The sequence below is a fragment of the bacterium genome, from assembly GCA_036504735.1.
GTDB lineage: Bacteria > Electryoneota > RPQS01 > RPQS01 > RPQS01 > DASXUQ01.
Genome location: DASXUQ010000008.1, coordinates 115,344 through 230,686 on the forward strand (window position 1 = coordinate 115,344; position 115,343 = coordinate 230,686).

Sequence of the window (115,343 nt, forward strand, 5' to 3'; positions counted from 1 at the left end):
CCAAGAACTGGGTGGAAGCGCAGTTCAACCTCCTGATGCAGATCGTCGACAGCGTGCAGAACCTTGGAGCATCACTCGGCAACTGGCTGCGCAATTCGGAGCTGAAGATGAAAGGGATTCCGGTGAGATCGGAGCACGTCTTTGCGCCGAATCAGGATCCGTTCCTGCTCTCGCGGATGCAGGCGCACTCGGTGGAGTTCGACACGGTGGACAAGAAGGTCCGCGCGGGGTATATCTCCAAGGATGATGGTGCGCGAGAGTTGGGATACGCGGCGGCGTTTCGGAAGGAGATTGCAGAAGAGCCAAAAGATTAAGGAGCAATAAAGGGGCGCATAGATAGTATGCGCCCCTTGGAGAAGAGAAGATAGGTGCCACAGACGTCACCTTATCAGGAGTACTTTCGTCGTGGCATGGAAATAATCAGTCTCAAGTGCGCACACATAAATTCCACTTGGGAGGTTCTCGGCATGGAAAACGGCAGAGTGCTCTCCGGGTTGCTGAATTCCCTCCACCAGAGTCGCAATCCTCGTGCCCAGCAAATTGTAGATGGCGAGTCTGGCTGCGGCGCGAACCGGAACTTCAAAGCGAATGGTCGTCTCAGCGTTAAAAGGATTGGGAAATGCACTATGGAGTGCGTACGTCGAAATCGCCGTACCTGTGTCCCATCTCGGAGTGGCATCGGCGCGGGCCAATTCCTCCCGTTGTCCCGACACATCCACAGCCCAGAGAGTATAATGGTACGCTCGGCCATTGGTCAGATGCCTGTCTGTCCACCCATAGTTATGTCCAGTCGTGTTGTTGTGCTCACTCGGGACCAATCCCACGACCGCATCGTCCCTAGAGATTTCGAATCGCCTATTGTTTCGGTCGGATGCGGTTCGCCATGAAAGAGTAACCTCGGAGTTTCCAGGCACCGCAATAAAAGAGAGCAATTCAACGGGCAATGGTCCGTCTATGTCCTCGCAATACTCACCGACACAATACTGCACCAAGTCGCTGCACCACGGATGTGCGAGCCAGAATGTGCCAAGGGTGCCGCTTGCGAGCGGTTGGGTCGTGATGAAAATGATCGAATCACCGTCATTCCCGTCACCGTTATTCATTATTGACCAACTCGACGCCGCAGCACCGCTTACAGAGCCCACGGTTCCGGAGCAAAAATGCGTGAATATCAATCGGCTGATTGCTCCGGCCTCCCAGTCGAGTTGGTAGCCCCAATTCGGTGGCCCGGAGTGTGTCAACTCTACATATCCGCGGAATGATGGAGCGTTGCTGAGAGCGGCGGAACAATCGTAAGCGCGAAACCAGTCGTTGCCAACGGCGTAGACAGTGTTGCCGGAGACGGCCACTCCCCGTGCATCGTATGACATATTGTAGAATCCGACTTCCATTGGATGGGAGGGATCGGCCACATCTATGATCCGAAGTTCGCCGCGTGCATCAGCCGCGAAGACATAATGGCTCTGTATGACCAAATCCTCTAAAATGCTGGGGGTGTCGCAGTGACCAACTTCTCGCGGTGCAGCCGGATTGGACACGTCCACAATAGTCAGCCCGTAATCGCCAGCCCCAAGATAAGCGAGTGTTCCGACCACAGCGACACCTGCTACGGCGCCACGATCACCATAACGGCCTGTCTGTAGCGGAGCAGCCGGGTTAGTGGCATCAATGATGCGAAGGCCGATTTCAGGAAAATTATCGGCTGCATACACGATATTTCCCACAACAGCTATCCCAGTTACCTGTCCTGTAGGGCACGAGCCAACGAATGTGGGCGCGGCCAAATTCGAGATGTTGAGAATCTGCATGCTGTTGTAGTCGGCAACATAGACGCTGTTGCCGTAAACACAAACATTGTATGCGAAACCTGGAGTATCATACCTACCAAGTTGAACCGGGTACGCAGGATTGGCTATGCTGAGGATTCGCAATCCACCATACCCATCGGCCATGAACGCTACCGAGTCCCTGACTGCTATTCCCCATGTAAGGCCAGAGGTGTAATAGGCACCGACGAGCTGCGGGATCGACGGATTGCTAATATCAATAACTCGCAGACCTCCTGATAAGTAACTCTGAACAATATAGGCATAATGCCCGGCAACGGCCACATGTACGGCGTTACCCGTGAGCGCCAATTGCCCCAACAAACGCACATTCAGGCTATCTTGAGCCTGAACGGCGGAGCAGACAGTAAGCAACAATAACAATGCGGTTCTTCGGAAATACATGAAAGGACTCCCTGCGATTATAAAATTGCATCAATATACCACCAGATATTGGAATTGTCAAGACTTGTAATGGGTCAGGTTTATGTTACGTTTTTTTTTGCATAATCCGAATGGCAGGGATGTGGGATATTCGGAACTGTCCCAGAAGTAAATAGCAGCTAACTTGTTGGCAGGGAATGCCCACATTCAAGATCTTTGAATCGGGACTGTACGGAGCGCAGGCGGCAGGCCTATGAAGGCCTGCCGCCGGGAGATTGGTCGTGTATGGACTTCGTGGTTACTCTGCCGGTCCGCCGAGAATGTAGCACGAGAAGTGACTGGTGTAGACGATGAGGTAATCGTGACCGAGCCGTCCAGACGCCAAAACGCGGAAGACGGATTCACGGCGACGAGCAGATTTAGACGGCGGAGGAAGATCGCTCATAAGAAAGGGCGCACGGTGGTGCGCCCTGAAAAAAACGACCTGTGATTGGCGGCTTACTTCAGCAGCAGCATCGGTTGCTGCAAGGTGCGACCGGCATAGCGCAGCCTCGCCAGGTACGTTCCTGAGGCGCAGCCCGGGCAGGTCCATGATACCGAGTGGACACCGGGCTGCGCAATGCCGTCACGGAGTGTGGCAACCTTGCGGCCCAGCATATCGAACACCTCGAGGGAGACGTCGGCGGCCTGCGGCACGCCAAAACGCAGCGTGGTGCCGGGATTGAAGGGATTGGGGAAATTGGGTGCGAGGAAGAAATCGCCGGGAATGGCGGTTGCGCTCTTCACCTGATCGGGAGCCGGCGGAGTGTAGCGGAGAATTGTGCCGCTACTGCCGACGGCCCAGCCCATGCCGTTATTCAGGAAGGTGACATCGGAGAGAAAGGCCGTCGTTCCGCTGGGCTGATTCTCCCACGTGTCGCCGCCGTTTTCCGTGCGCAGAATGGTACCCCCATCGCCGACCACCCAGCCTGTAGTGTTGGCGGTGAAGGCGGCAGCGGACAGGTAAGCTGTCGAGCCGCTGGTCTGCTGAATCCACGTGTCGCCACCGTCTGTCGTGTGCAGGATGGCACCTTCATAACCCACAACCCAGCCGGTATTGGCGTTTGTGAACGCGCCATCGAAAAGATACCCCGTGTTGGCGCAGGGCTGTTGTTCCCAAGTGCTGCCGCCATCTGTCGTACGCATAATGGAACCGGAATATCCTACCATCCAGCCTGTGGTAGCATCAGCAAAGACAAACCCTTTTTGGTGGCTGACCTGTCCAACCGGTTGAGCGACCCATGTTGCACCTCTATCTGTGGTGCGCCGCACATCCCAACCGTTCTCCAAGGCTCCACCCATGATCCAGCCTGTGCTGTCGTTGGGAAAGGCTACATCCAAGCATCCGGCAGTTATGCCGAGATCCTGTTGTTCCCATGTATGTCCGTCGCTGGTATGAAGAATGGTTCCTTCCATACCAACGGCCCACCCGAATTGCGGGTTGGACATCGCGACCCGGTATAAGCCGAATTCCTGCTGGGGCAGCGGCTGCTGGTTCCACGTTGTACCGCCATCGGTGGTGCAGAAAATGCTGCCACCGTTGTTTCCGCCGCCGACGGCCCAGCCATGCAGGCTGTCGGTAAACGCGACACCTTTGAAGTCATCTGTTGTTCCGCTGTTCTGGATTTGACAGGTTTGTGCAATGGCTGGCACGCCTGCGCAAAAGACGATGAACAGCACGAGAAATAAGACTCGCTTGTCCATTGTTCCCTCCCTTTGCTGTTGCCGATCAGATAATCACGACTCTGTTCCAATATAAACATCGGCACATTGGAAAGCAAGATGAGTTCGCGTGCCCATGAGAAAGAGCGGCAGGCCTTCGTAGGCCCGCCGCTGGGGATTGATCATGCATGGACTCCGTGGTTACTCTGCCGGTCCGCCAAGGATGTAGCGCGAGAAGTGGTTGGTGTAGACGACCAGATAGTCGTGGTAGCCGATCCAGGTGTACTGCAGGGCGACATACTCGCCGGCTTCGGTTACATACCAGGGGACGATCCGCGAATAGTCATAGTCACGCGGCAGATTCAGCGAATGGATGTTCCAGGTAATTTCCACCGTGCCGTTGAAGTGATACGGGTGCGGGTAGAAATCCGCCGCCGCAACACATCCGCGCGGGGCGACGATTCTGATCGTGGTGTCGGAACTCAAGTCACCGCGCGAAACCCGGACGGAGACCAGAGTGCCGAGGGGCACAATCTGTGTCCAATCGTCACGGCAGAGGCGCGACGTAGAGATGGAGTCGCACCAGCCGTCCGTGGCGGTTTCCGTGGTGGACAGGACGCGGAAGCCTGCGGGAGCCTTGGAGAGCAACTCATCGGTCAGGGGCGGATACTGATAGGCCGGTGTCTGTGCAGCGATCTGATGTTCTGCCGGACTTGCCGCCGGACCAAGCGGGCTGTTTTCCGTCGAGCATCCGATGACGAGCAGCACGGTGGCCGCCATCAACAGCATCAGGATGCTTGCGTTCTTAGTGTTTCGGTCCATGACTGTCTCCTTACTGTATACTAATTGAGATTTGTTTCGCTTCATCGGCCCCACCATCAGTAGAGCAACGAGTATGCCGACTATAGTAAGGCTGGCAACAGGGTCTGCGATACTCGGGCAACATAGACGCCAACGGAAGTTAGCGAGACTGACCCTTTTGGGCAGCGGTTGACATCGGAAAACAGCGTGGGGGATATAGGCCACTTTCGCGAACAGGGTCTTCAAATCAACCAATCAAAGCCTTGGTCCACGGAGCGTATTTGAACCAGAGCGGATCTCGGGCGCATCGGCATCATAAAGAAAGGGCAGCCCTTGCGGGTGCCCTTTCGGAAGATTGTCGAAATGATGGAGTGAGAGGGTGGACAGGCAGGAGCCTGCCCGAGTTCCCTTCAGAATGCGTTACTTCATCAGCAACATTTTCTGCGAGGCGGTGTAGTTGCGTGCGTTCATGCGGCAGAGGTAGACGCCGGAAGGCAGCTTGGACGCATCAAACTGCACGGAATGGCTGCCACGCTCCATCTGGCCATTGACCAGCGAAGCGACCTGCTTGCCCATCAGGTCATAGACCTTCAGCGTGACGAAGCCGCTCTGCGCGACATCAAACGTAAGGTTGGTGATGGCGTTGAAGGGGTTCGGGAAGCTGGCATGCAGGGCCGACGACGTGACCAGGCCGGCGCTCTGCGGATGATCCACGCCTGCGGCGCACACGGGGACATCCACGCTGAAGTCGGCAGAGTTCTGGGCACAGTTTCCGGCGGTGACCTGCACAGTGAAGTTGACCGTACCGCCTTCGGGATTCGGAGTGCTGAGCTGAGCCGTGAAGCTGACGGCCGAGCTGTTTCCGGGCTGGATCGCCTCAATAGTCTGCGGATTGGTTCCGGTGATGGTTGCCGTACCGCCGATGCCGCTGCCATTGCTCATCAGGACGCTGATGGTGTTGCAGGCGATGCCGGCGCTGTCGGTGACATTGACCAGAATCTGGAAGGGATTGGGCAGGATCTCGCCTTCGATGCAGGCCAGCGACGGCTCGGAGACCGTGATATGGAGCGCACCCGCGGACGAGTTGATACCGCCGACACCGTAATAGGTCGCCACGTTGCGCGTCTGCCCCGAGGCGACCGGCATTTCATTCCAGCGATAGAGCACGGCGGAATCGCCGTAGTCCTGACCGTCACACGTGTCGTCCCAGCATGTCGAGTAGAAGTCACCCCAACCGCCGAAGGCGAGGGCATCCGGGGTCACCGCCTGGCCGCCCGTGATGGTGCCGCGGCCAACCAGCGAACCGGAATAGGGAATGGCATCCCAATAGGGATAGGGGAACGGCGCGGTGTAACAGGTGGCGACGGTGATGTGATTCGGGCCAAGGTAAAGCGTGGCGGCGTCGTCATCATCGACCATGGTGTCATATTCATAGAGCACGCCGATGTTGTGCGTGGCGCCGGAGTTGTTGGTTACTACGGTGCGCGTCAGCACGGCGGCGCTGGAATCGGAGAAGCTCACAACGGTATGGGTTACCGTCACGGCGATATTGCCCGGCAGCGTGTAGTTGTCCGCGATATGGATATTATCACTGACTTCGTTGACGAAGGTCGCTACACCTTGGCAACTGGCTCCGTCGGAGCCTTCCTGCGTCAGGTTATACACCTGGCCGTCCAAAGAGACGCGGACGCTGGTACTCCACGGATCATTGGGATAACCGTACAGCAATGTGCTGCCGCCGGCTGTGCCAATATTAAAATCGCCGTCTTCGTCGGTCTGCACGCAAACCAGACCGTTACAGAGGGTCGCATCAAGAGTGCTGTGAGCGGAACGAGCGTGGGTTAACTTGGGGCTCACTCCATGCTTGTGACCTGTCAGCGGGGCGGCAATGACGCCGATCGCGAGAACCAGAACGGCCAAAATACTGTAAACGATTTTGCACTGTTTCATTCGAACATTTCCTTTATGAGTTACGGATTGTGCAGGTCGGCTGCCAAGCGGTCGAAAGACGTCCTTCTCGCCGTGGCGGTGAAAGTGCATCCGAAGGCAAAGCTGCAAGCAGTGTGCCGAACCTGCGCCGATGTGATCTATAATATACTAAATCGTACAGACTTCTGCAATGGATATGGGAGTAAAGAAACGGGCAACCTCTATCGAGACTGCCCGTTGCGCATCGGCCAAGTACAGTAGATTTTATTTCATCAGAAGCATTTTCCGGACGGCGGTGTATTCGCCCGTATTCAGCCGGTAAAGGTAGACACCGGACGGCAGTTTTGACGCGTCGAACTGGACGACATGATGACCGCGCTGCACTGGCCCGCTGGCCAAGGTAACCACCTCTTCGCCGACGATATTGAAGACTTTCAGACTGACGGGGCCGTCCCGCACCAGATCGAAAGCAATGGTGGTTGTAGGGTTGAAGGGATTGGGGTAGTTCTGGTAGAGGGAATAGGCCGTGACCAGACCGCTGTTTGGCGGATCACCGGCGGCCAGTTCGCATTCCGGAACATCGACGCTGAAGTTCAGCGAGTTCTGCGCGCAGTTGCCGGCAGTGACGTTCACGGTGAAGTTCACCAATCCGCCGGCAGCGACGGGCGTCAATTGTGCGGTGAAGCTGACGGCCGCATTGTGTCCGGGCGTAATCGAATCGATGGTCTGCGGATTGGCTCCGGTAATCGTGGCTGTTCCGCCGGGTCCGCTGCCGCCGCTCATCTGTACGCTAATAGAGCGGCAGGCGATGGCCGCGCTATCGGTGACACTAACCAGAATCTGGAACGGATTGGGAGTGATCCGGTCATCGACACATTGCAGCGACGCCTGCGATACCGTAATTCGCAGCTCGCCCGCGGAGGTCTGGAAGCCGCCCACGCCATAGTAGGTGGCCACGTTGCGGGTCTGGCCTGCGGCGACCGGCATTTCATTCCAGCGATACAGCACGGCGGAATCGCCATAGGGGTCTCCGGTGCAGGAGTCCGCCCAGCATGTGGCATAGAAATCGGGCCATGCGCCGAAGGCGAGAGCATCGGGCGTGACGGCTTCGCCGCCGGTAAAGGTTCCGCGTCCTACGAGGGATCCGGAACTGGGAATGGCATCCCAATAGGGATACGAAAACGGCGCGGTGTAGCAGGTTTCCACGGCGATCCGGCTGGGACCGAGGAAAAGCTGTGCGGCATCATCGCCGTCGACGGTGGTGTCGTACTCGTAGAGCACACCGATGTTGTGCGACGTGCCCGAGGTGTTGGTGACCACCGTGCGCGTCAGCACGGCGCCGCTGGAATCGGAGAAGGTAACCGGTGTATGCGTGACGACGATGGTAAGACTTGGATTGGACATCGAGTACGTGTCCGTGATGTGTGTGGCGTCGTGGGTCTCGCTGACGAAGGTCACGACACCGGCGCAGTCGTTGCCGTTCTCACTGGTGAGGTTGTATTGCAGGCCGTCCACGGAGACGCGGATATCGGTGCTCCACGGGTCGTCGGGGTAGCCGTAGAGCAAGGTGCGCCCGTCCGGAGTGCCGATCGTGAAATCGCCGTCCTCATCGGTCGTGACGCAGACGTGGGCACTGCAGAGCGTATCGGTATCCAGAGTGTGGTGGCCGCCGCGCGCGGCTTTTTGCCGGGCATATTCCCGGCTGACCGTGTGGCTTGGGCTCACGGTCAGGCCGCCGGCAGCGTAGACCGCTGCGGCGGAGACGATAAGCAATGCCCAAACCCATGCGAATCTCTTCATGGTACTCATCCTCTTGCGCTTTGTTGTTCGGAGTATAGGTGACGGAATCCAAATCATGCTTTCTTGCAGATGCGCCGGAGTGTCACACCGGGCGCTCTTTGAGAACGCGGCAGGTGCCGGACAGGAACCGTTGCCTTGCTTGATCTCTACGGCACGGAGATGATCCGGCGGCGCGTGAACGGCGAGGACGAGGTTGGCTATAGTGCGTGCATCAAAAAAGGGCGGCCCGGAAATGAGCCGCCCTGAACAAAGATCGAACGGAAAAGAATGCTATCGGCTGCCGGTTTCGCTGCTGGCGGTCGTCTTTTTCGCCCAGTTGACGATTACCGGGAGCACTTGATCGCTGAAGGTCTTGAACGCGGGGCCGCTGTTCAGGCTGTCGAAGCTGGCCTGCTGCGAGGAGACCTTGTTGAAGAAGTGATCCATATCGGGCACCTCTACGAACTCGGCATGGCCGGGATGGTAATGATTGATCTCATCGGCGGTGTACCGGTGCTCGCGCGCGTCGGTGACGAAATCGGATTTGCCGTAGATCAGCAGGACGGGAGCGGTAACGGTCTTCCACTCGCGGGCAAGATTCAGACTGTCAAGTTGCTGCATGAAGCGGTAATCCACCGGATAGTCCACGTACTCTGCCAGCGTGGAGTCTTCGGCGATAATCTGCGCAGGGGATTTCTGCTCCACAAAGAGCTTGTGCGCGGCAAGTTCCTTTTTGTGGAAGGCGAGTTCGATGGAGTCGTAATCCATGTGGGAGAGCAGAAGCTGCCGCCGCTGATTGATAAGTTCATATTCGAACCAGGTGATCCCCGAGGTGGCAATCGCGATGATGCCTTTTACGGGCACGCGGTTGGCTACCACGGGAGCCTCGATGCCCCCCATGCTGTGGCCGAGCAGGATGACGCGGCTTGTGTCCATGTAGCTGAAGTTCGTGAGGGCGCGGATGGCGGTGACGAGACCGTTGACTTCATCATCAAAGCTCATCCGGGCGCAGGGCGGCCCTTCGCTGTCCCCCATGCCGGTCTTTTCAACGCGCACCGTGACGAATCCGTTGCGGGTGAGATCATAGAGAATGGTGCGGTAGGGCTGGGGCTGGTCGGCGGGAAGATCCAGCGAATAACAGCCGAGACCGCCGAGCATGACCACCACGGGGAGCTTGCCGGGAAGACGCGGTTTGGTGATGACAATCCGGCGCAGAGAGTCGCCGATGGAGACGGCTTCATAGAGCACATCAAAATCGGGCGGCGTCTCTTTAGGAAAAGGTTTCAGGGCGACAGCGCGGGTCATGCGCTTGCCGCCGCGCAGAACATCGAACGCAAGCTTATCGCCGACCTTGTGGTTCCTGAGTTCGGCGGCCACTGCGGGTGCATTGCCTGCGAGCTTGCCGTTAAGGCGCAGCAGAATATCGCCGGTTTGCAGTCCGGCAGCTTTGGCGCTGGCGTTGTCGTAGATTTTGCCCAGCAGCACGCCACCGCTGTCAGGGACGCCGCCTTTGCCGCGCAGACTATCGGGTACCGGTTGCATCTGCGCGCCGAAAAAGGCGCGGCGGGGAAGCTGACGCGGTTTGGCGGGTGCGGCCACGGCCGCAAGGGCCAGAGACAGCGCCAGCAGTCCAACAAACAAGGGTCTCATCTATCGTCATCCTTCAGGTGGGGGTGATGCCTTTCTGACGTTAGAGCCGGACAGGCAACAGAATGTTGCAGGGTGGCACCCGCTCGCGTCACCGTGCGGCTTGCGGCTTCTGCGCTGAGGGCGCATAATCATAAGGTATGAGCGGACGGAAGGTGACGGGTTGCGATGCTATGCGCGGGACCGGCAGTGCCTTGCCGGGCAAGGACATGGCCGGGGGCTGACCGGAATTGACGGCCGTTACTTCATACATCCGCACCGTCTCCGGGCCGCCAAGGCTGGCATCATCGGCAAAGGAGTTGCCCTGTGTAGTGCCGATCAGATGGCAGGGAACGCCGGGGCTGCAGTCGGCGCCGCCCGCGTAGACATTATAGGCTGACGCGCCGGGCACCGGGCTCCAATCGAGCTGGATGACGCCGATATCCGGCTGGGCGGAGATCACCAGATCGGCAACCGCAGGCGGCGGGCCGCAAGGCGCAGAACTGCAACTGAGCACATAGGGGCCTTCGCTGCCGCCATAGCCCTCGACGATGATGTAATAGATGCGGCCGGGGTCTGCCTGCCAGGTGACGGTGGGATTGAGGGTAGGCGAACCGTCACACAGGCCGTCATCGGCGCAGGCAATGAGGGAGTCTGGCGGGCAGGTGGGGCCGGTCCAGACTTCCATGACGGGGTCGAGATAAAAGTTGCCGGTTCCGCAGAGGCTGGCCGTGATCTGGGAGCACTGCTGTACATTAAAGAAGTACCAGTCTTCCTTGCTCTCTCCATAGTTGCATTGCACATGGTCATTGTTGCCGCAGCGCGTGTCACCCGTGATGGTGAGGGGGAACGCGAGCAGATAATCCCCGGCGCAGGAATCATGGCCGGTGGTGGCCGTGACATTCAGCACGTAGTAGCCGTTGCTGGTGTTCCAGCCGTCCACGATAATGTAATAGGCTTGATTGGCGTTGGCGCCGAAGGACACGGAACTCTGGTTGTTGGGACACGCGTCGTCGTTGCAGGCGACCGGAGTGGATCCGGCACAGCCGCCGCCGGTTCGCACAAAGAGCACGGCATCCATCAGCGGATGACCGCAGGTGGTGGCCGTGACCCAGGCGTCGCAGGGCAGTTGCAAGGTGTAGACCACATCCGGCGCATTGCTGAAAGCACAGGGTGGCGTGATGTCATTCAGCGCGCAGGCCGTGCTTCCGAAATCGGTGTAAGGGACATGGTCTATCAACCTGCTCCCGGAACAGTTGTCATTGGATGGCGGGAAGGATGTGCCGGTTACCACCAGCGAGTACGCGCCACGATCACCGTTATAACCGCTGATGATAATGAAGTAGTACTGGCCGACCTCGGCTGTGAACCCGACGGTGCTCTGGCGGCCGATGGGTCCACAGGCGTCATCGTTGCAGGTGATGACATAGGACCCGGGACAGTCGCCATAGTTCGTACCTCGCCGCACTTCCACCACGGTGTCATAAGACGATCCACAGAGTGCGACACTGACGCTGGTCAGGCAAGCAAGGGACAGCGCGTAGATGTCATCGGGCCCTGTCGCCGGGTTGAAATCGGGGCAGGCGAGCGTAAAGTTCGACGCGCTGGCAGTCGTGTTGCCATTGATCGTGATGGGCAAAGACACGATGGTGGACGGCGGGCAGGCGTCCTCATCAAGGGAATGGGACTCCCGCAACACAAGCGCGCTCGTCGGGTCGGCGGAAATCATTCGGGCATAGAGGGGAATGGTCAGAAGAAGCAGCGCGGCACAGAAGAAAGCCTTACGCATGGCAGGACCTCATATGTAAGCGGTTTTAGGGGATAGCCGGAAATAATCTCCATATAGGACTCATCGCGCGGTGTAATGACTCGCGGAGAGCAGAGGCTTTTGTTCCTTCGCGGCAGCAGATGGTAAGGTGTTCGCGCCGGCGCGGTGTGCAGCAAAAACCAACATCGGTCAGGCTTGTCATAGCACGAATCCTTTACCACAATCCCCACTGCGACTGACCGAGTGCCCCTGTGGAATATAGGCTGCGGGATGTCTGCGCGCAAGACGCAGTGGCTGTGAGCAAAAGATTTCGGATATTCAGGCGGTGAGCAAGATAGACCTCGAGAGCAAGACCCTACACAGTTCTAAATCATCTTTCCCCTAACTTCAAAAGGAGTCCAGCAATGCTTTTTCAACTTTTATCCGGACCGGTGGTGGCGATGAAGGAAGCCGCCGCGTCCACGGACATCGAGCAGATTAATGCGTTGCCCAACCCGCCGCTGTCGCCGTTGAATGCGGACGATTTGTACATCCGCCGCTGCCGGCTGGCGGGCGATGCGGTGGATTCGCAATGCGGCTGCTTCCGCACGCCGGACCTGCCGCGGCTGCTGGAACTGACGCACGGCGCACCGGCGCTGATCGGGCACAACCGGGAGAGCATTGCCGTGGCGCGGTTCTTCGGCGGTGCGGTCGATGAGCACGAAGGGCACCGCTACATTGTGCCCAAGTTCTATTGGCCGAAGGCGCACTCCGCAGCGGAGGATTTTCGCGTGCTGCTGGATTGCGGAATTATCAGCGAGGCCTCGATTGCCTTCACCTTCAGCAAGCCGAGCTGTTCGATCTGCGGCAAGGATATCCGCGAGTGCGAACATGAGCCGGGAACGATGTACGGCCTCAGGCTTTGCTACTATCACTATGACGGCATCGACCGCGTGCTGGAGGGGAGCTTTGTCTATCGCGGCGCGGAACCGGGTACGGGAATTCTGGCGGAGATCTCGGAGATGAAGCGCTCGCTGAAAGGCAAGAAGACGATGACGGTGCGGATCGGCGGGCGGTCCTATGAAGCCATGGCACCGTTGCAGCAAGGATGAAGGCGGAAGGATGAGGGATGAAGGCAAGAAGGAGGAGCAGATGAGAATGATCCGCAAGATCATCGTGCATGCATCGGGGAAGACGGGTGACGATGCGTCGCAGATTGACGTGCGGCACCGGAGACGGGGATTGCGGCGCATCGGGTTTCACTATGTGATTGGCGATGAAGGATCCCTCGCGCGTGGCAGAGGGCTCGATGAGGCGGGAGCGCATTGTCTCGGGTACAATGCCGATTCGGTGGGGGTGTGCCTGTGCGGAACGGGACTGCCGACCGTGGCGCAGATGCGGAAGCTGCACGGTCTCACCTGCCGCCTCCTGAAGAAGTTTCCCCGGGCGGATGTGGTGCGGGCGGGCGACCTCGATCCCTGGCTGCCGGATATTCTGAAACTGGATGTTTCCCTGCTGCGAAAGGAGCGGCCATCATGACCGATCATGAGACCTCGCTGGACCGGGGACTGGGCAGAGTGGAGGCGCGAGTGGCGGATCTGACGGATCAGATCAGCGGCCTGCGCAAAGAACTTTCTTCCGTGGTGAAGACGCTGGAATCGGCGATTGCCGGACACCGCGAACGGATCGCGGCCTTGGAGGCGTTCCGCCGCTGGATGATCGGTCTGATGACCGGACTGTTTCTGAGCAGTGTGGCGGCGGTGTTCGGGTATCTGCTCAAGTCGTGAAGGCAAAATAGGAAATGTGAAATAGGAAATAGGAGACAAGACCCTGTGCTTGAAAGGAGAGTCACATGTGGCAGTTCTGGAAGAGTAAGACGGTGTGGACGGCGCTGATTACGGGAATCGCCGGATTGGGGTTTTATTTCACCGGGGAGATGAATCTGGTGGACCTGGTGAAGATCGAGAGCCTGTGTGCGCTGATGGCTTTTTTACGGCACGGCGTGGCCAAGGCGGAGTTGTAAAACGCAAGGCGGGGCAGACTTGATGAGTCCGCCCTGCTGCTTTTCATCGTCGGATGGCTGACACACCGTTTCGCGATTCCGAGAGAAGAGGCGGGCCTTGCGGCCCGCCTCTGTTGCATACGGAAAGTCTGTCCAACGCAGACTATGGGGGTTATCTTACCGGATTGGGTGCCTGCTTGTTGGGATTGGGAACATAGACCGTATTGAGCCTGCTGTAGGCATTGATGAAGACCGGTTCCTGCCGCGCTGCATCGAGCTTGGGAGCATCCGGTGCGGACTCGGTGCCGGCGAACGGATCAGCGGCAAACCACGGCTCGGACGTCGGCGCGGCCGTGGCCTTGTCGACGACGGGACTGACGGAGCCGCTCTCGCCCTCCACAAGCGTCGGCAGTTGAGCGGCGGTCACGGCGTAATAGTAGCGGTCCGCAGCGGTGCTCAACACATTGACGTCATAGTAGCCGAGGGACAGGGTGGAGTCAATCTTGTGGACCGAACTGACCAGACCTGTCGGCGACGTCCAGCGGTAGATGTTGTAGTAGTAGGCTGGTCCCTGCGACGCCCACTGCAGATACATATGCGGGGCCATGGGCAGAATCACCAGCGAATCGACACTGGCAGGTGTGCTGCACGGCTGTCCGGTAACATTCAGCACATAGGGGCCGGCGTTCGAACTGTAGCCGTGTACAATCAGGTAGTAGGTGACATTTGCGCTGGCCTGGAAGTTTACCGTGCTTTGCAGGGTGCTGTTGCCGCCGCAGAGGTTGTCATCATTGCCGACCACCAGCGTGGTGCCGGGGCAGGCGCCGTTGCGGTAGACACTGATGCCGGTGTCATACCCGCTGCCGCAAAGGGAGACGGTTACGCTCTGACAGGTTGCCGAGTTCAGAGTATAGACGGCGTCGGGGCTGGTATTGCCCTGGAAATTCTGGTAGTTGTGGTTATCGCAGGCTGTGCTGCCAATGTCGGTGAAAGGCAGGCTGGCGATGGCCGTGCCGGGGCAGACGTCATTGGACGGAGTGAATGCTCCACCGGCGCTGGCGTTGAGCACAAAGGCTCCGGCTGCTCCATTGAAACCGCTGACGATGAAGTAGTAGGTTACGCCGGCATAGGCGCGGAAGGTAACCGTGCTTTGCAGGCCGAACGTCGCTCCGCAATAGTTGTCATCATTGCAGGCCACGGACACCTGACCGGGACAGGCTCCGCCGGCACGCACATCCAGCACGCAGTCATAGGTCGAACCGCAGAGCGATACGGTCAGAGATTCGCAGGAGGCGGGCGTGAAGTTGTAGACCACATCGGGTGAAGACGTCACGCGACAGGCTACAGCGTAATCATGAGTGCCGCAGGCCGTATTGCCGGCATCAGAATAGGGCAGGCTGGCAATCGTTGTTCCGGGGCAAACATCATTGGGCGGAGTGAAGGGCGTTCCGGTCACGTTGAGCGTATAGTTGCCGGTCAGGCCGAAATAGCCGCCGATCAACACATAATAGTTGGTGTTGCCCTGCGCGAGGAAACTCACCTGGCTTTGCAGACCGCAGTAATCATCATTGCAGGCCACCAGCGTGTTGCCGGGGCAGGAGCCGCCCGCATAGACGCTGATCTGCGTGTCGTAGTTGGAGCCGCACAGGGAGGCGGTGACCGTCTGGCACGACGGGACATTCACCGTGTAGACCACTTCGGGAGACGAGGTGGTCACGCAGTTGGAATAGTTGGCCGTCGCCGTGCAGGTGCTGCCGGTATTGCTGTAAGGCAGCGCGGAAATCAGCGTGCCGGGGCAAGCGTCATTAGCCGGCACAGGGTCACTCGGGGTGCCGGTGACACTCAGCGTGAAGGCGCCGGAGTTGGAGCCATAGCCGTATACCAGAATGAAATACTGCACGCCGGGCTGCGCGGTGAAAGTCGCCAGGCTGTTGTACGGATTGCCGTTGACATTGCCACAGTAGTCGTCGTTGGACGCCACCAGTGTGGTGCCGGGGCAGGCGTCGCCCGTGCGGATTTCAATACCGGTGTCGAACGCCGAGCCGCAGAGCGATGCGGTGACGGCGGTAGCGCAGGTCAATTGCAGGTTATAAACCACATCGGGTGAGGTGCCGAAGATCGCGTGAGTGTAATTATTCACTGCCAGATTGGTATTGCCGTTGTCGGTATAGGGCAGGCTGTAGATGCCGTAACCGGGGCAGGCATCATTGCCTGAGGCGGACGGATACGCGCCGTTAACCACACTGGGATTCGAACCCGACGGGTCGAGCCAGTTGCTGAGACGGGTGGAATTGCTGCCGTTGCCGGGCCAGGAGACGGAGAGCTTGCCATAGAGGGCGAGCGGGCCGTTGGGATTGCTGCAGCCCGGATAGCCGCCATGAAGCTGGCCAATCACGCGGCCATTCTGGTCGTAGCCGGGCGAGCCGGAGGAACCCGGTTCCATTGCGCCGCTGGTCCACCACATGCCCCAATGGGAATTGGGACCGACGCCGTTCCAGTCCGAACTGAACATGGCATTGGTCGTCCAATAGATCTTCTTGATGTCACCGCGAGGATGGGAGATGCCGGTGCAATTGGCCGGGGTGCCGCCGGAACGATCCCAACCGGCCCAATAGGGACTATAAGCCATGGGAACCGGCGTGGACAGGCGCAGCAGGGTGAAATCGGAAATGCTGTAGTTGGACACCAGCGTCGCGTTGGCGACGGTCTGATTGCCCGGCCCGTTGATGTTCGAACAGTTCGGGCTTTCGTAGTTGAAATAGAAAATGTACGTATCCGACGGGTTGCTGGTGCAGTGATTGGCCGTCAGGAAGTACGGCGTGTAATCCTGCGCGGTGTTGTTGACCAGAGTGCCCGAGCACTGGCCGGAGTTGTTGATGAAGTACATGGCCACGCCGTGCTTGTGAGCCTGCCAGCTCGCTCCGGCGGGGCAATTGATATTGATCTCGCAGGGTTCCGAATCGCCGAAACTGTCGGTTGCCCGGGCGCGCAGCACGTCGCGATATGCATGGCAGACCTTGGAGACCGAAAGACGGCTCTGACCGCTCAATGCGGCGGGTTCCAGATATTCGAGGGTAATCGCATCACCGGGAATATGCTCGGTAATATTGTTGGGACCGTCCCAGTTATTGGCCGAGGTAAAGGCGCCGATGACTTTGCTGCGGTTGTCATTGTACAGATAAAGCTGTCCGCCCTTGGGAATAAACCAGTCGTTATACAAGAGGCCGATGGAGTACGCTCCGGGCGAGGAAATCCGCAGCCTCCACACATGGTCGCCGTTGGGCAGCGTGGTCCAGACCCCCGAGTTGCGGAGATTGTAGGCCACGTCCAACTCCGCGGCAAAGCGGAAGGGATGCGGGCCGTCCACAACGGAGTCTTCGCGCATCAGGCTTTGCGTGTCCACGGCGGGCATTTGAATGGTGGGAACGGTCCCGGAAATGCTCGAGGAGAAGCTCGGCGGCGTGCCTCCGGAACTGATCTGGGCCAGTGCCGGAGAGGTACACAGACCGGCGCAGAACAGCAGAGCGAGGCATAGCGCCAGCGCTCCCGTACAGCGCAGCTTAAGCAAATTGCCAGTAGAGATATTCATAGTGTTCCCTTTCAGTTTTACTCTTTACAGATACTTATTGCAGTGGACTGCGTAAAAGATGATATTCAGGATAGAAAAATCCCATTAGAGCTAAAGATAAGCAGGTCTGAAAAAGAATGCTACAGTTGGCGGGTATAAATATGAGAAAGTTGATCTTTTTTGACGCTATAGCGTCTAATTATTCTATCTCAACATAAAACAAAAAGAAGGCGAGTCAAAAAGACTCGCCTTCTGTATTCGGTCCACTATGGCTGAGACCTCAGAGCTTCACAGGACCTCCTGCCTGAAGGTTCAAGCAGAAGATTACCGTTCGTCCTACCGCGTGGGCTTCACCTTCGCTTTGGCCGGATCAGGCTTGTAGTGAGTATTGAATTGATCGTAGGCCGGAAGATAGAAACCTTGGGGCATGCTGGTCTCCGCAGGTTTGGCCACATCAGGTTGCGGAACCGCCGGATAAGGATCAGCGGCGAAGAACGGTTCGGAGGCCGCTGCTGCCGTGGCCTTGTCCACGGTCACCGTTTGATTGGGTTCGCTGCCATCCGCCAGCAGAAGAGTGGGCAGGGTCGCCGCCGACACGGCATAGAAGTATTTCGTGGCGGGCGTGTTCAACACATTCGAGTCGTAGTAGTAATAGTTCGTCGTGGAGTCAATCCTGTTCGCCGGGGCGACCAGCCCAGTGGGGGATGTTGCACGGTAGATGTAATACTTGTAGGCCGGGCCTTGGAATTTCCACTGCAAGTAGACGTCGGTGCCAGCGGGCGCGATAACGAGGCTGTCTACGGCGGCGGTTGTTCCGCACGGCGTGCCGGTGACATTGAGCACGAACGGTCCCGAGTAAGTGAAGTAGCCATGTACCAGAATATAGTAGGTGACTCCCGCGCTGGCCTGGAAGCCGAGTGTGCTTTGCAGCGTCCCTATGCCGCCACAGAGATTGTCATCATTGCCGGCCACCAGTGTGGTGCCGGGGCAGGCGCCGTTGCGATAGACGCTGAGGCCGGTGTCGTACCCGCTGCCGCACAGAGAGACACTGACATTCTGACAAGTGGCTGATGTGAAATTGTACACCGCGTCGGGGCTGGTGTTCCCCTGGAAGTTGGGATAGTTGTGGGTATCACACGTCGTGCTGTTGATGTCCGTGAAGGGCAAACCGGCAATGGTTGTGCCTGGACACGTATCGTTAGACGGCGTGAACCCTGCGCCCGCCGACACGTTGATCACAAACGGTCCGGCATTCCCGTTGAACCCGCTGACGATGAAGTAATAGGTTACACCGGCATAGGCGCGGAAGGTGACCTGACTCTGCAAACCGTTGCCGGTGGGGCACGCGTAATCATCATCGCAAGCCACCGACACCGCTCCGGGGCAACTGCCGCCGGCGCGGACGTCTATCAGGCAATCATAACCCGAGCCGCAGAGGGACACCGTCAAGGACTCGCAAGCCGCAGGCGTGAAGTTGTAGACCACGTCCGGCGACGTCGTGACGCGGCAGGCCACGGAATAGTCGTGGGTTGCGCAGCCCGTATTGCCGAAGTCAGAGTAAGGCAGACTGGCGATGCTGGTTCCGGGACAGACATCGTTGGGCGGCGTGAAGGGCGTGCCGGTGACGTTCAGAGTGTAGTTGCCGGTTTCACCGTTATAGCCGCCGATCAGGATGTAATAGTTCGTGTTTCCCTGGGCCACAAACGTGGCCGTGCTTTGCACGGTGAAATTGGGGCCGCAGTAATTGTCATCATTGCAGGCGACAAGAAACTCGCCCGGGCAGGCACCGCCGGCGTAAATGCTAAGCTGGGTGTCGAAGTTGGAACCGCAGGTCGACACCGTCACCGTCTGACAGGACGGGATATTCAACGTATACACCACATCCGGCGACGATGCAGTGACGCAACCCGTGTAGTTGGCGGTAGCCGTACAGGTGCTGCCGCTGTTGGTGTAGGGCAGTGACGTGATGGACGCGCCCGGGCAGGCATCGTTTGGCGGTACCGGAGCGGTGGGCGTGCCGGTCACATTGAGGGTATAGTTGCCCGAGTTGGCGCTGTAGCCGTAAATCATGATATAATACTGTACGCCCGCCGTGGCGGTAAAGGTCGTCTGGCTGTATCCCGGAGGAAAGCCGCAGAAATCGTCATCGTAGGCGACCAGTGAAGATCCCGGACACGACCCGCCGGTGCGGATCTCCATGCGGGTATCGAAATTCGTTGTCCCGCTGCACAGCGAGGCGGTGACCGTGCTGGTGCAGGTGAGGGGATAGAGCGTATACAGCACGTCCGGCGAGGGATCCCCGTTCAAATGCGGGTAGTCGGCATGAGCGGTACTCGTGCTGCCGTTGTCGGTGTAGGGCAGACCGAAAATGGTGAATCCGGGGCAAACATCATTGCCGGGCGGGTTGATATAGGCGCCGTTGAGAACGGACGTGGTATTCGGCGGGTCAAGCCAGTCCCGCAGTTCCGTTGCGGGTGTGCCGCCCCGCGCCCAGGACATGGAAAATTTGCCGTAGTAATCCGATCCGGTCGGATTGTTGCATGCCGCCGGGCCGCCGTGAAGCTGGCCGCTGATATGAAAATTCAGGTCGAAAAGAGGCGATCCGGAAGATCCCGGCTCGGTGGTGCCCACATCGTAGGCGCCGATTTGCCAGTGGGAATTGGCGGGCGTGCCACTCCACGTGCTGCTGGTTACCGCGTCATTATCAATCGCCAGCTTCTTGACGTCGCCCGAGGGATGCGAAATATTGTAAGAATGGGTCCATGTCAGGTCGCGGTTATCCCAGCCGTTGAAGAAGGGACTGTAGGACGCGGGCACGCCGGAGGACAATTGCAGCAGCGCGAAATCGGAATCCAGATTGTGCGCCAGCAGCGTCGCATTGGAGATGGTCTGATTGGTCGGACCATCGGTGTTGGGCGAGCAGGCCGGACTTTCATAATTGAACACAAAGACCCAACTGCCCTGGTTGCCATCGAGGCAGTGATTGGCCGTCAGAAAGTAAGGAGTGCCGTTCTGCGTGGTGTTATTGATCAGCGAACCGGTGCACCAGCGTGAGCCGCCGTTGATGATCATCGCCACGCCGTGTTTGTAATTCTGCAGGGTCGAGCCTGCCGGGCAGTTGATGTTGACATTGCAAGGCCCGGAGTCACCGAAATTCTCGGCGGCGCTGGGCGGACCGAACAGATTGCGGTACGCGTGGCAGACCTGGAAGATGGCGAGCACGCTCTGGCCGCGCAGGGCGCGGGGTTCAAGATATTCAAGCGTGACCGCATCGCCCGAAACCGGCTGCGTAATGTTCGTGCCGTCGGTCCAGTTGTTGAACGAGGTAAAGGAGCCGATTACCTGGCTGTGATTGTCGTTGTAGATCCAGAGTTGGCCGCCCTTCGGAATGAACCAGTGGTTGTAGACCAGACCAATGGAGTAGGCCTGCGGGGAAGAGATGCGCAGACGCCACACACGGTCGCCATTGGGGAGTGTACTCCACACCCCGGAGTTTCCCAGATTGAGATTTACGTCCATGGCGAGCGCGAAACGGTTGCGCTCTTCCTTGGGCAGTTGTTCATCCTCGCGCAGCAGCGCCGCGTGATCGACGGCGGGCATCTGAATGGTAGGCGCCGCCCCGGAAATGCTTTGCGAAAAGCTGGGCGGTGTGCCGCCGGAGCTGATTTGTGCTACGGCCCGAGAAACCCACGGCCCGGCTCCGAGCAGTAGGGTTAGACATAGAACCGCGGCCAGCCGCCTCTTGCCTCGGAGACAACCTCTTGACATCTCATTCATGGAGAACCTCTTTAACTAACGTTTTGAATTTGAACGCAATTACGGAAGGTAAAAAAAGCCCGTGCGGGAGGGAGACCGTAACTGAAAAGATACCCATAAAAGTGCTGAGGCCCTAAGAACATGCGTATCAATCGACAAAGAGGTCCGAAAATCCCCGCGAGGCACAAGTATACCTGTCACACGCTAACCTATACGCAACGAGCACGGCCTTGACCGTGCTCGTTGTTTCAAGAGGACGAGAAGCACTGTGCTACTTCAGAAGCAGAACCTTGCGCGTGAGCACCGCGCGAGCCGTCATGGCGCGCACGAAATAGAGTCCGGAAGGCAAGGCGGCGGCGTCGAAACGGAACCGGTAAATTCCCGCGTCGTACACCCCGCTCTGCAGCCGTTGAACTTCCCGCCCGGCGATATCGTACACCGCCAGCGACAGGTCACCGCGCTGCGGCAGCGATAGCGTGAGCGTGGTCTGCGCGTTGAAGGGATTCGGATACGCGCCCAGCGCAAAGGCAGACGGCAGCACCGTGGCGCGCGGGGCACCGGCATCCAGCACGCTGGCCATGACCGTGACACGGGCGACGCTGTCCGGGCAGGTGTTCATGTGCACGGTCAGATACCCGAAGTAATCATAGATGCCATCATTGGTAGTATCGGCCAGCACCTGCACGGCCACTCCCATTCTGGTACCGGGAGCAATGGAGCCGCTCTGCGGAAATGCCGAAAGCCAGGTGCCGGAGGGAGCGGTGGCAAAACAGTCGACGGAATAGTCCATCAGGCCCACGCCGCTGTTGTCCAGCCACAGAGTATCTGCGGTGGGCAAATGGTTGTGCGCGGGGAAATTCAGCGACGACTGCTCGACCACACCGGCGGTGAGACCCACCTCAACGTCCAGTGTAGTAATGGAATCGGCCAGCACGGCAATGGCGGGGAAGGTATCGCGCGCGGTGCAGGGACCGTAGGTAACCACGTCATAGGTGCCGGGCGGCAACGGCAAGGCGTAATGGCCCTCGATGTCGCTGCGCACACGGCTCTGTCCGACGGAGGTGGACATCACCACGCCGGCGAGCGGCTGATGGGTTATGCGGTCACGCACGTAGCCGCCGACGCCGGCAAAGCCCGGCAGGCGCACGGCGTAAAAATCGTCCGATCCATGCCCGAAGGAGAGGGTGTATCCGACCGCGATATAGCCGCCATCGGCCGTCAGCTCCAGAGCCGACAGCCAATCATCGGCATGGCCGCCTTCGGTGAGCGTCCAGAGTTGCGCGCCCTGACTGTTGGTTTTGACAAAGAAGAAATCGTAGGAATTGCTGTAGTGATCGGTGACGCCCGCGAGCAGAAAGCCGCCGTCCGTCCCTTGACGGATGCAGTTGGCGCGGTCCGCGCCGGCAAAGCCGTAGGTGTTGTACCATTGCTGGACGCCGCTGGAATTGAGGCGGATCAGGTAGCAGTCATTGCCGCCCGCGCCGAAAGACTGCGTCGTGCCGCCGATCACATAACCGCCGTCGCTGCACTGCCGGACAAAGTTGCCGTAGTCCACGCCGGCGCCGCCGTAGGTGTGCGTCCAGAGCGTATCACCGGCGGAGTTGGTCTTGACAAGGTAGATATCGGGATTGAATGCCCCGCTGCGGAAGGTGGTGCCGATCAGCGCAAAGCCGCCGTCGGCGGTCTGCTGCGCCGCGCCGAAGAGTTCCATGGCCGAGGTGCCGTAGGTGCGTGTCCAGAGGGCATTTCCCGCCGAGTCGGTGCGGACGAGACAGAGATTGGTGCTGCCCGAGATGTCAGCGGTTCCGGCGATCATCAGGCCGCCGTCGGCTGTCTGCTGCACCGCATTGGCCACATCGTTGCCCGCCGCGCCGTAGGTGCGCGTCCACAGAGTGTCGCCGCGCAGGTTCACCTTGACGGCATACATATCCGCGGCGCCCGCGCCGAAGGACATCGTTGATCCCACGAGGACAAACGTGCTGTCGCGGGTGGAACAGACGGCATTGGCCGCATCGGAATTGGGGCCGCCGTAGCGGCGCATCCACACCGTGTCGCCAAAGGCGTCGGTGCGCACGCCGAGAAAATCGAACTGGCCGGCCTGGCGCGAGCGTCCGGCGATCACAAAGCCGCCATCGAAGGCACGGCACACGCCCGCGGCGTCGTCGATGTCCGGCCCGCCGTACGCGTGGGTCCACATGGTATCGGGCGGCTGAGCGAAACAAAACGAGGTGAGCAGCAAAGCCGCCGCGATCAAAAGAGTTTTCATGAGAGAGCAGAAGGGAAAGTCAATGGTAATGGACGAAAGAGGACGTGGAAGATGCTACTTGATGAGCAGCAGCTTCTGCGACAAAGTGCGGGAAGGCGTTTGCAGCCGCGCGAAGTACAGGCCGGAGGACAATGCCCGGCCATCGAAAACCATACGATGCGACCCGGCGGATAACATCGAATGGACCAGAGTGCCGACCACGCGGCCCTGAATATCATACACCATCAGGGTGACGGCTTCCGTGCGGGGAAGTTCGAACGTGATCGTAGTCAGCGGATTGAAGGGGTTGGGCTGCGCGGTAAGGCTGAACGCTTCCGGCGTGGCGGCGCGGTCACCGGCCCGCAGCACGGTGGCGATCAGCGGCAAATGGGCGAGACTGTCCGGGCAGGTGTTCATGTGCACATCCACCGCGCCGTAAAAGTCGAACACACCGCCGTTGGTCGTGTCCGCGTCCACCCAGATGGCAACCGTCTGGGACTGCCCGGCGGCAATGGTTCCGTGAGTCGGCACCGCCGACAGCCACGCCCCGGCTGGCCGCAGTGTGGAACAATCGATGCGGAAATCCATCACGCCGGCCCCGGTGTTATGCAGATACAGGGAATCGGCGGAGGCCATGTGATTATGCACCACCGGATTGAGCGACGTCTGATCCACGACGCCGCCCGTACTTCCCACCACCCAATCGTGGGCGGCCAGACTGTCTTCGAGCACGGTGATGCCGCGCACGGTATCGCGGCCCGTGCATGGACCATAGGTGATCAGATCATACGTGCCGGGAAGCAGCGACAGTGTGTAGCGACCGCCCGTGCCGGACCGCGACCAGTAGGGCTGGCCCAGCGCTCCGATGTAGGCTCCGACAACGGGCCTCTGCTGTTCATCCAGAATAGTGCCCCGGACGCCGGATGGCACCGCAATGCGCGCTACCCAGAAGTAGCTGGTGTTGCCATTGGCGTACTGATATCCGGCTGCGGTGATCCCGCCATCGGCGCTCACGGCCACCGATCTGAATTCCGCGTCGCGTGACGAGGGAAAGACGCGGGTCCACATGGAATCTCCGGCGCTGGTCGTTTTGAGCAGCACGGAATTGGCCTGGGATCCGGCGCGGCTGTAACCGCAAAGAATAAAGCCGCCGTCCTGCGTAAATTCCATGCCTTCACAGATGTCTACCGAGCCGCTGCCGTAGTGGTGACTCCATTCGAGAGTCCCCGTGGCACTGAGCTTGATCAGCAGCATGTCATTGTTGTAGGTTCCGGTCACGCGCGTCCATCCGGCGACCACAAAGCCGCCGTCAGGAGTCTGGCGGATGGCGTGGCCCTCATCCCAATCCCCCGGTGAGAAGGACTGGCGCCAGGTCTGTACGCCGGCGGCGTTGGTGCGGATGACCAGCACCGTGTTGGCATTCTGCCCGGAGGAATCGGTGGCTCCGGTCAGAACGAATCCGCCGTCGGACGTCTGCTGCACGTCGAAGGCCTGGTCGTTGAACGCCACCCCATAGGTGTGTGCCCACTGCAGCGCTCCGGTGGAAGTGGTTTTTATGAGGAAGGCGCGCATAAGCTGACCGCTGTCGCGGGAGCGTCCGGCGGCGACATAGCCGCCATCGGCAGTCTGCTGCACGGCATAACAGACGCGGGTCGGATCGTCCGGGAAGGTCTGCGTCCAATCCGCGTGGCCGCTTGCATTCAATTTGGTCATCAGCAGGATGCTGTTGCTGGCGGCAAAACTGCGTCCGGCGGCAATGCATCCGCCATCCGCGGTGGCGTCGACCGCATTGTAATACATGGTCGCCGTGTTATCGGTCAGGCGGAACGTATCCTGCACCGCGCCCAGCAGATCAAGATGGTACACAAGGGCGCTGGCCAGCTCGCCGCCGGGCTGGCGGAGCCCTGCCACCCACACGCTGCCATCCAGCGATGGGGAGACACCCCACGCTTCCTGCGAGCCACCGTTGGCATCACCCAGCATGCGCGTCCAGAGAGTATCCGGCGGCTGCGCAAAACACAGGGAGGACAGCAGAAGGAACAAAGCCAGAATGCACATTCTCATGATCGGATACTCACCCTAAGTGAAATAGCTCGTCGAACAGGCCTACTGATTTACTTCTTCCAACCGAAGTGGTTGAGGTCGATGCGGTGCTTGTGGTCGAAGGTGATGCCTTCGGACATCAGCAGGGCGCGCTGGAGATCGGCGCCGGAAAATTCAGGGAGGGAAATCTCGCCACGGGCATTGATGACCCGGTGCCACGGAACCGAAGGGTCGATCTGTTCGCGCAGCGCGTGCAGCGCGTACCCCACCAGCCGCGCATGGCGCGGAAAACCCGCGAGCCGGGCGATCTGTCCATAGGTCGCCACGCGGCCAAGCGGAATGCGGCGCACGGTGCGGTAGATGCGGGAATAGGTGGTGGACGTCACGGCGGCCTCAGATTTCCGGCATGGCTTCCGTCAGCAGCAGATTGGTGCGGCCCGACCCCGGCGGAACTCCGCCGACGATCACCACGGCATCTCCCGCCTTGGCAAACTTCAACCGCGCGGCTTCGATGAGTGCGCTATGAATGCGCGCGTCGAGCGAATCTCCCAGCGGTCCGAAACAGGGATGAACGCCACGGTAGAGCGTGAGCCCTCCCAGCACTTCGGGCACATCGGACACCACCACAATCGGAGCGCGCGGGCGGAAACGGGCCACCGCGCGCGCGGCGTTGCCGCTGCGTGTGGCGCAGACGATCACCGTGGCGCCGACATCTTTGGCCAGTATCGCCGCGGTGTGCGCCAGCGCGGTCTCTTCCTTGTGGACCCGGTGCAGCACGGGCGGATCGTCAGTGCCCATGGTCTCGGCCTCGCACGCTACCTTGGCTACGGTTTCCACGGCCTGCACCGCAAAGTCACCGATGGCGGTCTCTTCCGAGAGCATCAAGGCATCCGCTCCGCCGGCCACCGCATAGGCAATGTCGGTGACCTCCGCGCGCGTGGGGCGCGGATTGTGAATCATGGACGTCAAGATCTGCGTGGCCACGATCACGGGTTTGCCATGGGCGCGCGCCGCCCGCACGATGCGATCCTGAATGACGGGCACTTTTTCGAATTCCACTTCAATGCCCAGATCACCGCGCGCCACCATCACGCCGTCGAAGGCGATGACGATTTCTTCAATCCGGTCCAGTGCCTGCCGCCGCTCCAGTTTGGCCAGCACTTTGCGCCGCACCCCTTTGCGCGCCATGAGATCGCGGATCGGCGCGGCATCCTCCGGCGCGCCGACAAAACTCAAACCGATCCAGTCCGCTCCGGCATCCAGCGCGCACTCGGTGTCGAGCAGATCTTTCTCCCCGACCGTGGGCAGCGGCTTGCGCAGATTGGGAAGATTGATCCCCTTAAAACTGACCACCGGGCCGCCCACTTGAACGACGGCTTCCACGGAGCCGTTCTGGCAGGACACCGCCAGCAGGCGGCGCGTGCCGTCGGCAATATAAATCGGATCGCCGGGATGGACATACTCGTCGAAGTGCGATAACTGCACGGGCCAGACGCACTCGCCGGCTTCCAGACCGCAGAAGGTGACGTGCTCGCCTTCGACGAGCACCGCGGCGTCGCCGGGGAGTTTCCCGAGACGGATCTTGGGGCCGGAAATGTCGGCGAGGATGCCAACGGGCCGCCCCGCATGCTGCGCGAGTTCCTTGACTTTTCGCATCCGTGCCGCGTGGGCTTCGCGCGTGCCGTGGGCGAAATTGAAGCGGAACAGGTTTACGCCCGCGGCAATCAGCGCGGACAGACTCTCATCGGAAACAGAAGCCGGGCCGACGGTGGCGATAATCTTTACGGCGCGTGGTGACAAAAGCAAATCTCCCGACAATCGCGGTTAATCCAACTGAATTTCCGTGCCCTCGCTGCGGGCAACATACATGGCGGCGGTGATGTCGCCGGTGACGTTCAGCACCGTGCGGGACATATCCAGAATGCGGTCCACGCCGAAGATCACGCCAATGGCTTCCCCCGGAACGCCGACGGATTGCAACACCAGCACAATCACTGGCAGCGATCCGCCGGGAACGCCCGCCGTGCCGATTCCCGCCAGCACCGCGGCCAGCACCACCATCACCTGCTGGGACACGGTCAGGTCCACACCGAAAAACTGCGCGAGGAAGATCACGGTGACGCCCTCATAGAGCGCGGTGCCGTTCTGATTGGCCGTGCTGCCCAGCGTCAGCACAAAACGGCTGATGCGGCCCGGCACGTGCAGCTTCTCTTCGGTCACGCGCAGCGCGGTGGGCAGCGTGACGTTGCTCGAACTGGTGGAAAAGGCGGTGATGATCACCTCTTCGATCCGCGTGAAAAATTTCCACGGGCTGACGCGCGCGCCGTACTTCAGCAGCACGGAGTAGACCACGAACATCTGAATCGCCAGGCCCGCCAGCACCACCAGCACGAACTTGCCCAGCAGCAGCACCACGTTGACGCCGAGCCGCGCGGTGACGGCGAACACCAGCGCCGCCACGCCGATGGGCGCAAGCTTCATGGCGATGTCGATAATCTTCATCACCACATCATAGAGCCCTTGCAGCCACTGCTCGAAGACCACGGTGCGTTCGCTGCGGACCAGCGCCAGCGCAATGCCCACGAACAGCGAAAAGAACATCAGCGCCAGAATGCCGCCGCCGCGATAGTTCTCATCGAACGCGCCCACGGCATCGGCCAGCGGATTCTTGGGAATAATATCCAGCAGCATTTGCACCGGCGTCTTGGCCGCCTGCGCGTTCTCCACGGTTTTGCTCACTGTGGAGGTGCTGATGGTGCTCATCAGCGATTGCCGCTGGGCATCGGTCAGGCCCTTGCCCGGCTGCACGGTATTCACCAGCACCAGGCCGATAACCACCGAAAGCGTGGTGGCAATGAGCGTATAGGCAAAGGTCTTGGCGCCGATGCGGCCAAGCTGCCGCACGTCGCCCAGTTCGGCGACTCCGAGCGCGAGCGCGGAGAAGATCAGCGGAATGACCGCCATGAAAATGATGCGCAGGAACACCTGCCCGAGCGGGGAGATGACATTGCGCAGCAGCCAATCCAGTTCCGGATAATCGTCGAAGAAGAAATTGGCTGCAAGGCCAAGAGATACGCCGACGGCCAGGCCGATGAAAATTTTCGTGTGCTGCGCGAGCGGAGCTTTGGGCATTCTAACCAGGGGCTGAAGGATGTTGGATGATGGATGAGGGAAAGCCCCCGGCTCCGTTCATCGCTATTTCAAGAGAACCAGTTTATGGGTGCGGGAATAGGCCGGTGTTTCCACGCGGGCAAAATACAACCCCGACGGCAGCGCCGAGCCGTCGACCTCAAATCGCTGCACTCCGGCCTCCCGCACGCCATCACAGAGCGTGCGGACCACGCGGCCCGTCACGTCGTAAAGCACCAGGGACACCAGCGTGCGCTGGGGCAGCGACAGGGACAGCGCCGTCTGCGCATTGAACGGATTCGGATAGACCGAAAGATCGTACTTCGTCGCCACCGCTTGGGGTGAGGCATCTGACGACAGCACAGTGACCGCAATCGAGACACGATGCAACGTATCCGGGCACGAGTTCATCGCTACAGAAATAGAGCCGAGATAATCCGGCAAGCCGGTATCGGACGTATCCACGTCGATGCCGATCTGCAGTGCAAAGGAATCGCCGGCCGCCACCGAACCTCTTTCCGGAGTCACGGTCAGCCATGTCCCCGCCGGGTGCAGACTCTGCGCCCCTGCGGAGAAATCCAGCACTCCCGGTCCGTCATTATGAACATACAGCGGTACGGTGGAGACGACATGATTATGCACAACCGGGTTGAGAGAGGATTCGACGACTCGCCCGTGTGGCAGACGCGCCGTCACGTCGAGCGCCATTACGGAGTCTGGGAGCACGTTAATGTCGCGCAAAGTGTCGCGAGCCACGCAGCGGCCTCCAACGACAAAATCATAGGTGCCCGGAAGCACCCGGAACACGTAATGTCCTGTCGAATCGCTCAAGACGGAATCTGCTGTCCCCGCAACGGATATGCAAGCGCCTGAGACCGGGAGGTTGGTGGTCAGGTCGCGCACCGTGCCTACAATACCGCTTCCAGGCGGAAACCGCATCAGATGCAGATTCAACGAGCTGTCGGAACCCTGTCCATAGCCCGCTGTGTAGAAACCGCCGTCCGGTGCCGGCGCGAGCGCCGTCAGCACGTCGTCGCCGCCTTCTCCAATCGTCTGCATCCACTGCACGTCGCCGGATGAACTAAGTTGCGCAAGTACCCCATCGGATGGCCCATTGCCGGATGAGCGTGTCCATCCCGCGACGATAAACGCGCCGGTCGGGAGTTGCAACACTGCAGTGGCACCGTCCGCAAGATCACCCCCGAAATGCCGCCGCCACAACGGAATAAGCTGCGCGTCCATGCGCACCACGTACATGTCTCGCCCGTCTCCGGCACCCCATGTGCCGGCCAGAATCAGCCCGCCGTCACTCGTGCGCTGCAGGGCAGCGGCCTCAAAGGAACTATCGGCATCGAGAAAGCTCGTCCCCGTCAGGGCTCCGCCTGCGCTTACCTGAAAGAGTCCCGCACCGTAGTGTCCGTTCTGTGACAGCCTCCCGGCAAGGATGGCACCGCCTTCTGCCGTTGCCACGCCGCACAGGGAATAGCTCGAGTCCTGCGAGGCGCTGTAAGACAAGGTCCACGTTGTTTCATGCGTGACGCGCGTTCCCATGGCAAACATTCGTGTCGAACTCAGGGCAACAAGGCCAGCCAGCATCAGGGTCGAGTCGGACGTCTGCACGACGCTGCGGAGGGTAACGGAAGGGTTCATGGAGTACCAGTAGTACAATGCGGTTGCCCCAGACTCCGTCAGCTTCATCAGCAGGGGAAAATTCTGCGCGATCGGGTACGAATATGACCCGGCCACGAAATATCCTCCGTCCGGGGCAGGAATCACAGAATAAGCGACTACACCAATTTCCAAGGGTGGGTATGCCGGCGACCGGCGTCCCCAAATGCTGTCTCCGCTCACCGTAAACTTCATGAACAGGGCCTGCGCCCCATAGGTTGAAGACAACTGCGTGGACCCCGCCATAATCACGGAACCATCCGCTGCGGGACAAAGCGCCAACGCGCGTTGATCCCCGGCAGCGTCATACGTGTAGGCCCATGCCGCCGGTGGAACATCCGCCCACACTGCAGATGTAAGCAGAACTGTGCACAGGCTCAGTAAGCCGAGGGCCTTCATTGGGCGAGCCGCTGCGTTCTTTGGCTGATCATCATCTATGGAATTATTTCAAGAGAACCAGTTTCTGGGTACGGGAATAGGCCGGGGTTTCCACGCGGGCAAAATACAACCCCGACGGCAGCGCCGAGCCGTCCACGTTGAAGCGCCGCACTCCGGCCTCCCGCACGCCATCGCAGAGCGTGCGGACCACACGGCCCGTCACGTCGTAAAGCACCAGGGACACCATCGTGCGCTGCGGCAGCGACAGGGACAGCGTCGTCTGCGGATTGAACGGATTCGGATAGACCGACAGATCATAGCGGACGGGTCTCAGATCGGGGCGGCTGTCCGTCTCCAGTATACTGGCAGACACGGAGACATGGCGCAGCGTGTCCGGGCAGGAATTGGCGTCAATGAACACCGCGCCAAGATAATCGAACACTCCGCCGTTGGTCGTATCCGCCTGAACACGGACCTGCAGGGCGAGGGAATCGCCTGCTGCAATCGAACCGCTGAGGGGCGCGACCGATAACCACGGGGAGCGCGGAGCAGACACCTGCGACCACGCGGTAAAGTCCAGCACGCCGGGGCCGTCATTGTGCACGTAGACCGGTACCGTGGTGGGGATATGGTTATGCACCACGGGATTGATCGAGGACTCGGCGAGGCGAATCTGCGGCAGCCGCGCGGCCCAATTCTGCGCCATCATGGAGTCGGGCAGGACTTCCACGCCGCGCACGGTGTCGCGGGCAACGCATGTCCCGTTGATAATGAAGTCGTACGTGCCGGGAGTGGTATATAGTGCGTAGCGTCCGGCAGAATCGCTATGCGCTTCATCGGAGGAACCTGGCCGCGAGACGCGCACGTTGGGCACAGGGCGTCCGGTGACGCTGTCCCGGATCACGCCTTGAATGCCGCTGCCGGGAGGAAAGCGGAGCAGGCAGATGTCGGCGGTTTGATCAGCCGGAGACTGAAAGGTGCCGGCCGCGTAGAAGCCGCCGCTGTCGGCCAGCGCCAGAGCGGTAAGAGCATCGTCGCTGGCATCTCCCACCATTTGCGTCCAAAGCACCGAGCCGTCCGGAGCCAGCCGGGCGAGCAGTCCATCCAATTGCCGGCCTGACGTTTCCGTGTTGCCGGCCACGATGAAGCTGCCGTTCTGAAGCTGCAGTACGGCATGGGCTTCATTATTCAGATTGCCGCCGAAATGCCGCCGCCAGACCGCATGTCCCACGCTGTCGGTCAGCACCACATACGCGTCACGGTCCGAACTGTTCCATGTGCCGGCCAGCACCATCCCCCGATCCGCGGTGCGCTGCACAGCGGCGATTTCCAGCGTGCTTCCGGCGTCATACACCCGGGACCACACCGTATCGCCGCGAAAATTCAGATGCATCAGAGCCGCGCCGGTACTGCTGCCTTCCAGCCTTCCGGCCACGGTCGCGCCGCTGTCAGGGGTCGCCAGCACCGTCAGGCCGTAGCCGAAACCATAGTTGGTACGGCTCCAGCGGATACCACCCGTGCGGCTGGTGCGCAAGTTAAACAGACTGGGGGTCGACACGCCGTTCCACCCCACCATAAGCAGCGCCGTATCGGCCGCTTGCACCACACCGCAACCTTGGGCAAAGTAAAATGTAGTGTAGCTGTAGCTCCAGCCGATAGTACCCGTGGCCGTCACCTTGAGCAGAAAGGGGCAACTGCCGTTGCGGCCCGTGAGAATGTAACCTCCGTCGGTCATCGGGGCAATCGCCAGAGCGACCACACTGTCGTAGGGATTGGGCTGCGCGGGATAGAGCAGCGACCAGAGGCTGTCGCCATTAGCCGCCACCTTCATCACCAGTGCCTGGTGTCCCAAGCCGTTCGGAATGGACGCCGAGCCGCCGATGACCAGCGAGCCATCCGCTGCGCGGTACATACAATAAGCCCGCTGGTCTCCCTCACCCCCATAGGTGCGCGTCCACAAGGGGCGCGGCGGATCGGCCAGCGCGGCACAACAGACAATCAGCGTAGTCAGCAAAACCATCGAAGCACGTCTCATAGCCATCTCTCCCGTAAACAGTGAAGCAGTGCATAAAGGTGAAGGAAACCGGCTGAAGACGAAAACCTTTCCGGTTTACTTGAGAAGAATCAGTTTCTGTGTGCGCGAAAAAGCGGGGTTTGCAAACAGCTATAGTGATCCCCGAACAACAAGAAAGCGCGCGGCGCTCTGCTAAATATCGTACTCCAGCAGTTTGAAGATCAGATCCCCGCGGAAGGTCCACTCGACGGGGAAATCATCGATGCGGCTGGTCTCCAGCGGGAAATACCACGACGCTTCCACGTCGCCGCCCGTCTCAAAGCGGAACCAGCCGTCGGCATCCTGCCGCGCTTCCAGTTCTTCAAGCAACCAGCGGGTGACGTCCAGGTCGCGAGTGATCCCCAGCCGCGCGGACAGCTCCAGTTCAAACAGCAGATCCTGCGGTCGTGCCAGATATTCCCATTTATCGGACAGTTGAAACAGATGCGGCAACAGCAAGGGATGCACCGCCGGGATTCCGCCCATCTGCCCTTCGGCGTGCTTGACCATGCGCACGACAATCTTCTGCACGCGGTCGAAATCATCATCGCTCCACGGGAACCAGCAGATCGCGGCATACGCATCGATGGTCGGCGCGGCCACGGCCTCACGGGGCCGAACCACATACTGTTCCCACTCGGCCAGCACCAGTTCCAGCATCGGCTTGATCACCTCATCGGTCTCGCGCGTCGCGCGGCAGACCATGAACAGCGCCTTGTCCCGCACTACCTGCCGCGCGGCCCGGTGCGCCGCCTCATCGTGGGTGTGAAATTCCCACAGCACATCGCGGCTGAACAGCGTGGGCATCAGCGCCTTCTCCAGACACGCACCCACGGCCTCGCTCTTTTCCATCCCCAGCTCGCACAGCCGCAAAAAGGCGCGCTCTGTGGTGAGCTGATCGGCGGCGGTGGTGGCGCACAGCACGCCGTTCCACGAGCCGTCGAGTTGCTGCGCGGACAGGAGCGTTTGCGGTTCGGCAAGGCGGGGAATCTCCAGACCAAGGTGCATGGTCTGGATGAAAGTGTCGTCGCGTCCGAGAATGTCGCGCACAAGGCGGTAACGGATCACCGGCCCCGCCGCATCGTAGATCGCGCGTAAGCCGGGAGGAATAGTCTCAGGCATGGAAGGAAAAATCTGAAAGGCCAAAAATCTGAAAGGCTGAAAGAAGAACACCGCACCCTTCGCCGCGGCATGCGTCTTAGGAATTCGCTTCCCCGGCCAGTTTGCCGCTCATGAAGAGGGCACAGCAAGCTGTGCAACTACGGTCCGATCCTGTTCTGGAGTAGTTGCGCAGCTTGCTGCGCTCTTCTCCGATCCTTCCCCCTTTGCAAAAGGGGGAAACAGAAGGGGGTTCTGCACTGGTCCCCTTCCCCTACTTTAGTGGGGGAAGGGTTAGGGTTAGGGGGAAGTTAGATGGGAGCAGGATTCCCCACCTCGGCGACGGCCCAAGTCCTTCCCCCACTTTGTGGGGGAAGTTAGATGGGGGTGGCGGTGGCGTCTGTATGCACTCTCCGGCCGTCCAAGAGTATCAGGCCAGAGGCAGGGTTATTCCGCTGGCATGAATCCTCGCGCGGGAAGCTGCGCAATCAGAGATGAGCGTTATATGGCGGCCGGAGACTGACCGCAGATCACCACTAATCAAGCAGATATTATACGCATTCAACCACAGAATAGCAATGGATTTCACTTCAACAGTACAAGTTTCTGAGTTTTCGAGCCCGCCGTGCCACGCCATTGCGCAAGCCAAATTCCGCTGGAAAGCTCTGTATTTTTTCCTCCGAGCGAGGGCCTTCTGAATGGGCACGCTTTCAAAAAGCACATCCTTGGTCCGCAACCGCTGCTGAAGATCTGAACGATGCCGTTCAGACTATGCACAGGGGAATGCTCCCCGCAAAAAATGCAGAGCCTTCCGCCGGAAGACGAAGGAATCGCATCCGGTGGAAGGCTCGGTAAAGCAAAAGAATTCAAAAGGTTCGGTGGCTGTACCAAGCCCGAAAGGACAGTACACCACCTACCTACCATGCAGTAAATGTGCCGGAAGCAGAGAATTCGGAAATGTGAAATAGGAAAAGGAGACCGCCGTCCACGCGGCCCCTATTTCCAACTCATCCCTTATCCGTTATCGCTTAGCCCTTTTCCGAGAGCGCGTGTTCAATCACGTCGCGCAACTGGTCACCGGAGACCGGTTTGGCCAGATAAGTGTAGCCGCCGGAAAGGATCGTCTGCCGGATCGTCTCATCGGAGGGGAAGCCGGTCAGCACGATCACCGGAAGATCCGGCTGCGCGTGGTGAAACTCCTTCAACAACTCCGTGCCCAGGCCGCCGGGCATGTACAGATCGGTGAGCACCAGATCCACCGGCTTCTCGTGGAAGCGTTTGCGGGCTTCGGGAGCATCGCCGGCAAAGGTGACCTCGTAGCCGAGTATTTCCAGCAGCATCCCGATTTCGGCGCGCACTGTGGCGTCATCTTCAATATAGAGGATTCGCTTCCTGCGAGTCATAAGTGCACCTGAATTATTTGACCGCGCTGCGCGGCACGATTTTCACCGACGTCATCACCACGGACTTCTGCGGAGCGGAATTTTCCCCGGACGGAGACGGCGCGACCGGCACGTCCAGCACCTTGTCCAGCACGTCGATACCCTTGAACACCTTGCCGAACACCGTGTACTTGCCGTTCAGAAAACTGGGGGTGTCGTCGCAGACAAAGAACTGGCTGCCCGCGGAGTTGGGATCACTTGCCCGCGCCATCGACAGAATGCCCTTGACGTGCGGCGTGTCGTTGAACTCGGCGTTGACATTCCAGCCCGGGCCGCCCGTGCCGTTGCCGGAAGGATCGCCGCCCTGAATCATGAATCCCTTGACAATGCGGTGGAACTTCACGCCGTTGTAAAAGCCGTGATCCGCCAGCCATTTGAAATTGCGCACGTGGTTCGGAGCCTTGTCCGCATAGAATTCCGCCACCATGTCGCCCGCGGGCTGGCTGTCGATCGACACGGAAATCACGGCGACGCTGTCACCGGTCACAGGGTAGTCGGCGGGCCACTTCTGCAGCTTGCCGGATTGATCTTGTTGCACAGGAGTACTCGTTTGTTTTTGGGGTGTGGTCTGATCCGCCGCCTGATTCTTCGCCGACTTGCAGGCCGAACACAGAATCAACACGGTCAGGGATAGGGTAACCAGGGTTTTCATTTCGTTGCGGTCCTCGGTTTGTGGTATGTAATGTATGAAGGTGTGTGTGTTACAGATCTTTTCGTTTGCGATACCGATGCAAAACAGCCTCGGGTCTCCCCCTACTTTAGTGGGGGGATTAAGGGGGGTATTTTGCCGGGAGCACTTACCTCCCGTAGAATCACCTCCACTACGTGTGCCAGATCTGAGAGAACTTCGTCGTTGGAAAACCGTATCACCCGACAGTCGGAAGCTTCGAGGGCGACGGTACGCTCCTGATCGCGCTGGGCATTTTCTGATCGTCGGTGTATGCCGCCATCAACTTCAATAACCAGTTTGATGTCCGGCGCGTAGAAATCTACGATGAAACGCCCAATCAGATGCTGGCGACGAAACTTGACCTGCGTACGGTAGCTACGCAGTGCCTCCCACAGAACCTTCTCGGCCTGCGTGGGTTGGCCGCGCATATCACGGGCGCTCTGCCAGTTCGCTTTCGGTATGTTCCAAAATCGGGGCATCAGTGGTCGAGGGTAGCGACCCCCATCCCGGCCTTCCCCCACTAAAGTAGGGGAAGGAGGAAGATTCATGTCTCCATACTCCTGCATTCGGTATCACGGCAACGGCACAATTTCTACTTCAATTCCAGAAACGGCCCCGAAGTCGAGCGCGTCGTCACGTGCAGCTCCGCGCCGGTGTCTTTCAGCGCGTCGTGCGCCGATGCCCGCGCCAGTTCGGGAAGGTTGTTCTCATCGGACAAGTGAGCGAGCACCACGGCCTGCAAGCCATTGCCTTTGCACTTGGCTAAAGCTTCCGCCGACTGCCGGTTGGACAAATGGCCGTTGCTCGAAAGGATGCGCGTCTTCAAAAAGTCCGGATAAGAGCCGTCGCGCAGCATCTGCTCATCGTGATTGCTTTCGAAGATCAGCGCGGTGCTGTGCGCCAGAATTTCGGAAAGAGCGGGCGGGACCTCGCCGAGGTCCGTGGCCAGCGTGATGCGGTGCGTGCCCGTTTGCAGGTGATAGGCCAGCGGTCCCGACGCGTCGTGCGGCACGGAGATACCGTGCACCGCAAACGAGCCGATCTGCACCGTCTCGCCGTTCATGGCCGTGGTGCGCACCCGCGCCGGTGTCATGTAGTCGACCGCCGCCAGCGTGGCCGCACTGGCATAGAGCGACACGTGGGAGCGCTCCAAAAGCTTGGCCAGCCCGCGCACGTGGTCGGTGTGCTCGTGGGTAATCAGAATCGCCGTCAGGTCGGTCGGACGCAGGCCGACTTCCGTTAGCGCCGCCGTCATATTGCGAATGCCGAGACCGGCATCAATCAGAATCTTGGTCTTGTCCTCGCAGATCAGTATGGCATTCGCCTTGGAGCCGGACGCGAGAACGGATAGGGTTACAGACACAGGGGGGAACTCGAAATTGGAAATTAGAAACGAGAAATCAAAAAGAACACATCAAGCGCACGAAGCGAGGTTTTTCATCCTTCCGCCCTCATCCTTTACTCGTATCTCAGCGCCTCAATCGGGCTCACCTTCGCCGCGCGAAATGCCGGATACGTGCCGGACACGATGGTCACCAGCGCGATGAGGATCACCGAAATAATCATCGTATCGACCGAGAGCACCGGCGCGGACAGCCCTTCGGGCAGCTTCACGTGCTTGAGCACACGAATCAGTCCGATGCCGATCCCGATGCCCGCCCCGCCCGCCACAACGGTAATCGCCAGACACTCGAGGAAGAACTGCTTGACGATGTTCCAGCGCGTCGCCCCCAGCGTGCGGCGCACCCCGATCTCCCGGGTACGCTCCACCACAGAGACCAGCATAATGTTCATCACACCCAGACCGCCGATCATCAGTGTGATCCCGCCAATGGCCAGCATCAGGTAATTCAGCCCGTCGAACATCGTAGTGATCTCGTGGGCGTTCTTCATCGTGTCCCAGAGGTTCACCGCCTCCTTGTCGTCAGGATCGAAGCGGTGAATCTTTCCGGTGATGGTTTTGAACTCGCGCACGGCCAGCTCGTGGTCGGCCACATGGTTCGGCGAAAAGACAAAATTGCCGAACCATTGGCGGTCGAACATCGCCATGTGCGAGGTCCACGGAATAAACACGCGCTCGTTGTCCGGCGAGCCGTAATTCCACGACTGCTTCTTCTCGGACTTCCAGCCGACGATCATAAACTCCCGCCCGCCGATCAGCATCGTGCGGTGCAGCGGATCCGATCCTTCCCCGAAAAGCTTGGTGCGCACCTTGTCGCCGATCACGCACACCCGCCGCAGCTCGTCACAGTCGCGCTGCGTCAGCCAGCGGCCATGATCCGGAATCATGTTGCGCATGTCGCCGTAATTAGCTCCGACACCCGAAAGCTGCGCCGCGAAGAACCGCGATCCCGCCTTCATTGAGGTGTTCCAGCCGGAGATCTCCGGGCTGAACTTGAACAGCGTGGCCTTGGCATTCAAGGCCTTCACGGTAGTCTCATTCCAGCGGATCCACTCCCCCTGCCGCTGCGAGCCCACCGCCGTCGTGCGCCGCCCGCCCCAGGCCACAATCAGATCCTTGCCCATTCCCGACATGTTCTGCATCTGCTCGGCCTTGAAGCCGCTCACGATCCCCGAGAGCAGCATCACCGATGCGATTCCCCACGTAATGCCGAACATGGTGAGCACGCTGCGCAGCTTGTTGGCGCGCAAATTGGACAACACTTGCCGTACGAGGAGGAAAAAGCCCATGGCCTTAGTCCTTCTTTTCCTCAACCGCGCCGAGGCTGACCGTCTCGCCGCCGTTCAGCCCTTCCATGATTTCCGTGCGGATCCCGTCGGAGATCCCGACCTTCACGACGCGGTCCTCGGTCGTGGCCTTGACGGTGTCCTTCACCACCTTCACCGTTACCGTATCGCCTTTGAAACTCAGCGCCATCTCATCGACAATCGCCACGCTGTCCCGCTGATCCACTACCACTTTAGCCGTGGCCGTAAGCCCCACCCGCAGCAGTTTGTCGGGATTCTCCATCAGGGCGCGGACCGAAAACACCGTCTGCTTCTCTTCTTGATCCACCTTGCCCACCGGCGATATGTGCGTCACCGTCCCCTTGAAGCTCTTTCCCGGATAGGCCTGCACACTCAAATTGACCTCGAGTCCGACCTTCATCTTGCCGATGTCGGCCTCATCGATGTCGCCCTTGAACTCGATTTCGCTGTCGTCGCCCATCGTCATTACCACCGTGCCGCCCGAAGCCGACGTGGTCGGGGTGACGCTGGCGCCCACGTCCACCGAACGCGTAAAAATAATTCCGCTGATCGGCGCAAGGATCGTCGTCGACGAGCGCACAATGTCCATGCCCTTGGTATCGGGCGCATTCTTGCCGATCTTCTCCCGCTGGATCAGCGCCCACTCGGATTCCGCCGCGGAAAGCCGTGCCTGCGCGCGTTCCACATCCCGCTCCGCGTCCAGATGGTTCTGCTCGGGCACCAGCTTCTTCTCGTAGAGTTCCTTGGCAATCCGCGCGCGGTCCTGCGCCTGCTGCAATTCCACCTGTGCCGTGGCCAGTTCCTGCCGCGCCTGTACCTGCTCCGTGGGAGAAGATTCCGGAGAAATCTCCATCAGCTTCTGGCCCTTGGTCACCGCATCGCCTTCCTCCACAAAGATCGCGCGCACGGTTCCGCCCGACTTGGAGCGGATTTCAATCTGGTGCAGCGGCTGGATCTTCCCCGTCGCCACCACCGTCTGCGCAATCTTCCCCCGCTCCACCTTCCCCATCCGCATCTTGGAAGCGGGCGTAGGCTCCTTCTTGCAACCGATGGCAAGCAGGGCAAAGAGACAAAACAGTATACAGGAGTACTTCATGGAAAGAATAGTTAGATGAATTCCCCTAGCGGCGGCCTCTGGCCGTCAGTCCGAAGGACAGCACAAACCTATTCAAAACCGTCAATCAACACTTTCGCTCCGTCCCCGCTCCATTCCCGCGCCGATGACCAGCGATAGGCATTCCGCTCGACAACGAGTTCCGCGCGCACAGGGTTCTCGTGCAGATACGTCAAACGGCTCCAGAACATCTGCTCTGTGACAATGACCTCGGACCAACATCCCTTCTGCTAAATCGAGCCCCTGTCAAGCGAATGTGCAATAAACGTCTTGAACCGCCGCATAAACTTCGAGAGTGTCAGTGGAGCGAGCGGCTTGACTATGAGGTGAATGTGGTCGGGCATGATTACATAGCCGTAAAGTGCAATTTCCTTGGTGCGGCGGAAAAATTGCAGAGAGTCCAATGCGATCTGTGCGGCTCGCTCATTGGCAAACATGGGCGTTCGGTCGTTCAATGATGCCGATACAAAGAACAAAAGATCTGTTTCTGAGCGATTGAATGGAACAGTACGCATGACATGTTCCCTCGGAAATGCTTCGAGTCCTTCGGACTGACGGTCCGCTGAAGGCGAGATCTCGGCTTCGACGGACCAGAGGCCGCCGCTAGGGCGCGTGTGAGGTCAATACCTCGTCGGGTGCTTCATCACCACCAGGCAGTCGGCCAGCATGTCGTGCAACGCCTGCTGCTTTTCGGTAAACGCCGCCATCAGGAAGCCGATGTAGAGGATCATCTTCGAAAGAATCTTGCCGACATTGCGGCCCAACGAACGCGCAAAGGAGATCCGCCGCCCCTGCATGTCGGTGACGATGATCCCCAGCGCCATCTTTCCGGGCGTAGCCTGATATTCCGAGCACTCGAAGGCGCTGAAATAAATCAGCGGAATCAGCGACAGCAAAATTCCCATCCAGACCCAACTGAAGATCGAGGAGAGCACCATGCTGGCAATCATGTCCGCGTCTTCGGTATGGATCGCGGCGGTAATCGTTGGCAGGATGAACAGCAAAAAGATCAGTCCACTGGGAACGCTCAGAATCAGACTGTCAATCACCATCGCCAGTGCCCGCCGCCCGAAGCCCGCGTATTCCACGCGCGGCGCCGCAGGAGGCGCCAGCGGTGGAGACGTCGGCGTGACCGGAGGTGCCGCTACGGTTGTGCCACCCGCCGGCAACGGATTGCCGCAACTGAAACAGAACTTGGCGTCCTCGGGGTTCTGAGCCCCGCATTGAGTGCAGAACATGGATAGTTTCCTTGGCGTAAAATCCGCCGTAGGGGCACGACATGTCGTGCCCGTTCTTCTTCAAACCGCCCATGGCTTCATGGCGTTATTCTTCCGCGGCCGTCGCCTTATGGTCTTCCTTGTGCTCGTCCTTCTCACTGCGGCTGCCGCGCTTTTCCAGCGCCACATTCTTCTTGCAAAGCGGACAGCGCTCGGCAGGGAAGCTGGCAAGGTTCATCGAAACCACGGCAAACGGCTGCGGTTCGAGATCGATCTTGCCCCGGCAAATCAGACAGCCGATGCCCACCACTTCAGCGCCGGTCTTCGCTACCGCGTCCATCACCTCAAGAATCGTCTTGCCGGTGGTAATCACATCCTCGACGATCAGCACTCTCTGGCCGGGTGTCAGCTTGAAGCCGCGCCGCCAGTCCATGTGATCGCGGGAGCGCTCGGGGAAGGCAATCGGCTTGCCCAGCACCTTGGCGACTTCATGGGCCACCAGCACGCCGCCGGTCAGCGGGCCGACCACGATGTCTACATTGGCCTCGCGGAAATGCTCGGCAATCGGCTCGGCAAACTGCGCGGTCAGATCGGGATGTTCCAGCAGGCGGAATTTTTCCACATATACTCCGCTGTGCCGTCCGCTGGTCAACAGAAAGTGCCCTTCGAGAATGGCTCCGTTGTCGCGGAGCAGGTTCAGCGCGTCGTTTCGGTTCAGCATGATGGTTCCTTTGCCCCATCCAAGGTGAGTCTCGGCGGTCCAAAACCGCCTCATGAATTTTGCGGTTGCGAATATCCTTGCAGCCGCCTGAAAATGTTCACAGATGAGTGCTGTGCCCGGAGAGGTTCAACTCAGCGCAGCGGTCCGGTATTGTTCAATCACGGCTAAATCCGGCGCGCGATTGCCCACCGGCGGGTACGTCAAGGTGCTGTTCGGATCCCCGGTCAGAATGGGAGCCGCCGCGGCGGCCGCTCCGGGCCGGAACACCTGATTCCACAGCGCGCCGTTCGCATGATAAGCCTTGACGCCGCGCAATACTCCCCATCGCCGCCCGCCCTGTTCAACCCACCGGCGATAGTAGGCGTCATGGAGAAAGGCTCGCTTGTGGGGCCGGAAAGGAAAGCCGGGAGTCGAAAGATAGAAGGCGCGCGGAGTGATGGAAACCCAGCCGCCGCAGGGACCGAACTCTACGGTGATCCCGTCGCGGGTCTCCGGCTGATAGTGCACCGGCAGCGGCTTTGCCCCGTCGGTGTACTCATCCTGAATCACGTCCAGTGCCAGATAACCCAAATCCGGAAAAGCCGCGAAGGCCGCCATCACCTTATCGCACCAGTGGCGCGGCAGCACCACCACATCGTCATCCATCGCCACAAGATACGTTCTTCGGGCGTGAATCGCCAGCGCGGCATAGCCGCTGGTGCCGATATTCGTGCGGCTGCGAAACGCGCGCAGATGCAGCCGGGAATCCTTCTGCCAGCGCGCAATCACGTCCGGCGTTTCATCCGTCGATGCGTTGTCATGCACCAGCACGTCGTGGTCTTCGGGCAAGGTCTCGGCAAGGGCGCGCAGCGCCAGATCGAGAGCGCGGGAGCGGTTCCACGTCGCCAGCAGCACACTCATCCCCGGCAGCGTTTTGCCGGGAAACCGGCGCTGCAGTGCATAGCGCATCTGGAAAGCCGCGCGCGCCCCAATCGAATGTTTACTCACCGAACAGCCTTTCGAGTTTCCGCCGGTCGTGTCCGTCAGGCTTCAGTCGCGCCGCTCACTGGGCAAACATCCGCTGCAGCCTCAGCACTTCTGTGCGCGCCGCGTCCGCAAAATCATCCAGCTTGGACGCGTAAATCACGCTGCGCGAGAAGGTGAACAGGCCTGTTGCCCCTGCCTTATTCAAGACTTGATGGACACGGAGTGTCTCGCCGCCCTGGGCTCCGCCGCCGGGCAAAAGCAGCGGCAAGTCGCGAACCGTGTGGACTACCTGCTCCACCGCTTCCGGCTTGGTAGAACCCACCACCAGCCCCACATTGGGATGCAGACTCCACGTTGCCGCCTGCCGGGCGATTTCCAGATAAAGCGGTCCGTGCTCGGTCGGCAAATTCTGAACCGCTCCCGCTCCGGGATTGGAGGTTGCGCACAGCACAAACATCCCCCGCGACGCCTCCCGGCAGAAGGGTTGAAGGGGCTCTCCTCCAAGGTAAGGCTGAACGGTCACGGCATCGGCCTTCAGCCGCCCAAACAGTGCCCGGGCATAAGCTTCATTGGTGTGCAGCACATCCCCCCGCTTGGCGTCTGCAATCAAGAGAACATCTGGACCCATAATGTTGCGCAGGGATTCCAGAACGGCAAGTCCCTCTGGTCCATAAGCTTCGAAAAATGCGAGATTTGGCTTGTAGGCCGCCACGGCATCACGCGTCGCCTCGACAATTCGGGACAGAAAAATTCCCAAACCGGCGGCGTCCGCTGCCAAATGCGGCGGGAGCAGGGAAGGGTCGGGATCGAGGCCAACACAGATGGGCGCGCGGGCGCGGGAGATCGCGGTGTGCCACCGCTCGAGGAAGGTATTGGGCATAGGTGATCTTTTCACGGAGTCATTGGAAGGTAAGCATTTCGACGGGAAAGCGCAAGAAGAAAGGGTGAAGGCAAAATCGAAGAGCGGGTCCATCTCTGAGCCCGCTCCTCATCAAACACGTTTCCGGAAATTCTACCGCACTCGGGTATGGCCGCCCGGGGCGGCGGTTGTCCGGTAAAGGAATCCGGCCAAACCCGCGCCGAAGAGCACCGTGGTGCCCGCGTGTCCACCGAGACTCTCCAGATTCACCGCGACCTCCGGCGTCACGGCCAGATGCTCCGTTAGAAACAGAGACAGTCCGCCAAAGAAGGACAACGCCGTGCCATTATCACTGGTGGAAGTATTTTGACCACCGGCCTGACTGGACAGAGTCCGGAAGAGCAGCGAGGTCCCAACATAAGGAATCGTCTTGGCATCCAGGTTTCCGAAGTAGTACGCGCCGGACGGCCCCAATTCAAAGTTCGTGCTGTGGGCCGGACCTTGTTTAATATAATTCAGATACATCTGTCCGCCCAACGCCCAGTGATCGGCAATAAAGTAGCGGACGGCCGGTGCCAGCACGAAGTTCGTCACGGTGGCATTGTTGTACAGGGCGCCGCTCGAGGAAGACAAAGATGCATTGCCCTGCAAAACTGTAGTACCCTGCCGGATATGCGCGCTGGCCGGGAGCACGAGCGCGAAGGATAAGAGAAGTAGCGCGCTTATGGACATCAAATTTAGCCGTTTCATAGAATCTCCTTTTCGAACCTATGCCATCGTTTTCACATTTAATCTTTACCATTCTGGCTGCATCATAATTATGTATCGTCTGCTATGGAAAGCTCTTATGTACTGCTTGAACCTCATCTGATATAGAGAAGTTGCCGGTTTCGACCGCGCTGATGAACACAGAAAAGGTGCGCTTAGGAGCGCACCTTTTCCGGTGATCGTCGCGAAGCTGCTGCCCCGCCAAATTCCGCACGGTTACTTCAGCAGATTCATTTTCAGAACACGCTGCTGGGCACCTGCGGTTACCCGCGCGAAATACATTCCATTCGCCCAGCGCGATCCATTGACGGCAAGCTGCTGACGCCCTGCCGTAAGCATGTGCTCTTCATGCGACACAAGCTGGCCGAGTTCGTCGAAAATATCCAGGGCCACAAGGCTGCTCTTATCCAGCGTTACCGGGATCAGCGTCACCGGATTGAAAGGATTCGGATAGTTCTGGCTCACCGAGAAGTTTTGCGCCACCGAACCTTGCGTCGGATCCGTGGCCAGCGGTACGCCCGCCATGGTCATGTACCCATGCGTGAAATTGGGATTGATGCTGTTGGGCGGAGAGGTGAAAGCCATGACCGGATTGGCGTGCTGATCTACCCATGTGTAGTTCAGATACTGGTAGCTAATAACCGGAACGGTAAAACCGCCGATCGTGATCGTTACCGTCATGTAATGATGCGAGAAGCACCGGATGGACTGCCAGGTCCCATAGGGAGTGGTCACCGTTCCCCATGCATCCGCTGTGCACACCGCGGAATCGGTGAACATGGCCAGGGTCGTGTCGGAGTAGTGCATTTGGAAACGCCGCAGGGAGACCCAACTGGCCGGATAGGTGAACGGCAGGGGCATAATCTGATCTGCCGTCATATAATTGGTAATTGAATCACCTAATCCCGATCCCAGCAGTGAATAGGAGGTGGCGGTGATGCTCTCGTAATCGTAACTGTCCGTGTCCGCGCTTACGACGTGCATTACACGTGTCGCATTCGGAAAATCAGAACCGTGCGGCGCGTCGGCCGGAGATAGGAAGGTGTAACGGTAAACATCATTCCAGATGGCCGCGTCAAAGGTCCATGTCCGGTTTGCCCCGGACTGTCCGACACTGACCGTGGCGCTGGTGTCATTGCTGAGACCCATCGTGTAGCCGCCGCCGACCGGAGAAAAATCTGTGTTGTGAATCGTAATCTGGGCAACGGCCGCCGTGCTCAAAACCAGTGCCACGAACAAAACGGTAAGAAAATGCTTCATCAAAACCAGTGCTCCTGTGTAATGGATAGGGCCGGAGGATGTCCTGCCGGCCCCTGATTCCAAAAATGCAAAAAGACAATTACTTCAGCAAATTCATCTTCAACACCTGCTGCTCGGCTCCGGTGGATACGCGGGCAAAATACATTCCCGTTGCCCAGCGCGAACCATTTACCGCAAACGAGTGACTGCCGGCCGGAAGATTATGCTCTTCTCGCGAGACAAGCTGGCCCAATTGATCGAAAATTTCCAGCGTCACTTGGCTGTTCTTCGCAAGGGTCACCGGAATATCCGTCGTCGGATTGAACGGATTGGGATAGTTCTGGCCGACGGCAAGCGACTGTGCAACGGGGCCGCGAACCGGCTCGGCAGCCAGAGGCGCACCCATCATGGCGATGGTGCCCGTCGTGAAATTCGGATCGGTGTCTTCCGCATTGGAGGTCAAAACCACCACCGAGTTTCCCGCCTGATTCAGCCACGCGTAGCTGATAAGTTGGAAAGCCTGCAGCGGGGTACCATTCAGAGAGACGGTCAGCCAATGACGCGTGAACACGCGCAACGCGGCTTGTGTTCCACCGTAGGGTGTAGTCACTGTGCCCCAGCCGTCCACCGTCCAGAGGGTCGAGTCTCGGGTGCCCATAATAAACCCCGGAACCAGCGCGCGCTCATAGTACATGACAGATGTCCAGTTTGCGCCGTAGGTAAGAGGCAGCGGTCCTACCAGCCACGCCGGTTGGAAAGTGACGATCGTGTCCGTGAAGGCTTCGCCAATTTGCAGAAACTGGGAACTCGTTATCTGGTGGTATATGTAGGATTCTTCGCCGCTGCCGTGAATAGGTTCAACGTGGTCCGCCCGTGTGGCGTTGGGGAATTGAGTGCCATGCGGCGTCGACGAAGGGGCAACAAATGTGTGGCGCTCCGTCGCATCCCAGTAGGTGCTGTTGAACGTCCAGGTCTGATTGACTCCCGCACTGCCAGAACTGAAGCTGGCCGTATCATCGGACACTCCCCAGGTGTAGGAATATCCGGCCGAAGAAAAATCCGTGTTGTGAATCGTGATCTGCGCGAACGCCGTGGCGCCAAACAATAACAGGGCTGCAAAAAGAGTAACAAACAATTTCATGAGCTGTGATCTTCCTTAGTGTAATGTAAGCGGCGGCACGGCTCGTATCCGCCGTACCGCTATTTGAAAAGTTCGTTGAAAAACGTCTGCATCGCTTCCCATGACCGCCGGTCCGCCAGTGCGTTATAGGAATACCCGCCCGATTTGGGGCCGGTCGCCGCCGGATTGGTAAAGCCGTGTACCGCGTCGCCGTAGACGTTGATCTGGTAATCCACCTTCGCCTTGCGCATTTCGTCTTCGAAGGCGGTAATGTCTTCGGGCTTGACACTCTGATCGTCGGCCCCCGTACAGATCAAAACTTTGCCCTTGATGTTCTTGGCATCATCTGCTGTGGGAGTGGACAGATTGCCGTGGAATGTCACTACTCCTGCAAGATCCGCGCCGCTGCGGGCCAGCTCAAGGGCGGCCGTCCCGCCGAAGCAATAGCCGATCGCCGCGATCCGCCGCGTGTCCACTAAGGGATGATTTTTCAGAACTTCCAGCCCAGCTTGTGCCCGCTGCCGCATCAATGGCCGATTGGTGTAAAAAGCTCGGGCTCGGGTCTGGGCATCCTGCGGTGTCTTGGCCGTGACTCCTTTGCCGTACATATCCAGAGCAAAGGCCACATATCCTTGCCCCGCCAACTGTTCGGCGCGGTGCTTGGGATAGTCTACCAAGCCCCACCATTCATGACACACCAGCACCCCCGGACGCTTGCCCGCCACCGAGTCATCATACGCCAGATAGCCTTCGAGCACCGTGTCGCCATCCTTGTACTGCACCGTCTCGGTCTTGACTTTGGCCAAGCCAGTCCCCGCCGCCCCCGACAGTGCCACTAAAATCAGCAGCAGATTCCGCATGATAAACCTCATAAATATGAAAATAGGACATAGGGAATTTGAATTAGAAAAGCGAATCCCTTGGTCCCCGTTGATGCGGGCAAGGGGCTTTCAGCCCCTTGTCTCTGACCTTCCCCCTTTGAAAAAGGGGGAATATGAAGGGGGTTCTGCTTTCAGACGTTATTTACTTCGCTGCGGTGATGCAGTCGGAAATAATTTTCTCCGCCACCCACCGGTCCTGCCATCCCATCGTACGCACGGATTTCCCTTCGAGTTCCTTGTAGATCCGGAAAAAATGATCCATTGCGCGCAGGAAATGTGGAGGAATATGCGACAGACTCTGGTAAGTTTCGTAGCTTGGATCGGTGGTGGGCACGGCGAGAATCTTCTCATCCACGCCCTTCTCATCTTCCATCACCAGTACGCCGAGGGGGCGGCAGGAAATCAGACAGCCGGGAAAGCTCGGCTCTTCCATCAGCACTAAAATATCCAGCGGATCGCCGTCCGCTGCCAGAGTGCTGGGGATAAACCCGTAGTCTCCCGGATAGTGCATCGGCGAAAACAGCGGGCGGTCCAGCCGCATTACGCCCAGGTCATGGTCCAGTTCATACTTGTTGCTGCTGTTCTTGGGAATCTCGACCACGGCCCAGACATCCACGGGCGGGTTCTTCCCCGGAGGCAAATGCAAATAGTCCATATCAGAGCATCTCCGCCATATCCAGCAGAATGCGGTCCACTTCCATATTGCCCACCAGCGGATAGGCATTTGGCGCCAATCCCGCGCGGCGCAGCAGCAAGGTAATCTCCGCGAGCTGGTCCGCGTCGTCCAGATCCACAATGAAAACCATGCCTACGCGGTCGGCGTAAAAATAGTGCACGTCGCAGCGGTAACGCTTGGCAATCAGCTTCGCCACCTGGCTGCGCAGCGGCATTTCGCGCTCGATGTCGATGGTCTCTTCCACCGGACGCTTGGAATCAATCAGATACTTCATAGTTCAGTCTTGGTAAAGTTGGCCAATCGGATTCTTTATTTTGGCTTTTTAGTTTTTTGGCTTTTCGGATTTTGATCGCGCTCACTGCCCGCAGCACCCCAGCCAGCACAGCATCACGCCAAGGAACGTAAGGGAGGGGAGAGTCATCATCCCATCGTCTCCCTCAAGGCATGTCCGCAGTGAAAGCATCCATCAGTTCTTGGGCTACGAAGATCTGTCCGCGCTTCTGTTCCGGATGGAGGGGAACCAGTACCCTCTTCTCCTCAAGCTGCATAATGGCGTGCTTGGCAGAGGTGTATCCGGCGTTGAGCAGTTCGGCTGCGCGGGAAACCGTAATGTACGGATTGTGGAGTAAGTGATCGAGCAGCCGCAGCGAGGGAGCGGACAAACCCAGCTTGCGGTAGCGATCATATAGCGCAAGCACGGTTTCCGAACGCCGGATAGCATCCGCTGCTTGATCGGCGACACCGTCCAGGAAGAACAAAAGCCACGGCTCCCATTTACCTGTCTGGGTGACGCCGAACAATTGGTCGTAATAGTCGTTCCGGTGCTTTTCGAAATAAGCGCTCAAATAAAGCAGAGGATTGCTCAGACATTTCCGTTCCAATGCAAGAACGATAACCAGTAATCTTCCCACCCGGCCATTGCCATCCAGAAAAGGATGGACGGTTTCAAACTGGTAGTGAAGGAGTGCGCTTTCGATCAGTGGGGGTATCTGCTCCTGCTCAGGTCTATGGAGAAACTTCTCCATATCATCCAGTGCAACGGTCATTTCTGGCACGGGGGGCGGAACGAATCGGGCATCAGACGGTGTCCTGCCACCGATCCAGTTCTGCGACGTCCGAAACTCCCCCGGCGTCATGTTCTGACCCCGGACGCCTTGCATAAGTATACCGTGAAGTTCTCGAATGAAGCGGAGGCTCAGAGGCAAGGTTTGGCGACGTGCCACCGCATAATCCAACGCCTTAACGTAGTTCTGGACTTCCTGAATGTCTTCCGGTCGCGGACTGCTTTTGGCGTCTATCTCAAACAGATAAAGATCCGGCTGCGTGGATTGCGTTCCCTCTATCCGGGAACTCAAAACGGCTTCGCGCCGCACGTACGCACCCGAAAGGAGATACGGATTGGGGAGAAGACGACACAATCCTTCGAGATTCCCCACTTTCTGCACCGCAGCATTCAGTGCCCACACGATGTCATTGGTGTATTCCACTCGGCGGGGCATTGGCGGAGGGACAAAAGCCCAATACCCTGTGGGATGACGCACCAAGTGCGAACGCCTGTTTTCTGAAAGATCGTGCGGATTCAACTCGCCTGCCCTCCGCCAGTATGGAATTTGGTTTGAATCGCGGCTCTTTGATGCGCTTATTCTCGCCAACTAAAATAAGAAAATTCTTTATTACAAAAAAGAGGCAAATTCAAAAATAAGCACTTCATATTACCTTTGTCTGCATCAAAATTTTCAGATGTGTGAGTGGCTTGTAGGGTAACAATATGTGATAGATATGCTTACATTTGACAGTCACGTTTTCGTCTCCACCAGCCTCTCCAACCTGTAACTCTCCTTGTTCATCAAAAAGCTCTTCATCGCCGCTTGGCCGCGCAGCATCCCACCGCGCATCCGTGCAGGATCGAAACTGCGGGAGTTCTCCGGCATCGCCAGCACATCTTCGCGGGTCGGGCTGATCACATAAATGGCCACTTTCCCATATTTTTCATGCAAGGCGGCAAATTCCTTGATCAGTACCGGATCGCTGCAACTCATTACCCGCGCCGTCAGATCGGCCAGCCGATTGTAGAAGAGCGCGTTGGAGAAATCCTCCTCATCGGTGTGGTCCAGCATAATGTCCAAGGTGCGCGAGGTCACCACGGGCAGGGTCGCATACCGCTTGCCCGTCTGGCGGTGATCGGGAAACGGACTACAACGATAAACGTGCAACTCTTGTGGCCGGCCGGGCTCTGCGGCGCGCAGCTCCCGGAAACGGTTGAACACTCCTTTGAGCGGGGTAATATCCATCACACCGCCATCGACCAAGGCCGCCACAGGCGGAAAGGCAATGGGAATAGCGGTCGAGGCGACAATAGTCTCTGCCCAATTGGCATTGTTCCCGAGGGAGATTTCTTCAAATACTCCGGTTTCAAGGTGTACCACTCCCACGCAGACCGATGGATGCCACTTCTTCCCCGCCAGCTCCCGCTTTACCAGTTCCATCAGAGGCCGTGTGTCGTAGACAGATGGCTTCTTTTCAAGCAGTGCTATAATCGCCTGCTTGGCTTCCCGTGGGATAGGCATCAGGGAAATGGGACCCTTCAGCAGCCAGGAGGATAGCTTGGAGGCGGACCACGGTGTGTAAATCGCCTCGTTGCCCGAAAGGCTGCTGAAAATCTGGCCCAGGCGGCGAGCATTCTCCCGCTGGACGTCAAGCGGCGGAATGGTGCCATTATCGGACGCCATCAGCCGCGACAAAATGAGCGCTGAAACCGAGACTCCAAAGCCGCCATCGTATGCGGGCTGATTCTGCTCAAAGTATTCAAGCAAGGCCCCTACAGGAAAGCAGCCCCAGGAACCGCCGCCCTGTCCGGCTAAAAGCAGGTGTGGTTTCATCTTGCAGAAATTTGCGGTTGTGAATTGGGAATGACCCATGTTACCGCATATTTTTCACATAATCAATAATTCAGGCGAACAAAGACAAAGCGGCCACTAAGCGCAGCTTGAAAATCGGATACGGAATGCGTATCTTAAGTGATTACAGGATGAATGATAAGGAAGGTCCGGCGGGATGATGGATTTGATCTGGCGGTTCTTATCGGAAATGCTCACACTTCTCGGTGAGATGGCTCCTTACTTGACGCTCGGATTCATCTTTGCCGGGCTGCTGCACGTTTTCGTGCCCAAAAATGCGGTTGCGCGGCACCTTGGGGGAGAAACCGCCGGTTCGGCCGTGCGCGGTGCGCTCATGGGCATTCCTCTCCCGTTGTGTTCGTGCGGTACCGTCCCCACGGCTATGGGCTTGCGCAAGCGCGGAGCCAGCCGTGCATCGGTGGTGTCGTTCCTGATTTCTACTCCACAGACGGGACTTGATGCCATTCTCGCAACCTACGGCTTTTTCGGATGGCTGTTTGCCATCTTCCGGCCCGTGGCAGCCTTCATCAGCGGAGTGCTCGGCGGCATTGCGACCCGGCTCTTCACTCGCGGATCGGCAGCCGAAGATGATCATTGGATGACCTACCATGTACGGGCCGAAGATGCTTTGGAAGAGAACGGCGGCCGTTCCATCGGGCAGAGGTTGGCAGGCGGAATGAACTTCGCCTTCCGGGAACTGCTGGGCGACATCGCTCTGTGGCTGGTGGTCGGTCTCGCCGTCGCGGCGGCCATGGCCTTAATCGTGCCGGACGATTTCTTCGCGCGCAAGGTTCAGGGTGAACTGCCGCAGATGCTGATGATGATCGCCCTGAGCGTTCCGCTCTATGTCTGTTCCACGGGCAGCATTCCCATTGCCGCCGTGCTTATTGCCAAGGGAATTTCGCCGGGAGCAGCCTTCGTGTTTCTGATGTGCGGTCCGGCTTCCAATGCGGGCACGCTCGTGATCATTGGCCGCGTGATGGGTGGCCGGGTGCTGTCGCTGTACCTCGGCTCCATTACGATCACGGCTGTCGCTATGGGGTTTATCCTGAATGGAGTGATTGCGCAGACGGGCTGGGCCGTAGCCGCGCCGATGACGCATGATCATTCCATGCTCCCTGCTTGGCTCACCTATGGCACATCGCTGCTTTTGGCGGCACTTATGGTCTGGCATTTTGTGGAGTGGTTTCGGATAAAATTCAGCGGAAGAAACATTATGACGTCCAACGGCAAAGGCTTCGATCTGACTGTGGAAGGCATGAACTGTTCGCACTGTGTCCGCACCGTCACCGAGACACTGAAGAGCGTCCCCGGCGTGAATGTGGTGAACGTCACTCTCGAAAACGGCCTCGCCCACGTTGAAGGCGAGAACCTCGACCGCGCCACTCTTGCCAACGCCGTTACCGGAGTCGGTTACAAAGTCAAAAGTTAAGAAGCACCTTCCCGACGGAATAACACCGGAGCCGCCGATGAAATGGTTCTGTCTGTTTTCACTGATGGCACTTTCCACGATGTGCGTTGCCCAGCCTGACACCCTCTGGTCGAGAACTTACGGCGGCAGCGGCGATGAATATGCGGCAGGCATCGTCGCACTCTCCAATGGCACCTTCGCGGTTTCTGCCACCACCAATTCCTTCGGCGTCGTCGGCATGGATTTCTACGTGGTGTGCGTCAACGGCGGCGGAGACACGCTCTGGACACGGACGTTCGGCAGGGGAACCGGCGACGACTGGTGCACGGGGATGGCGAAGACAAATAACGATGAGATTATCGCTTCCGGATACGGGCTCCGGAGTGGCGGCACGGAACAGGCGATGCGCGAAGTCCGTTACGATCTTTCGGGAACGCTCATAGAGTGGGTCGAAGACTACTCGCCGGGAGCGGATATGATCGGGTATGGCATCTGCATGAATGCTCTTGGTCACAGTGTGTGCGCCGGATACTGGACGGATACCCCGGAGCAGGGAAGGGTTACGGTTCTCGAGCGCGACTCCCAGCACACCGGCTTCAGCCTGTATGCCCAGTGCGGCTATTTCAGCGATGCGCGTTCGATTCAGCCCACTCGTGACGGCGGTTACATTTTGGCCGGATCCACCCGGGCAACCGCCAATGCCCATTCCGATTATCTGCTGATGCGCCTGAACAGTCTTGGCGACACCGTGTGGACTCGCACCTTCGGCGGCAGTGCCACGGAGGATATTGCCAATTCCGTCGTGCAAACTTCTGACGGCGGCTTTGCCTTCACCGGACCTTCCGAATCTTACGGTCCGGGCGGTGACGTCGTGCTCATCAAAACGGACACCCTTGGCCGCCAGCAATGGCTGCACACCTACGGCGGCAGCGATGAAGAGCACGGCCACGTGGTTCTGGCCACTCATGACGGCGGATTCTTTCTTGCCGGGCACACGAATTCCTTCGGAGTGGGCGGAGATGTTTACGTTGTCAAGACCGACGGTGACGGCAATCTGCTCTGGTCGCGTTCCTGGGGCGGTGCCGGCCTCGACGTCGCCGAGAGCGCCGTGGAACTGCCTGATGGCGGTTTCCTCGTCGCGGGTGAGACCACATCCTTCGGCGCGGGCGATGCCAACATTTGGCTGCTGCGGATTGCCTCGGATCTGGCCTCGGATCAGCCATCGGTCGCAAGCCCCGGCGAGTTTTTCCTCGCGCAAAATTATCCGAATCCCTTCAATGCCGTAACGGACATCCGCTTTGAGCTTCCGCATGCTGGTCGCGCGACCTTAAGTGTCTATGACGTTCTGGGGCGGGAAACGGCGACACTGCTCGACGGGCAACTGCCCGGAGGCCCGCACACCGTTCACCTCGATGCCTCCGGCTGGCCGTCCGGCGTCTACTTCTGCCGCCTGTCGGCGGGCCAGAGCACAGGCGTTCGCAAGCTCATGCTCCTGAAGTAAGCCTGCTTTTTCGTAATCGATTCTTCCGCATCATGGCGGCAGGGCCATCGCTGCCGTTTACAATAAACTATATTTATGACCACTCCCTCGTCTCCCGAATCCCATGCGTCGCGGCCACAGGTTCCGCTGGACCCCGGTCTGTCGCAGACCTATTACGGCGACATCCGCCGCATTATCAATAAAGACGGAACCTTCAATGTCCGCCGCTCGCAGACCGGCACGCGGCTGCACACGCTGCATATCTATCAATATCTGATCGGCCTGTCATGGTCTCGGTTTATGTTGATTGTGGTGGCGGGCTACTTCGTCGTCAACACGTTTTACGCGCTGGTGTACCTGCTCATCGGGATTGGCCATCTGACCGGAGCCGATGGCGCTTCGGGCATCTCGTCCTTTTTCAGCGCGTTCTTTTTCAGCGCCGAAACCTTCACCACGGTCGGCTACGGCAATATTGCGCCGCAGGGATTTCTGACCAATCTTGTGGCGTCGCTCGAAGCGGCATCCGGGTTGATGGCCTTTGCGCTGGCGGCGGCGCTGTTCTACGGACGCTTTTCCCGGCCTCATGCCAAGCTGGTCTACAGTGAATGGGCCATCGTCGCGCCGTATCAGGGCCGCACCGGCCTCGAATTCCGCATCGTCAATTCGCGCCGCAACCTGCTGATGGAACTGCAGGCCCGCGTGCTGCTGATGACCGTGGAAAAAGCCGATAGCGGACTCAAACGCGTCTACCGCCTGCTGGATCTGGAACGTCCGTCCGTAGAATTTCTGCCGCTCACCTGGACCATCGTGCACCCCATCGATGAGACCAGCCCGCTGCGCGGTGCCACGCCCGAAACTCTGGCCGCGCTCAAGGCGGAAATCCTGATTCTGATTCGCGGCTTTGATGACACCTTCAACCAGTGGGTTCACTCGCGCTATTCCTACCGCTACGATGAGATCGTGTGGGGCGCGCGCTTCCTGCCCGCCTTCCGTGTCGATGCCCGCGGCGACACCATCGTGGACATCGATCTGGTGTCCCGCGTGGAAGCCGCCATCCTTCCCACAGAGGAGAACATGCAGGCTTCAGACGGCAAAGTTGGTAACGAGGAAGAGGACGGCAGAGTGGAGATAGACAAAAGGAAATGAGTGGCGCCTGTCGTGCCGGTGGACCCCGGCACACAAAAAAGGAGCGCAGCTCGCGCCGCGCTCCCTTTCAGCCTTTCAGATTTTCAGCGTTTCAGCCTTTTGCATTCAGCTTCTTCCGCCGCTTCAACGCATGCATCCGCGCCAGAGTCTTGTTGCCGATCTTCATTTCCGGATCACGGGTGACGTCCGTGTTGTCCCCGTGGCGGCGGTAGCGGTAGCAGATCTCATGCACCCGGCCCACTTCATACTTTTCACCGCACTTCAGCACCAGGTCGTAGTCCTCGCCGTAGCCGCCCAACTCTTTCTCATCGAAGCCGCCGAACTCTAAGATCACGCTGCGGTGCCACGTGCGCGGCGCGCCCGCCCCATCTACCCGCAGGATATTGTTGCGGTTGTATTCCAGATGCTTGATGATCCCGAACTCCGGCAGTGACGTGCCGCCTTCGTCCATCAACTCGTAATACGCAATCGCCACGCCCCAGTTGGGATGGGCTTCCAATCCTGCGGTCATGTGCTCTAAGGTGCGCGGCAGATATTCGTCGTCGCTGTCGAGCTGCGAGATGTATTTCCCCTTCGCCGCGCGCACTCCGATGTTCAGCGAGAGCGCGATAATGTTCACGTTGTTCTCGATCAGCCGCACCCGGCTGTCTTTCGCCGCGTAGCTTCGTACCACCTCGCGCGTGTCATCGGTCGATCCGTTATCCACGATAAGGTATTCCCAGTCGTCAATCGTCTGCCCTTGTACGGACTCGATTGCTTTCCCGATAAACCGTCCGCGATTGTACACCGGCGTCACCACACTCACCAGCGGGCAAGGGGGATGGAGTTCGGAGCGGCGGGAAGGCGTCGCCGTCCGCTCGTCTTCCAGCCACACGTTTTCGCGCTTCAGGAAATTATAGAAAACATTCTCGGTGTGGCGCTCATCTTCCGGGTCCATGAACAGATACGAGAATCCGCCCAGCTTGCCGCGCCCGGGAAAGAACAGCTTGTCTTTTAAAGCGGAGGCACCGCTATCCGCTTGCGGTGCGGGAATCAGCGCCAGCGGCCCTCCGACGTGCACGCGCCGTCCCTCACCCCAACTCTTCAGCAGCAGATCATAGAAGGCTGCACGGTGATTTCGCTCGTCAAGGCCGCCCAGCCCATTCAACCACTCCACACGCACGGCCCACACCGGACCCCAGTCTTCGCGCTCGGTAATATCCCCGATGTCCCGGCGTACCGTTTGCAGCTTCTGACAGTCGTCGTCCTGCAGGTGGTAATCTCCGTAGAAGAAGACTCCCTCCGGATTCTGCCGCGCCACGCCCAGCAGCCGCTCTTTCCACGCCGCATCCAGCGTCTCCGTGTCCGGCGGCAGCGTCAACAGCAACCCGTCCCCTGCGGCACGCGCCGCCGCGTTCAGGCACTGAGCAAAATTCTTGGGATCGGCGGCCAGCGTCTGCCCATGCGCCGGATTGAGAAATCGTACGATAGGGGGGAGGGTGTCCGCGTCGAGCAGTACGGGCTTTCCCTCAAAGGTGGTCCAGCAGGTGAGTTTCATATCGGTGGGTTCGTTTAGACATGCAACGTCCGGTCCTGCCGGGCGTTTGCGAGTCGTGATCGATGGCGCTTGCCGCCAACACGCATATCAGAAAAGCAGAATGACTCTTTCCAAATACCTATTCCTGATCTTTGCCGCTGTGCTGCTGTCCGGCACGGCGCGCGCCGAGACCGTGGCCCTCGCTCTCTCCGGAGGCGGCGCCCGCGGCTTTGCCGCCATCGGTGTGCTGCAGGCGCTCGAAGAGGAGCATCTGGAGCCCGACCTGATTGTCGGCACCTCCATCGGCGCGGTGCTCGGCGGACTCTACGCGGCCGGCTATTCGGCCACGGAACTCCGCACCATCGCGCTCAATACCGAGTGGAACAAGATTTTTCTCGACCGCCCCTCGCGGCGCAACCTGTTTCTCGCGCAGAAGGAGACGGTCTCCCGCCATATTCTCAGTGTGCGCTTCCGCGGCTGGTCTCTCGATGTCCCCACGTCGCTCACCAGTGGCCAGAAGCTTTCCGAGCTGCTGTTCGAACTGGTGCATCGTGCGCCCTATCAGCCGTGGCCGAGCTTCGATGACCTGCGGATTCCCTTCCGCGCCGTGGCCACCGACCTCATCTCCGGCAAGCCCATCGTATTCAAGAGCGGTGACCTCGCCGAGGCCATGCGCGCCTCCATTTCCATGCCGCTGGTTTTCGCGCCTTACCGCATGGACACACTGCTGATGGTTGACGGCGGCGTGGCGGAAAATATTCCGGTGAATACCGCCCGCGAGCAGGGCGCGGATGTCGTCGTGGCGGTGGACATGTCGGCCACGCCTGCCACCGATGAGAACCTGACGCTGCCCTGGGAATTGGTAGGCCGCGTGACGACCATCATGCAAAGCGAACGCCGCGATGCCTCGGTCTCCCGCGCGGACGTCGTGATTGCCCCCGATCTGGATGAACACCACTCCACCGATTTCAGTGACATTCCGATTCTGATCTCGGCAGGTTATCTGGCGGCCAAGGCGCAGATGCCCTTGCTGCGTACCAAGTTCCACCGTGCCGATTCCTCCGCGGCGGCCTGCGCCAGTTCATTCTGCTCGCGCGCGCGTTACCGGGATTTCAAACAGACCCTGAACTGCAACAGTCTGCCGCCTGCCGGCTACGTGTTCACCGGTGTGAATCACATGCCGGACTCTACCATCAACGATCTGCCGCCGGGCAAAGATGGACTGAAGAAGCTGGTGTGGCTGCGGCAGGCCTATCTGGATGTGGGACGCACCCTCGCTCACGCGACGCGTCTCGATGTCACCCCCGATCATAAACTGAGCAGCCATTGGGAAGAAGGCCACATCCGCCAGATTACGGTGGAAGGGCTTCACCGCCACCGGGAGTCCAGCCTGCTGCGCGAGTTCCCGCTCACCCAAGGGGACGTGTTCAATCTGCGCTGGGCCAAACGCGGCCTAAATCAGATTTACGGCAGCGACCTCTATGAGTCGGTCAACCTTGCGGTGCAGTCCTCGGACAGCGGCGCGGCGCTGAAGCTGCGCGTGGTGGAACGGCCCTCGCCGCAGCTTCGCTTCGGAGCGGGCTATTCCCTCGAGCGGCGGGGACGCGCCTTTGTCGAATTCCTTAATGACAATACGCTGGATATCGGGGCGCGGCTGGCGGTGTTCGGAAAATACGGGGAGAAAGATGAGGAAGCGCGCCTGGGGTTGACCTTCGACCGCATCCCCTTCAGCACGCCGCTGGACGATTTCCTGCAGAGCTACACCACGATCGATTTGCGCAGCGGGTGGAGCCGCTCCGAATTCAATCTCTACCGGCAGCATCACTCCGTCGGAGACTACTTCTTTGAGCGCAGTTCCGCCGAACTCTGGGTGGGACGCGCCTTCCGCCGCTGGGCCGAAGTATCATGGGGATTGCGCCACGAAAGCGTGCTTTCCGGCGGCATGCTCTCCCCGTCGCGGGATCAGACCACCTATCTTGGCGTGCGCACTCTGGTGGACACGCAGGACAGCTATCCGTTTCCGTCCAGTGGACTGGCTTTCAACGGCTCTTACGAGTATGGCTTGCGCTCCCGCTCCACCGACCGCTTCTTCAACCGCGTCATGGCCCGCGCCGACGGCTACATCCCGCTGACCAAGCGGCTGGTAGTGCATGGCCGCGGCGATTATGCATGGAATGACCGCATCATGCCGCCGTGGGCGCTCTTCCCATTGGGAGGAGAAGGCAGCCTGCTGGGGCTTCACACTGCCGAATATCTGGGCAATGTGCGAACCTCGCTGCTCGGTGAGGTTCGCTATGACCTCATTTCCCGCTGGATGGCCGACGCCTATCTCTCGGCCACCTACACTGTCGGCGCCGTCTCTGCGGCCTCCGATCCTCTGCCGCGCGCTGATGAATACCAACATGGCATCGGCGTCTCTTTCAGCCTGTCTACCCTGCTTGGCCCGATGCGCTTTACCGCCTCCCGCCTCATCAGCACCCGCCTTGCCCCCGACCAGACCGTCTTCTACCTTAACTTAGGCCACGAGTTTTAAGAAAACGCTGAAACGCTGAAAATCTGAAATGCTGAGATTCAGCACCCCCTTCTGATTCCCCCTTTTTCAAAGGGGGAAGGCAATCGGGTCTCCCCCCTTAGGATAAGGGGGGACTAAGGGGGGTAGCTTTTCAGCTTTTATCTTTTCCGCCCATTCTTCCACCTGCCCACGATGGTGCTCGTAATGCTCGGGCACAGTGGACAGCAGCCACTCCGGCAACTCTCCATTCCGATACAGCTTTTCATCGGGTACGCGGCGCACCGCTTCAATCACCGTACTGTGGGTGATGCGCAGTTCGCTTAGCACCCGCTTCAGCGGTGTGACGCGCAGTTTCTCCACCGCCGCCGCATTGCTCGCGTCAACATCGCGGTAGGGAGTCCAATCGAAGCTCTCGCCCTGATTCATCTGCTCGAGCGCCCGAACCACCAGGCCGTCCCACAAAACCAGATGTGCGGCCAGATCCTTGAAAGACCATTTGCCCTCGGCCATCGGCTGTTCCATCTGCTCCGGCCAGATCCCCTTAGTCGGTGTCATCAGCCGCTCAAAAGCGATTTCCGTGGATGTAATGTATTCTTCACGGGTCATAATAGGCGTTTCACCAATTTCTTTAATGATCTTGGGTACTATTGAGGTCAGATAGTTCCCACACGAGCACAAACCAAGAAAGGGCACCCGATAGGGTCGCCCTTTCGCCATTTCTCGGCACGCCGAAGGCGACATGGGTCAAGGGCTCAGCCCTTGAGCAAAGAAGGCTCGTCAAACAGTGCTGACAAGCCTTCGGGGCTGGTGTGTCCGTCCACTTAGCTAAGTGGCGGACCTCCGTGGCCATGAACTCATGGGACCACCTCCTCTCGGTTTCTGAAACCGACACCTGCCTTCGTAGCGGGCAGGTGTGAATAGTATACAAAACCGTAAGTCTAAAAGCAAGTACTTTCTGGATGCCGAGGTAGATTATTCGAGTGGGTTTTGCACTGATTTGCACCCACTCTATCTTGCTACCGGTTCGTCACCGCAGTTGGTGCCTCTTGGGAGAGGATCGTCCCCTTCTCGCCCACTACCCAGCCTCTGTCCGGAGCGGTAAAGTAGGCACCATTTAGCTCATTCCTGGTGCCGCTTTCCATCGTGTTCCAGGTAATTCCGGCATCCGCCGTGTACAGGATAGCCCCGTCGGAGCCAATAGCCCAGCCCACCTCGCGGCTTGGAAAAACAACCTTGTTCAGCGGCAGGGTCGTGCTGCTTTCCACCGCCAGCCAGTGATCGCCACCGTCTGTAGTGCGGACAATCAAACCATTGTAGCCTACGACATAACCGTGATTTGCGTCACTGAAAGTGACATCCTGCGGGCTGTGCAGGCCGCCGAAAGACTTCGGCTGCCAACTCTCGCCACCGTTGGTCGTGCGGAGCATGACGGGAGTGCCGTAATACGAATAGTCACTCCCCGTGTAACCGATCGCCCAGCCGTTGGTGGGACTGGCAAAATACACTGCCTGAAAATTCGTTGTGCCGCCGGTATTCTGAATGACCCACGTCTGCCCGCCATCCGACGTGTGCAGCATCGCCCCGTAATAACCGGCGGCCCACCCGGTTCGGCTGTCCAAAAACTGCACGTCGCTCAAATAGCCTATGCCGCCGAAGACCTGTTCGGTCCAACTGGCCCCGCCATCTTCCGTGCGCAGAATCGTCGCCGAGTAATTTGAAGTACCGCCGACCGCAAAGCCTGCCGTGCCGCTGACAAACGCGAGGGCGTACAGGTCGGTCATCGTTCCCGCATCCTGCGCCAGCCAGTGCTGACCACCGTCCGTCGTGTGAAGGATACTTCCGCTGTCTCCTACCGCCCATCCGTTCTCGCTGCCGCTGAAGACGACGTCTCGCAAAGCCGATGTGGTCACCGTCTGAATTTGCTGCTCCATGCTGAAGCCGCCGTTGGTGGTCCGGTACACCGAGCCCCCCCAGCCCACCATCCAGCCCATATTCATGTCCAGAAAGCACATGGCGCGAGCGCCGTGGGCGAGCTGCGACCACGTCACGCCACCGTCGTTCGTCCGCCACGTACCCTCATTAAACCGGTAATATTCCGGGTACTCGTCGTATGGACCCGACGACACCCAGCCGACGTTCATGTCTTTGAATACGACCTTGGACGCATATGCATCGTAGCTGAAGCGATGCTCCACCCACGTCTGTCCGCCATCCGTCGTCGGAAAGATCCTTCCGGAACGCTGCCCGACTGTCCAACCGTGATAGGCATCCACAAAACTTACATCCGAGAGATCGTCACACGGTCCGTTGGGACGCTCCACCCACGTCTCCCCGCCGTTCGTTGTCTGCAAAATCACCCCGCATGCCATTGACCGTGTATCACGGTATCCGACGACCCAACCCAGGCTGTCGCCGACAAACGTGATCGCGTTGAGATGGGTGTTGTCCCACTGAGACACGCCCCACCAGAACGCTCCGTCCGTGGTGTGCAGAATTCGGTCACCGCTCACGGCCCATGCTTCAGCCGGTCCCCGCGCACAGACATCCTTGACGGCTTGCTTGCTGTCATGCTCGATGGTCTGACGGCTCCAGTCCCGCCCGTTGCCGGAATACAGCAACGTCCCGTTCTGTCCTGTCACCCAACCGTGATAGAGATCCGCAAAACTGACGGACACCAGGTCTTCATCCGTTCCGCTAACCTGTGGCGCCCACGTTTGCCCGCCGTCCGCCGTTTGCAGAATCGTCCCGCACGCGCCCACACCCCAGCCGTGCCGGGCATCTACAAACGTCACGTCCGTCAGATCATTCCCCTGGGGAGTGGGATTCTGCCACATCCAGGGTTGCGGCGAAAAGCGGGAGCCGCCGCCTGGAGTTGTCACACCGTCTTCTGTCGATGAACACCCCACCAGAACCATCAGCCCCGCCAGCCCCACTGCCGCAAGGAACAGAAACCGCACCATACATCACCTCTCGGTTTGTGTTGGTCAAGATACCTGCCGGACAAAACCGGCTCATTCGCATGTACTACATCGTTGTCAAGGGTACAGCGGAGTCTCCTGTTTGCGACTCGGAACTTACACACCGGAAACAGCAGCGCCGCCATCACAAGTCGATGGCGGCGCCGTTTCATTTAAGAAGCACCAGCTTAGCTGACGTGCCGAAATTCTTTCCGCTTAGCCGCGCGAAGTAGACTCCGCTCGGCAGGGTGGATGCATCAAAACTTAGATCGTGCTGACCTCTCGCGTAGAAACCATCCGCGAGCGATTGAACCAGCCGTCCTCCGACATCATACACCGCCACCGCCACGCGCCCACTAACAGGGACGTCAAAACTGAGGGTGGTCTGCGGATTGAAAGGATTAGGATACGCGCTGAGAGAATAAGACAACACCGCCGGCGTGCGTCTCCCCGAAGGCGGCGTAAAGGCGCTGCCTCCCACGGAATAGAGAATGGTCCCGTGCGCACCTACTGCCCAGATCTGATCCGGTCCTACACAGGTAACCGCCCACAGGTCATAGATGCATCCGCTGACCATGGTGGCCCACTGCTCACCCGCGTTGGTGGTATGCAAAATAGTTCCGCCGTCACCGACAATCCAGCCTTCGGTGGCGCTGCGGAAAGCCACGGCCCGAAGCTGCGTCTGCACGCCGGACGCCTGCGCCAGCCAGTGCTGTCCGGCATCGGTCGTATGGAGAATGGTGCCGCCTACGCCCACAACCCAGGCGGTGAGTGAATCCAAAAATGTGATGTCATTCAAAGTGTACGGCAAACCGGTGGGCTGCCGGGTCCAGGTAAAGCCGGTATCCACCGTGGCCAGAATCGAACCGCCATCCCCCACAGCCCAGCCCTTCCCCGTGCTCACAAAGTCCACTCCGGTGAAGGAACCCACGGAAATCACATTCTGATAGTGCCACGATCCGCCGCCGTTGGTGGTATGCATAATCGTGCTGGCATCTCCGACCGCCCAGCCATAGGTCGTATCGGCAAAATCCACATCTCTCAAAAACAGCGATTCCCCGCTGAGCACGCGTGACCACGTATCGCCGGCGGTTGTGGTATGCCAGATACCGTCCGCGCCGACCCGCCAGCCCCGCAAACTGTCCAGAAAGGTGATCCCCTGCGAATCATAGGGCGATTGGCTCGGGCGTGGATCCCATGTCTGTCCGCCGTCCGTCGTCCGCATGTACTGGCCGTTTGCACCCACCGCGCACCCCGTGGTCGCCGTGGCAAACGCGACGCCGCGCAAAGCAAAAATTTCTCCGTTGGTCTGCCGCGCCCAGGCGTTGCCACCGTCGGCCGTATGCCAGACCTGTCCGTCTGTCGTCACTCCATATCCGGACAGCGAATCGCGGAAGGCCACGCCCCAGAACGGATAGGTCGTCCCTACCGGCTGCTGAACCCAACTCGCGCCGCCGTCCGTCGTGTGCAGAATCATGCCGTCATGGCCCACGCACCATCCGGAGGTGGCCGTGGGGAGAGCAACTTCCCGCAAGGTGGACCCCGTTCCCGTGGGGACCTGTTCCCAGCCGTTACCTGCAAAACGCAGCACCAGGCCATTCCGTCCTACGGCAAGCCCGGTCGTGTCATTGTAAAACTGCACATCCGACAGCCAGCCATGAGTCCCAAAGGGCGTATAATGTGTCCAATGCGCGCCGCCATCCTCGCTGTGATACATCACCGGCGGATCGAACTGCACATAGCCGCCCACGATCCAGAGCGTCTGGTCATTGGCATACGCAATCGCTGCAAAATCGTCAGTGGTCGACAGGTCCACCGGCAGCCAGTTCTCACCGCCATCTGTGGTGTGCAGCACCGTGCCGCCATCGCCGACCACCCAGCCCACATCCGCCGTGCGGAAAGCCAGGCCGTGCAGGTCGCGCATCGTGCCGCTGGTCTGAGCATGCCAGTTCGCGCCGCCGTCACTGGTGCGCATGATCACCCCGCTGTCGCCCACCGCCCAGACGTGGTGGCTGTCTACAGCCGCCAGTCGCGTGAACATCTGCCGCTCGTGGAGCGCCATGAATGTCCAGGCCGCCCCGCCATTGGTCGTGCGCATGATTGTTCCGAAGTCGCCAACGGCCCAGCCGGTGCTGTCATCGCTGAAAGCAATGTCCCGCAAAGGGTTACCTTGAGGCAGCGGATTTTGCCACTGCCACCCTTGGCCCCAGACCAGTGACGGGACAATAACAGTAAGTGTTAACAAAACAAAGACTAAGAAACTTCTCATGTGCTCTCCATTCTGGCAGGCCGTTCAGGGAAGCTGTGGGCGACTCGACGTGACGTGACGAAAAGTATAAATCAAAAATGAAAAAACCAAGAGATAAGCGGCCTCATCTCCGATTTTTCCAATTTCGTGCCGTCAGGAATGCCGCAGGGCGCATCCAAACACACGCCCTGCGGTCAAAAAGTGTACGGTTGGGGGTTCGGCGGGGAAGCCGAAAGGGATCAGATGTCGAAGGCGAAGGAGAAGCGGTGGCCTTCGCCAAGGTTCTCCTTGAAGGGGATAAAGGCGTAGTCCAGCCGGAACTGGGAAATGTAGAACCCGAGGCCGAAGGAGATATTCTGTGCATCCAGCCCCTGAACATAGCCGGCGCGCAGCGCCAGATAGCCCGGGGCACGGTATTCCACACCGCCCTTGAACAGCGGCTTGTTGTCACGAATACCCTGCGCTTCCGCCGTCACCATCACGGAGCCGATCTTCGGCAGCGCATGCTCGTAGGCCGCACCGCCCCGCACAGTGGTCGGCAGCTTGGGAGACTCCACCACAAAGGCGGACATTTCGCCCATATTCTGCACCGCCGCGCCCAGCGTCAAACCCGGAACCACATCCCGCGCCAACGCGCCGGCATCAAGCCCATAGCCGCGCGAAGCTTCGAGCTGGATCTTCTGATACAGGTACCGTCCGGCCACACCGACCGAATACTTATCGCTGATCTTGAAAGCCAGCGCCGCGCCCACCGCCGAATTCACCGCGTCAAAGGTCGAAATCGGGTTGACACTGGGCTGATCCCGGAATTCGATGTCGGATACGCGTGTGCCGAGATAGCTCGGCGAAAGCGCCAGCCGCCCGCGGTGCACCGTGAAGCCAATAAACTCCGAACGCGTGTCCGCGAAATGCTTGGTCAGCATCAGGGCTATGCCGCGCGGGGTGAACGCCGGCACCGCGGGATTGTACGTCGCCGAAGTCGGCCCGGTAATCAGGGCCACACCGCTGCCGCCCAGAGCGCTCTCGCGTGCTCCCACCGGGATCTCCAGAAAGGCCAGCCCCGTCCCCGCAAAGCTCGAAGAGACCGCCAGCATCAGCAGCAGGACTACAAGGAATGTTCTCATATATGGATTCTGATTTTTCAGCGTTTTGCTTTTCTTAAAATCTCACGCTCCAGCCAAGCTGGGTCGAATTGTTCGGCGCGATATTTTCCAGCACATAGGTCAGATCCAGCGACGAACGCAGTTTCCACACGGCAAAGCCCAATCCAAGGCCGAAGGTCGGCGCGCCGTCGTCATAACCTATACGTCCGGCGATGCTCTGTTTGGGCGTAATATCCATCGCGCCTTCCAAACCCGCATGCAGCCGGGTATCGTTCTTATCGCTGCTCTCCACGTCCACCACACCGGTAATTCCGCTGCGCTCATAGGCCGCGCCCGCGCGGTACTCGAATGGCCATTTGTCGGCCTTGGTGGAACCCTGCGCCCAATAGTCCGTGGTGTTCCACGTGGTCTTGGCGCCGAGATTCTTGATCTGCGCGCCCACGGTCAGATGATCGATAGGCTTGGCAAACGCGCCGACGTCCGCGCCGAATCCGTTGCCGTGGATCGATTTATTGTCGTTGCCGATCTTGCCGAAGGTCTCGTAGATGACCTTGGCCGTTACACCCGCGCCGAAGCGCTCGTGGAATTGCAGGCCGAAAGAAAACAGAAACAGGTTCGACGATTGATCAATCGTAGCCAGCGGATTGCCGTCGAAGTCGCGCGAATCGATGTTGCCCACTCCCGCATGCAGCCAGCCCAGACCCACGCCCGCGTTTACCGCCTGCTTGTCCGGTCCGGCCTTGGGATGCAGCGGCGCCGTGAACGCCAGATAGTCCAGCGTGCGATCAAGAGACATCCGCGCGGTCGTGGCCGAAAACTCGTACGTCTTGGCAAACGATAGCGCGCCGGGATTGTAATAGATCGCCGACGGCCCTTCCGCCAGTCCCGTATAGGCATTGCCCAGCGCCTTGGCCCGCGCTCCCGCCCCCAGCCGCCCAAAGGCCCCCGCAAACCCGCCATTGGTGTCCGCCAGTGCCGCCGAACACAGGACAAGCAGGAGAAGTATGAAAAGAGATTTTCGCATAGGGTAATTCGTTTGTGACTTGGGCCAAGTCCTTAATCTCATCGCCGAGTCAATGAATGCGCCGACGCAGATCGTATTCCGCAGCAGAGGTCAGGGTTCGTTGTTCCCCCACTTCAGTGGGGGAATTCAAGGGGGTGGCCGAAGGGCCATCCGTGTCCGCTTCATAAAGTACCGTTCCTCTTTCCATGATCTCTCGTAGAAAGAAGTCTTCCCACTCGATCCTTTGCCGGATCACTTCGGGTGTTCGAACCAGTAAGTCGATGGCGAACCGATGCGAGACATGCTGGAGGATCTGCGCCGCTTTGCGGATCGGATTGCCCTCGATCTCCGGCAGGACTACCAGAAGATCCACATCCGAATCATCGTGCGGCGTTCCATACGCGTACGACCCGAATAGAATGATCTTCTGCGGATGAAACTCGCGTGCGATCTGGTCGCACACCTGCTGTATCGACTCGAAATCTACCATATCTTATTGAACGCTGATCCCCAGCCGAAGGCCGGCGAATCCAACATCGAGTGAACCGCTGTACGGTTCATCAAAGGGATACCCTAAAAGCAGCGTTGTAACGTCGCTTTCCGCAAACCATGCCAGTCGTTCCCCCATCGGAAGCGAAACACCGAGGCCCGCCCGGGCGCTGATCCCGCGATAATTCCCCGCGCCGGCGCCATAGGCGCCGCGACAATCTTCGCCGTCATAAGGATAATTCGGGTAAAGCACCGGACGCGTGACCGTGCCCCACATGCCGCCTAACCCCAATGCCATGTATGGACGAACGGCCGATGATCTGTGTGCAAAGGAAACCATAAGATCGGCCATGGCGCTCGCAAATCTCGACGGACCACTGTGGCGGTACGGATCGAAGTCCGGGCTGTGATAGCCGAAGCGGTCATACGTCCCTTCCAGCCGCAGCGCGCGGTGGGGACTGAGCGGAATCTCTATTCCACCCTCGATCCCGTAGCTCCCCCGCCAATAGTCGCGGTTGGGCGCAAGATTCACAATCGTCACGGGCTGGCTCGCGCTGAAATAAAATGTTACTGGACAGAGCCGCGTTTCCGCTTTCGCGGTCCCCACGATCCAGCACAGCGCAATCCCCGCCGTCCACCGAAGGCTAACCCATCCCATAGCCGCCTCCGAATTTGCTCGAGTTTCCTTCTCGGATTAGAATCTGCGAAACCTGACGTCGCCGCCGCGCGGGGTGTCCTTACCCCGCGCGCCACAAAGCCTCAATCCAGCACAATCACCTTGCCCCACACGTCGCCGCCGGGCTTGGAGATCTTGTAGAAGTAGGTGCCGTTGGCGACAATCGTGCCGTTCTTGCGCCCGTCCCATGTTTCGTACTGTTCGCCCGAAGGACGCGTGGCCGTGGGCAGGTCCACAACTTTGCTCATCGCCATGTCATAGATCGAAATCTTTACCGCGCCGCCGGTGGCCGCCGTATAGCGCAGTTTCACCGGACCGAACCGCGAGGGCGACCAGGGATTGGGATACGCATACGTATCCACGGAACGCGCCCCACCCGAGAGCGGATAGGCCGCCTGAAACAGCGTCCAGTGATTGCCCCGGTCCGAGGTCACGGCCAAACCGTCCGTGCCGCCCGCCCACACGCTGTACAGCGAATCGCTGTAGGCTGCATAAATCTGCGCTTCGCCGAACTGATGGCTGTTGGCGGCATCGGAAATATTGGCAAACAGCGCCCAGTGCGCGCCGCCGTCGGGAGACTTCCACAGCCCCAGATCATCACACACATACACCGTATCACCGGTGGGGGAGAAGCCAAAGCCGTGCGCCCGCACCGTTTCGAACCTGCCGATGGACTGCACCACCTGCGCCGAATCCAGATAAACGTGCCATGTCGCGCCGCCGTCGGTGGATTTGGTCACCGCATAATACTCATCGGAACTCTCCGCCCGCCATGTGGCCGCCCACACCGCATGCTGGCTCTCCTGATAATCCAGCGCCGTCACAAAATTGCCGGAAAAGCTGGTGCGCGATGCGCGGAAGTTGTGCCACGTGCGGCCTTCATTCGTGCTCTTCAGAATACCCGCCGCCGTGCCCACCCAGACCGCGCTGTCGCCATACATCACCGCAAAATCTCGATGAATCAGACCGTCGACCGGGTCGCCCGGATGAAACGGCAGCGAACGCCCGTCGTCGAGCACCAGCGGACTCACCACGCGCCAGCCTGTGGTATCATTGTAATGGGTGTAGTCCGCCGCATAAGCGTGCCGGCGCAGGCCGCCGCCCTTGGATGCGATCCACACAAAACTGTCGCTCTGCGCGATGTCATACGTGATGTTGTCCACGTTGGTCGTCGTCGGCCAATACCCCAGCGTGCTGTCGTAACCCGAGGCATCGAAGTGGTGATAATTCGGATCGCGCGGCTGCGGAAAGTGCACCCACGTCTGACCGTGATCGCGCGAATACACCAGCCCGTCGCCCGCGCCGGAAATACCTACCGAGGTATCGAAGGCAAAGGACGCCCAGAGAATCGAGTCCGTCACCAGCAGTCCGCTGGTGCCGCCCTTGCCCAGCCCGTTCGATTGGGTGTACGAGTCGAAATGCGATCCCCGCAGGTCCGCGCGGTTCACGATCACCCGTGATAGTCCGTTGCCCGTTGCCAGCCACAGCGTATCCAGCGCTTCGGGCCGGATGTCGATAATCACATTCGAGACCAGGCGCGGTTCCGGCGTGCCCTGATCCAGCGCCGAGCGGCCCCCGGCGATCTGATACCCCAGCGGTGCGTATTGGGCGAAGGCCGACAGAGTCACTGCGGCGAAGATAACCAGCGAAAAGATGAGTTTCATATATCTATGGGTCAACGAAAAACGAGGGGTCTCGTTCCTGTTTTGCGCAATCAGCGCTTCTTAACTGTGCCGCATACGGTTTATCTACTGGCGAGCGCCCAGCACGGGATAATCTCCCTTGCCCCGCGTAATCTCCTCGTCTTTGCCCGGTGCCGTCATCATCATCGACGGCTCGGGGCGCACCAGTCGCACACTGTCCATCAGATATGCCGAGGTATCATGCGGCGGCGCGCAATCAATCGCATAGAAGCGGAAATAGTACAGCACCGACGCGGTCGTGTCGTAGACCACCCGGATGCCTCCCGAGTAGATCCCGTCGCGCGGCACCGCGTCAGGGCGGCTGCCGGTGGTATCGTCGAACATCTCGAGGGCCGAACTGATAAACCAGTCCGTCGCCGTTGATCGCCGCGTGTCATAGTGCACCGTATAGGCGGCGTAATCGCGGCTGCTCACCAGTTCGCAGTCGTGCAGCCGCGCCGTAATCACCGCAAAGTTGGTGTCCGTCGGAACCGCGGGCCGCAGCAAGGTGTCGGGCAGGGTCGGATCGGACAGGGAGGGCCGCGCATTGACAAAGCTTGCCACATTCACGCTCTGAACGCAGGACATCCCGAACTGAGTATGCGCCGCATACTCCAGTGTGTAAGCATTCTGCGCCGTTCCCGTACAGCCGAAGAAGGTCGGATCCAGACTCACCCGCCATACGGTGTCGCCTTCCGCCGCCGCAAAATCCGCCTGTGCCAGCACGGTAGTTCCTTCCCGCAGCCGGACCCGCACCGAATCCGCACGGTCCGCCGGAGTCGGCGCCACCCGCACCGTCAGCGTCTCCGGCGCAAAACACTCGGCAAAGACGCTGTCCTGCGGATAGGACGTGATCAGGCATGGCCCGGCGTTCTGCACATTCACCGTCAGAGTGGCGTTGTTGGCCATCTCATAGCCCACGCCGCCGTAAAACGTAAAATGGAACTGGTAGGCTCCGGTCACACTGTTGGCCAGAAGCTGGCCGTTGATCTGCCGCGTATACTGGCCGTCGTGCGCCGCAATATCCCGCGAGGAAGAACTGGCATACGCCGGACCGGAGAGCGGAAAGACCCCGCCGTCATCATACAGGCCGAACGCGGGCAGCGCCGTTCCATCCGGTTTGCGGACCTCGCATACAATCGAATCCGGCAGATAGCGGTTGTCGCTGATCTGAATCCGGTACGTGAACGGATCCGGCGCGTTGGCCGGCAAATAGGCCGAACCTTCCAAAAGCTGCGCCTGCACCGGCCCCGGAGCCGAAGTGTTATTCGTACTCTGCTTGCTGCACCCGAAGAAAAGCAGAAAGCAAAAAGCAGAAAGCAGCAGAAGCACAAGCATCCCTTTTGGCTTTTTGGCTTTTAGGCTTTTAGGCTTTTTACTCATGCTTCGCCATCCTTCCGAATTTAGCCAGCCACAGGCCATGCCTGAGACCGCGTTCGCTGACGATGCCTTCCTCAATTTCCAGTGCCCAGAACATCTCCCGCAGCAGAATCGCTCCCGCCAGAATAATTCGCCCGCGTCCCACCGGCATGCCGGGCATCATCTGCAACTCCTCGGCGGGCCGTCCCAGAAAATGCGCAATCAGCCGGTCCACGTCTTCCACGGTGATCAGGCTGCCGCCCACCCGCGCCGGGTCATAATGCCGGTAGCCGGATTTGAGCATCGCCAATGTAACCACTGTGCCGCCTACCAGAATCCACGGCACCTTCCTGCCGCGCAGATTGGCCACCAGATGGGTCAACCTGCCGCGCAGCGACGACACCAGTTCGGAAACTTCGTCTTCCTCGGGAGGATCATTCACAAAAAACTGATTGGTGAGCACCGATGATCCGACGTCTACGCTGTAACTCTGTCCGGGATTGTAGCCGAGCCCTTCCACAATTTCCGTCGAACCGCCGCCCAAGTCCATCACGCACACCCGCTCGGTAGGATAGATCTCACGGTTGGAAATCGCGCCCAGATAAGTCAGTGCCGCCTCTTCCCGGCCGCTGATAATCTCCAGCGGCAGCCCCACCACGTCCTTCACCGCCTGCTGAAAATCCGCGCGGTTGTTCGCATGCCGCACGGCGGCGGTCGCGCCGATCACAAAATCTTCCGCGCCCATCCGCCGGTAATCGCGCACGATTTCCGCCAGCAGATCCACATTCAGCGCCATCACGTCCGGCGAAAACTCCGGCCCCTGCCGCAGCGCGTCCCCCAGGTGGTTCACGGTAATCTGATCCTGCAGCACCTGCAGTTCGCCGTTCGATCCTTCCGCCAGCAAGGCCAGCGTGGTGTTGGTGCCAATGTCAATCGCTCCGGCAATCATGGCTGAACCTCTTCGTGCGCCAGCATGTCCATCAGCGTCCGGCCCACCTGCCCGAGACTGTTCGCCGAGCAGTGCTCGGGAGTGTCATCGGTCGTGTGCCAGTAGGGATAGTTGAAATCAATCAGGTCCACGGCGGGTATCTTCTGTTCCATAAACGGGAGATGGTCGTCGATCACCGGAATGCCGTTCTCCCTCACAAACGCCGCGGCATTCACGCGCGCGGCGGCACTCCAGATCTTGTCCACCACCGGCTTGGCGTACTTGGCCGAATACTCTTCTTGCGGGATGCGCACGTCGCGCTGGCCGATCATGTCCAGAAGTATCACGAAGCGCGGCGGAGGATCGAGCAGGTTCTTCACGTAATGCTTCGACCCGATCAAATAGTCCGCGATCACCTCTTCCCGTCCGTAGTCTTCGCCGTCGAAGAACACAATGTCCAGCCCCACCGGAGCCGGATTGGCTTTCAGTTGCCGCGCCACTTCCAGCAGCACCGCCACGCCGGACGCGCCGTCATCGGCTCCCGGAATCGGCGTCTTGCGCTTGGCCGGATCCGGATCACGGTCGGCAAAGGGCCGCGTGTCCCAGTGCGCGCACAGCAGCACCCGGTCCCGCTGGTTGGGCCGGATCCGCCCGATGATATTCGTCAGGCTGAGGGTCTCTTTCGTGTCTTCGCTCTTGTACTGGAACGGCTGTGTGATCACCGTATCCGTCCAGAAGGCCAGTTCGCGCTTCAGAAAATCCAGACACTGCGCATGGCCGGGCGAGCCGGGATTGCGCGGCCCGAAGGCGCACTGCGCCTCAAGATAATAGAAGGCGTTGTCCTGATCGAAGGGCGCTGCCGCCCAGGCTGCGCCGCTTAACAACAGGACCAACACGGCGAGTTTAACCGCGGATGGCAATGTTCACCTGAATTCCGAATTCGAAAACCCGGGACTTGCTTTGATTAATGTCGTTCTTTGTCTGCTGGAACTGGACATAGCCCTGTCCCTGCACCGTATTCGAGAAACTGTAGGTCATGCGCGGCTGCACCGACCAGGAAGACGTCGCCGCACGCGGCGCATAGTCATCGCTGCCCGTCTGCGTGGCATCCTGCGTCTGTTTGCCGTAATCCACATTCAGCGAGAAGGTCGTCTGGTTCTGAAGGCGGACCGAGCGCATGATCAGCAACGGCAGTTTGAATCCCGTATGGATCGTGTAACTGACGCTGGCCGTCAGGCGATTATCCGTGCTGCGCGACCGGGTGGACTGCAAAAGCTGATTCGAGTAGGTGCTGGAGGAGGTGAAGCCAATCTGGGAATCGATATCACCCTTCCATGACACGTTAGCCCGCAGCAGCGGGTTCCAGTTGCGCGTGTATTCGCGCGACTGAACGTTTGACCGGGAGTTCGCCCATCCTTCCCGCATCTTATTCGACAGGGCGCTGGACAGGCTGATCGTCTTGGTCACCGAACTCAGGAATTTGATCCGCTCCAGTCCCGACCAGTCCACGCTCACGTCCATAAACGGGAACGCGGTGGTCTTCTTGGTGCCCAGCCAGAAGGTCGTCTGCTCCACCGACCCGAGCCGGCTCTGGCTCGAGTTCTCGGATGCGTCGTGGCTGTAGTTGAAGGCCACGCGGATATCCTGCGTCAGCCGCAGGCCGCTGCGGGCGGTGATCTTCTCGTCGCTGCGCAGCGTGGGAATGCTGCCGTAGCCGGAATCGACGCGCAGCCCCGGATTCTGCGTAAACCCGAACTGGTAGGGCAGCGACGCCTGTCCGATGGTGGCGGACTGGCTGTGCCCGGCGGTATTGTCGTAGCTTAAGGCAATCGGATCGATAAAGGTCAGAGCCTTCTTGATGGGCCGGAAGACCTGCCCCAGCAGTTGCAGCGGAGACGATCCACCTTCCCGGTGGGATTTGGTCGTATCGCTGCGGGCTCGCGACGTGTCGCTCCTCGCCCGTGTCGTATCGCCCGCCGCCGTGCTGCCCAGGGGGCCGCGATGGGATGGACCGCCACGCAACGAATCGCCCGGCATGGGCAGGCCGCGCGGCGGCATACCGTCCCGTGGGGAACCGAGGGAATCTCCCTGCATCATGTCGCGCGGATTGCCCGGCCCGCGTCCGCGATCCGGTTCCTCCGGACGGTCTGAACCACGCTCCCGGTCTCGATCCCGTCCCCGCCGCCCGCGTCCGCCGCTGCCGCCACTTTCACCGAAAATATTGCGGAAGTCGAGCTGGACGTCCGTGCCGAAGTTTCGCTGGTTGGAAACACTCTGGGCGTTCGTTTGGGAGAAGTTGCGGTTGGCCCAGGCATAGGTGGTCGTATAATTGACCGTCGGTTTGAACCACGGCAGAAACTCCGGACTGTAGGTGTTGGTCAGGTTCTGCGTAACGTCTGTGGTTTGCCCCCAGTTCCACGCCACGAGCTTTGCCCAGTCGCCGGTCAGCAATTGTCCTTTGTGGCTTCGCGTGTAATCGATGGTGATCGGGTCGAACGGCGCCAGACCGGTATTCAAACTGCGCGTCGTCAGGAACTGCCGCGATCCGGTGGTCACTCCAGCCCTTGTAAACTGGTTCTGCACCACCTTGGAGGCCTGCGCATTCACCGTCAGCTTGGTCGGCTTGAAATAGAAACGCATATCCGCCACTTTGGCCAGCAGCGGCAGCCGCTTCGCCCACCACAACGGAGGAACGCCGCGTCCTTTCGAGGTCGGGAAACTGTACGCCACCTGCGCCGCGCTCTGCTCGGAGTTGTTCCGTGCATTGGCCGGATCGCTGCGCTTGTCAAGCGTGTAATCCCACTGGGCCGTGAACTTTTCCAGGGTCCAGTTGATCAGTTTAACCTTGGAATTCCCGCCTTTGGAAAACCGCAGTCCATAGGAAAAAGACTTGGACTTGGTTTTGATGCTGTCCGGAGCCGTGGACGGTATGATCCGGGTATCCGTTCCCGGAATAATTCTCGGGCTCTGGTTCGTCTCGTTATAAGAAAGATGCAGCGGCAACTGGTAACCGAAACGGTCCAGCCATACCTTCTGCAAATTGACCGTGGCGTTGCCCGAGAGTGCGTCCGTGCTGGCATTCGCGCCGACACGGGTGTTCACATTGTGGAAATCCGCGTCCGTGTTGCGGTAGCCGCCCGAAAGCTGCACGAAGTCGGCCAGGTTCAGCGACGTGCTGACATCCATTGCCGTGCCCGGATCCTTGTAAATGTCGGACACGCGCAGTTCATCCACCCAGATTTCCTTGTTCTCCACATGCTCAGTGGTGTTCTTGTTGAGGATGCGCACACCGAGCGCAATGAATCCCACCTGTGACATCGTCGGGTTGCCGCTGATCACCAGACTATCGCCCCGCCAGGGCGTCGTCGTCCGTTCCGCGGCAAACCGCCCGTTGATCGTCAGAGCGCGATGATTGGTATCCTGCGCCGCCACCGCCGCCGCCCGCAAAGAGTTCAGGTTCGACAACTCATTCATCGCGATGTCAATAACATTCTGGGAATGCCATCCCGGATGCACCGTCTCCACGATGTCATAAAAGTTGTTCATGTCGCCGTAGGTGCGTCCGAAGCGCAGGATGAGTTCCAGCTTATTGTCTTCGAAGTTCGACGCCCCCAGCGTGTCGCCGCCGTGCACGAACATCTTGAGGCGCTTGTACTCCGTCATGTTCATCGGCTGGTACAGGTTCTTCGATACAAAGAACTCCGAGGGAATGCGGTTCGTGGAGTCGGGACCGCTCAGGCGTTTCAGTTCATTCACCTTCAGCACCAGAGATTGCTCCCGCTGCCGCAAGTTGGTGATCGGATCAATCTCGCCCTCCACGCCCGGAGGGCTCACATAGCCCGGATTCTCATGCGTGTTGATCACCGCGGTGGAGACATATTCGGTCGAGTCATTGCTCAAAGACGTCGCCGGCAGCCACTCGTTGGACACGATATCCATCTGCACCGTTTCGATCCGCGTGGGAGTCGCGGTCTCGTGAATACCCGTCACATAGATCCGCGCCCAGCGCACATTGTCTAGCCGTGGATTGCCATGGGCCGTCCGGACTTCTTCATGCTGCTTATCCGGGCTGATCGGAATCCGGAGCAAGCGCCAGCGGTTGCGGGGGTTGCGGCCCACGGTGTATTTGTTGAGAAACTCCGGGTCAGTCAGCTTGAACGTGTAGGAGAAATAATTGTCCTGCGTGTCCAGCGTCTGATTGTTGTTCAGATCTTCCGTGTCCGGATAGCCGCCGCCTTCATCGTTCCGGTTGCGCTCCGTGCCGTTGATGTGTGAAAAATCCGAACTGTTCGCCGAATACTGCCAGTCATCCCAGGAGGGCACCGGCGGATGATCATGGCCGTTCCAGTAGGCCGAATCCTGCGGATCGGTGCCGAACTTGCCATCCAGGCCCGCATCTTCTTCCGGAGTCAACACCCCGTTGCCCGAGGATGACCGCGGATTCGTTTGCACCACGCCCGGCAGCGGCCTGTCCTCGGTATCGAGGGTATCATTCGGCAGCGCGTCTTCGGAAAGCTGCCCCAGGTCCACTACCAGCCGCGCGTCAGGATCTCGCTCCGCATTGAGGTTATTCGGCATATTGATCCAGAACTCGAGGTACTGCGCCCGCGTCTCATCGGCGTAACCTTCTCCGAGGTACCGCATCACGCCGCCCCAACTCGAATCGGCAGGACCGCCAATGGTATCCGGCGTGAATTCGAAGATCAACGACTGCAGCGTGTTGGCCACCTGCGAGTTTACTTCCCGGTCCGGGAACACTTCCTTGACCGGCACCTGGTCGCGCGTGTTCGGGTTATACCAGCGCAAGCGTCCGCGGCGGTGGTCAATTTCCCGGACCGGAACACCGTTCGGCGACGGATTCGTCGGGATCGAGGAGATCGACCACGTGCGGCGGCTCATTCCCAGCGGCGTGGCGCGCCGCGAGCCTTCGAAGTCGTCCACGTACGCCAGACCGTTGAAATCTCCCGTGCGCGAGTTCGACAACGAATTCGGATTCGGCACCACCCGCGCGATTTCCGCGTCAATCGTCATGTCCGAAGGCGCGTCCGTGCGGATCAGCGGCAAGGCGTCAATCGCCCGCGTCAAAAACTCCGGCTTGAACTTCAAACTGGTGTTCGCATCCCACAACGTGTTGCGGATCGGCTCCATGCCGATACGTACGCGCTTGTCCAGCGTCGACTGGTTCAAATACAGCAGCATGCCGCCGATGTACGAATCCTGCCACAAGGCGTACTCGGCGCGCGCTCCGAGTAGCGTCGTTTTATCCAGCGAGGAGGTCTGGCCGGACTCATAGGTAATATCGAGATTCGCCCCCGGTGCCTTGGCCGCATCGTTCAAAATCCGCAGTTCGCCCGAAGAATAGTCCACCGTATAGTCGATGCCACGGGTCAACTTCTGCCCGTTCAGCATCACCTCTTCGGAATTCTCCAGCACCAGCACACCCAGCGAATACACCGACGAAGACCCCTTGTACTCGGCGCGGAACGTCCACTTGTCCGCATACTGGCCGGCCGAGGACAGCAGCCCCTTATAAAGGTAAGGCGCGGTGAAGGTGTGCGAGGTATCCTGCAACGCCGTCTCCATCGTGTCCAGCGGCCAGACCACAAGGTCGCCCCCGAGCGGATTCGCCGTCGTTGCCTTGTAGAATCCCGACGGCTTGAACGGCGTCAAATCCAGAAAATGCAGTTCGCCAAATTCGTAATTGATCAGTGCCGGAAACGCGTCCACCTGACCATCCGGAGTCTGGCTTCCGCCCGGACCCTGACGGTCGAAATCGAAGAACGTCAGCCACGTCTGACCCGTAAACCCCGGAACCTGCGGGCCCGTCTCTTCCGTGCGTCCCGCGGCCGCCTTGCGGATAATTTCCAGTTTGAAATTATTGCGGTCGATGCTCGATGCGCCCAGCGGATAGATATTTCTCAGCATCAGTGTCCACGTGGAATCGTCCGGCAGAGGATTGGCGGGCCGCAGTAGCACCAGCTTAATCAGCCCTTCGCCGTTTCCCGTATACAGGGTGCCGAAGGAGGTGGTGTCGATCCCGTTGCCGCCCACCAGCCGGAAGGCGCAGCCCAGCGCCAGCCCCGCCGGCAGTGCCGAACGCAGCCGAACCCGTCCCAACTGCAAATCGACGTCGTAGTCGACGCCTTTGGAGAGCACCCGCCACTTCGTATACCAGTGGTTGTTATCCGACGGGTAGGTTGCGCTGTCCGGCAGAGAAAGGTCCTGGATGTACTGTATGGCCGCCGCCCGCCCGTCGCGTGCGCCGTTGACCGACTGCCCCTGTGTCACCTGCGCCCACACCTGAATGTCGTAGAGCTGCTCATTGGGCGGCGCCGCGATGTGGTCCATGTTGTAGTAATGGCGGTAGTACTCGAGGAAGTTCGGCACGGCTCCCCGGCTGCCCGCGATGGACGTGTTAGTCACCATGAAATACTGATCGTGCAGGATCTCTTTTTCATGGATCTCGCGCCGCGTCGACGCCGAATTGCCCGAGGACAGCTTATTCTTCTGCCCGCGCTCCAGCGAGGCAATGCCCGTCAAACTCAGCGGCCCGGCCTTAAGCTGGGTCTTTAAGCCGAACAGACCGGTATTCTTGCCCGAAAACGTCGCCAGCTTGGTCCCGAGGTTCAGCGCCACGTTTCCCGCTTCGATCTTCTGGATAATCTCATCTTCGTCGCCGGTGTAGGTCAGCTTCAGGGAGTTCTCGAAGTCGAACATGCGCTCCGAGTCCTGGTCCACCTTCACCTCCACCTTCTGCCCCACCTTGCCGGTAATGGTGAACTGCTGCACCATGTCGATCCGGAAGGCGGTGTTGGTGTTCTGCTGGTTGACCGCCTGAATTTCGTCGAACTTCTGCCGCCGCAAACTCCCGTTGATCGAAATATTGCCCTGCACCCGCACGCCGACGTTGTCGCCGCCGAACAGCCGCCGGAAGGTCTTGGACTTGATCCGGTACGGCAGGTCGATGGCGATGCCTTCCCCGCCGCCCGTGGTGCTGGAGGCCTTGTAACTCTTGTCCGTCAATTCCCGCCACGACCGCTGCACGTCCCAGCGCATTCGCTGCTCCTCGTACGTCTGGTAGGACAGAATCGTCGGCGGAGCCAGATGCGTCTCTTTCATCTTCAGCGTGACGGTGGCCTGAGAATAGGTCGTGTCGAAACTCACGCCCGGATCCCGCGCTCCCGTGCCGATGTCTAAGATGGCCCGATGCCCAAACGTCGTGTCGGCAATGCCGTGGGCGTAAGGCTGCGTGAGGTAATTACTGCCGGATGGGCTGCTGAGTAGTGAAACGCGAAAACCCACACCGGCGCGAGCCGATGTGGTCCATGCCGCGAGGCAGACCAACAGAAGTAATAACGTGAAAGGAGTAGGGCGGTAGGACCGCACGTTCCGGGATTCGGACATTAACTTCCCAAATTCAATCCTTGTCCGGTCTAACGTTCTCGCCAAGGGCGGACGCCGCGCCGGGAGACACTCAGGAGGGCACACAAAAAGAATTAGATTTGGGTAATGTCCATTTCCTCCAGATCGCGGGGGTAGGGATGGTAACAACTTTATGGGACTGCTCAGTTTAGCAAATTGCAGGCAAAATAGCAAGTACCGCCTGATTTTCTGTATCGCTTTCCTCATCCGTGACGCAATCCTGTGCAATCCACGGGCCAGCCATCTGACATACTTAGATGAACTTAAACAGCTACTTAGCGTTCAATATTCTATATGGTATCTGATTACCCTCTGCCAAGCCTCCAATCCACCTCACCCACCCACCAGGAGGCATCCGCCCCCGCCTCCCTTGCGTCTTCCCCTTTTTCCCTGTATCTTTCCCAAATTCTCCCACACCGCCCAACACCCCGTGTCATTCCGGACCCCGTCCCAATGATTTGGGTTCTGGACGCTGGCACCAATGATTTGGGATTCTGGACCCCGCAGGGTGTCCAGAATCCCAAACCTCATCGGTCTCCAAACGACCGCCGAGTCGGGTTGAGCCGAAAGACATGCTGCCACGAATCGAGACACAACCCGACCGAAACCCCGCGCTACCCCCACCCCTTGTCATTCTGACGCCCGCTCCCTAAATTTGTCATCTCGTTAGAGTCCGTGGACTCCAACGGAGTCTTCGACCTGACCGTCTTCGGGAAGGACCTCGGGTTCATCCATCTTGGTAGCCGCGCGATTCATCGCGCTCCTTCACCTTACTTCCGGCGGCCTCCGCCGCCTCCGACAAGAGTCCGCGCTACCCCCCCTTGTCATTCTGACGCCCGCCCCGGGCGGAAGAACGGATCACACTCCCGCACCACCGAAGGCCCGCCAAGGCGGGCGCTGCAAGACTGACGCGCCCACACCCTAAATAAAGCCCGCATTTCCGGCCCGTTTTTGTGCTTTTTCGGGCCTTTTTTCCCAAAAAAGTGCCCTTTTTGGCCGCAAAACCGCGATTTTCCGGCCACGCCACATTTCCCCGGTTTCCCTTTTTCCAAATTTCGCTTTTCGCACTTTCGCTTTTGCCCAGCGTCCACCCGCGCCTCCCGCTCGGGCGATTTTGTTCGCCCCCCCGCCCCTAACTCCCGAATTTACAACGCAACTATTATCCCTGACCCCTTGTCTGCCTGCACATTCGTTCATTATATTAGAGTGTGGTGGTTTCTTGTATGGTCGCATCGGGCGGGTCGCGCCTGTCGTATCACCTTATGGCCCACCCTACAACCCAGATCGGGTCAATCCATTAGCCAATCAATGGCACTAAATATGTCAAAAGTCCGCCGTAGGGGCACGGCATGCCGTGCCCGCGCCTTCAGAATTTCAGCATTTTCCTAAGGTAACCCAGTTCGTTTGGTCAAAAAACATTTTCGCGTTAAGCCCGCGCTGCAAACGATGAACTTACAAAACTGCCCACTATGAAGCGCACGTCGGAAAGAACGCCAGCCAGTTTGCAATTTCAGTTTTCATTTTGGCTTTTTGGCTTTTAAGCTTTTTGGCTTTTGTGATCAAGACTCATCCCCCGCGCCACGTCGCACAGCTTATTCATGGAGACCTGAACGGGTCGGAGCCGCCGCGCTTCGAACCCGACTTCATGCGCAAAATGTACCGGGAAGTGCTCTCCATGGGGCTGCCGTCCATGACCGGCTTTCTGGTCGCGTCGCTCTATGAACTGATCAACATGTTCTGGCTGGGGAAGATCGGCCCCGCGCCTGTCGCCGCCGTCACCATGACCGCCACCTTCATCTGGCTGCTGACCTCGCCCAACATGATCGTCGGCCCCGGCAGCATGGCCGTCATCGCGCGCCGCTTCGGAGAAGGGGATCTCACACGCACCGAACTGTCCATCAAGAACACCTTCCTGCTGAAATTCGCCGTCGGTCTGCTGATGGGACTCATCGGCATCGTGATTCTCCCCTGGGCGCTGAAATTCATGGGAGCCGAGCCCGATGTGCTCGCGCTGGGTGTCCGCTATGGCACCATGCAGCTTGCCATTCAAGGCTTTGCGCTCACCGGCTATTCGGTGTACACCGCGCTGCGCAGCATTGGATTGCCCCGCGCCGCGCTGATTATTCAGGCGATGGGCGCGCTCATCAACTGCATCCTCGATCCGCTGCTCATCTTCGGCTGGGGACCCTTTCCGCAGTTAGGCATTCTCGGCGCGGCCATTGCCACCTCGTGTGCTCATGTCGCCGTCGTCACCGCCGGCTGCATTGTTCTGGACCGCGCATCGTCTCCGGTTCGCGTCCGCTGGCTGAAGAAACCGTATGCGCATTTCGATGAGATGTGGCAGATGCTGAAGATCGGCTTCCCCGCCGGCATCAATGCCGCCAGTTTCGCGCTCGCCATGTCCTTTGCCGTCAAATTCGTCGCCCACTATGGCACCGGAGTCGTCGCTCTCTACGGCATGGGCAACAAGGTCCTGCAATTCGGTATCATGGTCTGCGTGGGTCTGGGGCTGGGCACGGGCGCGCTCATCGGCCAGTTCCTCGGCAGCCGGGAACTCCACAAAGCCTGGCTGGCCGGAGTGCTCTCCATCCGCCTCGCGCTCTGGATTATGCTGACCTATATGGCCGTCATTCTTGCCGCCGCACCGTTGATTGTCCGCCTGTTCTTCTCCGATCCGGCGATGGTCGAATCCGGTGCAATCATTTTGCGCATCATGGCTCTCAGTCTGCCTTTCATCGGCATCCACATCGGCTCGGAGACCGTCTTCGAAGGCGCGGGCCAGAACACGCCGCCCATGATTCTCTCTCTCGTCCATTCCTGGGCGATGGTCATCCCCTTCATGTGGCTGGCGGGCAGAGTCTTCGATCTTGGCCCCAATGCCGTCGTCGGCGGCTGGGGACTCGCTCACTTTTTCGGCGGTCTGGCCGCTCTCTGGCTCTTCCGCCGCGGCAGTTGGCTCAAACACGAAGTATAAAAAAAGCCAGCGGCCCACTCCAAGGGCCGCTGGCTTCTGTCAACGCACAAACTGTCTGCCATGTTCTTGTACCCTAACCCCACCGCTCCCGTTCCCGAAATTCCCGGGAATTTCGCAAAAATTGCATATCCTATTGATATTTAAACTATTGGCAATAGGTCAACAATAGCAAAACAGGGCAAAATCATAACGGCAAAGAGGATCGACGGGTCAGCAAGTGCGTCTTAAATGTCGGCTTGCGCATTCCCGATTTTTCCCGTAGATTGCCCTGAAACAGCGCGGGGATGTCTTCCTTTCAGCGTTTCACTATTTCAGCATTTCAGCATTTTCTTCCATGCCTGCACTTCGCACCGAAAACTTTTCTAAATCCTACTACCTTCGAGCTACCGAAGTCCCTGTGCTCCACGAGATCAATCTCTCCATCGAGCCGGGAGAACAGATTGCTCTCATCGGCCCGTCCGGAGTGGGGAAGAGCACTCTGCTGCATTGCCTCGGCGCATTGGATCGTCCTACGTCCGGTGAAATCTATGTCAACGGTCAGGCGCTCACCAAACTCTCGTCCGATGATCTGGCCACGCTGCGCAATCAGCAGGTAGGATTTGTTTTTCAGTTCCATCACCTGCTGCCCGAGTTCACCGCGCTGGAAAATGTGCTGATGCCCGCCCGTCTGGCAGGGAGTGGCGAGAGTTCCGCGTCCATTGTCCGCGCCAAAAAATTGCTCGATGACGTCGGCCTGTCTCATCGTCTGGGCCACCGTCCGGGAGAACTCTCCGGCGGCGAGTGCCAGCGCGTAGCGGTAGCCCGGGCCATGATGAATCACCCCAGTATTCTCATGGCTGATGAGCCCACCGGCAATCTGGATGGGGAAGCCGCCGCCAGCTTGCAGAAAATCCTCGAAGCTCTGGCCCGCGAAGAAGGCACTACTTTAGTTGTCGCCACTCACAATCCCGATTTCGCCGCCGCCATGGACCGCATCTTACGGCTCCATGAAGGCCGACTCGAACCCGCTCTATAGGGGCCGACAGACGAACGCTCCACCTAAATGAGAAACGGCCCGCGATCACTCGCGGGCCGTTTCCTAATCGGAAAGCCGTCTGCTTACTTCGCCGCCGTGAAGGCATAACCCAGCACAAGCTGGATGCCGTTCGTCTTGTCGGTAACATTGCTGGCACTGCCAGTGTACATGTTGGCAAGGCCGAGATTGTAGCGCAGATCCACGCTGCCAATGCCCTTACCCATCGGCTTGGACACGCCAACGCCGAAGTTCAGACCGAAGTTGGTGCTGGCATAATCCGCAATGTCACGGCTCTGGCCGTTGGACTCGGACTTGTGCGACATGACAAAACCGATTTCAGGGCCAACCTCAACAAACGGAGTGAAGTTCGTCGCCGTGAAATTGTAAACGAAGAACGGCGCAACAACCACTTCGTCCAATTTCATTGTCGCATCGCCACCGGTATAGGTCACTTTGCTGCCCTTCATGGCATAAGCCAACTCTGCGCGGATGCTCATCTTCGGATTCGGAAGTGCGAAGTCCGCCATGCCGCCGATCATGAGGCCCGGCCGAATACCGTAAGACGCGCCAGGAGCCTTCGGGTCCATCGACACGTTCGCCAGATTCAAACCTAACTTCGCGCCAAAGGTCGGCATAGCCGATGCGGTGCCGGCAAATGCCACTGCAAGAATCAATGCTACAAAAAGTACCCGCTTCATGGAAATTCCTTTTCAGTTGTGAAGCCAATAAAAAAACAGGATATGGCACTCTGCAGCGCCATATGTAAGCGGCACAAAGATACACATTGCTTGCCTTAACCGCAAGACCTGTGCCTTAGGTGTCGCGGAATGGCTGCGTCTGAAAATTCTGGATTAAAACAGGCCTGCGCAAATCCACTCTATACCCGGGAGGCGTGCTGCTCTCCACCGCAACTATTGCAGTGAAATCAGCTTCCGGGTCTCCATTGCTTTCGAATTCTCTGCCGCTATAACATTGAACGGTTTCGGGAAAACAGTCAATTTTCCATTCGCGGGCGGTGGCAGGCACTGACGCTCACTACGTTCCCGCCAAAAGAAAAACGCCCCATCGCTGAGGCGTTTTTCCGGTCCGGGGATTCTCTCCTAATCCCGGTCTAAGTGCATATTGATTCCCAGGTCGCGCGCCTTCTTCCATAGTGTGGTGCGGTCAATCTTCAGCAGCCGCGCGGCGCGCAGCACATGACCATTGGCCGCCGAGAGCGCGCTCTCGATGAACATCTTTTCGAAGGTCCGCAGCGCGGGCTTCAGCGGCCCCGGAGTCAGCATCTCGCCGCTGTCCGTCTTCGGCTGGGCAAACGGCGTGGGAAAACTCACCGGGCCGGAGACCGGCATCCAGCCGGGCAGCTCACTCTGCGTCGGCACCACACGCGTAAGAAATGCGAGGGACTCCTTTCCGATCACCGTGCCCGTTGTGGCCAGAATCGCTCGTTCAATGGCATTCTCCAGCTCACGCACGTTGCCCGGCCAGTTGTGGCCGATCAAAATCGCCATGGCTTCGTCCGTAATCGTATAGCTGCCTTTGTTCAGCCGCGCCCCGATCTTGTCCAGGAAATGCGCGCAGAGCAGCGGAATGTCTTCTCGCCGGTCCCGCAGAGCCGTAATCAAAATCGGCACCACATTCAGCCGGTAGTACAGGTCCAGCCGGAAGCGGCCTTCCTGAATCAACTGTTCGAGGTCGCGATTGGTGGCCGTGATTACGCGAATATGCACCGGAATCCGCTTGTTGCCGCCGAGTTTTTCGATTTCCCGGTCCTGCAGAACATTCAGCAGTTTGACCTGAGTCGAGAAGGACAGATCGCCGATTTCATCGAGGAAGATCGTGCCGCCGTTGGCCAATTCGAACTTGCCGATCCGCGCCTGCTTGGCGTCGGTGAAGGCGCCCCGCTCATGGCCGAAGAGTTCACTTTCGAGCAGTGTTTCGGGCAGCGCCGCGCAGTTGACCTTCACGAACGGCTTGCCCGCGCGCGGCCCTTCAAAATGCAGCGCCCGCGCCACAAGTTCCTTTCCTGTTCCGGTCTCGCCGCGGATCAGCACCGTCGAATCCACTTCGCATACTTCGCGGATCACATCGAACACGCGATGCATCGCTGCGCTGCGCCCGACCAGTCCGCCCAATTTATGATCACCGCCGAGGCGGCGTTTCAGTTTCTCCACTTCATTGGCCAGCCGCAGATTGGACAGGGCCGATTCGAGCGCCGCCGCCAGCAGGCGCGGGTCGCGCGGTTCGGTCACATATTGCGTGGCGCCCCGGCGCATCGCGGTTGCGATTTCATCGCTCTTGCTTTCCTTCGAATAGACCACCACCGGCAGATGATGAAACCGTTCGCGGATCTGGTCCAGAAAGTCCAGTCCCGCCACCTGTTCCATTTCCATGTCGCAAAGCACAAGGTCGACGGCTTCGCGGTCCATGGTTTCTAAAGCCTGCATCGGGTTGGACTCCGTCAACACCCGGTACGGACACTCCGCGCGGACCTCTGCGGACAGCGCTTCGAGGTTGGCATGTTTTTCATCAATGATCAGCAAGGTGGGTTCAGGCATATGCAACGCTCTCCGGTTTGGGATGTCTGGGGGCGGCCCTGCGGCTCGCGATCCGTGTCCGACCGCAAACGCACAGAGTTGAGGCTCGTCGATTTCTTCTAACATACTATCGGCAGATGGTGGCAAAACCTTAAGCATTTGTTGGAAATCATAAACCGCACCCCACACGCCCCCCCGCCTCCCAACTGCTCGTTACAACATATTGTTATTGCAGAATTAGGAAAATCCGCCTCGAACCATACGTAAAATGTAAAGTTTGACTTTAACTGTTGCAAAGGGTATATTTAAGAGATTTACTGGGGACGTACGCTATCCCTGATCCTCTCCAAATGACCCGTCCCACCGTCTCATGCCGCCTATTCTCGCTGTCCGCTGCGCGAGGGCAGCATAAAAGGTGCAAACCGTTGCGGGCTTTCCTCTTTCGCTTCTCGAATTTTCGGCATCTCGGCTTCTAAAGATGCATTCCATTCATACGATCACTTTAACTTCTACCAGACATGAATCTTTATCATGGCGTGTGGGTGGCTCTCGTCACCCCGTTTAAGGACGGCAAGCTCGATGAACCCGCTCTGCAGAACCTGGTCAACTATCTTGTGGACTGCGGCGTACAGGGCTTTGTCCCGCTGGGGACTACCGGAGAATCTCCCACCGTCTCTTCTTCCGAGCGGCGGCGGATCATTTCGCTCTGTGTCGAAGCGGCAGGAGATGTGTCGGTGTCTCCCGGTTGCGGCAGCAACAGCACCGAGCACACCATTGAACTGATCAAAGATGCCGCGCTGCTCGGAGCCGCCGGTGCGATGGTCGTGACTCCTTACTACAACAAGCCCACGCAGGACGGACTCTACGCCCATTTCAAAGCCGTTGCCGACAGCACCGATTTGCCGATCATGATTTATAACATCCAGTCGCGCACCGGTGTCAACATGCTGCCCGAGACGATTGCGCGTCTGGCCGATCATCCCAACATCGACGGCGTGAAAGAAGCTTCCGGCAATCTCGAACAGATTTCCGATCTTTGCGCACGCGTAGAAGGCCGCATCAATGTGCTCTCCGGAGATGATGCCCTGACGCTGCCCACGCTGTCCGTCGGTGGCGAGGGGGTGGTGTCCGTGGTAGCCAATCTGTTTCCCGAGCCGCTGGTGGAAATGGTGGACGTCTACTGGAAAGACAATCCGATGCGCGCGCTGGAACTGCACCGCCGCATTGCGCCGCTGACCAAGGCGCTGTTTCTGGAGACCAATCCTGCACCCATCAAGTGTGCGCTGTGGATGGAAGGCAAGATTCAGAATGAGTTGCGGCTGCCGCTGGTGCCGGTGAAAGCCGAGACCCGGGAGAAGATTGCCACTGCCGTGCGCGCGTATCGCCAGGGAGTCACCGCACATGTCTGAGCCCGCGGGCATTGCCCTGTTCGGCGCGGCGGGTAAAATGGGCCGCGAGATTTTGCGGCAGGCATGGCGTCACGACGAACTGCGCATCGCCTACGCCTATGACACCAAGCACGCGGGAGAAGTGGTGGAGAGCACCACGGTGCTGGCCCTGCCGCCCGCGCTGCCCGAAGACGTGCGGCTGGTGATGGATTTTTCCGCCGCGGCCGCCGTGCAGGATCACCTTGATCTGGCCCTGAATCAGCGCGCGGCCTATCTGACCGGAGTTACCGGACTTCCGCAGGACGTGCTGAATGAACTGCGGGCTGCGGCCAATGAAATTGCCGTGCTGCATTCGCCCAACATGGCGGCGGGCATGCATGTGATGTTCAAAATTGCCGCGCTCACCGCGAAGGCTCTGCCCAACTATGAGCGGCATATTCTGGAAATCCATCACACCGAAAAAAAAGATGCTCCCTCGGGAACCGCTTTGGGACTGGCCCATGCGGTGCGCGACGCCGTGGAGGAGACCACTCCCATCACCTCGCTGCGGATGGGCGACGTGACCGGCGAGCACCGCATCACCTTCGGCGGCCCCGGCGAACGGATTGAGATCATCCATCGCGCCGATTCCCGCGCCGTCTTCGCCGTCGGCGCCCTCCGCGCCGCCAGTTGGCTGCTCCACAAATCCCCCGGCTTTTACGGCATGGGGGATGTGCTGGAATTGTAGGCAAGGATGAAGGCGGAAGGATGAAGGATGAACGCGGATTGCAGGGGCAGCCTGCGTCGCCCGTCTTTCGCCCGGCCAATAGTGACCGGATCGGATCGCCCGTAGTGGCGCAGCTTGCCGCGCGGCTCCCAACGCCGAATCAGGAAGCATATCTCGAAGGAATTGCCTTGGAAAACGCGGCAGCATTGGCGGCAGTGGCACCAGAAGTGCGTGAGCAAACTCGAATGCGTGTCTGTAACTGTGGTAGGCCAGTCTACACTAATCCCGCCTTTCCCTTCACGGACAAGTGCATCTTCCATGCTGAGGAAAAAGATCCACAAGAGTTTCGCGACGCTATGGCGCAGCAAATTCGGCACTGGAGGAGAAGAAAGTCCGAGACATGGAACTTCGCAGGCTGGATATTCACCGATGTGGAACGCGAGAGCCGTAGCGAGACGCCTGTAACTAACATGTTTCGACATGCGGTGTTCCCTGTTAAGGTCGACTTTTCCGAAGCGGTCTTTGCAAAAGACGTTGATTTCCATCGGGCTGCTTTTGTTGACGCGGCTTGGTTCAATAAGGCGAGATTCCTCCGTTGCGTGGTGTTTACTGGTGCCGCATTCGCTCGCGGTGCGGGTTTCGATGACGCAAGTTTCTCGAGTTCCGCCAGATTCCGCACCGTGACTTTCCAGTATGAAGTGAGCTTTGGCGGGGGCCAGTTTTCGACTTGGGCAGATTTCGGATCTGTCGAATTCCCGGAAGATACCAGCTTCGCGGCGGTTGAATTTAGCGAGGAGGCCGACTTTGCACGCTCAACTTTTCGCGGCTTAGCCGAATTTCGAGGTTCACGTTTTTCGAAAGAGGCGAGATTCCGCGACGCAGAGTTCTTGGGGAAGGCAGAGTTCATTGCCGCGAAATTTCTTGACAATGCAGACTTCAGCAATTCTTCTTTTGCAGCAATTGCAAATTTCAGTGTGGCTGAGTTTGGCAACAAGGTCGATTTCAGCGAGGCGGCTTTCGATTCGACAGCAGAGTTCCTCAATTCAATCTTCAGACAGAAGGTAACGTTTGAGTTCGCGCAGTTTGGTGGGCGTGCTTATTTCCGTAATGCCATTTTCGAACAAAACACGAACTTTGGTCACTGTCTTTTTGAAAGAGGGGTATCCCTCGACGACGCTGAATTCCACAGCGGAGTGCAAATGGATGGTGCATGTTTCTGTGGATACTCCTCTTGGTCGCCTGCTCGTCTTTGCGGCCTTGCTGACTTCAGCGGGTGCATGATAGCGGGAAGGATGATCGCGCGTTGGTCAAGCCCGGAGAATCAGTATGATCTGGACGGGCAACGTCTTTCGAGTGATGCTGTCTTGATCAGAGGGCCATTGTTTGTAACAACTTCTGCCTGTCTTAACTTAGGTGCCAATTTATTGATGGATTCAGGTCAGCTCACAATAGAGCGGGTCACGCCTCGATTCGAGGAAAACGATTATCTGTATCTACACAAATACTTGAGTTTGGACGCGTACCGCAAGCACATCGATCACTTGCGCTCCCACAACACAATGGAGCATATCCTCCTCGAAGGCACGGACTGCACCAAAATCCGCTTCTACGATTGCGAATGGCCGAGGTTGAGAGATGGACGGCGAGTGGTAGGAGATGAACGGCGCTTATGCCGGAGGGATCGGACGCGGCGGGCAGTGATTGCACACGCAGCCCGCGTTCTTTGGCGGAGGAAACAGAGTCTTGCGCGCAGAATGCGCCGGGATGCTCCCTATCACCTCATCGCCTTGACCTATCAGCAACTGGCCAAGCGGCATAGGGAGGAATTGGATCATCCACACGCCAACGATTTCGAGCGCGGGATTTTCGAAATGCGCCGCCGCGCGGGGAAGCAGGAAGGCGGGCGCAAGGGATGGGCGGATTGGGCGCTGTTCACGCTTTACAAGTGGATTTCCAATTACAGCGGCAGCCTCGTACGGCCCGTGTTCTGGCTTCTGGGCTCGCTGGCAGTTTTCGCGTGGGCTTACTGGGGCACAAGTTATAAAACCGGGGTCACGCCGTTCTTCTGGAATGCGTTCAAGTTGAGCGCCGAGTTTGCTTACCTGAATCGTTCGGCCTTTGACTTTGCCTTGAACAATAATTTTGCGGTGGATCTGCTTATCGCGGCACAGATCATCACTACGGCCACCCTCGTCACCCTGTTCGTCTTTTCCATCCGCCGCCGCTTCAAGCACGAGTAATATAAGTTTCTTCTCGTTTTTGGCCTCTGTGCGCGCTTCGGCCCGAACTTTGTTACTATATTACATGGCGGTTTTGGTCAAAATGCTTAAAGTGTTGTTTTACAGTAATCATCACAGATGCCGAGCGGCAAAATGCATCCTGCTGATGCAAATCATGCAGCGTCCTGACCGATATTGCACTCATCTCTGCACGAATTCTTGACACATTAGTCTGGTATGAATACACCACAGTAGGAGTGATGGGACTCCAGACCAACCGATGAAAGTACGATAGGTGAGTATGTCCGATACCCTGATTAAAGTTGCCTCTGCCCAAGTCGCGCCGGTGTTTTTGGATCTGGCCGCTTCGGTGGACAAGGCCTGTGGCCTGATTGCCGATGCCGCGCAAAATGGCGCGAAGCTGATTGTTTTCCCGGAGGCCTTTCTTCCGGCCTATCCCTGCTGGGTGTGGAAAGTGCCCTCGGGCGACAAGGCCACATTGGATGCACTCTACACCGAACTGCTGGAGAATTCCGTCTCCATTCCCAGCCCCGCCGTGGACAAGCTCTGCCGCGCGGCCAAACTGGCCAAGATCACCGTGGCGATGGGGATCAACGAGCGCAACGACGACGCCAGCCGGGCGAGCATTTTCAACACGCTGCTTTACATCGGCGAGAATGGCGAGATTCTGGGCCGTCATCGCAAGTTGGTCCCCACTGCGGGTGAACGCCTTGTATGGACGGGCGGCGACGGCAGCACGCTGGGCACGCATGATCTTCCTTTCGGCAGAGTCGGCGGCCTGATCTGCTGGGAAAACTATATGCCGCTCGCTCGCTATGCGATGTTTGCCGGAGGCACACAGATTTATGTCGCGCCCACCTGGGATCGCGGCGAGCCGTGGCTGTCTACCATCCGCCACATTGCCAAAGAAGGCGGCGTGTTTGTGATTTCCGCCTGTATTCCTCTGCGCGTGGCCGACATTCCCGACCGCTATGGGTTCAAGCAGCTTTATGCGGGCGGTGACGAGTGGATCAACGCCGGGGACAGCGCCATCGTCAATCCCGAAGGCAAGATTATCGCCGGGCCGGTGAACCGCGCCGAAGAGATCGTCTATGCCGAACTGGATATGCGCCAGTCCATGGGGCCGCGCTGGAAATTAGACATTGCCGGCCACTATGCCCGGCCCGATGTGTTTACCTTCATCGTCAACCGTGACCCGCAACACATCATGGAATGAAGGATGAAGGATGAAGGATGAAGGATGAAGGATGAAGGATGAAGGATGAAGGAAAGGCCTTTCCCTGCCTGCCTTCATTTCAAATTTTGGCTTTTGGATTTTGTTCTTTCTCTGTCTGCTCCAACTGCTTGTGACATGCTAACCATGGGAGAAGGACTCGTGAAATCTACTCTACTTCTTTTGGCCGTACTGATGGCGGCGCTCTGTGCGCATGCCGATCCCCGGCAATGGGATCATGCCGGATTGCCCATCCGTCAGGGCACCTATCTCGAATGGCAGCGCTGCACCGCGCGCGATGCCGCCGGTTACACACTGGTCGTCTGGACCGATACTCGCAGCGGCAACCGCGAGGTCTATGCGCGGCTCATCAGTCCCACCGGGACCGCGCTCTGGACGGCGGATGGCCTGAATGTGACCCAGTCGCCCGGTTATCAGCAGGATCCCGTGGCCTGCGCCGTCAACGGCGGCTGGATCATTGCCTGGATCGATTTCCAGAGCTATTGCCAGTATGTTACCGCTGAAGAGGAACCTTCCGCGTGCGGCAACGTCTGGGCGCAAAAGCTGAGTTACAGTGGCGCAGGGATGTGGGGAGCGGGCGGTTTACCGGTGGATACCACATCCGGCACCACGGTTCAGCAATCCCTTCAGATTGCGCCGGATGGCAGCGGCGGCGCGATTATCGCATGGCTGGATGATCGCGCCAGCCGTAGTGAGATTTACGCGCAACGTGTCCTTGCTGCCGGGCAGACGGCCTGGACAGCGCCTTCGGTCCTTACCCCTCAGACCTACGGCATGTGGGGCTGCACGGCGGCGAGCGACGGCAACGGCAATATGCTGCTGTCGTGGTCATCCTACAATGAGCAGTATAATCAGGACATTTACGCCGCCAAAATTACGGTGGATGGCCAGCTCCCCTGGGGTGGACAACATGGTATCACGGTACGCGGGGCTCCGGGGACGCAGGTAAATTCGAGCATTTGCGCTGACGGTCAAGGGGGCGGTTACATCGCCTGGGCCAATGACAACAATAGTTATTCTTACAATCTGTTCATGCAGCGGCTGGATGCGGCAGGTGCCCTGCAGTGGAGTGATAGCGGCATCGTGCTTTGCGACGCCGCTCACACTCAGCGGCAGGTCCACCTTGCGGCCAGCTTTGACGGCAGCGTGGAGGATGGTTGCCTCGCGGTATGGGAGGATACGCGCATCAATGGCGAAGACTCGGAAATCTATGGCCAGAAAATCTCCGCAGCCGGCACCGCGCTCTGGGCGCGCAATGGCATCTTGATCTCCGGAGATGCCGGCCTGGATTCCCTTCATCCCTCCTGGAATTCCCGGCGAAACCCAGCGTTAGCGTCCGATCTGTCGGGCGGCCTGATCTGTGTCTGGGAAGATGGTCGCGATACGGGAAACCCGGATTGGCCCTACGATCTGTATGCTGTGCGAGTGCTGGACACGGGTGAGCTTATCTGGAACGGCGATCTCGGCAATCTCGTGGCCAACGGCCCCGGCATGCAGGACCTGCCGGCGATCACGGTGAACGGCACCAGCGTGCTGACCTTATATAACGATTCCCGCAGCGGCTCGGGAAGCCTGCGCCTGCAGCGTCTGGCGCTTGCCGACGGCGCCCGCCTGCTGCCCGACAGCGGTGTCGTGCTGTTCACGTCGCTTGACGGCCAATGCCGGCAGCCGCAAGCGGTTGCCATGACGTCCGGACGCACCGCGATGGTGTGGGCGGACGGACGGAACTGGGGATACTACGGCACGCTGCACTATCAGATTATCACCAATGGCGGCCAATTCGAAAAACCTCTCAATGGGACGTCGCTGGTGCCGGACTACGGCGGCTCTGCCTATTGCTCTCAACAGGATGTCCGCCTCTGCACGGACAATTTCGGCGGCTTTTTTGCAGCTTATGAGGATAGCCGCACCGGAATGTACCGTGTCCGCCTGTCGCACGTAAATTCTGCCGGAGACATCACCGGCAATCCGGCCGGAGACGAAGTCTGGCCCAATGCACAATCGGCAGACCAAGTGTTTCCGTACTGTACTCCCGATGGCCTTGGTGGCTGCTTTGTGGCCTGGTCAAATTACAATCAGTCATATCTGATTGATGTGTACGTGATGCGCCTCGACGCCGCTTGTCATCCGATCTGGCAGCAGCCCGTCCGCCTTACAAACACCGATGATGATGATTACGTGCACGGCCTTGTGTCCAATCCGGACGGCAGTTGCACAGTCGTCTGGACCTCCGGTACATACAACGATTTTAATGTGTCCGCGGCTAAGATCAACGGCAACGGACATGTGGCGTACAATCTCACGGCCTGCAATGCTCCTCTCGATCAGGAGGACCCGGCGGTTGTTGCCGACGGTCTGGGCGGAGCCTATCTCGCCTGGGTGGACAAGCGCCATTGCCTACAGTCCGAACTCCGCTACGCCATTTACGCCCAGCATCTGAATTCGCAGGGGATGGAGATCTGGACCCACAACGGCATCGCCGCCGCCATGGATTCGGCGTATTTCGCCCACCCTCGCCTCGCACTGGGTGGTGACGGAAACCTGCTGGCCATGTGGGAGGACTGGGCAGGGAATGAACTCGGTGAAAATTTATACGGACAGAAGATCATGCCATCGGGCGCGCTGCTCTGGCCCGATAGCGGCAAGGGAATCTGCCTCGCCGCCGGAGACCAAAGCGGTCTATCTTTGCTGCCCGACAATGGCACGGGTTTCTTTGTCGCGTGGTCGGATCGTGGTGAGGCCAACAATTGGAATTATGCGCAAGTCAATGCGACGCATCTGTCTGCGGATGGCGATCCGGTGGGAGACTCCTACTGGGTACCGGGTCACGGCGGTCCTCTGACCGCTCCAACAGGTCAGTTGCAGCAAGATATCAGCCTTGCTTCCGATGGAACGGGCGGTGCCATCGCCGTCTGGACGGACTACCGCTGTACCGGAGTCTACCAGCAGCAGGATATCTGGGCCCAGCACATCGTGGATGCCTTGCAAGCGGATAAGCCGTCTTCGGTGCTGCCTTCGGTCTATGCTCTGTCGCAGAACTATCCGAATCCCTTTAACCCGACGACGCGCATTTCCTTTGCGCTGCCCAAAGCGGGGATGACTACTTTGAAGGTCTACGACCTTCTGGGCCGCGAAGTGAGCACTCTGCTGAGCAAATCCCTTCCCGCCGGAGAGCACAGCGTCTCCTTTGAGGGCCACCGTCTGGCCAGTGGCCTCTACTTCTACCGCATCGAATCCGGCAGCTTCAGCGCCACCAAAAAAATGGTGCTGCTGAAGTAGCAGGGATGAAGGATGAAGGAATACCTCGTCTTGCCGAGCCGGGTTGAGCCGAACGGGACAGCCACCTGCCCCAGAAACACAACCCGGCCGAAACTTCTATTTTGGCTTTTTGGTTTTTGAGCCTTTTGGCTTTTAGATTCTTTTACTGCATAGCTTCTTTTCCTTTGCTTCTGCTCGAGCTGCTTAGATTTCATCAAACGCTTGGAGGAAGACTCATGAAAGGTACCGTACTTGGTGTGGTCCTGCTGGCTATAATGATGTGCGCCCATGCCGATCCCCGGCAGTGGAACGCCGCAGGAATTCCGATTCGTCAGGGAAACCGCATCGAATGGTCGCGCACCACCGCACAGGATGCCGCCGGCAACACGCTGATGGTCTGGTCGGACACTCGCAGCGGCGACCGGGACATCTACGCGCAACTCTTTAGCCCCGAAGGCGTCGCGCTCTGGACGGCGGGCGGTGTCAATGTCTGCAATCGGGCTCCGCGTCATCAAAGCAGCCCGGCTGCCTGCGCGGTCGCCGACGGCTGGATCGTGGCGTGGATTGATGCCCGCACCGACAGCTTTGGCGATGTCTGGGCTCAAAAGCTGAACAACGCGGGCGCGCGGGTCTGGACAGGGAACAACGGCACCGGAATGCCGGTGGATGCCAATCCCTCGATGGTGAATGAACTCTCCGTGCGCATCGTGCCGGATGGCACAGGCGGTGCGCTTATTGCATGGGAAGATACCCGCCACGGCGATACGGGTGACATCTACGCCCAACGCATCAACGCCGGCGGTGAAGTCCCGTGGAACAGCGCTCTGGCGGTCACGAATGTCAGCGGCGCTCAGAACCAACTTGTGGCTGCCGCTGACGGCAATGGCAACATGCTGCTTGCGTGGCATGACGAGCGTCATCCGGAGAATCATGACATTTATGCCGCCAAGGTGACTCCCGACAGCGAGCTTCCCTGGGGTGGCCAGAACGGCATGGCCGTGTGTACCGCGTCCAACAATCAGATCATCCCCACCATTTGTTTCGACGGTGCGAGCGGTTGCTATCTCGCTTGGACCGACTATCGCAGCACCAGCAATGATCTGTATGTTCAGAGCATCAGCGGTGCCGGTGTCATCCAGTGGGTCGCCAATGGTGTTGTCCTCTGCAACGCCGTGTATGATCAAGAAAGTGTGCGCCTGGCTCTGAGCACCAATGCCGGAACCCCGGACGGCTGCATTGCGGTCTGGGAGGACCAGCGGGTCAACGGCGAGTGCAGGGAAGTCTATGCCCAAAAGGTCTCGCCGCAGGGCGGCATGCTCTGGCAGGCCAACGGCATGCTCGTTTGTGGCAATGCCGGACAGGATTCTTTGGGCGCTTCCGGCGATACCCGCGAAGATGTACGGCTGATTTCCGATCGATCCGGGGGATTAGTTTGCGCCTGGGAAGATACGCGCAATGTAGACAATGATTGGTCGAACAGCGACATTTACGCGTCGCGGGTGCTCTCCGGCGGAACCTTCGGTTGGGGCTCCGGCTGCGGAGTGCTGATTGCCGATGGAGCGCAGCGTCAGGAAAGTGCGGCACTCGCCTTCGCCGGTGATGGTGTCATCGTCATGTTCGATGACTGGAGCGCGGGATCGCAGACGCTGAAAGTGCAGAAAGCCAGTCTGTCCGACGGCAGCCCATTGTTGACGCCGACGGGAGTAACCGCGCTTGCCGGATTGGATGGCGATGCGGATGAACAGTGCGCGCTCGAACTCTCTCCGGGTCGCACCGCCGTCGTCTGGGTGGATGCACGCGCCGCATCCAGCGGCTACCAGCTCTTCTACCAGATTCTGAACGGGGACGGCGAATGCGAGCAGGATGTGAATGGGATTCCTCTGATCACCGATAATAGCGGTGGATCGCTGATTCGTCAGGAGAATCCCAACCTTTGCGCGGATGGCAATGGCGGTTTCTTTGTGGTCTTCGAGGATTTGCGTTCGGCTGTCAAGCAGATCCGCCTGTCCCACGTGAATGTGGAAGGCGAGGTGGACAACAGTCCCGCCGGATCCATTGTCTACTATGACGCCACGGCCTTCTCCGATCAGATTCGACCTTACTGTGCATCGGATGGCAATGGCGGATGCTACGTCGCCTGGTCCAACTATGACCGCTCGTTCTATCTTGACGCTTATGTGATGCGTATGAACGCCGACGGCAGCCCCGCCTGGCAACAGCCGGTGCGTCTGACCAACAGCCAGGATGACGATATGGTGTACGGGTTGGTCTCCGGCCCCAACGGCTGCTGCACCGTAGTCTGGCAATCCGGCGCCTACCAGGGCTTTGACATCAGCGCCGCCAGCGTGTGCCGGGATGGATTGGTGGCCTTCAACGGTACGGTCTGCAATGCCGCCAACGAACAATCAACGCCCGCGATCATCGCGGATGGCCAAGGCGGGGCTTATTTCGCGTGGGAAGACAAACGTAATGCGTCGCCGCAAAACGGATATGGAAGAGACATCTACGCCCAGCACCTTGGCTCTTCGGGCGAAGAACTCTGGAACCACAACGGTGTTCTGGTCTCAGGCGACACTCTCAGCCAGTACAAACCCGCGCTGGCTCTGAGCGGCGATGGCAGCCTGTTCGTGGTCTGGCAAGACTTCCGGAACAATAATCATCTGGACCTTTACGGCCAGAAGCTCTCGCCCGCCGGCGCTCTCCTCTGGCCGGAGCATGGCATGGTGATTTGCGCTGCAGCGGGAGATCAGTCGGGTCAAGCGCTGCTGCGGGATAGCGGCAACGGGTTGTTCGTCGTTTGGCAGGACAATCGATCCTACTGGCCACAGGCTTATGCCACACATCTCGATGCGGATGGCGCTCCCACGGGAGACGCCTATTGGGTTGCCGGTAGCGGCGGCGCACTCACCGAGCCGGTCCCGCAGTGGCAATGGCATCCGGCCGCGGTCTCCGATGGCGCGGGTGGCTTGGTGGCGGTGTGGACGGACCAGCGCTCCTCGGGAATCGAGCCGTGGCGCGACCTGTACGCCCAGCATATCGCCGACGCCAATGCGGCCAAAGATCGCCCGGACGGTATGCCCGCGGCTTACGCGCTGGCGCAGAACTTTCCCAATCCCTTCAACCCGGTGACGCAGATCTCCTTTGACCTGCCCCACGCGGGACAGACCACGCTCAAGGTGTACGATCTGCTGGGCCGCGAAGTCGCCACCCTGCTAAGCCGCTCGCTGACTGCGGGCAATCATCAGGTGAATTTTAACGGCGGCTCCCTTGCGTCAGGGCTGTACTTCTATCGCATCGAATCCGGTTCTTTCAGCGCCACCAAGAAAATGGTGCTACTGAAGTAGCACCACCGTTTCCTCTGTCATTGTTTTGACTTCGCCGCGGGGAGCGTCTCCCGCTCCCCGCGGCAACCGCACTGCCTCTCTTGCTCTCCTCCTCCTGCACGTGTCCCCGAAGCAGTCTGTTTCCGCAAGACGTTCTCCCACCGCCCGGGCGGTGGCGAATCTCCCAACTTCATCGTATCGATCATGAACACATTCAAGCGGTCGCTCCTCGCGCTTGCGCTCGTGCTGGTCTCCGTCTCATTTGCCCAGACGCCCGCGACTCCCAACGTCGAAGGCATGTGGCTCGGAACCCTTAGCGCGGGCAGCGCCAATTTACGCATCGTAATCAAGATCTCACGCAAAGCCGACAACTCCCTTTCCGCCGTGCTGGACAGCCCCGATCAGGGAGCTAAGGGCATTCCCGCCGATGAGGTAATGCTCACCGGTGACAGCTTGCACGTCGGCGTCAAAATGATTCTGGGTGGCTTTGACGGCAAGGTGCAGGATTCCACCATCACCGGGCATTGGAGCCAGCGCGGACAATCATTCCCGCTGTCGCTGACCCGTGTTCAGGTGGAGCCCGAACTGGCCCGCCCGCAGATGCCGAAGAAGCCGTATCCCTATCTTGAAGAAGACGTCAGCTTCGTCAACGCCAAGGGCGGCGACACTCTGGCGGGAACCTTCACCCATCCTGAAGGCAGCGGGCCGTTCACTACGGCGTTGCTGATTTCCGGCTCAGGTCCGCAGGATCGCGACGAGAGCATTGCCGGGCACAAGCCGTTTCTGGTCATTGCCGATTATCTGACGCGGCAGGGCATCGCTGTTTTGCGCGTGGATGACCGCGGCGTGGGAAAATCCACCGGCAAGTTCGCGCAGGCCACCACCGAAGATTTTGCCACGGATGCCGAAGCCGCCATCGCCTATCTGAAGACCCGCCCCGATGTCAACGGCAAGCGTATTGGCCTGATCGGACATAGCGAAGGTGCGCTGGTGGCGGACATGCTGGGTGCGCGTTCCAAAAGTGTCGCGTTCATCGTCACCATTGCCGGGCCGGGGGTCACCGGGGAAGAGATCATCTTCCAGCAGGGAGACCTGATTTCCAAGGTGCAGGGAATGAACGGCGAGGAGATTGCGCGCAATCGCACCATGCGCCAGCAGATGTTCGACATTGTCCGCACCGAAAAGGACAGCAGTGCCGCTGCGACCCGGTTGCGCGGGCTGATGCATGCCGCCGCCGCACCTTCCGATTCCATTTCCGGCGCCATGATGGACATGCAGATCCGGCAACTGCTCTCGCCGTGGATGCGTTCGTTTTTGGCCTACGATCCGCGTCCTGACCTGAAGAAGATCACGTGCCCCCTGCTTGCCATCTTCGGCGAGAAAGACCTGCAAGTGCCGCCGCAGCCCAGCTCGTCCGAAGTTGCCAAGGCCCTCGAAAAGGGCAAGAGCCACTCCTATGAGATCAAGATTCTGCCCGGCCTTAACCATCTAATGCAGACCGCCGAGAGCGGTTCGCCGTCCGACTATGCCCGGATCGAAGAGACCTTTTCGCCCGAGGCCCTGAAGATCATCGGTGACTGGATCGGAAAACTGAAGTAGATTATTCCAGCGAAGAAAGAGACAAGATGCGGACGTTTTTCCGAAACAGTGTGATGATTGCGGCCTGCCTGATGGTGGCGGCGGCTATGGCTCAACCCACTTTGCCCCAGCATCCCAAGCGCGGCGATGCCGCGGCCAATTCCGAGATCATGCTGATCTATGCGGATTCCCTGCTGAAGGCGAATCCCAACGATATGACCGCGTGGAATATTCGTGTGTCCGGGCTGATGTTGCTGGGCCGCGATGCCGAGGCCCGGGCCGCGCTGCAAGAGGGGTTGAGAATCGACTCTTCCGATGCGGGACTGCAAAGGCTTCGCCAGCAGATTCAGGAACAGTCACAGCATACCAACACGGTTCCCGACGCCAAGCCTCCCGAAACCAAAAACCAGTTGACGGTGGAGGGCACCTCTGCTTTTGCCATCGGCGACATGCAGGAGGCGCTGACCGCGCTCGATCAGGCGCTTGAAACCCGGCCCAAGGACGCCGGGCTGTGGCGGGCCAAGGGGGAGACGCTGCAGGAGATGGCGCGTCATGCCGAAGCGTTGACCGCCCTCGAGCAGGCGTTCGCGCTCGATTCCACACTGCCCGATCTGCACTACGATTTTGCCTGCGTGAATGCCGCGCTGGGCGACACCGCTCGCGCCTTGCGGGAACTGGAGAAGGCGCTGCGCGAAGATCCGCCGATTAAGGATCTGATCAAGGACAAAGACTGTTTTCAGTCACTGCGCAGCAATCCCCGTTTCAAGAAGCTTGTCAAATGAGCGCCGCGCTTTCCGAGATGGAACTGGCGCGCTGCGATCAAGAAGAGCGAAGGATGAAGGCGGAAGGATGAAGGATGAAGTTACGAGGCAAAACCGGAATGAGCCATGAAGGTATTTGTGATTGCAATGGCGGTGTTGCTGCTGGCGGGGTTGTCCTTCGCTCAATCGTCGGATGATCCGGACGTGCAGCATCTCGATTCGCTGAGTTCGGGACTGGACTCGCTGACGCTGCCCGACAATCCCGTGCTGCTGCATCTGGTGGATTCGCTCTCCGCCGCCGAGCCGCAGGATTACGGTTCGGTCATGCAGGTGGGCCGCAGTGATTTGAATGCGGGCCGCATCGAGGAGGCCCTTGCGGAGTTCGACAAGGCCGTGCAGATGATGCCGCAGGAAGCCAAAGGCTGGAGCGAGAAGGGGAAATCGCTGACGATGCTGAACCGCCCGCAGGAGGCTCTGCCCGCGCTGAACAGGGCCATCGAACTCGACCCGCGCCTGGCCGAAGCGCGTTTCACCCGCGCCGGCGCCCACAGCCTGATGAACCGCCCCGAAGCCGCGCTGCAGGATTTAGAGTCCGCCCTCGCCGCCGACCCGACGCTGAAGGATCTCGCCCGCACCAGCACGTTTTTCCGGTCGCTTTATGACAACCCGGAATTCAAACGATTGGTGAAATGAGAAACCAACCACTTAATCGGTCCAGCATGCCCTATTGGCCTCTCCAATTATGGAAATCGCACCCATGAGTAAGAACTCTATTACAAGTCTGCGGCTACGGAATTTCACGACCTTCGCGGATCTGTCCATGGACTTTTCCGAAGGCATAAATGTCTTCATTGGCGAGAATGGCTCCGGGAAAACCCATATTTTGAAGACGCTCTATGCGGCGAGCGATATCACGCGGACAGAATCAGGCAGGAACCCATCGTCATTCCCGGACACACTCGTTAAGGTGTTCGCTCCGCTCGACGACCGTTTGGGAAGACTTGTGCGGCGACGGAGAGGTGTGGACCAGGCGCAAGTAGACGTAGGCCGCGCCGATGCCAAGCTGAACCTGTCATTCACCACGCGTGAGGCGGACACGCCAAGGCTCCGAGGTATGGGTGACTGGAATTCCAAGAAAATGGACTGCGTACTGATTCCGGTTCAGGAAATGCTCAGCCATTCGCCAGGGTTTATGTCCCTATACGATGATCACCGCATTAGTTTCGACGGGACCTACCGGGACATTATCCAGCGAGCTCTGATTCCGCTACGGAGAGGCGCCGCTGATCTTTCCCGGCAGGCGCTGCTGGACAAGATTCGAAAAGCCATGGGTGGGACCGTGCAGACGAAAGGCGAGCAGTTCTTCCTTAAGGATCGACATGGCGTCATAGAGTACAGTCTTGTTGCTGAGGGTCTGCGCAAATTGGGGCTCATCTGGGTGCTGATTCAGAACGGAACCCTGCAAAGGAACTCGGTCCTGTTTTGGGACGAGCCAGAAGCTAATCTCAATCCGAAGCTTGTGAGTGCGGTCGTAGACATCGTTCTGGTGCTGCAGCGGCAAGGTACTCAGGTATTTGTAGCCACACATGATTACAGCGTGCTCAAGTGGTTTCATGTTCTAAAGAAGGACATAGACCAGATTAGGTATGTGTCTCTGAAGCAAACTTCCGAGGGGGTCACTGCGAGTTCTACCGAGGATTACTATCTGATCAATCCCAACCCTATTGCTGAATCGTTTGATCGCCTGTACGAGGCGTCGGTCGCAAGTGAGTTAGAGAGGCAGCCGTGACTCATCGTGAGAGCAATATTGAGTTCGATTTCGGGAGTGCACACGTTCAGCAAATTCAGAATGATGAGTTGGGCCACGGCCTGAAGAACGTGGACTTCATCATTCGAGAAGCAGACAGGACCATTTTGCTGGAAGTGAAAGGCACCGGAGGAAAAGCCGCTGATTTTCTTTCGAATGCGAAGATTCTGGAGTTTGTAGAGAAAGCAAGAGACACCTACACTTATTTGCACTTGACTCAGGATCTCGCTCAGCCGTTGACCTTCGTCGCGTTGGTCGATTTTACAGGCGGAGCGAGGCTGGAAAGCCCATTTATGAATCGCCGGCATGATTCCCTGAATGCTAATCTGAGGCAGGAAAAGGGCAACAGGTGGAAGATTCAATACATTCAGCATTCTCTTCTTATGTCCTTGGACGGATTTGTGATTCACTTTCCCGATTACACTGCGAAAAGACAAGCCGTTGGCGTGTAAAGCAGCATGTCCCTCATCATTCAAAAATACGGCGGCAAGGCGTTGGCGTTGCCGGAAGATATAAAGCAGGTGGCGCGGCTGATTTATGCGCGGCATAAGGAGGGCGTGCAGCTTGTGATTGTGGTCTCGGCGATGGGGGATACCACCGACCGCTATATGGCCATGGCCAAGAGCGTCAACCCCAGTCCGGCGGGACGGGAACTCGACGTGCTGCTGTCGGTGGGCGAACGCATCTCCATTGCCATGCTCGCGCTGGCGCTGAACGGGATGGAAAAAGACCTCGCCGTGTCCCTCACCGGAGCGCAGGCGGGAATCATCACCGACACCGTGCACACCGCCGCCAAGATCGTCGAGATCCGGCCGCTGCGCGTGCGGGAAATTCTCGATCAGGGCCGCATTCCTATTATCGCCGGCTATCAGGGCATCACCACCGATAAAAACATTTCCACCTTGGGACGCGGCGGCACCGATGCCACAGCCGTCGGTCTTGCCGTTGCGCTCAGAGCCGAGCGCGTGGAGTTCATGAAGGACGTGGACGGCGTGCAGTCGGCCGATCCCAAACTCATTCCCACCGCGCGCGTCATTCCCGAAATGACCTATGATGACGTGCTGCAAATGATGGGCTGCGGCGCGAAGATTCTGCAAATTCCCGCCGTGGAAATGGCCGCCGAACATCAGGTGCAACTCGCCGTCGGCAATTCCCGAACCGGCGTGGCGGGCACGATTCTCACCGACCGCCCGCTTGGACGCCGCACCCTCACCGCCGTGGTGGTGACGGAAAATGTGCGCTGTGTGCTCTTCGATTCTATCCCGCACCTTTTAAAGGCGGTGAACACCCTGCGCGAAGCGGGCTGTGCGCCTTTGGTGGCCGGCAATTCCGGCGGACGCGGACTGTTGGTGCTGTCGCGCAGCGAAGAGATCGCGCGCGAGCTGTTTCCCGAGCCGCTGATGCCCAATGAATCTCTCTCGCTGGTCTCGCTGATCGGTCCCGGTGTGGGCAGCGCCAGCGATCTGGCGGAAACGGTGCAGCGCAAATTGGCGCCGTACCGCGATCAAATCGCATCCCTTTATGTTACGGAGAGCCGGTTATCGCTCTTGTTACCTGTGAATGCCGCGCGGCAGTTCGCCGAAGCGGCCCACGCCTTGTGTCTGTTGGATGATTCGGCCAAGCCGTCCGCGCCCCGCGCATCCTGAGCCCGCAGGACGGGCGCGCGCTCCCGTGCGCTGGCTGCCGGGAGTCCTGCTGGGCACGGCTCTGGCCGTGATGTGTTGTTACCATGTTCAAACCCGCCCTGTGACAGGGGCGAATAGCAGAGTCATGACGTCCACAATCCGTTCCAATCCGCTAACCGTCCGCGTCGGCCTGCTGGAAGCTTATGAGAAGCTCACCTTCCAGATGTACGGCAGCTACAGTGTCGAATCACTGAGCGGCGAGCCGGTGCGCGAAGCGAAGCCGTCCGCAGTCCGATGGCGAGCACGTGTGGAAGATTCCATCCCCGCGCAGTTCCTCTTCAGCGTGCTCGTGAATTCCTACGAGCACCGCGAGGATGCTCTGGCGCTGGCGGAGACGTTTGAAGCCCGCAACATGCCCGCCGTGGCCCGCCAGATCGGCGGCCCGATCGAGATCAACGGCCGCGTGATCGGCGACAACACGCTCTACCGCGTGCAGGTCGGCAACTTCCGCAATGAACTCGATGCCCAGCCGCTGCTCGATTCTCTCGATGACGATTACGCGCCGCGCATCGTGCGCGAGGTGCTGCGCGACTCCCACGGCACCATCGAGCTGTTCGACGCCGACCTCGTGGAGACTTACACTATCCGCGACGGCTTCCGCCTGATTCCCGCTTCGACAGACGCCAAGACGACGATCTTCGGCGTGCTCACCGGCAGCGGCTTCAAGTATGAGCGCGCGGAAAACCGCGAGTACGGCGGGGTGATCGAAGTCTACCTCGACCATTCGGGCAAACTGGCGGTGATCAACGAGATCCCCATCGACACCTATCTGAAGGGCGTGGTGCCCGCCGAAATGCCCGCCGGATTTCCGCACGAAGCCCTCAAGGCGCAGGCGGTGCTGGCGCGATCCGTGGTGCTGGCGGAAAAGTCCACCAAGCACCTTAACGACTCCTTCGAACTTTGCGCGCACGTCCACTGCCAGGTCTATACGGGCCTGACGCAGGAGGACCCGCGCACCACGGCGGCGGTAGAAGAAACCAAAGGCGAGGTACTGGTTAACGACAGTTCATTGGTAGAAGCTTTTTACAGTGCGGTTTGCGGCGGACACACGGAAGACGCCGCCACCACCTGGGCAACGCCGTCACTGCATCCGTCCGCGGGACGTCCCTGTGCCACGGACACGGCAGCGCTGCCCGATCTGACCACCGAAGCCGGCGCGCGCAAGTGGGTGCTGTCCACGCCCAATGTCTGTTGCAATGTGGCGGGGCTGAATCTGCCCGTCTCCGGCGATTATGCCCGCAAGCACTTCCGCTGGGAGGTCTCCTACTCGCGGCAGGAACTGGAAGGCATCATCCGCGATAAAACGGGTGTAGATGTGGGCACGCTGTTCGACATTCTGCCCGTCAAGCGCGGCAAGAGCGGCCGGCTGATCGAAGTGGAGATCCTCGGCTCACGGCGGAATCTGCGGGTCAAGCGGGAACTGAAGATCCGTCGCGCGCTTTCCAAGACGGCGCTGGAGAGTTCCTGCTTTATCGTGGATGTGGTGCAGGACAGCAGCGGCATGCCGATGGAGATTGTCTTCAACGGCGCGGGCTGGGGCCACGGTGTGGGCATGTGCCAGTGCGGCGCGGCCCGGCTGGCGCTCGACGGCAAAACCGCCGAGGACATCTTCAAATTCTACTTCCCTGGCACGATGGTGGAGAAAGTGTACTGAAGAGAAATGCTGAAACGCTGAAACGCTGAAAATCTGAAAGTGGTCTTTCATCCTTCAGATTGCAGCCGTCGTTGGCTATCTTCATTTCAGCGTTTCAGCATTTCAGATTTTCAGCGTTTGCTTCTTAAGGGCTGCTGCTTATGGATGAGCTTATGGCGGGCGGAGACGAGCGCGTGCGCGCGGCGCTGGAGAGATTGCTTCAAGATCCTCCGGCGGAGCTGGTGAAGATGGTGCACCGCGAATGCGGCGACAAGAGTGTAACGAAGGAAGACGTGCGGACGGAGTTGATGCGATTGTCCGACTGTCATCCTTCATCCCCCCGCCCTCATCCTTCGTGCGACGCGATGGCGGCCTACCGCGAGATCGAGCGCTACTGCCTCGATCTGGAGCCGGACGCCGTGCGGCCACAACTCTGGAAACCGGCGGTGGCCATCAGCTTTCTGAAAGGCTCACGCAGTTTTTGCGATGTCTCGGTCTTCACCGGCGGCATGCGCATCCGGTTGAAGCACAACGCTGAACTGACGGTGCATTCGGCCACCGATTTGGAATCTGCCAAGCCGCTGATCCGGCAGGCGTTTGAGGCGGCGTAGCTTATTTCGGTCCTGTAGTTGCGCAGCTTGCTGCGCCGGTCGCTTAACAGGAAAATGTTTTGTGACCGAACGAACCCCGTTACCTTTGGGAAATGCTGAAAGACTGAAAAAAAGGCAAAGACACCGTTATTTCCCTTTGGTTTTGCTCGCAGACCTCTATCCCCCGGCGAGGTCCTTCAGCCGAAGCGGCTTCAGGATGACAATGCCTTTGGGTTTGCGCCGGATAATAAAAGGATTGCTTTGATAAAGGATCTCTTTTGGGGCTCGGCAGGTGGGCGGAGATCCTTCCGGGGTACCGTCAGGATGACACGGGGTTAGGTGTGCAGAATGGGATGGAGGAGCGCGATGAATCGCGCGGCCACCAAGTCTTGGATGAATCCGAGGTCCTTCCCGAAGACGGTCAGGATGACAAGGGTTAGGGGTTCTGTTTTTCACCCACACCCGGAGGGTGTGGAGTGGTGCGAGTATCGCATGGGCATAAGTTGAATTTCGGGCGGGCGAGGGTGCCCGCCTCGGCGAACAGAGTGCGGAGATAACCAAGGAAAGAACGCATGAAACCGGATGAACTGCAATATCAGATTAACGAATTGAAGCCGAAACTGGAAGACCTGCGGAGGTCTCTTTGACGTTGAGAAACGGGAAGGGGAGATCAAGAAATTAGGCGAGATGTCGGGCGGGGGGGCGCTGTGGGATGATCCGCAGCAGGCGCAGAAGGTGCTCAAGCAGCTTGCCGATCACCGCAGTTGGGTGGCCGAATTCCGCAAAGTCGAGAAGGGCCTCGGGGATCTGGCCGCTTTAGTGGAGATGGCGGGCGAGGGCGGGTTCTCCGAAAGCGAACTGGAGGACGAATACAAGAAGTACATGCAGGACTTCGAGAACCTCGAACTGCGCGCCATGCTGACGGGCCGCGACGACGCGCGCAACGCGATTGTGCACATCCACCCGGGAGCAGGCGGCACCGAATCGCAGGATTGGGCGGGGATGCTGTTCCGCATGTATATGTACTGGTTTGCAAAACGCGGCTGGAAGACCGACCTGCTGGACTATGAACCTGCCGAAGAGGCGGGCATCAAGAGCGCAGTGATCGAAGTCAGCGGGGAATATGTTTATGGGTTCTGCAAGGCGGAATTGGGCGTGCACCGGCTGGTGAGAATTTCGCCCTTCGATTCCAACGCGCGGCGGCACACAAGTTTTGCCAGCGTGTTTGTCTATCCGGAAGTCGACGAAGTGCCGGAAATCGAAATCAAACCCGACGACCTGCGGATCGACACCTACCGTTCCTCGGGAGCGGGCGGGCAGCACGTCAACCGCACCGAGTCCGCGATCCGCATCACGCATATTCCCACCAACATTGTTGTGACCTGCCAGTCGGACCGCAGCCAGCACCGCAACCGCGAAAGCGCGATGAAGGTGCTCACCGCGCGGCTCTATCAACACTGGCTGGATACCGAAGGCGCCAAGAACAAGATCATCGAGGACAGCAAGACGGAGATCGCCTGGGGCCACCAGATCCGCTCCTATGTCTTTCAGCCCTACCAGATGGTCAAGGACCACCGCACCAATGTTGAGACCTCGAATGTGCAGAAGGTGATGGATGGCGATATCGATGACTTCGTGCGCGCGTACCTGCTGCTGGGAGCGCAGGGGAAATTCGCGCGGTCGAGAGGTAAAGTAGAAGGATCGGCTTAAGTTCTGAGATGCGCAGCATAAGACGTCATGGGTGAAGAGTACGCGGGTAGTTATAGAGGAGGAATCTGATGAGACGGTTGGTAGGGCTATGGTTCATGCTGGCGGTGTCCGCCGCGCTGGTGCTGGGACAGGCGAAGGACAACGGCGAGCCGTATTATGATTTTGTAAAGGGCGAAGTGCTGGTGAAGTTCAAAACGCCGGCGGCGGTGAACGAATTGTGCGCGCAGCTTGGCGGATCGGTTATCGAATATCGCGCGGAGCTGGACTATTACCGCGTAGGCGTGACGACCGGCCAGGAAGCGGCGGCGGTGAAGAGTTTTCGCGCGCGGGGAGAAGTGGAGTGGGCCAACTTCAATTATATTGCCCGCGCCTTTTACACACCCGACGACACCTACTACCACTTCCAGTGGCACTATCCGGCGATCAACATGCCCGCGGCTTGGGATGTGACGCGTGGCTCTCCCGAGGTTGTCGTGGCGGTAGTGGATATGGGTTTCTATTTCAACCATCAGGACTTTGCCAATGTGACCACCGTGCACCCGCGCGATTTTGTGGACAACGACAACAATCCCGCGACGACGGCGGAATATTCCCACGGCGCTCACGTGGCAGGGACGATCTTTGCCACCACCAATAACAATCTGGGCGTGGCGGGCATCGCGCCGCTCTGCACCTTTATGCCCGTGCGGGCGCTGAATGACAGCGGCAGCGGCACGGCGGCCAACATCGCGGCGGGCATTGTCTGGGCCAGCGATAACGGCGCGGATGTGATCAACCTCTCCCTTGGCTATCCGGTGACGGGTGTGCCGCAGGATCCCGGTCCTCCGACCTCCACGGCCATTCAAACGGCGGCAGCCGCCGGCGTGGTGGTGTGCGCGGCGGCGGGAAATGACGGCGCGGGTTATGTGGGCTATCCGGCGGCGTACACGAGCTGCATCGCCGTGGGCGCTACGGGGTATGATGATAACATTGCACCCTATTCCAATCACGGCAGCGAACTGGACGTGGTGGCACCCGGCGGCAACACCGATCAGGATCTGAATCAGGACGGCCAGCCGGACGGAGTGCTCTCGGTTTCGCGGGACAGCAACGGCGACAACTACGTGTGGATGCAGGGAACGTCCATGGCGTCGCCGCATGTGGCTGGCGTGGCGGCATTGCTGCTCAGTCACGGTTTGACTCCCGCGCAAGTGCGGCCGGCGTTGCAGGAAACGGCGCTGGATCTGGGAGCGGCGGGGTGGGACAACCTGTACGGCTGGGGGCGGATCAATGCCCAGGCGGCGCTGGCATGGCATCAGGGCGGCGGCGGCGGAACAGTGCTGCTGAATGAAGGCTTCGAAGGCGGAGTGCCACCGCAGAACTGGCTGACCTACGAAGGCGGCGCGACGTCCTCCAACTGGTCGTCGCTGGAGGGCAATACGCACGCGTCCGGCGGCACCGAACCGCACGGCGGCAGCAATGCGGCTTATCACGATGACGACCTCGCGTCGCCGGGAGACTCGGTGCGTGACTGGCTGATCTTCCCCGCGGTGGATATTCCGTCCACGGCGACCAGCGCGCAGGTGTCGTTCTATCAGCGCAATGCCTACGTCAATGCGCAGTATTACGGTTTGCACGCGCTGCTCTATTCCACGGATGATTCCACCTATGCGATTGCGCAGACGTTCGGCACGCCGCAGACGACATGGGCTCAGGAAACGGTGAACGTGATCTCCTTGCAGGGACGGCATGTCTGGTTTGCCTTCTATTATGTGGGCAACAACGGCAGCGAGTGGTATGTGGATGATGTGACCGTGACGGTGAGCACACCCGGCGCGGCGGGCGAGCGCACGGCGGTGGTGAAGCTGCTGGCGCTGGACAGTCCCTATCCGAATCCCTTCAACAGCGTCGTGCAGATTCCGCTGGAGCTGAATCAAACCTCGCGCGTGGAACTCTCGGTTTACAATGAACTCGGGCAGCGCGTCACCACGTTGCTGCCATCCACGGCGCTGGCGGCAGGCAGCCACCGTTTCACCTGGAATGCGGCGGGTGTGGCCAGTGGTTCGTATTTTGTGCGGCTTGCCGCCCCGGATAATGTGCAGACCCGCAAGGTGCTGCTCATCAAGTAGCCACACCCCTATCCCCGGCCCCCGCCTTCGTCGAGGTCTAAGGACTTTCCCCACCCCCTTATATTCCCCCACTAAAGTGGGGGAATGGAAGGAAAGGGGAATGGAAGAAAGATGAAGATTTATTCCGAGCGCTTGCGTGTCCCTGGCTCTTCACGCAGCGAGAAGTGTCTCTACCTACATCGGCAGACTTCCCAGTTGGAGACAGTTCACCTCCGCCCGGTGACGGACCCGGGCGGAGGTTCGGAACTCTCTGGAAGGATAAGGGATAAGGGATAAGGGATAAGTCAGATGCATCAATTTCATTTTGGATTTTAGATTCGTGGATTCTTATTCTCACAAAACTCATCCGATCAGTCTGGCGGAAGTGGTGACGGCGGAATCGATGCGGCCGCACCGTCCGACCTTTGCGCGTGTGGATCGAGCGGCGCTCGCGGCCAATTTTCAGGCGTTTCGCAATCTGGCCAAGGGCGCGAAGATCATGGCCGTGCTGAAGGCCGATGCCTATGGTCACGGACTGCTGGGCTGCTCGCGGATCTTCTCCGAACTGGGAGTGGACTACCTCGGTGTGGCCTTTGTGGAGGAGGGGATTGCGCTGCGCCGCGCGGGATTTTCCGAACCGATTCTGGTGCTGGGCGGGATTGTGGGCACGCAGATCGCGCTGTTTCTGGACTATGATCTGGATATGACGGCCAGCAGCGTGTTTAAGATCGAAGCCATCAACGAGGCGGCGAAGGGCACGGGCAAACGGGGGCGCGTGCACATCAAGATCGACACGGGAATGAACCGCATCGGGCAGAACTGGCGCACGGTGGATGAGTTGTTTGCGGCGGTGCACCGCTGCGACCGCGTGGAAGTGGCGGGGATTTACTCCCATCTGGCCACAGCGGAAGATGCCGATACCACATTTGCTAAGGTGCAGATTGCGCGCTTTAAGGAGGCTCTGGAAAAGGCGCGCGCGGCGGGGGTGGAGCCGGGGCTGCGGCACATCGTAAACAGCGCGGGGGCGATTCAGTTTCCCGAGGCGCATTTCGACATGATCCGTCCGGGGCTGGGACTGTACGGCACTCATGCGTCGCCGGATCTGGCGCCGAGGTTTCCGCTGACTCCGGCGATGTCACTGGTCAGCGAGATTGTGTACATGAAGCGCGTGCGCAAGGGGGAAGGCGTGAGCTACGGTCTGCGCTGGAGCGCGCCGGAGGATGTGTGGGTGGCCACGGTGCCGGTGGGCTATGGCGACGGTTACCCGCGCCTGCTGTCGGGCAGTCCGGTGCTGATCGGCGGCAAACGCTATCCGATTGTGGGCACGGTGTGCATGGACCAGTTGATGGTCAACCTCGGCCAGGACCGCTGCCGCGTCGGCACCGAGGTGGTGATGTGGGGCCGCCAAGGAGATGCCGAAATCACGCTTTGGGAACTCTGCAAGCCTGCGGGCTTCATCCCTTACGAACTGCCCATTTATTTGACGGGAAGAGTGCCGAGGGTGTTTGGGTGAAGGTGATTATCACGTAAGGAACGGGGAATGAAGGATTCTTACGACGTATATGTAAGCTCGAGCGTTGAGGACGAGCAGTGGGTTTCTGAACGGTTGTTGAAGCGACTCGCGGACGCGGGATTGTCAGTATGCGATTATGCAGAGGAGTTTGACGTCGGTTTGGGAAGGGCACTTCTTCGCAGTAGCAAGATCATCGTGGTGATGACTCCGAATTGGGTGGAACAAAGCTGGCCCTTCTTCGAATCCACAATGGTGAGCATGGATGACCCTGATGAAATTCGGCGGAAGCTAATTCTGATAAGACTCGCGCATTGTAACGTCCCGCCGCGTTTGTCCACGATGACCTATTTGGATTGTGCAACGCGGGACTTGTGGGAAGATAGTATTCGACAAGTGTTGTCAATCTTGGGTGTCCGCAGCCCTCAAGTGACCACTGCCGGTCAGATAAACACTATGATCCCGGGACAAGATGAGAGAGTCAATTTACTCGTGAATCAAGAGATCTTCATCAGCCATTCCAGCAAAGACAAGCCACTTGCCCAATCGCTTGTGAAGCTCTTGCAACTTGGCTTGGGCGTGGGGCGTGAGAGAATATTTTGTTCTTCGCTTGCAGGCATGGATATTCCGGCCGGTAAGGATTTCAAAGAGCACATCAAGCTCAAGCTTGGCGTAGCCAAGACCGTCATTGTTATGGCCTCAGAGAATTATTTCGACAGCCCGTTCTGCCTTTGCGAACTGGGGGCAACTTGGGCTTTGTCTAATGACCTGTTCCCGCTGCTTATTCCACCGTTGAGCTACGATGATGCCAAGGTTGTATTGCGAGAACTTCAAATCGAGCAGATCAACGCGAGTAACGGACTCAATAAATTGAAGGACCGGTTGGTCAACCAGTTGAGGCTCAACACACCGGACACCACGGGATGGGAGGACAGCAGAAATGACTTTCTTGGTGGGCTCGCCAGCGTGCTGGAAAAGCTGCCCAAGCCGATGCGAATACTACAGACAGAGCACGAAGACATGTTGAGAGAGGTAGCGGCCCTCCGTCTCCAAATTGAGGATTTGAAAAAGCACGCACTGAGCAATACGTCAGGAGTGGACGTTAATGGAGCGCAGATCGTCACAGTATCACCTGTCGCGGCGGTTCAGAAAGACGACACATTGACCAGTGATCTCCCAATTCCTCAGACAGAAGAAAATGTTTTTGACAGTACGGAAGGAGAAGCGCGAGTCTTTTTGAATGTCATAGGTGATATTGCGGCAGACTTTGCAAAGGTGCGTAGTGGAACGTCAAATCTGATAAAGAAGGCGTTCTTCCTGTCGCATTGTAGACTCGCCTTTTGGCTGCCGGATGACGGCGATGGTACAAGTATTGGCGAAGCGGTGTATCGCGCGCAACAGTACCGATACGTTTATGTCGACGAACGAGGTCTCGTTACACTCAACACCAGCGAAAAGCTCATAGGGAGATTGAGCACAAGGTTTTTGACACTAGACGGCCTTGTCGAGAGGGCGAGCGAGCGGTTTCGCGAGGCGTATGCCGACGAGCATGACTGCTATCCGGACCTTCGCAATCGCGCCTTCTGGGAAACGCATTTCGCTTTGCCTGAGAGGTATTAGGTGGTTAAGTGTGATGGGCCGGGGTATCGGTATCAGTCGGCGTGGGAGGAAGCGGGGAGGTTGCTGGAGGAGATCGGGTAGGCATTCAGCGGAGGGCTCATGAAGGTGAATCGTGAGATCGTTCGACTGCAACTGGCGCATTGGTGCGCGGCGCCGGGGGAGGGGAAGAGTTACTTCCGGCCGCTGGTGTGCCGGGGGGATGTCGAGCAGGTCGATATCTTCTTAGTGGAGACGCATCCGCCTACGCCCATTCCGCCGCCGGTGACCTATGCGGGACTCGATCCGGCGCGGGCGCGCGAACTGCACGAACTGTTCCTTGAGAGATACCCACTTGCAGATTACGTCGGCAAGCTGACGGACTACGCGGCCTTTACGGAAATGTGCTGCGATGTACGGCGCAGCCTGGGCAAGGATCTGATGTCGCCCACACGGCAGCGGCTGGAGCAGTTCATTGCAGCCAATCCCCGCGCGGACCATGCCGTGGCGGAGGTCTTTCTCAATGCCTATCCGGTGAAAGATGCGGCGGCGCTGAAGAGCGAAGATCGCCGCGTGGTGGAGAAGGGCTACGATCTGTTCTTTGAACTGCTGCACCTCTTCAGGCCCGCGTGGGTGCTGCTGATGGGCAAACCGGCATTCGATGAGGGTGCGAAATATTTCAACGCACGCTTCGGAGTGCCGGATTTCAAAAAACGCTGGAAGGATGTCGAGGTCCGAGAACCCGTGCCTGTGCCGCTCGCGACTCTCAAACTGCACGGCGTCAAGTGTCATGTGCTGGGCTGCCGCAGTTTCGACAAACGGCCTGTCCACGGCCTGCCCGACAGCGAGTACAGCGATGCGCGGTTCGAGACGTTCTGCCGCAGCGCGTGGCAGATGATGTCCGCGCCTTGAGGCCGGATGGATTGTTCCGTGAAACTCTCTATTGAATTGTCCCGTTTATAGAATTGGGAGTCGGGCGACCTGCAGCAGAACCGGCTCCTGTTAATCGACAAGATTAGTATAGTTGTGATGATTCCGGCAGTCGAAAATTTATAAGGAGATTGAATCATGGACGGATATTCAAACATTAATCCGGCGGGAACGGTAACAGGCATTCAGAATGTGCAACCGGGAACGCCGTCCACACCGTCGCCGACCTATCCGCAACCGCAAGTCCCCGGCAACCCGCAGAGCATCCCGGAAATCCCGGTGCCCGGCACCACGCCGCCCGCTCCGGGCCCGGCGCAGCCGGAAGCTTAAGACAGTGTGGAATGGCGGAAATTAGAATTGAGTATAAGGCGGGACGGTAGTCATGGCACAGCGACTGGTGGATGCTTATCCTTCAAGCATCGAACATCGGCTGGATACCCAGCTCTCTCTTGCGGCGCGCATCCGGTCTCACGAGGCCCAGTCCGTGCCGAAGACCGCGCCGTTTATCACACTTTCGCGGCAATATGGCTGCGAAGCCATTGCGCTGGCGGAGGCCCTGATGCCCCGGCTGGCGGAGGCCGAAGGTCTTTCCGGCGAGCGCTGGCAGATGTACAGCCGGCAGATTCTGGAAACGATGGCGTCGCAGGAGCATCTTTCCAGCCGCCTGATTGAAGCGTTGGACGTGCACACCCGCAGCAACATCGAGGAGTTTTTCGATACGCTGCTGGGCAAATCGCCGCCGGATATCCGGGTGCTCAAGCATCTGGTGCGCACCGAACGCGCGCTGGCATCGATCGGGCACTGCATTATCATCGGTCGCGGCGGCGTGCTGCTGACCGCGGGACTTCCCGGCGGGATGCATGTCCGGTTGATCGCTCCCGAAGCATGGCGGCTGAGCCATCTGGTCAAGCAGTTCGGCTGGGATGAGCGCAAGGCGCAGGATTATCTGCATGAAGAGGAGAGTGGCCGCCACTCCTTCTTCCACAAATATCTGGGGCAAGACGAAAACGATCCGCTGCACTATGACCTGATTCTGAACGTGGCGCACCTTGGCCGCGAGGAGCAGGTGGCGGCGATCCTCGGCCTGTTCAACGAACGCCTGCCTAAGAAACCGAAACTATGAACCGGCGGCGCGCAGTCCTGGCGTTGCTGCTGGTGCTGATGGTCAGCGCGGCGCTGCCCCAGACCGGCGAGCAGGCGCGGCGGGGAAAAATCGTGGTGCGCGTCACGGGCTTTGCCGGTGACGCGGGACATGCGCGGATCGGACTGTTCAATCAGGCGGACAGTTTCCCGCTGGATTCGGCCAAGGCGCTGACCGGCGCGCGGGTGCCGGTGCAGAACCATGAGGCCACGGCGGTGTTCGAGGACTTGCCCTATGGCACCTATGCGGTGATTGCCCACCATGACGCCAACGACAATTTCCGCCTCGATGTGAACTGGCTGGGCAGACCCCGCGAAGCGTATGGCGCGTCGAATAACCCGCGGGCGCGGCTCGGTCCGCCGCGCTGGAAAGACGCGCACTTTGAGCTTCAGTCTGACAGTACTATCATAGAGATCAAACTGCACACTTAATGGGCAATTCCCCCACGCACCTGACCCTGATCACCGGGGCTACCAGCGGCATCGGCTATGAACTGGCGAAACTCTTTGCCCGCGACCACCACGATCTGGTGCTGGTGGCGCGCAACGCGGAGAAACTGGCGCAAATCGTGCGCGACTTCGAAGCCCATTACGGCATTCGGGTGCGCGTGATGGTGAGGGATCTGGCTGCGCCGTCCGCGGCGCGGGAGATTTTCGAAGAACTGCAGCGCGACGGCCTGACCGTGGACACGTTGGTGAA

Annotated in this window: 86 protein-coding genes (2 of these 86 cut by a window edge); 34 read left to right on the plus strand and 52 right to left on the minus strand. The window is 59.0% G+C overall.

What is annotated here, in order from left to right:
• Positions 1-314 carry the final stretch of a hypothetical protein gene (locus VGL38_06555; GenBank protein ID HEY3295079.1) on the plus strand. It extends 1,036 nt beyond the left edge of the window, so 314 of the gene's 1,350 nt are visible here — the last part of the coding sequence; its start codon lies off the left edge, out of view; it ends in the stop codon at positions 312-314.
• Positions 315-380: 66 nt separating this feature from the next.
• Here VGL38_06555 and VGL38_06560 read toward each other — a convergent pair whose 3' ends face one another.
• From VGL38_06560 to VGL38_06590, 7 genes are all read right to left on the minus strand, one after another.
• Complete coding sequence (locus VGL38_06560; GenBank protein HEY3295080.1) at positions 381-2,231, minus strand: T9SS type A sorting domain-containing protein; 1,851 nt, start codon at positions 2,229-2,231, stop codon at positions 381-383.
• A 477-nt stretch (positions 2,232-2,708) separates the two neighbouring features.
• Entirely contained in the window at positions 2,709-3,953 is a 1,245-nt protein-coding gene (locus VGL38_06565) for a YCF48-related protein (GenBank protein ID HEY3295081.1), read from the minus strand.
• Between the two features lie 159 nt (positions 3,954-4,112).
• Positions 4,113-4,733, minus strand: a complete 621-nt coding sequence (locus tag VGL38_06570; protein HEY3295082.1) for a hypothetical protein — start codon at positions 4,731-4,733, stop codon at positions 4,113-4,115.
• Between the two features lie 399 nt (positions 4,734-5,132).
• Positions 5,133-6,662: a T9SS type A sorting domain-containing protein gene (locus VGL38_06575; GenBank protein HEY3295083.1), complete on the minus strand. Its 1,530-nt coding sequence runs from the start codon at positions 6,660-6,662 to the stop codon at positions 5,133-5,135.
• A gap of 243 nt (positions 6,663-6,905) precedes the next feature.
• A complete protein-coding gene (locus tag VGL38_06580) occupies positions 6,906-8,441 on the minus strand; it encodes a T9SS type A sorting domain-containing protein (protein HEY3295084.1) in 1,536 nt (511 codons plus the stop codon).
• A 270-nt stretch (positions 8,442-8,711) separates the two neighbouring features.
• Positions 8,712-10,070, minus strand: coding sequence for an alpha/beta fold hydrolase (locus VGL38_06585; protein HEY3295085.1), 1,359 nt, complete (start codon positions 10,068-10,070; stop codon positions 8,712-8,714).
• Between the two features lie 88 nt (positions 10,071-10,158).
• Positions 10,159-11,835: a hypothetical protein gene (locus VGL38_06590; protein ID HEY3295086.1), complete on the minus strand. Its 1,677-nt coding sequence runs from the start codon at positions 11,833-11,835 to the stop codon at positions 10,159-10,161.
• A gap of 383 nt (positions 11,836-12,218) precedes the next feature.
• Between VGL38_06590 and VGL38_06595 the strand changes: the two genes are divergently transcribed.
• From VGL38_06595 to VGL38_06610, 4 genes are all read left to right on the plus strand, one after another.
• The gene (locus tag VGL38_06595) at positions 12,219-12,905 is read left to right on the plus strand and encodes a hypothetical protein (protein HEY3295087.1); all 687 of its coding nucleotides are present in this window, start codon (positions 12,219-12,221) and stop codon (positions 12,903-12,905) included.
• Positions 12,906-12,945: 40 nt separating this feature from the next.
• Positions 12,946-13,332, plus strand: coding sequence for a peptidoglycan recognition family protein (locus VGL38_06600; GenBank protein ID HEY3295088.1), 387 nt, complete (start codon positions 12,946-12,948; stop codon positions 13,330-13,332).
• The gene (locus VGL38_06605) at positions 13,329-13,580 is read left to right on the plus strand and encodes a hypothetical protein (GenBank protein HEY3295089.1); all 252 of its coding nucleotides are present in this window, start codon (positions 13,329-13,331) and stop codon (positions 13,578-13,580) included. Before VGL38_06600 ends, VGL38_06605 begins: the two co-directional genes overlap by 4 nt.
• 65 nt (positions 13,581-13,645) lie before the next feature.
• A complete protein-coding gene (locus VGL38_06610) occupies positions 13,646-13,816 on the plus strand; it encodes a hypothetical protein (protein HEY3295090.1) in 171 nt (56 codons plus the stop codon).
• Between the two features lie 151 nt (positions 13,817-13,967).
• Here VGL38_06610 and VGL38_06615 read toward each other — a convergent pair whose 3' ends face one another.
• The 30 genes from VGL38_06615 to VGL38_06760 all read right to left on the minus strand — a co-directional run bounded on the left by VGL38_06615 (position 13,968) and on the right by VGL38_06760 (position 50,994).
• Positions 13,968-17,384 carry a serine protease gene (locus tag VGL38_06615; GenBank protein ID HEY3295091.1) on the minus strand — a complete coding sequence of 1,139 codons (3,417 nt, stop codon included), beginning with the start codon at positions 17,382-17,384 and terminating at the stop codon, positions 13,968-13,970.
• A 315-nt stretch (positions 17,385-17,699) separates the two neighbouring features.
• Positions 17,700-20,963, minus strand: coding sequence for a serine protease (locus tag VGL38_06620; protein HEY3295092.1), 3,264 nt, complete (start codon positions 20,961-20,963; stop codon positions 17,700-17,702).
• A 427-nt stretch (positions 20,964-21,390) separates the two neighbouring features.
• The gene (locus VGL38_06625; GenBank protein HEY3295093.1) at positions 21,391-23,385 is read right to left on the minus strand and encodes a T9SS type A sorting domain-containing protein; all 1,995 of its coding nucleotides are present in this window, start codon (positions 23,383-23,385) and stop codon (positions 21,391-21,393) included.
• Positions 23,386-23,439: 54 nt separating this feature from the next.
• Entirely contained in the window at positions 23,440-25,428 is a 1,989-nt protein-coding gene (locus tag VGL38_06630; protein ID HEY3295094.1) for a T9SS type A sorting domain-containing protein, read from the minus strand.
• A gap of 50 nt (positions 25,429-25,478) precedes the next feature.
• Positions 25,479-25,793, minus strand: a complete 315-nt coding sequence (locus tag VGL38_06635; protein ID HEY3295095.1) for an MGMT family protein — start codon at positions 25,791-25,793, stop codon at positions 25,479-25,481.
• A 7-nt stretch (positions 25,794-25,800) separates the two neighbouring features.
• Positions 25,801-27,207 carry a pyruvate kinase gene (gene pyk / locus VGL38_06640; GenBank protein HEY3295096.1) on the minus strand — a complete coding sequence of 469 codons (1,407 nt, stop codon included), beginning with the start codon at positions 27,205-27,207 and terminating at the stop codon, positions 25,801-25,803.
• 24 nt (positions 27,208-27,231) lie between these two features.
• The gene (locus tag VGL38_06645) at positions 27,232-28,539 is read right to left on the minus strand and encodes a dicarboxylate/amino acid:cation symporter (protein HEY3295097.1); all 1,308 of its coding nucleotides are present in this window, start codon (positions 28,537-28,539) and stop codon (positions 27,232-27,234) included.
• 63 nt (positions 28,540-28,602) lie between these two features.
• Positions 28,603-30,282, minus strand: coding sequence for a T9SS type A sorting domain-containing protein (locus VGL38_06650; protein HEY3295098.1), 1,680 nt, complete (start codon positions 30,280-30,282; stop codon positions 28,603-28,605).
• A 364-nt stretch (positions 30,283-30,646) separates the two neighbouring features.
• Entirely contained in the window at positions 30,647-32,617 is a 1,971-nt protein-coding gene (locus VGL38_06655; GenBank protein ID HEY3295099.1) for a T9SS type A sorting domain-containing protein, read from the minus strand.
• Positions 32,618-32,788: 171 nt separating this feature from the next.
• Positions 32,789-33,757 carry a hypothetical protein gene (locus VGL38_06660; GenBank protein HEY3295100.1) on the minus strand — a complete coding sequence of 323 codons (969 nt, stop codon included), beginning with the start codon at positions 33,755-33,757 and terminating at the stop codon, positions 32,789-32,791.
• Positions 33,758-34,761: 1,004 nt separating this feature from the next.
• Complete coding sequence (locus tag VGL38_06665; protein ID HEY3295101.1) at positions 34,762-35,136, minus strand: response regulator; 375 nt, start codon at positions 35,134-35,136, stop codon at positions 34,762-34,764.
• A gap of 13 nt (positions 35,137-35,149) precedes the next feature.
• The gene (locus tag VGL38_06670; GenBank protein ID HEY3295102.1) at positions 35,150-35,827 is read right to left on the minus strand and encodes a peptidylprolyl isomerase; all 678 of its coding nucleotides are present in this window, start codon (positions 35,825-35,827) and stop codon (positions 35,150-35,152) included.
• Positions 35,828-35,928: 101 nt separating this feature from the next.
• Positions 35,929-36,393, minus strand: a complete 465-nt coding sequence (locus tag VGL38_06675) for an endonuclease domain-containing protein (GenBank protein ID HEY3295103.1) — start codon at positions 36,391-36,393, stop codon at positions 35,929-35,931.
• A 44-nt stretch (positions 36,394-36,437) separates the two neighbouring features.
• Positions 36,438-37,208, minus strand: coding sequence for an MBL fold metallo-hydrolase (locus VGL38_06680; protein ID HEY3295104.1), 771 nt, complete (start codon positions 37,206-37,208; stop codon positions 36,438-36,440).
• A 95-nt stretch (positions 37,209-37,303) separates the two neighbouring features.
• Positions 37,304-38,536, minus strand: a complete 1,233-nt coding sequence (locus VGL38_06685) for an ABC transporter permease (GenBank protein HEY3295105.1) — start codon at positions 38,534-38,536, stop codon at positions 37,304-37,306.
• A 4-nt stretch (positions 38,537-38,540) separates the two neighbouring features.
• Positions 38,541-39,650, minus strand: coding sequence for an efflux RND transporter periplasmic adaptor subunit (locus VGL38_06690; GenBank protein ID HEY3295106.1), 1,110 nt, complete (start codon positions 39,648-39,650; stop codon positions 38,541-38,543).
• Between the two features lie 68 nt (positions 39,651-39,718).
• Positions 39,719-39,844: a hypothetical protein gene (locus VGL38_06695; GenBank protein ID HEY3295107.1), complete on the minus strand. Its 126-nt coding sequence runs from the start codon at positions 39,842-39,844 to the stop codon at positions 39,719-39,721.
• Between the two features lie 54 nt (positions 39,845-39,898).
• Positions 39,899-40,183, minus strand: a complete 285-nt coding sequence (locus VGL38_06700) for a transposase (GenBank protein ID HEY3295108.1) — start codon at positions 40,181-40,183, stop codon at positions 39,899-39,901.
• A 105-nt stretch (positions 40,184-40,288) separates the two neighbouring features.
• Entirely contained in the window at positions 40,289-40,906 is a 618-nt protein-coding gene (locus tag VGL38_06705; GenBank protein HEY3295109.1) for an RDD family protein, read from the minus strand.
• A gap of 85 nt (positions 40,907-40,991) precedes the next feature.
• Positions 40,992-41,606 (minus strand): orotate phosphoribosyltransferase, encoded by a 615-nt coding sequence (pyrE, locus tag VGL38_06710; protein ID HEY3295110.1) that lies wholly within the window; start codon positions 41,604-41,606, stop codon positions 40,992-40,994.
• A gap of 126 nt (positions 41,607-41,732) precedes the next feature.
• Positions 41,733-42,593 carry a glycosyltransferase family 2 protein gene (locus VGL38_06715; GenBank protein HEY3295111.1) on the minus strand — a complete coding sequence of 287 codons (861 nt, stop codon included), beginning with the start codon at positions 42,591-42,593 and terminating at the stop codon, positions 41,733-41,735.
• Positions 42,594-42,648: 55 nt separating this feature from the next.
• Positions 42,649-43,452 (minus strand): orotidine-5'-phosphate decarboxylase, encoded by an 804-nt coding sequence (pyrF, locus tag VGL38_06720; GenBank protein ID HEY3295112.1) that lies wholly within the window; start codon positions 43,450-43,452, stop codon positions 42,649-42,651.
• Positions 43,453-43,584: 132 nt separating this feature from the next.
• The gene (locus VGL38_06725; GenBank protein ID HEY3295113.1) at positions 43,585-44,181 is read right to left on the minus strand and encodes a hypothetical protein; all 597 of its coding nucleotides are present in this window, start codon (positions 44,179-44,181) and stop codon (positions 43,585-43,587) included.
• A 234-nt stretch (positions 44,182-44,415) separates the two neighbouring features.
• Positions 44,416-45,459: a T9SS type A sorting domain-containing protein gene (locus VGL38_06730; protein HEY3295114.1), complete on the minus strand. Its 1,044-nt coding sequence runs from the start codon at positions 45,457-45,459 to the stop codon at positions 44,416-44,418.
• A gap of 79 nt (positions 45,460-45,538) precedes the next feature.
• Positions 45,539-46,579 carry a T9SS type A sorting domain-containing protein gene (locus VGL38_06735; GenBank protein ID HEY3295115.1) on the minus strand — a complete coding sequence of 347 codons (1,041 nt, stop codon included), beginning with the start codon at positions 46,577-46,579 and terminating at the stop codon, positions 45,539-45,541.
• Between the two features lie 59 nt (positions 46,580-46,638).
• Positions 46,639-47,418 carry a dienelactone hydrolase family protein gene (locus VGL38_06740; GenBank protein ID HEY3295116.1) on the minus strand — a complete coding sequence of 260 codons (780 nt, stop codon included), beginning with the start codon at positions 47,416-47,418 and terminating at the stop codon, positions 46,639-46,641.
• A 163-nt stretch (positions 47,419-47,581) separates the two neighbouring features.
• Positions 47,582-48,094 (minus strand): inorganic diphosphatase, encoded by a 513-nt coding sequence (locus VGL38_06745; protein HEY3295117.1) that lies wholly within the window; start codon positions 48,092-48,094, stop codon positions 47,582-47,584.
• Between the two features lies 1 nt (position 48,095).
• On the minus strand, positions 48,096-48,389 hold the full coding sequence (locus VGL38_06750) for a hypothetical protein (GenBank protein HEY3295118.1): 294 nt from the start codon (positions 48,387-48,389) through the stop codon (positions 48,096-48,098).
• 163 nt (positions 48,390-48,552) lie between these two features.
• On the minus strand, positions 48,553-49,698 hold the full coding sequence (locus tag VGL38_06755; protein ID HEY3295119.1) for a Fic family protein: 1,146 nt from the start codon (positions 49,696-49,698) through the stop codon (positions 48,553-48,555).
• 213 nt (positions 49,699-49,911) lie between these two features.
• Positions 49,912-50,994 carry a hypothetical protein gene (locus VGL38_06760; protein ID HEY3295120.1) on the minus strand — a complete coding sequence of 361 codons (1,083 nt, stop codon included), beginning with the start codon at positions 50,992-50,994 and terminating at the stop codon, positions 49,912-49,914.
• Positions 50,995-51,169: 175 nt separating this feature from the next.
• On the opposite strand from VGL38_06760, the gene VGL38_06765 reads away from it, so the two are divergent.
• The 3 genes from VGL38_06765 (at position 51,170) to VGL38_06775 (ending at position 55,049) form a co-directional block, all read left to right on the plus strand.
• Complete coding sequence (locus tag VGL38_06765) at positions 51,170-52,444, plus strand: SO_0444 family Cu/Zn efflux transporter (protein HEY3295121.1); 1,275 nt, start codon at positions 51,170-51,172, stop codon at positions 52,442-52,444.
• 37 nt (positions 52,445-52,481) lie between these two features.
• Entirely contained in the window at positions 52,482-53,924 is a 1,443-nt protein-coding gene (locus tag VGL38_06770; protein ID HEY3295122.1) for a T9SS type A sorting domain-containing protein, read from the plus strand.
• A 75-nt stretch (positions 53,925-53,999) separates the two neighbouring features.
• The gene (locus VGL38_06775) at positions 54,000-55,049 is read left to right on the plus strand and encodes an ion channel (GenBank protein HEY3295123.1); all 1,050 of its coding nucleotides are present in this window, start codon (positions 54,000-54,002) and stop codon (positions 55,047-55,049) included.
• A 91-nt stretch (positions 55,050-55,140) separates the two neighbouring features.
• On the opposite strand, the gene VGL38_06780 is transcribed toward VGL38_06775, so the two are convergent.
• Positions 55,141-56,586 carry a glycosyltransferase gene (locus VGL38_06780; GenBank protein ID HEY3295124.1) on the minus strand — a complete coding sequence of 482 codons (1,446 nt, stop codon included), beginning with the start codon at positions 56,584-56,586 and terminating at the stop codon, positions 55,141-55,143.
• A 100-nt stretch (positions 56,587-56,686) separates the two neighbouring features.
• On the opposite strand from VGL38_06780, the gene VGL38_06785 reads away from it, so the two are divergent.
• On the plus strand, positions 56,687-59,098 hold the full coding sequence (locus VGL38_06785) for a patatin-like phospholipase family protein (protein HEY3295125.1): 2,412 nt from the start codon (positions 56,687-56,689) through the stop codon (positions 59,096-59,098).
• 66 nt (positions 59,099-59,164) lie between these two features.
• Here VGL38_06785 and VGL38_06790 read toward each other — a convergent pair whose 3' ends face one another.
• The 12 genes from VGL38_06790 to sprA all read right to left on the minus strand — a co-directional run bounded on the left by VGL38_06790 (position 59,165) and on the right by sprA (position 78,926).
• A complete protein-coding gene (locus VGL38_06790) occupies positions 59,165-59,683 on the minus strand; it encodes a DinB family protein (protein ID HEY3295126.1) in 519 nt (172 codons plus the stop codon).
• A 410-nt stretch (positions 59,684-60,093) separates the two neighbouring features.
• Positions 60,094-62,037 carry a YCF48-related protein gene (locus VGL38_06795; GenBank protein ID HEY3295127.1) on the minus strand — a complete coding sequence of 648 codons (1,944 nt, stop codon included), beginning with the start codon at positions 62,035-62,037 and terminating at the stop codon, positions 60,094-60,096.
• A gap of 166 nt (positions 62,038-62,203) precedes the next feature.
• Complete coding sequence (locus VGL38_06800; protein HEY3295128.1) at positions 62,204-64,303, minus strand: YCF48-related protein; 2,100 nt, start codon at positions 64,301-64,303, stop codon at positions 62,204-62,206.
• A gap of 218 nt (positions 64,304-64,521) precedes the next feature.
• Entirely contained in the window at positions 64,522-65,406 is an 885-nt protein-coding gene (locus VGL38_06805) for a PorV/PorQ family protein (protein ID HEY3295129.1), read from the minus strand.
• Positions 65,407-65,440: 34 nt separating this feature from the next.
• Positions 65,441-66,409, minus strand: coding sequence for a PorV/PorQ family protein (locus tag VGL38_06810; protein ID HEY3295130.1), 969 nt, complete (start codon positions 66,407-66,409; stop codon positions 65,441-65,443).
• A 49-nt stretch (positions 66,410-66,458) separates the two neighbouring features.
• Positions 66,459-66,878, minus strand: a complete 420-nt coding sequence (locus tag VGL38_06815) for a nucleotidyltransferase domain-containing protein (GenBank protein HEY3295131.1) — start codon at positions 66,876-66,878, stop codon at positions 66,459-66,461.
• Between the two features lie 3 nt (positions 66,879-66,881).
• Complete coding sequence (locus VGL38_06820; protein ID HEY3295132.1) at positions 66,882-67,535, minus strand: hypothetical protein; 654 nt, start codon at positions 67,533-67,535, stop codon at positions 66,882-66,884.
• 101 nt (positions 67,536-67,636) lie between these two features.
• The gene (locus VGL38_06825) at positions 67,637-69,217 is read right to left on the minus strand and encodes a hypothetical protein (protein ID HEY3295133.1); all 1,581 of its coding nucleotides are present in this window, start codon (positions 69,215-69,217) and stop codon (positions 67,637-67,639) included.
• Positions 69,218-69,301: 84 nt separating this feature from the next.
• On the minus strand, positions 69,302-70,567 hold the full coding sequence (locus tag VGL38_06830; GenBank protein HEY3295134.1) for a hypothetical protein: 1,266 nt from the start codon (positions 70,565-70,567) through the stop codon (positions 69,302-69,304).
• A 43-nt stretch (positions 70,568-70,610) separates the two neighbouring features.
• The gene (locus VGL38_06835; GenBank protein HEY3295135.1) at positions 70,611-71,543 is read right to left on the minus strand and encodes a hypothetical protein; all 933 of its coding nucleotides are present in this window, start codon (positions 71,541-71,543) and stop codon (positions 70,611-70,613) included.
• On the minus strand, positions 71,540-72,418 hold the full coding sequence (locus VGL38_06840; GenBank protein HEY3295136.1) for a M28 family peptidase: 879 nt from the start codon (positions 72,416-72,418) through the stop codon (positions 71,540-71,542). The genes VGL38_06835 and VGL38_06840 overlap by 4 nt, the downstream gene beginning before the upstream one ends.
• A gap of 7 nt (positions 72,419-72,425) precedes the next feature.
• Complete coding sequence (gene sprA / locus VGL38_06845; GenBank protein ID HEY3295137.1) at positions 72,426-78,926, minus strand: cell surface protein SprA; 6,501 nt, start codon at positions 78,924-78,926, stop codon at positions 72,426-72,428.
• Positions 78,927-80,466: 1,540 nt separating this feature from the next.
• On the opposite strand from sprA, the gene VGL38_06850 reads away from it, so the two are divergent.
• Together VGL38_06850 and VGL38_06855 are read left to right on the plus strand one after the other, a co-directional pair.
• Positions 80,467-81,918, plus strand: coding sequence for an MATE family efflux transporter (locus VGL38_06850; protein ID HEY3295138.1), 1,452 nt, complete (start codon positions 80,467-80,469; stop codon positions 81,916-81,918).
• A gap of 334 nt (positions 81,919-82,252) precedes the next feature.
• Positions 82,253-82,933, plus strand: a complete 681-nt coding sequence (locus VGL38_06855) for an ABC transporter ATP-binding protein (protein HEY3295139.1) — start codon at positions 82,253-82,255, stop codon at positions 82,931-82,933.
• 83 nt (positions 82,934-83,016) lie between these two features.
• Here VGL38_06855 and VGL38_06860 read toward each other — a convergent pair whose 3' ends face one another.
• A complete protein-coding gene (locus tag VGL38_06860) occupies positions 83,017-83,631 on the minus strand; it encodes a porin family protein (protein ID HEY3295140.1) in 615 nt (204 codons plus the stop codon).
• Between the two features lie 402 nt (positions 83,632-84,033).
• Entirely contained in the window at positions 84,034-85,488 is a 1,455-nt protein-coding gene (locus VGL38_06865; GenBank protein HEY3295141.1) for a sigma-54 dependent transcriptional regulator, read from the minus strand.
• Between the two features lie 497 nt (positions 85,489-85,985).
• Here VGL38_06865 and dapA point away from each other — a divergent pair, with 497 nt between their 5' ends.
• The 23 genes from dapA to VGL38_06980 all read left to right on the plus strand — a co-directional run.
• Positions 85,986-86,876, plus strand: a complete 891-nt coding sequence (dapA, locus tag VGL38_06870; GenBank protein HEY3295142.1) for a 4-hydroxy-tetrahydrodipicolinate synthase — start codon at positions 85,986-85,988, stop codon at positions 86,874-86,876.
• Positions 86,869-87,582 (plus strand): dihydrodipicolinate reductase C-terminal domain-containing protein, encoded by a 714-nt coding sequence (locus VGL38_06875; protein HEY3295143.1) that lies wholly within the window; start codon positions 86,869-86,871, stop codon positions 87,580-87,582. Before dapA ends, VGL38_06875 begins: the two co-directional genes overlap by 8 nt.
• A 20-nt stretch (positions 87,583-87,602) precedes the next feature.
• Positions 87,603-89,801 (plus strand): pentapeptide repeat-containing protein, encoded by a 2,199-nt coding sequence (locus tag VGL38_06880; protein ID HEY3295144.1) that lies wholly within the window; start codon positions 87,603-87,605, stop codon positions 89,799-89,801.
• A gap of 280 nt (positions 89,802-90,081) precedes the next feature.
• The gene (locus VGL38_06885; protein ID HEY3295145.1) at positions 90,082-91,017 is read left to right on the plus strand and encodes a carbon-nitrogen hydrolase family protein; all 936 of its coding nucleotides are present in this window, start codon (positions 90,082-90,084) and stop codon (positions 91,015-91,017) included.
• Positions 91,018-91,176: 159 nt separating this feature from the next.
• Positions 91,177-94,314, plus strand: coding sequence for a T9SS type A sorting domain-containing protein (locus VGL38_06890; protein ID HEY3295146.1), 3,138 nt, complete (start codon positions 91,177-91,179; stop codon positions 94,312-94,314).
• Positions 94,315-94,529: 215 nt separating this feature from the next.
• Positions 94,530-97,637: a T9SS type A sorting domain-containing protein gene (locus tag VGL38_06895; GenBank protein HEY3295147.1), complete on the plus strand. Its 3,108-nt coding sequence runs from the start codon at positions 94,530-94,532 to the stop codon at positions 97,635-97,637.
• A 183-nt stretch (positions 97,638-97,820) separates the two neighbouring features.
• Entirely contained in the window at positions 97,821-99,215 is a 1,395-nt protein-coding gene (locus tag VGL38_06900) for an alpha/beta hydrolase (protein HEY3295148.1), read from the plus strand.
• Positions 99,216-99,241: 26 nt separating this feature from the next.
• Positions 99,242-99,976 (plus strand): tetratricopeptide repeat protein, encoded by a 735-nt coding sequence (locus tag VGL38_06905; protein HEY3295149.1) that lies wholly within the window; start codon positions 99,242-99,244, stop codon positions 99,974-99,976.
• A gap of 105 nt (positions 99,977-100,081) precedes the next feature.
• Positions 100,082-100,648: a tetratricopeptide repeat protein gene (locus VGL38_06910; GenBank protein HEY3295150.1), complete on the plus strand. Its 567-nt coding sequence runs from the start codon at positions 100,082-100,084 to the stop codon at positions 100,646-100,648.
• 64 nt (positions 100,649-100,712) lie between these two features.
• A complete protein-coding gene (locus tag VGL38_06915) occupies positions 100,713-101,744 on the plus strand; it encodes an AAA family ATPase (GenBank protein HEY3295151.1) in 1,032 nt (343 codons plus the stop codon).
• The gene (locus VGL38_06920; protein HEY3295152.1) at positions 101,741-102,214 is read left to right on the plus strand and encodes a hypothetical protein; all 474 of its coding nucleotides are present in this window, start codon (positions 101,741-101,743) and stop codon (positions 102,212-102,214) included. Before VGL38_06915 ends, VGL38_06920 begins: the two co-directional genes overlap by 4 nt.
• A 6-nt stretch (positions 102,215-102,220) precedes the next feature.
• Positions 102,221-103,408, plus strand: coding sequence for a hypothetical protein (locus tag VGL38_06925; protein HEY3295153.1), 1,188 nt, complete (start codon positions 102,221-102,223; stop codon positions 103,406-103,408).
• Between the two features lie 124 nt (positions 103,409-103,532).
• A complete protein-coding gene (locus tag VGL38_06930; protein ID HEY3295154.1) occupies positions 103,533-105,101 on the plus strand; it encodes a SpoIID/LytB domain-containing protein in 1,569 nt (522 codons plus the stop codon).
• A 140-nt stretch (positions 105,102-105,241) separates the two neighbouring features.
• The gene (locus tag VGL38_06935) at positions 105,242-105,691 is read left to right on the plus strand and encodes a hypothetical protein (GenBank protein HEY3295155.1); all 450 of its coding nucleotides are present in this window, start codon (positions 105,242-105,244) and stop codon (positions 105,689-105,691) included.
• A 551-nt stretch (positions 105,692-106,242) separates the two neighbouring features.
• A protein-coding gene (prfB, locus tag VGL38_06940; protein HEY3295156.1) for a peptide chain release factor 2 occupies positions 106,243-107,380 on the plus strand; the annotation gives its coding sequence in 2 pieces (ribosomal slippage) (positions 106,243-106,305 and positions 106,307-107,380; 1,137 coding nt in all).
• A 68-nt stretch (positions 107,381-107,448) separates the two neighbouring features.
• On the plus strand, positions 107,449-109,488 hold the full coding sequence (locus VGL38_06945) for a S8 family serine peptidase (GenBank protein HEY3295157.1): 2,040 nt from the start codon (positions 107,449-107,451) through the stop codon (positions 109,486-109,488).
• A 319-nt stretch (positions 109,489-109,807) separates the two neighbouring features.
• A complete protein-coding gene (gene alr, locus VGL38_06950; GenBank protein ID HEY3295158.1) occupies positions 109,808-110,980 on the plus strand; it encodes an alanine racemase in 1,173 nt (390 codons plus the stop codon).
• 27 nt (positions 110,981-111,007) lie between these two features.
• Positions 111,008-112,597 carry a toll/interleukin-1 receptor domain-containing protein gene (locus VGL38_06955; GenBank protein HEY3295159.1) on the plus strand — a complete coding sequence of 530 codons (1,590 nt, stop codon included), beginning with the start codon at positions 111,008-111,010 and terminating at the stop codon, positions 112,595-112,597.
• A 99-nt stretch (positions 112,598-112,696) separates the two neighbouring features.
• Positions 112,697-113,485 (plus strand): hypothetical protein, encoded by a 789-nt coding sequence (locus VGL38_06960; protein ID HEY3295160.1) that lies wholly within the window; start codon positions 112,697-112,699, stop codon positions 113,483-113,485.
• A gap of 156 nt (positions 113,486-113,641) precedes the next feature.
• Positions 113,642-113,833, plus strand: coding sequence for a hypothetical protein (locus tag VGL38_06965; protein HEY3295161.1), 192 nt, complete (start codon positions 113,642-113,644; stop codon positions 113,831-113,833).
• A 52-nt stretch (positions 113,834-113,885) separates the two neighbouring features.
• Positions 113,886-114,626, plus strand: coding sequence for a cytidylate kinase-like family protein (locus VGL38_06970; GenBank protein ID HEY3295162.1), 741 nt, complete (start codon positions 113,886-113,888; stop codon positions 114,624-114,626).
• Positions 114,623-115,075 (plus strand): DUF2141 domain-containing protein, encoded by a 453-nt coding sequence (locus tag VGL38_06975; protein ID HEY3295163.1) that lies wholly within the window; start codon positions 114,623-114,625, stop codon positions 115,073-115,075. Before VGL38_06970 ends, VGL38_06975 begins: the two co-directional genes overlap by 4 nt.
• Positions 115,075-115,343, plus strand: partial view of an SDR family oxidoreductase gene (locus VGL38_06980; protein ID HEY3295164.1) — the beginning only. 532 nt of this gene lie beyond the right edge of the window; only the first 269 of its 801 coding nucleotides appear in the window; it begins with the start codon at positions 115,075-115,077; the stop codon falls past the right edge of the window. Before VGL38_06975 ends, VGL38_06980 begins: the two co-directional genes overlap by 1 nt.

Coding starts and splice junctions, on each gene's coding strand:
- VGL38_06560 (HEY3295080.1), bottom strand. CDS start 2,231: ATGTATTTCCGAAGAACCGCATTGTTATTGTTGCTTACTGTCTGCTCC.
- VGL38_06565 (HEY3295081.1), bottom strand. CDS start 3,953: ATGGACAAGCGAGTCTTATTTCTCGTGCTGTTCATCGTCTTTTGCGCA.
- VGL38_06570 (HEY3295082.1), bottom strand. CDS start 4,733: ATGGACCGAAACACTAAGAACGCAAGCATCCTGATGCTGTTGATGGCG.
- VGL38_06575 (HEY3295083.1), bottom strand. CDS start 6,662: ATGAAACAGTGCAAAATCGTTTACAGTATTTTGGCCGTTCTGGTTCTC.
- VGL38_06580 (HEY3295084.1), bottom strand. CDS start 8,441: ATGAAGAGATTCGCATGGGTTTGGGCATTGCTTATCGTCTCCGCCGCA.
- VGL38_06585 (HEY3295085.1), bottom strand. CDS start 10,070: ATGAGACCCTTGTTTGTTGGACTGCTGGCGCTGTCTCTGGCCCTTGCG.
- VGL38_06590 (HEY3295086.1), bottom strand. CDS start 11,835: ATGCGTAAGGCTTTCTTCTGTGCCGCGCTGCTTCTTCTGACCATTCCC.
- VGL38_06595 (HEY3295087.1), top strand. CDS start 12,219: ATGCTTTTTCAACTTTTATCCGGACCGGTGGTGGCGATGAAGGAAGCC.
- VGL38_06600 (HEY3295088.1), top strand. CDS start 12,946: ATGAGAATGATCCGCAAGATCATCGTGCATGCATCGGGGAAGACGGGT.
- VGL38_06605 (HEY3295089.1), top strand. CDS start 13,329: ATGACCGATCATGAGACCTCGCTGGACCGGGGACTGGGCAGAGTGGAG.
- VGL38_06610 (HEY3295090.1), top strand. CDS start 13,646: ATGTGGCAGTTCTGGAAGAGTAAGACGGTGTGGACGGCGCTGATTACG.
- VGL38_06615 (HEY3295091.1), bottom strand. CDS start 17,384: ATGAATATCTCTACTGGCAATTTGCTTAAGCTGCGCTGTACGGGAGCG.
- VGL38_06620 (HEY3295092.1), bottom strand. CDS start 20,963: ATGCCCGCCGTCGATCACGCGGCGCTGCTGCGCGAGGATGAACAACTG.
- VGL38_06625 (HEY3295093.1), bottom strand. CDS start 23,385: ATGAAAACTCTTTTGATCGCGGCGGCTTTGCTGCTCACCTCGTTTTGT.
- VGL38_06630 (HEY3295094.1), bottom strand. CDS start 25,428: ATGAGAATGTGCATTCTGGCTTTGTTCCTTCTGCTGTCCTCCCTGTGT.
- VGL38_06645 (HEY3295097.1), bottom strand. CDS start 28,539: ATGCCCAAAGCTCCGCTCGCGCAGCACACGAAAATTTTCATCGGCCTG.
- VGL38_06655 (HEY3295099.1), bottom strand. CDS start 32,617: ATGAGACGTGCTTCGATGGTTTTGCTGACTACGCTGATTGTCTGTTGT.
- VGL38_06660 (HEY3295100.1), bottom strand. CDS start 33,757: ATGCCTGAGACTATTCCTCCCGGCTTACGCGCGATCTACGATGCGGCG.
- VGL38_06665 (HEY3295101.1), bottom strand. CDS start 35,136: ATGACTCGCAGGAAGCGAATCCTCTATATTGAAGATGACGCCACAGTG.
- VGL38_06670 (HEY3295102.1), bottom strand. CDS start 35,827: ATGAAAACCCTGGTTACCCTATCCCTGACCGTGTTGATTCTGTGTTCG.
- VGL38_06675 (HEY3295103.1), bottom strand. CDS start 36,393: ATGAATCTTCCTCCTTCCCCTACTTTAGTGGGGGAAGGCCGGGATGGG.
- VGL38_06685 (HEY3295105.1), bottom strand. CDS start 38,536: ATGGGCTTTTTCCTCCTCGTACGGCAAGTGTTGTCCAATTTGCGCGCC.
- VGL38_06690 (HEY3295106.1), bottom strand. CDS start 39,650: ATGAAGTACTCCTGTATACTGTTTTGTCTCTTTGCCCTGCTTGCCATC.
- VGL38_06700 (HEY3295108.1), bottom strand. CDS start 40,183: ATGCGTACTGTTCCATTCAATCGCTCAGAAACAGATCTTTTGTTCTTT.
- VGL38_06705 (HEY3295109.1), bottom strand. CDS start 40,906: ATGTTCTGCACTCAATGCGGGGCTCAGAACCCCGAGGACGCCAAGTTC.
- pyrE (HEY3295110.1), bottom strand. CDS start 41,606: ATGCTGAACCGAAACGACGCGCTGAACCTGCTCCGCGACAACGGAGCC.
- pyrF (HEY3295112.1), bottom strand. CDS start 43,452: ATGCCCAATACCTTCCTCGAGCGGTGGCACACCGCGATCTCCCGCGCC.
- VGL38_06725 (HEY3295113.1), bottom strand. CDS start 44,181: ATGAAACGGCTAAATTTGATGTCCATAAGCGCGCTACTTCTCTTATCC.
- VGL38_06730 (HEY3295114.1), bottom strand. CDS start 45,459: ATGAAGCATTTTCTTACCGTTTTGTTCGTGGCACTGGTTTTGAGCACG.
- VGL38_06735 (HEY3295115.1), bottom strand. CDS start 46,579: ATGAAATTGTTTGTTACTCTTTTTGCAGCCCTGTTATTGTTTGGCGCC.
- VGL38_06740 (HEY3295116.1), bottom strand. CDS start 47,418: ATGCGGAATCTGCTGCTGATTTTAGTGGCACTGTCGGGGGCGGCGGGG.
- VGL38_06745 (HEY3295117.1), bottom strand. CDS start 48,094: ATGGACTATTTGCATTTGCCTCCGGGGAAGAACCCGCCCGTGGATGTC.
- VGL38_06750 (HEY3295118.1), bottom strand. CDS start 48,389: ATGAAGTATCTGATTGATTCCAAGCGTCCGGTGGAAGAGACCATCGAC.
- VGL38_06760 (HEY3295120.1), bottom strand. CDS start 50,994: ATGAAACCACACCTGCTTTTAGCCGGACAGGGCGGCGGTTCCTGGGGC.
- VGL38_06765 (HEY3295121.1), top strand. CDS start 51,170: ATGATGGATTTGATCTGGCGGTTCTTATCGGAAATGCTCACACTTCTC.
- VGL38_06770 (HEY3295122.1), top strand. CDS start 52,482: ATGAAATGGTTCTGTCTGTTTTCACTGATGGCACTTTCCACGATGTGC.
- VGL38_06775 (HEY3295123.1), top strand. CDS start 54,000: ATGACCACTCCCTCGTCTCCCGAATCCCATGCGTCGCGGCCACAGGTT.
- VGL38_06780 (HEY3295124.1), bottom strand. CDS start 56,586: ATGAAACTCACCTGCTGGACCACCTTTGAGGGAAAGCCCGTACTGCTC.
- VGL38_06785 (HEY3295125.1), top strand. CDS start 56,687: ATGACTCTTTCCAAATACCTATTCCTGATCTTTGCCGCTGTGCTGCTG.
- VGL38_06790 (HEY3295126.1), bottom strand. CDS start 59,683: ATGACCCGTGAAGAATACATTACATCCACGGAAATCGCTTTTGAGCGG.
- VGL38_06795 (HEY3295127.1), bottom strand. CDS start 62,037: ATGGTGCGGTTTCTGTTCCTTGCGGCAGTGGGGCTGGCGGGGCTGATG.
- VGL38_06800 (HEY3295128.1), bottom strand. CDS start 64,303: ATGAGAAGTTTCTTAGTCTTTGTTTTGTTAACACTTACTGTTATTGTC.
- VGL38_06805 (HEY3295129.1), bottom strand. CDS start 65,406: ATGAGAACATTCCTTGTAGTCCTGCTGCTGATGCTGGCGGTCTCTTCG.
- VGL38_06810 (HEY3295130.1), bottom strand. CDS start 66,409: ATGCGAAAATCTCTTTTCATACTTCTCCTGCTTGTCCTGTGTTCGGCG.
- VGL38_06815 (HEY3295131.1), bottom strand. CDS start 66,878: ATGGTAGATTTCGAGTCGATACAGCAGGTGTGCGACCAGATCGCACGC.
- VGL38_06820 (HEY3295132.1), bottom strand. CDS start 67,535: ATGGGATGGGTTAGCCTTCGGTGGACGGCGGGGATTGCGCTGTGCTGG.
- VGL38_06825 (HEY3295133.1), bottom strand. CDS start 69,217: ATGAAACTCATCTTTTCGCTGGTTATCTTCGCCGCAGTGACTCTGTCG.
- VGL38_06835 (HEY3295135.1), bottom strand. CDS start 71,543: ATGATTGCCGGAGCGATTGACATTGGCACCAACACCACGCTGGCCTTG.
- sprA (HEY3295137.1), bottom strand. CDS start 78,926: ATGTCCGAATCCCGGAACGTGCGGTCCTACCGCCCTACTCCTTTCACG.
- VGL38_06855 (HEY3295139.1), top strand. CDS start 82,253: ATGCCTGCACTTCGCACCGAAAACTTTTCTAAATCCTACTACCTTCGA.
- VGL38_06860 (HEY3295140.1), bottom strand. CDS start 83,631: ATGAAGCGGGTACTTTTTGTAGCATTGATTCTTGCAGTGGCATTTGCC.
- VGL38_06865 (HEY3295141.1), bottom strand. CDS start 85,488: ATGCCTGAACCCACCTTGCTGATCATTGATGAAAAACATGCCAACCTC.
- dapA (HEY3295142.1), top strand. CDS start 85,986: ATGAATCTTTATCATGGCGTGTGGGTGGCTCTCGTCACCCCGTTTAAG.
- VGL38_06875 (HEY3295143.1), top strand. CDS start 86,869: ATGTCTGAGCCCGCGGGCATTGCCCTGTTCGGCGCGGCGGGTAAAATG.
- VGL38_06880 (HEY3295144.1), top strand. CDS start 87,603: ATGAAGGATGAACGCGGATTGCAGGGGCAGCCTGCGTCGCCCGTCTTT.
- VGL38_06885 (HEY3295145.1), top strand. CDS start 90,082: ATGTCCGATACCCTGATTAAAGTTGCCTCTGCCCAAGTCGCGCCGGTG.
- VGL38_06895 (HEY3295147.1), top strand. CDS start 94,530: ATGAAAGGTACCGTACTTGGTGTGGTCCTGCTGGCTATAATGATGTGC.
- VGL38_06900 (HEY3295148.1), top strand. CDS start 97,821: ATGAACACATTCAAGCGGTCGCTCCTCGCGCTTGCGCTCGTGCTGGTC.
- VGL38_06905 (HEY3295149.1), top strand. CDS start 99,242: ATGCGGACGTTTTTCCGAAACAGTGTGATGATTGCGGCCTGCCTGATG.
- VGL38_06910 (HEY3295150.1), top strand. CDS start 100,082: ATGAAGGTATTTGTGATTGCAATGGCGGTGTTGCTGCTGGCGGGGTTG.
- VGL38_06915 (HEY3295151.1), top strand. CDS start 100,713: ATGAGTAAGAACTCTATTACAAGTCTGCGGCTACGGAATTTCACGACC.
- VGL38_06925 (HEY3295153.1), top strand. CDS start 102,221: ATGTCCCTCATCATTCAAAAATACGGCGGCAAGGCGTTGGCGTTGCCG.
- VGL38_06930 (HEY3295154.1), top strand. CDS start 103,533: ATGACGTCCACAATCCGTTCCAATCCGCTAACCGTCCGCGTCGGCCTG.
- VGL38_06935 (HEY3295155.1), top strand. CDS start 105,242: ATGGATGAGCTTATGGCGGGCGGAGACGAGCGCGTGCGCGCGGCGCTG.
- VGL38_06945 (HEY3295157.1), top strand. CDS start 107,449: ATGAGACGGTTGGTAGGGCTATGGTTCATGCTGGCGGTGTCCGCCGCG.
- VGL38_06955 (HEY3295159.1), top strand. CDS start 111,008: ATGAAGGATTCTTACGACGTATATGTAAGCTCGAGCGTTGAGGACGAG.
- VGL38_06960 (HEY3295160.1), top strand. CDS start 112,697: ATGAAGGTGAATCGTGAGATCGTTCGACTGCAACTGGCGCATTGGTGC.
- VGL38_06965 (HEY3295161.1), top strand. CDS start 113,642: ATGGACGGATATTCAAACATTAATCCGGCGGGAACGGTAACAGGCATT.
- VGL38_06970 (HEY3295162.1), top strand. CDS start 113,886: ATGGCACAGCGACTGGTGGATGCTTATCCTTCAAGCATCGAACATCGG.
- VGL38_06975 (HEY3295163.1), top strand. CDS start 114,623: ATGAACCGGCGGCGCGCAGTCCTGGCGTTGCTGCTGGTGCTGATGGTC.